The 111,942-nt window shown below is 70.8% G+C and carries 105 protein-coding genes and 4 pseudogenes (1 of these 109 only partly in view); 64 read left to right on the top strand and 45 right to left on the bottom strand.

All coding sequences use genetic code 11. From position 1 onward, the window contains the following. Positions 1–21 carry the 5' portion of a 50S ribosomal protein L28 gene (rpmB, locus tag ACZ67T_RS08295; RefSeq protein ID WP_469982449.1) on the bottom strand. Its footprint begins 216 nt before the window's first position, so the window shows 21 of its 237 coding nt (coding positions 1–21); its start codon is at positions 19–21; its stop codon lies beyond the left edge, outside the window. Between the two features lie 174 nt (positions 22–195). Here rpmB and rpmG point away from each other — a divergent pair, with 174 nt between their 5' ends. From rpmG to rpsR, 4 genes and pseudogenes are all read left to right on the top strand, one after another. After that, positions 196–360, top strand: coding sequence for a 50S ribosomal protein L33 (rpmG, locus tag ACZ67T_RS08290; RefSeq protein WP_469982448.1), 165 nt, complete (start codon positions 196–198; stop codon positions 358–360). Between the two features lie 5 nt (positions 361–365). Continuing rightward, complete coding sequence (locus ACZ67T_RS08285) at positions 366–620, top strand: type B 50S ribosomal protein L31 (protein ID WP_469982446.1); 255 nt, start codon at positions 366–368, stop codon at positions 618–620. Then, positions 617–739: pseudogene (locus ACZ67T_RS08280) on the top strand (cobalamin biosynthesis protein CobW); the annotation flags it as partial. The gene ACZ67T_RS08285 and the pseudogene ACZ67T_RS08280, both read left to right, overlap by 4 nt. A 31-nt stretch (positions 740–770) precedes the next feature. Next, positions 771–1,061 carry a 30S ribosomal protein S18 gene (gene rpsR / locus ACZ67T_RS08275; RefSeq protein WP_469982445.1) on the top strand — a complete coding sequence of 97 codons (291 nt, stop codon included), beginning with the start codon at positions 771–773 and terminating at the stop codon, positions 1,059–1,061. A gap of 13 nt (positions 1,062–1,074) precedes the next feature. Here rpsR and ACZ67T_RS08270 read toward each other — a convergent pair whose 3' ends face one another. Together ACZ67T_RS08270 and ACZ67T_RS08265 are read right to left on the bottom strand one after the other, a co-directional pair. Next, a complete protein-coding gene (locus tag ACZ67T_RS08270) occupies positions 1,075–2,532 on the bottom strand; it encodes an aldehyde dehydrogenase family protein (protein ID WP_469982444.1) in 1,458 nt (485 codons plus the stop codon). Between the two features lie 200 nt (positions 2,533–2,732). Continuing rightward, a complete protein-coding gene (locus tag ACZ67T_RS08265) occupies positions 2,733–3,599 on the bottom strand; it encodes a helix-turn-helix domain-containing protein (protein ID WP_469982443.1) in 867 nt (288 codons plus the stop codon). Between the two features lie 266 nt (positions 3,600–3,865). Between ACZ67T_RS08265 and ACZ67T_RS08260 the strand changes: the two genes are divergently transcribed. After that, the gene (locus ACZ67T_RS08260; protein WP_469982442.1) at positions 3,866–4,348 is read left to right on the top strand and encodes an ATP-binding protein; all 483 of its coding nucleotides are present in this window, start codon (positions 3,866–3,868) and stop codon (positions 4,346–4,348) included. A 230-nt stretch (positions 4,349–4,578) separates the two neighbouring features. Here the strand turns inward: ACZ67T_RS08260 and ACZ67T_RS08255 are convergent, their stop codons facing one another. The 4 genes from ACZ67T_RS08255 to ACZ67T_RS08240 form a co-directional block, all read right to left on the bottom strand. Beyond that, a complete protein-coding gene (locus tag ACZ67T_RS08255; RefSeq protein ID WP_469982441.1) occupies positions 4,579–4,821 on the bottom strand; it encodes a DUF397 domain-containing protein in 243 nt (80 codons plus the stop codon). Positions 4,822–4,961: 140 nt separating this feature from the next. Then, positions 4,962–5,405 carry an SRPBCC family protein gene (locus ACZ67T_RS08250; protein ID WP_469982440.1) on the bottom strand — a complete coding sequence of 148 codons (444 nt, stop codon included), beginning with the start codon at positions 5,403–5,405 and terminating at the stop codon, positions 4,962–4,964. Next, entirely contained in the window at positions 5,402–5,758 is a 357-nt protein-coding gene (locus ACZ67T_RS08245) for an ArsR/SmtB family transcription factor (protein ID WP_469982439.1), read from the bottom strand. Before ACZ67T_RS08245 ends, ACZ67T_RS08250 begins: the two co-directional genes overlap by 4 nt. A gap of 5 nt (positions 5,759–5,763) precedes the next feature. After that, positions 5,764–6,150 (bottom strand): glyoxalase superfamily protein, encoded by a 387-nt coding sequence (locus ACZ67T_RS08240; RefSeq protein WP_469982438.1) that lies wholly within the window; start codon positions 6,148–6,150, stop codon positions 5,764–5,766. A gap of 225 nt (positions 6,151–6,375) precedes the next feature. Between ACZ67T_RS08240 and ACZ67T_RS08235 the strand changes: the two are divergent. The 4 genes and pseudogenes from ACZ67T_RS08235 (at position 6,376) to ACZ67T_RS08220 (ending at position 9,497) form a co-directional block, all read left to right on the top strand. Further along, positions 6,376–6,912: pseudogene (locus ACZ67T_RS08235) on the top strand (DinB family protein). Positions 6,913–6,930: 18 nt separating this feature from the next. Beyond that, positions 6,931–7,572 (top strand): PadR family transcriptional regulator, encoded by a 642-nt coding sequence (locus ACZ67T_RS08230; protein ID WP_469982437.1) that lies wholly within the window; start codon positions 6,931–6,933, stop codon positions 7,570–7,572. Positions 7,573–7,707: 135 nt separating this feature from the next. Then, entirely contained in the window at positions 7,708–8,730 is a 1,023-nt protein-coding gene (locus ACZ67T_RS08225) for an ATP-binding cassette domain-containing protein (RefSeq protein WP_469982435.1), read from the top strand. Then, positions 8,727–9,497, top strand: coding sequence for an ABC transporter permease (locus ACZ67T_RS08220; protein WP_469982434.1), 771 nt, complete (start codon positions 8,727–8,729; stop codon positions 9,495–9,497). Before ACZ67T_RS08225 ends, ACZ67T_RS08220 begins: the two co-directional genes overlap by 4 nt. Positions 9,498–9,582: 85 nt before the next feature. Here ACZ67T_RS08220 and ACZ67T_RS08215 read toward each other — a convergent pair whose 3' ends face one another. Continuing rightward, on the bottom strand, positions 9,583–10,995 hold the full coding sequence (locus ACZ67T_RS08215) for a glutamate decarboxylase (RefSeq protein WP_469982432.1): 1,413 nt from the start codon (positions 10,993–10,995) through the stop codon (positions 9,583–9,585). Between the two features lie 106 nt (positions 10,996–11,101). Further along, the gene (locus ACZ67T_RS08210; protein ID WP_469982430.1) at positions 11,102–12,379 is read right to left on the bottom strand and encodes an ion channel protein; all 1,278 of its coding nucleotides are present in this window, start codon (positions 12,377–12,379) and stop codon (positions 11,102–11,104) included. A gap of 121 nt (positions 12,380–12,500) precedes the next feature. On the opposite strand from ACZ67T_RS08210, the gene ACZ67T_RS08205 reads away from it, so the two are divergent. After that, on the top strand, positions 12,501–13,259 hold the full coding sequence (locus ACZ67T_RS08205; protein WP_469982429.1) for a MerR family transcriptional regulator: 759 nt from the start codon (positions 12,501–12,503) through the stop codon (positions 13,257–13,259). Between the two features lie 6 nt (positions 13,260–13,265). On the opposite strand, the gene ACZ67T_RS08200 is transcribed toward ACZ67T_RS08205, so the two are convergent. After that, the gene (locus ACZ67T_RS08200; protein WP_469982427.1) at positions 13,266–13,631 is read right to left on the bottom strand and encodes a YbjQ family protein; all 366 of its coding nucleotides are present in this window, start codon (positions 13,629–13,631) and stop codon (positions 13,266–13,268) included. Positions 13,632–13,762: 131 nt separating this feature from the next. Here ACZ67T_RS08200 and ACZ67T_RS08195 point away from each other — a divergent pair. Next, positions 13,763–14,428: pseudogene (locus tag ACZ67T_RS08195) on the top strand (DedA family protein); the annotation flags it as partial. 53 nt (positions 14,429–14,481) lie between these two features. Here the strand turns inward: ACZ67T_RS08195 and ACZ67T_RS08190 are convergent. Both ACZ67T_RS08190 and ACZ67T_RS08185 read right to left on the bottom strand, forming a co-directional pair. Further along, positions 14,482–16,179 carry a threonine/serine exporter family protein gene (locus tag ACZ67T_RS08190; protein WP_469982426.1) on the bottom strand — a complete coding sequence of 566 codons (1,698 nt, stop codon included), beginning with the start codon at positions 16,177–16,179 and terminating at the stop codon, positions 14,482–14,484. Positions 16,180–16,267: 88 nt separating this feature from the next. After that, positions 16,268–16,759: an inorganic diphosphatase gene (locus tag ACZ67T_RS08185; protein WP_100597700.1), complete on the bottom strand. Its 492-nt coding sequence runs from the start codon at positions 16,757–16,759 to the stop codon at positions 16,268–16,270. A gap of 86 nt (positions 16,760–16,845) precedes the next feature. On the opposite strand from ACZ67T_RS08185, the gene dacB reads away from it, so the two are divergent. The 6 genes from dacB to folE all read left to right on the top strand — a co-directional run bounded on the left by dacB (position 16,846) and on the right by folE (position 24,306). Beyond that, on the top strand, positions 16,846–18,333 hold the full coding sequence (gene dacB / locus ACZ67T_RS08180; RefSeq protein WP_469982425.1) for a D-alanyl-D-alanine carboxypeptidase/D-alanyl-D-alanine endopeptidase: 1,488 nt from the start codon (positions 16,846–16,848) through the stop codon (positions 18,331–18,333). A gap of 93 nt (positions 18,334–18,426) precedes the next feature. Then, positions 18,427–19,569, top strand: coding sequence for a zinc-dependent metalloprotease (locus ACZ67T_RS08175; protein WP_469982424.1), 1,143 nt, complete (start codon positions 18,427–18,429; stop codon positions 19,567–19,569). A 215-nt stretch (positions 19,570–19,784) separates the two neighbouring features. After that, entirely contained in the window at positions 19,785–20,807 is a 1,023-nt protein-coding gene (gene tilS, locus ACZ67T_RS08170; protein ID WP_469982422.1) for a tRNA lysidine(34) synthetase TilS, read from the top strand. A gap of 45 nt (positions 20,808–20,852) precedes the next feature. After that, the gene (gene hpt, locus ACZ67T_RS08165; RefSeq protein WP_100597704.1) at positions 20,853–21,413 is read left to right on the top strand and encodes a hypoxanthine phosphoribosyltransferase; all 561 of its coding nucleotides are present in this window, start codon (positions 20,853–20,855) and stop codon (positions 21,411–21,413) included. 197 nt (positions 21,414–21,610) lie between these two features. Next, complete coding sequence (gene ftsH, locus ACZ67T_RS08160; RefSeq protein WP_469982420.1) at positions 21,611–23,620, top strand: ATP-dependent zinc metalloprotease FtsH; 2,010 nt, start codon at positions 21,611–21,613, stop codon at positions 23,618–23,620. 80 nt (positions 23,621–23,700) lie between these two features. Next, positions 23,701–24,306 (top strand): GTP cyclohydrolase I FolE, encoded by a 606-nt coding sequence (folE, locus tag ACZ67T_RS08155; protein ID WP_100597706.1) that lies wholly within the window; start codon positions 23,701–23,703, stop codon positions 24,304–24,306. Between the two features lie 34 nt (positions 24,307–24,340). Here folE and ACZ67T_RS08150 read toward each other — a convergent pair whose 3' ends face one another. From ACZ67T_RS08150 to ACZ67T_RS08125, 6 genes are all read right to left on the bottom strand, one after another. Then, complete coding sequence (locus ACZ67T_RS08150; protein ID WP_469982418.1) at positions 24,341–24,832, bottom strand: DUF3180 domain-containing protein; 492 nt, start codon at positions 24,830–24,832, stop codon at positions 24,341–24,343. A 58-nt stretch (positions 24,833–24,890) separates the two neighbouring features. Beyond that, a complete protein-coding gene (folK, locus tag ACZ67T_RS08145) occupies positions 24,891–25,502 on the bottom strand; it encodes a 2-amino-4-hydroxy-6-hydroxymethyldihydropteridine diphosphokinase (protein WP_100597708.1) in 612 nt (203 codons plus the stop codon). Beyond that, entirely contained in the window at positions 25,499–25,858 is a 360-nt protein-coding gene (folB, locus tag ACZ67T_RS08140; RefSeq protein ID WP_116511517.1) for a dihydroneopterin aldolase, read from the bottom strand. The genes folK and folB overlap by 4 nt, the downstream gene beginning before the upstream one ends. A gap of 213 nt (positions 25,859–26,071) precedes the next feature. Then, positions 26,072–26,623 (bottom strand): nuclear transport factor 2 family protein, encoded by a 552-nt coding sequence (locus ACZ67T_RS08135; protein WP_469982417.1) that lies wholly within the window; start codon positions 26,621–26,623, stop codon positions 26,072–26,074. Beyond that, the gene (gene folP / locus ACZ67T_RS08130) at positions 26,620–27,483 is read right to left on the bottom strand and encodes a dihydropteroate synthase (protein ID WP_469982415.1); all 864 of its coding nucleotides are present in this window, start codon (positions 27,481–27,483) and stop codon (positions 26,620–26,622) included. Before folP ends, ACZ67T_RS08135 begins: the two co-directional genes overlap by 4 nt. 60 nt (positions 27,484–27,543) lie before the next feature. Beyond that, complete coding sequence (locus ACZ67T_RS08125; RefSeq protein ID WP_469982413.1) at positions 27,544–29,373, bottom strand: phosphatidylglycerol lysyltransferase domain-containing protein; 1,830 nt, start codon at positions 29,371–29,373, stop codon at positions 27,544–27,546. Between the two features lie 186 nt (positions 29,374–29,559). Here ACZ67T_RS08125 and ACZ67T_RS08120 point away from each other — a divergent pair, with 186 nt between their 5' ends. After that, positions 29,560–30,675, top strand: coding sequence for an alpha/beta hydrolase (locus tag ACZ67T_RS08120; RefSeq protein ID WP_469982411.1), 1,116 nt, complete (start codon positions 29,560–29,562; stop codon positions 30,673–30,675). Between the two features lie 46 nt (positions 30,676–30,721). Here ACZ67T_RS08120 and ACZ67T_RS08115 read toward each other — a convergent pair whose 3' ends face one another. Then, positions 30,722–31,870 carry an ABC transporter ATP-binding protein gene (locus ACZ67T_RS08115; RefSeq protein WP_469982409.1) on the bottom strand — a complete coding sequence of 383 codons (1,149 nt, stop codon included), beginning with the start codon at positions 31,868–31,870 and terminating at the stop codon, positions 30,722–30,724. Between the two features lie 184 nt (positions 31,871–32,054). Here ACZ67T_RS08115 and ACZ67T_RS08110 point away from each other — a divergent pair, with 184 nt between their 5' ends. From ACZ67T_RS08110 to ACZ67T_RS08095, 4 genes are all read left to right on the top strand, one after another. Continuing rightward, positions 32,055–32,834 carry an ABC transporter permease gene (locus ACZ67T_RS08110; protein WP_469982407.1) on the top strand — a complete coding sequence of 260 codons (780 nt, stop codon included), beginning with the start codon at positions 32,055–32,057 and terminating at the stop codon, positions 32,832–32,834. After that, positions 32,831–33,511: an ABC transporter permease gene (locus ACZ67T_RS08105; RefSeq protein WP_469982405.1), complete on the top strand. Its 681-nt coding sequence runs from the start codon at positions 32,831–32,833 to the stop codon at positions 33,509–33,511. The genes ACZ67T_RS08110 and ACZ67T_RS08105 overlap by 4 nt, the downstream gene beginning before the upstream one ends. A gap of 118 nt (positions 33,512–33,629) precedes the next feature. Then, positions 33,630–34,607: an ABC transporter substrate-binding protein gene (locus tag ACZ67T_RS08100; protein WP_469982403.1), complete on the top strand. Its 978-nt coding sequence runs from the start codon at positions 33,630–33,632 to the stop codon at positions 34,605–34,607. A 128-nt stretch (positions 34,608–34,735) separates the two neighbouring features. Next, positions 34,736–35,785 (top strand): hypothetical protein, encoded by a 1,050-nt coding sequence (locus ACZ67T_RS08095; protein WP_469982402.1) that lies wholly within the window; start codon positions 34,736–34,738, stop codon positions 35,783–35,785. Positions 35,786–35,900: 115 nt separating this feature from the next. On the opposite strand, the gene ACZ67T_RS08090 is transcribed toward ACZ67T_RS08095, so the two are convergent. Both ACZ67T_RS08090 and ACZ67T_RS08085 read right to left on the bottom strand, forming a co-directional pair. Further along, complete coding sequence (locus ACZ67T_RS08090; RefSeq protein WP_469982400.1) at positions 35,901–37,247, bottom strand: PH domain-containing protein; 1,347 nt, start codon at positions 37,245–37,247, stop codon at positions 35,901–35,903. Continuing rightward, entirely contained in the window at positions 37,244–37,756 is a 513-nt protein-coding gene (locus tag ACZ67T_RS08085) for a PH domain-containing protein (protein WP_469982398.1), read from the bottom strand. The genes ACZ67T_RS08090 and ACZ67T_RS08085 overlap by 4 nt, the downstream gene beginning before the upstream one ends. 31 nt (positions 37,757–37,787) lie before the next feature. On the opposite strand from ACZ67T_RS08085, the gene ACZ67T_RS08080 reads away from it, so the two are divergent. Beyond that, positions 37,788–38,939, top strand: a complete 1,152-nt coding sequence (locus ACZ67T_RS08080) for an NADH-quinone oxidoreductase subunit D (RefSeq protein WP_469982397.1) — start codon at positions 37,788–37,790, stop codon at positions 38,937–38,939. Here ACZ67T_RS08080 and ACZ67T_RS08075 read toward each other — a convergent pair. Next, positions 38,904–39,929 (bottom strand): SAM-dependent methyltransferase, encoded by a 1,026-nt coding sequence (locus tag ACZ67T_RS08075; protein WP_469982396.1) that lies wholly within the window; start codon positions 39,927–39,929, stop codon positions 38,904–38,906. The two genes, ACZ67T_RS08080 and ACZ67T_RS08075, sit on opposite strands and share 36 nt — an antisense overlap. 237 nt (positions 39,930–40,166) lie before the next feature. Between ACZ67T_RS08075 and ACZ67T_RS08070 the strand changes: the two genes are divergently transcribed. Both ACZ67T_RS08070 and ACZ67T_RS08065 read left to right on the top strand, forming a co-directional pair. Further along, positions 40,167–41,369, top strand: coding sequence for a sensor histidine kinase (locus ACZ67T_RS08070; protein WP_469982394.1), 1,203 nt, complete (start codon positions 40,167–40,169; stop codon positions 41,367–41,369). Positions 41,370–41,423: 54 nt separating this feature from the next. Beyond that, entirely contained in the window at positions 41,424–42,098 is a 675-nt protein-coding gene (locus tag ACZ67T_RS08065) for a response regulator (protein WP_453778683.1), read from the top strand. 203 nt (positions 42,099–42,301) lie between these two features. Here ACZ67T_RS08065 and ACZ67T_RS08060 read toward each other — a convergent pair whose 3' ends face one another. Next, positions 42,302–43,408: a DUF5937 family protein gene (locus ACZ67T_RS08060; RefSeq protein ID WP_469982392.1), complete on the bottom strand. Its 1,107-nt coding sequence runs from the start codon at positions 43,406–43,408 to the stop codon at positions 42,302–42,304. Positions 43,409–43,640: 232 nt separating this feature from the next. On the opposite strand from ACZ67T_RS08060, the gene ACZ67T_RS08055 reads away from it, so the two are divergent. After that, entirely contained in the window at positions 43,641–43,859 is a 219-nt protein-coding gene (locus ACZ67T_RS08055) for a hypothetical protein (protein WP_469982390.1), read from the top strand. A gap of 39 nt (positions 43,860–43,898) precedes the next feature. Here ACZ67T_RS08055 and ACZ67T_RS08050 read toward each other — a convergent pair whose 3' ends face one another. After that, positions 43,899–45,089: a threonine aldolase family protein gene (locus ACZ67T_RS08050; protein WP_469982389.1), complete on the bottom strand. Its 1,191-nt coding sequence runs from the start codon at positions 45,087–45,089 to the stop codon at positions 43,899–43,901. Positions 45,090–45,223: 134 nt separating this feature from the next. Between ACZ67T_RS08050 and ACZ67T_RS08045 the strand changes: the two genes are divergently transcribed. The 11 genes from ACZ67T_RS08045 to ACZ67T_RS07995 all read left to right on the top strand — a co-directional run bounded on the left by ACZ67T_RS08045 (position 45,224) and on the right by ACZ67T_RS07995 (position 55,119). Further along, positions 45,224–46,153, top strand: a complete 930-nt coding sequence (locus tag ACZ67T_RS08045; protein WP_469982387.1) for a Rossmann-like and DUF2520 domain-containing protein — start codon at positions 45,224–45,226, stop codon at positions 46,151–46,153. Continuing rightward, positions 46,150–47,139: a pantoate--beta-alanine ligase gene (gene panC, locus ACZ67T_RS08040; protein WP_469982386.1), complete on the top strand. Its 990-nt coding sequence runs from the start codon at positions 46,150–46,152 to the stop codon at positions 47,137–47,139. The genes ACZ67T_RS08045 and panC overlap by 4 nt, the downstream gene beginning before the upstream one ends. Next, positions 47,136–48,890, top strand: a complete 1,755-nt coding sequence (locus ACZ67T_RS08035) for an L-aspartate oxidase (protein ID WP_469982384.1) — start codon at positions 47,136–47,138, stop codon at positions 48,888–48,890. The genes panC and ACZ67T_RS08035 overlap by 4 nt, the downstream gene beginning before the upstream one ends. A 5-nt stretch (positions 48,891–48,895) precedes the next feature. Continuing rightward, positions 48,896–49,870, top strand: coding sequence for a carboxylating nicotinate-nucleotide diphosphorylase (nadC, locus tag ACZ67T_RS08030; protein WP_469982383.1), 975 nt, complete (start codon positions 48,896–48,898; stop codon positions 49,868–49,870). A 5-nt stretch (positions 49,871–49,875) separates the two neighbouring features. Beyond that, a complete protein-coding gene (locus ACZ67T_RS08025; RefSeq protein WP_100597731.1) occupies positions 49,876–50,673 on the top strand; it encodes a type III pantothenate kinase in 798 nt (265 codons plus the stop codon). A 157-nt stretch (positions 50,674–50,830) separates the two neighbouring features. Then, positions 50,831–52,447, top strand: coding sequence for a hypothetical protein (locus tag ACZ67T_RS08020; protein WP_469982381.1), 1,617 nt, complete (start codon positions 50,831–50,833; stop codon positions 52,445–52,447). Positions 52,448–52,541: 94 nt separating this feature from the next. After that, positions 52,542–53,177, top strand: a complete 636-nt coding sequence (locus tag ACZ67T_RS08015; protein WP_469982379.1) for a hypothetical protein — start codon at positions 52,542–52,544, stop codon at positions 53,175–53,177. A 13-nt stretch (positions 53,178–53,190) separates the two neighbouring features. Beyond that, entirely contained in the window at positions 53,191–53,373 is a 183-nt protein-coding gene (locus ACZ67T_RS08010) for a hypothetical protein (RefSeq protein WP_469982377.1), read from the top strand. 96 nt (positions 53,374–53,469) lie between these two features. After that, positions 53,470–53,988 carry a BlaI/MecI/CopY family transcriptional regulator gene (locus ACZ67T_RS08005; RefSeq protein ID WP_469983070.1) on the top strand — a complete coding sequence of 173 codons (519 nt, stop codon included), beginning with the start codon at positions 53,470–53,472 and terminating at the stop codon, positions 53,986–53,988. A gap of 9 nt (positions 53,989–53,997) precedes the next feature. Continuing rightward, a complete protein-coding gene (locus ACZ67T_RS08000) occupies positions 53,998–54,540 on the top strand; it encodes an amino-acid N-acetyltransferase (RefSeq protein WP_326711808.1) in 543 nt (180 codons plus the stop codon). A 240-nt stretch (positions 54,541–54,780) separates the two neighbouring features. Continuing rightward, the gene (locus ACZ67T_RS07995) at positions 54,781–55,119 is read left to right on the top strand and encodes a histone-like nucleoid-structuring protein Lsr2 (RefSeq protein ID WP_100597736.1); all 339 of its coding nucleotides are present in this window, start codon (positions 54,781–54,783) and stop codon (positions 55,117–55,119) included. Here ACZ67T_RS07995 and ACZ67T_RS07990 read toward each other — a convergent pair. Further along, on the bottom strand, positions 55,098–55,673 hold the full coding sequence (locus ACZ67T_RS07990; RefSeq protein ID WP_469982375.1) for an SCO3374 family protein: 576 nt from the start codon (positions 55,671–55,673) through the stop codon (positions 55,098–55,100). The genes ACZ67T_RS07995 and ACZ67T_RS07990 overlap by 22 nt on opposite strands. A gap of 432 nt (positions 55,674–56,105) precedes the next feature. Here ACZ67T_RS07990 and ACZ67T_RS07985 point away from each other — a divergent pair, with 432 nt between their 5' ends. Then, the gene (locus ACZ67T_RS07985; protein WP_469982373.1) at positions 56,106–58,631 is read left to right on the top strand and encodes an ATP-dependent Clp protease ATP-binding subunit; all 2,526 of its coding nucleotides are present in this window, start codon (positions 56,106–56,108) and stop codon (positions 58,629–58,631) included. Between the two features lie 80 nt (positions 58,632–58,711). Here the strand turns inward: ACZ67T_RS07985 and ACZ67T_RS07980 are convergent, their stop codons facing one another. Continuing rightward, positions 58,712–59,476: a leucine-rich repeat domain-containing protein gene (locus ACZ67T_RS07980; RefSeq protein WP_469982372.1), complete on the bottom strand. Its 765-nt coding sequence runs from the start codon at positions 59,474–59,476 to the stop codon at positions 58,712–58,714. 178 nt (positions 59,477–59,654) lie between these two features. On the opposite strand from ACZ67T_RS07980, the gene ACZ67T_RS07975 reads away from it, so the two are divergent. Beyond that, positions 59,655–59,846, top strand: coding sequence for a hypothetical protein (locus ACZ67T_RS07975; RefSeq protein WP_469982370.1), 192 nt, complete (start codon positions 59,655–59,657; stop codon positions 59,844–59,846). A gap of 144 nt (positions 59,847–59,990) precedes the next feature. Continuing rightward, positions 59,991–60,173: a hypothetical protein gene (locus ACZ67T_RS07970; RefSeq protein WP_469982368.1), complete on the top strand. Its 183-nt coding sequence runs from the start codon at positions 59,991–59,993 to the stop codon at positions 60,171–60,173. Between the two features lie 405 nt (positions 60,174–60,578). On the opposite strand, the pseudogene ACZ67T_RS07965 reads toward ACZ67T_RS07970, so the two are convergent. Next, a pseudogene (locus tag ACZ67T_RS07965) lies at positions 60,579–61,751 on the bottom strand (NACHT domain-containing protein); the annotation flags it as partial. 462 nt (positions 61,752–62,213) lie between these two features. Between ACZ67T_RS07965 and ACZ67T_RS07960 the strand changes: the two are divergent. Further along, a complete protein-coding gene (locus tag ACZ67T_RS07960) occupies positions 62,214–62,891 on the top strand; it encodes a M23 family metallopeptidase (RefSeq protein ID WP_469982366.1) in 678 nt (225 codons plus the stop codon). A gap of 68 nt (positions 62,892–62,959) precedes the next feature. Here ACZ67T_RS07960 and ACZ67T_RS07955 read toward each other — a convergent pair whose 3' ends face one another. After that, the gene (locus ACZ67T_RS07955; RefSeq protein WP_266672996.1) at positions 62,960–63,532 is read right to left on the bottom strand and encodes a TetR/AcrR family transcriptional regulator; all 573 of its coding nucleotides are present in this window, start codon (positions 63,530–63,532) and stop codon (positions 62,960–62,962) included. A gap of 151 nt (positions 63,533–63,683) precedes the next feature. Here ACZ67T_RS07955 and ACZ67T_RS07950 point away from each other — a divergent pair, with 151 nt between their 5' ends. The 3 genes from ACZ67T_RS07950 to ACZ67T_RS07940 all read left to right on the top strand — a co-directional run bounded on the left by ACZ67T_RS07950 (position 63,684) and on the right by ACZ67T_RS07940 (position 66,500). Further along, on the top strand, positions 63,684–65,390 hold the full coding sequence (locus tag ACZ67T_RS07950; RefSeq protein WP_469982365.1) for an MDR family MFS transporter: 1,707 nt from the start codon (positions 63,684–63,686) through the stop codon (positions 65,388–65,390). 173 nt (positions 65,391–65,563) lie between these two features. Beyond that, the gene (locus tag ACZ67T_RS07945) at positions 65,564–66,001 is read left to right on the top strand and encodes a helix-turn-helix transcriptional regulator (RefSeq protein ID WP_469983069.1); all 438 of its coding nucleotides are present in this window, start codon (positions 65,564–65,566) and stop codon (positions 65,999–66,001) included. A gap of 52 nt (positions 66,002–66,053) precedes the next feature. Next, entirely contained in the window at positions 66,054–66,500 is a 447-nt protein-coding gene (locus ACZ67T_RS07940) for a VOC family protein (protein WP_383095773.1), read from the top strand. Between the two features lie 84 nt (positions 66,501–66,584). Here the strand turns inward: ACZ67T_RS07940 and cseC are convergent, their stop codons facing one another. The 5 genes from cseC to ACZ67T_RS07915 all read right to left on the bottom strand — a co-directional run bounded on the left by cseC (position 66,585) and on the right by ACZ67T_RS07915 (position 71,132). Then, positions 66,585–67,964 carry a two-component system sensor histidine kinase CseC gene (cseC, locus tag ACZ67T_RS07935; RefSeq protein WP_469982364.1) on the bottom strand — a complete coding sequence of 460 codons (1,380 nt, stop codon included), beginning with the start codon at positions 67,962–67,964 and terminating at the stop codon, positions 66,585–66,587. Between the two features lie 98 nt (positions 67,965–68,062). After that, positions 68,063–68,779, bottom strand: coding sequence for a two-component system response regulator CseB (gene cseB, locus ACZ67T_RS07930; protein ID WP_469982362.1), 717 nt, complete (start codon positions 68,777–68,779; stop codon positions 68,063–68,065). Between the two features lie 82 nt (positions 68,780–68,861). Beyond that, the gene (locus ACZ67T_RS07925) at positions 68,862–69,518 is read right to left on the bottom strand and encodes a hypothetical protein (protein ID WP_469982361.1); all 657 of its coding nucleotides are present in this window, start codon (positions 69,516–69,518) and stop codon (positions 68,862–68,864) included. Then, positions 69,506–70,054, bottom strand: a complete 549-nt coding sequence (locus ACZ67T_RS07920; protein WP_469982359.1) for a SigE family RNA polymerase sigma factor — start codon at positions 70,052–70,054, stop codon at positions 69,506–69,508. Before ACZ67T_RS07920 ends, ACZ67T_RS07925 begins: the two co-directional genes overlap by 13 nt. Before the next feature lie 181 nt (positions 70,055–70,235). Next, complete coding sequence (locus ACZ67T_RS07915) at positions 70,236–71,132, bottom strand: HhH-GPD family protein (RefSeq protein ID WP_469982358.1); 897 nt, start codon at positions 71,130–71,132, stop codon at positions 70,236–70,238. Between the two features lie 634 nt (positions 71,133–71,766). Here ACZ67T_RS07915 and ACZ67T_RS07910 point away from each other — a divergent pair. Continuing rightward, positions 71,767–72,573, top strand: a complete 807-nt coding sequence (locus ACZ67T_RS07910; protein WP_469982357.1) for a hypothetical protein — start codon at positions 71,767–71,769, stop codon at positions 72,571–72,573. A 486-nt stretch (positions 72,574–73,059) separates the two neighbouring features. Here the strand turns inward: ACZ67T_RS07910 and disA are convergent, their stop codons facing one another. After that, positions 73,060–74,184 carry a DNA integrity scanning diadenylate cyclase DisA gene (disA, locus tag ACZ67T_RS07905; protein WP_469982355.1) on the bottom strand — a complete coding sequence of 375 codons (1,125 nt, stop codon included), beginning with the start codon at positions 74,182–74,184 and terminating at the stop codon, positions 73,060–73,062. Positions 74,185–74,314: 130 nt separating this feature from the next. After that, positions 74,315–75,724, bottom strand: a complete 1,410-nt coding sequence (gene radA, locus ACZ67T_RS07900; RefSeq protein WP_469982353.1) for a DNA repair protein RadA — start codon at positions 75,722–75,724, stop codon at positions 74,315–74,317. 254 nt (positions 75,725–75,978) lie between these two features. Here radA and ACZ67T_RS07895 point away from each other — a divergent pair, with 254 nt between their 5' ends. Next, complete coding sequence (locus ACZ67T_RS07895; RefSeq protein WP_469982352.1) at positions 75,979–77,712, top strand: BACON domain-containing protein; 1,734 nt, start codon at positions 75,979–75,981, stop codon at positions 77,710–77,712. A gap of 24 nt (positions 77,713–77,736) precedes the next feature. Here the strand turns inward: ACZ67T_RS07895 and ACZ67T_RS07890 are convergent, their stop codons facing one another. After that, entirely contained in the window at positions 77,737–78,708 is a 972-nt protein-coding gene (locus ACZ67T_RS07890) for a DUF3109 family protein (RefSeq protein WP_469982351.1), read from the bottom strand. Between the two features lie 71 nt (positions 78,709–78,779). On the opposite strand from ACZ67T_RS07890, the gene ACZ67T_RS07885 reads away from it, so the two are divergent. From ACZ67T_RS07885 to ilvD, 4 genes are all read left to right on the top strand, one after another. After that, complete coding sequence (locus tag ACZ67T_RS07885; RefSeq protein WP_469982349.1) at positions 78,780–79,712, top strand: Ppx/GppA family phosphatase; 933 nt, start codon at positions 78,780–78,782, stop codon at positions 79,710–79,712. A gap of 177 nt (positions 79,713–79,889) precedes the next feature. Next, positions 79,890–80,714: a sugar phosphate isomerase/epimerase family protein gene (locus tag ACZ67T_RS07880; RefSeq protein WP_469982348.1), complete on the top strand. Its 825-nt coding sequence runs from the start codon at positions 79,890–79,892 to the stop codon at positions 80,712–80,714. After that, positions 80,711–81,343, top strand: coding sequence for a TetR/AcrR family transcriptional regulator (locus ACZ67T_RS07875; protein ID WP_469982347.1), 633 nt, complete (start codon positions 80,711–80,713; stop codon positions 81,341–81,343). The genes ACZ67T_RS07880 and ACZ67T_RS07875 overlap by 4 nt, the downstream gene beginning before the upstream one ends. Positions 81,344–81,496: 153 nt before the next feature. Then, complete coding sequence (ilvD, locus tag ACZ67T_RS07870) at positions 81,497–83,350, top strand: dihydroxy-acid dehydratase (protein WP_469982346.1); 1,854 nt, start codon at positions 81,497–81,499, stop codon at positions 83,348–83,350. 200 nt (positions 83,351–83,550) lie between these two features. On the opposite strand, the gene ACZ67T_RS07865 is transcribed toward ilvD, so the two are convergent. Next, entirely contained in the window at positions 83,551–85,860 is a 2,310-nt protein-coding gene (locus tag ACZ67T_RS07865) for a protein kinase domain-containing protein (protein ID WP_469983067.1), read from the bottom strand. A 158-nt stretch (positions 85,861–86,018) separates the two neighbouring features. Between ACZ67T_RS07865 and ACZ67T_RS07860 the strand changes: the two genes are divergently transcribed. Next, a complete protein-coding gene (locus ACZ67T_RS07860; RefSeq protein WP_469982345.1) occupies positions 86,019–86,357 on the top strand; it encodes a peptidase in 339 nt (112 codons plus the stop codon). A gap of 47 nt (positions 86,358–86,404) precedes the next feature. Here the strand turns inward: ACZ67T_RS07860 and ACZ67T_RS07855 are convergent, their stop codons facing one another. Next, positions 86,405–87,112 (bottom strand): alpha/beta fold hydrolase, encoded by a 708-nt coding sequence (locus ACZ67T_RS07855; RefSeq protein ID WP_469982344.1) that lies wholly within the window; start codon positions 87,110–87,112, stop codon positions 86,405–86,407. Positions 87,113–87,239: 127 nt separating this feature from the next. Between ACZ67T_RS07855 and ACZ67T_RS07850 the strand changes: the two genes are divergently transcribed. From ACZ67T_RS07850 to proC, 5 genes are all read left to right on the top strand, one after another. Continuing rightward, positions 87,240–87,767, top strand: a complete 528-nt coding sequence (locus ACZ67T_RS07850; protein ID WP_469982343.1) for an EamA/RhaT family transporter — start codon at positions 87,240–87,242, stop codon at positions 87,765–87,767. A 108-nt stretch (positions 87,768–87,875) separates the two neighbouring features. Continuing rightward, entirely contained in the window at positions 87,876–88,649 is a 774-nt protein-coding gene (locus ACZ67T_RS07845; protein ID WP_469982342.1) for a class I SAM-dependent methyltransferase, read from the top strand. 465 nt (positions 88,650–89,114) lie between these two features. Next, complete coding sequence (locus tag ACZ67T_RS07840) at positions 89,115–89,945, top strand: ABC transporter ATP-binding protein (protein WP_469982341.1); 831 nt, start codon at positions 89,115–89,117, stop codon at positions 89,943–89,945. After that, positions 89,942–90,679, top strand: coding sequence for an ABC transporter permease (locus ACZ67T_RS07835; RefSeq protein WP_469982339.1), 738 nt, complete (start codon positions 89,942–89,944; stop codon positions 90,677–90,679). The genes ACZ67T_RS07840 and ACZ67T_RS07835 overlap by 4 nt, the downstream gene beginning before the upstream one ends. 71 nt (positions 90,680–90,750) lie before the next feature. Then, positions 90,751–91,563: a pyrroline-5-carboxylate reductase gene (proC, locus tag ACZ67T_RS07830; protein WP_389546633.1), complete on the top strand. Its 813-nt coding sequence runs from the start codon at positions 90,751–90,753 to the stop codon at positions 91,561–91,563. Between the two features lie 91 nt (positions 91,564–91,654). On the opposite strand, the gene ACZ67T_RS07825 is transcribed toward proC, so the two are convergent. After that, complete coding sequence (locus ACZ67T_RS07825; RefSeq protein ID WP_469982337.1) at positions 91,655–93,664, bottom strand: GxGYxYP domain-containing protein; 2,010 nt, start codon at positions 93,662–93,664, stop codon at positions 91,655–91,657. Positions 93,665–93,893: 229 nt separating this feature from the next. Here ACZ67T_RS07825 and ACZ67T_RS07820 point away from each other — a divergent pair, with 229 nt between their 5' ends. From ACZ67T_RS07820 to ACZ67T_RS07790, 7 genes are read left to right on the top strand one after another with little or no spacing between them, the layout of a single operon-like run. Beyond that, positions 93,894–95,246, top strand: coding sequence for an extracellular solute-binding protein (locus ACZ67T_RS07820; RefSeq protein ID WP_469982335.1), 1,353 nt, complete (start codon positions 93,894–93,896; stop codon positions 95,244–95,246). A gap of 2 nt (positions 95,247–95,248) precedes the next feature. Beyond that, positions 95,249–96,157 (top strand): carbohydrate ABC transporter permease, encoded by a 909-nt coding sequence (locus tag ACZ67T_RS07815; RefSeq protein ID WP_469983066.1) that lies wholly within the window; start codon positions 95,249–95,251, stop codon positions 96,155–96,157. Then, entirely contained in the window at positions 96,157–96,978 is an 822-nt protein-coding gene (locus ACZ67T_RS07810) for a carbohydrate ABC transporter permease (protein WP_469982333.1), read from the top strand. Before ACZ67T_RS07815 ends, ACZ67T_RS07810 begins: the two co-directional genes overlap by 1 nt. Before the next feature lie 4 nt (positions 96,979–96,982). Then, the gene (locus ACZ67T_RS07805) at positions 96,983–101,074 is read left to right on the top strand and encodes a glycoside hydrolase family 38 N-terminal domain-containing protein (protein WP_469982331.1); all 4,092 of its coding nucleotides are present in this window, start codon (positions 96,983–96,985) and stop codon (positions 101,072–101,074) included. Then, positions 101,071–101,637 carry a DUF7158 domain-containing protein gene (locus ACZ67T_RS07800; protein ID WP_469982330.1) on the top strand — a complete coding sequence of 189 codons (567 nt, stop codon included), beginning with the start codon at positions 101,071–101,073 and terminating at the stop codon, positions 101,635–101,637. The genes ACZ67T_RS07805 and ACZ67T_RS07800 overlap by 4 nt, the downstream gene beginning before the upstream one ends. A gap of 40 nt (positions 101,638–101,677) precedes the next feature. After that, complete coding sequence (locus ACZ67T_RS07795; RefSeq protein WP_469982328.1) at positions 101,678–102,013, top strand: MazG nucleotide pyrophosphohydrolase domain-containing protein; 336 nt, start codon at positions 101,678–101,680, stop codon at positions 102,011–102,013. 5 nt (positions 102,014–102,018) lie between these two features. Continuing rightward, positions 102,019–102,504 (top strand): HIT family protein, encoded by a 486-nt coding sequence (locus ACZ67T_RS07790; protein WP_469982326.1) that lies wholly within the window; start codon positions 102,019–102,021, stop codon positions 102,502–102,504. 75 nt (positions 102,505–102,579) lie between these two features. Here the strand turns inward: ACZ67T_RS07790 and ACZ67T_RS07785 are convergent, their stop codons facing one another. The 5 genes from ACZ67T_RS07785 to ACZ67T_RS07765 form a co-directional block, all read right to left on the bottom strand. Then, the gene (locus ACZ67T_RS07785; protein ID WP_469982324.1) at positions 102,580–103,506 is read right to left on the bottom strand and encodes a carbohydrate ABC transporter permease; all 927 of its coding nucleotides are present in this window, start codon (positions 103,504–103,506) and stop codon (positions 102,580–102,582) included. A gap of 2 nt (positions 103,507–103,508) precedes the next feature. Then, the gene (locus tag ACZ67T_RS07780) at positions 103,509–104,417 is read right to left on the bottom strand and encodes a carbohydrate ABC transporter permease (protein WP_469982322.1); all 909 of its coding nucleotides are present in this window, start codon (positions 104,415–104,417) and stop codon (positions 103,509–103,511) included. A gap of 23 nt (positions 104,418–104,440) precedes the next feature. Further along, positions 104,441–105,745, bottom strand: a complete 1,305-nt coding sequence (locus ACZ67T_RS07775; protein WP_469982320.1) for an extracellular solute-binding protein — start codon at positions 105,743–105,745, stop codon at positions 104,441–104,443. Further along, on the bottom strand, positions 105,745–107,616 hold the full coding sequence (locus ACZ67T_RS07770) for a glycoside hydrolase family 2 protein (protein ID WP_469982319.1): 1,872 nt from the start codon (positions 107,614–107,616) through the stop codon (positions 105,745–105,747). Before ACZ67T_RS07770 ends, ACZ67T_RS07775 begins: the two co-directional genes overlap by 1 nt. Before the next feature lie 1,035 nt (positions 107,617–108,651). Further along, positions 108,652–109,248 (bottom strand): cysteine hydrolase family protein, encoded by a 597-nt coding sequence (locus tag ACZ67T_RS07765; RefSeq protein WP_469982317.1) that lies wholly within the window; start codon positions 109,246–109,248, stop codon positions 108,652–108,654. 74 nt (positions 109,249–109,322) lie between these two features. Between ACZ67T_RS07765 and ACZ67T_RS07760 the strand changes: the two genes are divergently transcribed. After that, positions 109,323–110,339, top strand: coding sequence for a GlxA family transcriptional regulator (locus tag ACZ67T_RS07760; RefSeq protein ID WP_469982316.1), 1,017 nt, complete (start codon positions 109,323–109,325; stop codon positions 110,337–110,339). Between the two features lie 52 nt (positions 110,340–110,391). Here the strand turns inward: ACZ67T_RS07760 and trpS are convergent, their stop codons facing one another. Further along, entirely contained in the window at positions 110,392–111,390 is a 999-nt protein-coding gene (trpS, locus tag ACZ67T_RS07755; RefSeq protein WP_469982314.1) for a tryptophan--tRNA ligase, read from the bottom strand. Positions 111,391–111,942: the final 552 nt, after the last annotated feature.

Below are 111,942 nucleotides of genomic sequence, written 5' to 3'. Positions count from 1 at the left end.
CAGCATGCAGTGCGCGGACAAAACGACGTGCCTCTCTCGTTGGCGGTGGCCCGGTGGCCCGGTGGCCCGGTGGCCCGGTGGCCCGGAACTGTGGCCCCGCAGTCCGGAGCCGCCGTGACCCGAAGGTCGCGCGGCCCCCTGACCCTGTGACCCGGATCATTTTGGAAACGGGATTCATTTTCATATACTAGCCCCATGGCACGCAACGAACTCCGCCCAGTGATCAAGCTCAGGTCCACCGCGGGTACGGGCTACACCTACGTGACCCGCAAGAACCGCCGTAACGACCCCGACCGCGTGACCCTGCGCAAGTACGACCCGGCCGCAGGCCGTCACGTCGACTTCCGAGAGGAGCGCTGAGCCCCGTGCGCAAGGACACCCACCCCGACTACGGCCCGGTCGTCTTCCGTGACCGCGCCGCGAACCACGCCTTCCTCACCCGGTCCACCGCCACCAGCGACAAGACCGTCGAGTGGGAGGACGGCCGGACCTACCCCGTCATCGACGTCGAGATCTCGAACGTGAGCCACCCCTTCTACACGGGCAACGCGCGCGTCCTCGACACCGCCGGCCGTGTGGAGCGCTTCGAGCGGCGCTTCGGGAAGCGGGGCGGCCGGTGACCCGGCTGCCCGTAGTGATCGTCGGCGGCCTGCACGCGGAAGCGCGCCGGGCCGCCGTCGAGGAACTGCTCGCCACGGTCCCGGGCAGCGTCGCACTCCACCACGACTTAGGGTCTGCCCCGCGCCTTCGACACTCTCCTCGAGGTCTGAATGCCCCCGCGCAGCCCCGACCGCAGGCCTGACCGCAAGCCGGCCGAGCCCCGCGCCGGCCGCCCTTCCCCAAGGGCTCGGCTTCGCTCGGCCGGCGGAGACCCCGACGGCCAGGCCGAGATCACGTACGTCGACTACAAGGACACGGATCTGCTGCGGAAGTTCATCTCCGACCGCGGCAGGATCCGCAGTCGTCGCGTCACCCGCGTCTCGGCGCAGCAGCAGCGCCGGCTCACCGCGGCGATCAAGAACGCGCGCGAGATGGCGCTGCTGCCTTACGGAACACGCTGACCCCGGCGGAGCCTCAGAAGGGGAACTGGCTGCGGCCGTGCTGCACGGAGATCCACTTCTGGGTGGTGAACGCCTCGACCGTCGCCTCGCCGTTCAGCCGGCCGAGCCCGGACCGCTTCTCGCCGCCGAACGCGACGAGCGGCTCGTCGTGCACCGTCCCGTCGTTGACGTGGATCATCCCGGTGTCGATACGCCGCGCGAACGCGACGCCCCGCTCCACGTCCCGCGTGTGGACGGCCCCGCTCAGCCCGTACGGGGTGTCGTTCGCGACCGCCACCGCCTCCTCGTCCCCGTCGAACGGGATGAGGAGTGCGACCGGCCCGAAGATCTCCTGCCGCAGCACCGGGGAGTCGGCCGGCAGGCCCGTCAGGACGCTCGGCTCGACCAGGTTGCCGACGGTCTTGCCGTGCAGCAGTGCGGTCGCGCCCTCCGCGAGCGCCTGGTCGACGACGCCCGAAACGGCCTCCGCCTGTGTGGAGTTGATGACCGGACCGATGACGGTCGACGGGTCGCGCGGGTCGCCCACCTTGAGGGACCTGACCTTGGCGACGAACTTCTCGGTGAACTCCTTCTCCACCTTGCGGTCGACCAGGATCCGGTTGGCGGCCATGCAGACCTGGCCCTGGTGCACGTACCGGCTGAAGACCGCAGCGTCGACCGCGTAGTCGATGTCCGCGTCGTCGAGCACGGTCAGCGCGCTGTTGCCGCCCAGCTCCAGGACGGCGTGCTTGAACTGGGAGGCGCACACCGTCGCGACGTGCTGGCCCACCGCGTCGGAGCCGGTGAAGGAGATGACCTTCGGCACGGGGTGGGTGAGGAGCGCGTCGCCTATCTCGGCGATATCGGTGATGACGACGTTGAGCAGACCGGCCGGCAGGCCCGCGTCCTCGAAGATCTTCGCGACCAGGGAGCCACCGCAGATCGGGGTGTTCTGGTGCGGCTTGAGCACCACGCCGTTGCCGAGGGCCAGCGCGGGTGCCACCGACTTCAGCGACAGCAGGAACGGGAAGTTGAAGGGGCTGATGATGCCCACGACCCCGACGGGAACGCGGTAGAGCCGGTTCTCCTTGCCGTCGACGGGCGACGGGATGACCCGCCCCTGGGGGCGCAGCGCCAACTGGATCGACTCGCGCAGGAACTCCTTGGCGAGATGCAGCTCGAACCCGGCCTTGAGCCGCGTACCGCCGAGCTCGTCGACGATCGCGTCGGATATCTCGTTCTCGCGCTCCTCGACCAGGCGCAGCGCCCGCTCGAAGACGAGGCGGCGCGTGTACGCGTTGGTGTCGGCCCAGCTCTTCTGCGCCCGCTCGGCCGCGCGGTACGCCTCGTCGACCTCGTCGGCCGACGCCACGGTGATGGAGGCCAGCTTGTCACCGTTGTACGGGTTGAAGTCGATGATGTCCCACGCCCCGCGGCCGGGACGCCATGAACCGTCTATGTATTGCTGGGCCAGTTCGGTGAAGTAGGACATGAGATCCCTTGCTGCTGCCGGCAGACACCTAATGGCTCGTCATCTTACGTCTGTACCAGTCGAGTTGTGGCCGGGTTGGGGTGCCCGCCCGATCGTCATCGATCGTAAGACGCGGCAGAAGCAATGCTTCTCGGCCAGTCCTGGTCAACTGGTCCCGCTCGGCCGGCCCCGGTCAACCGGTCCCGCTCGGCCGATCGCGGTCAGCCGTTCTTGGCCAGCAGGCCCCGGATGATGTCCACGCTCTCCTGCGGCGTCGGGCACTCCGACTGGAGCTGCTTCATCGACCGCGCGTACTGCGTGACGTCCTCGCGCTTGTCGAGGTAGAGGGCGCTGGTGAGCTGCTCCATGTAGACGATGTCGGAGAGGTCGGACTCCGGGAAGCTGAGCATCGCGAAGGCGCCGGTCTCGCCCGAGTGGCCGCCGAATCCGAACGGCATGACCTGGAGCGTGACGTTGGGCCGCTCGGAGACGTCGATCAGATGCTGGAGCTGGCCCTGCATCACCTTCGGTCCGCCGTAAGGGCGTTGCAGCGCCGCCTCGTCGAGCACCACGTGGAACTCGGGTGCGCGTTCGGAGACGAGGAGCTTCTGCCGTTCGAGGCGCAGTGCCACACGCCGGTCGATGTCCGCCTTCGGTGCGCCCTTCATGCCCCGGGCGACGACCGCGTGCGCGTACCCCTCGGTCTGGAGGAGGCCGTGCACGAACTGCACCTCGTAGGCGCGGATGAGCGACGCGGCGCCCTCCAGGCCGACATAGGTGGGGAACCAGCCGGGCAGGACGTCCGAGTACGTGTGCCACCAGCCTGCGACGTTGGCCTCCTTGACGAGGGAGAGGAGCGCGCCGCGCTCGGCCTCGTCGGCGACGCCGTACAGGGTCAGCAGGTCCTCGACGTCCCTGGCCTTGAAGCTCACCCGTCCCAACTCCATGCGGCTGATCTTCGATTCGGATGCGCGGATCGAGTAGCCGGCCGCTTCCCGGGTGATGCCACGCGACTCGCGCAGGCGCCTCAGTTGCGAACCCAGCAGGATGCGTCGCACCACTGAGCCGCTCGACTCTCCCGCACTCACGTCGCTTCACCCTCCCCATCGCTTCCGGAGCCGAAGTCTGCCATTAAAACGCTCCGGCCCGTACTCGTTCGGTTACAGAAACGGAAAGGTTGCGAAAGGTCTCCACAAGAAGTCGTGGGAAGAAATGAGCAACAAGTGGTACGTGCGGGGACAGGTCGGGCGCGTGCACGTGCATCTGCCCTTGCATCCGCTGTACGCATTCGGAACGATGGCCCACGCACCACCGCTCCAATCGCTATGTACCGCGAATCCCGGGAGTGCCTCGCATGGGGACGAATGGACCGGCCATGCTCGAGCCGTTAAGGCAGGGGCTTCCGCCACTCGACCCTTCAGGCGTCTCCAGCTCCGCCTCCTGCGCACTTCCCGCACGGTACGAAGCGGTGGGCAGCGCCCGTAAGTTCACGCGCGGGACGCTCGACGGCTGGGACGTGGCGGAGAGATTCGACGACGTCTGCCTCGTCGTTTCCGAACTCGTCACCAATGCCCTGCGGCACGGGCTGCCCTCGAACACCCCGCGCTCACAGGACCCGCCGGTGCGGCTGCATCTGATGCGCTGGACCTCACGCCTGGTGTGCGCGGTGCGCGATCCCAGTGACGAGAGCCCCGTCGCCCGCGAGGCGGACGACGACTTCAACGCCGAATCGGGCCGCGGCCTGTTCCTCGTCGACTCGTTCAGCGACAGCTGGGGCTGGCATCCGCTGGCCGGCACGCTGAACGGGAAAGTGGTGTGGGCGCTGTTCCGGCTGTGAGTGCGGGCGGGCAACGGGCCTGTAGTTACTGGCAACTGATGGCGGGTCACTGGCAGCGGACAGCTGACGACTGTCACCTGACGGCTGACAATTGTCGTCATCTGTCAGTTGATACCTGTCACCTGTCACCTGTCACCTGTCAGTCGTGAGCTGAGCTGAGCTGAGCTGGGCTGTCAGGCGTCAGCCAGAAGTTTGCTGACCGTCACCGGTGGCCGGTCATCCGCTGCCGGTCACCCGTCCGCTATCAGATGGTCGAACTCCCCGTCCTTGACGCCCAGCAGCATCGCTTCTATCTCGGCGGGCGTGTAGACGAGTGCCGGGCCCTCCGGGAAGTTCGAGTTGCGCATCGCCACTCGGCCCCCCGGCAATTTCGCGAACTCCACGCAGGAGCCCTGCGAGTTGCTGTGCCTGCTCTTCTGCCAGACCACACCGTGAAGCTGCGTGGCCGCCATGCCGTTGTACACGTGGTGCACAGTCGCTCCCCGGTCGTGCTGTGGCCTGTGAGGCTCATGTGGCCAGCGAGTCAGGTGTAGTGGTCAACTGTCCTGGATCATAGCTGCGTTCACATGCCGATGCATGGGCAGATGCACGTGCACGGGGGGTGTTCCCGCGGTTACAGCTCTTCGAGCGTCTGCCCCAGCGCCCGCATGACATGCGAACGCCAGCCCCCGTCCATGATCTTCCGCGCCATCATCTGTGCCGGATCGTCCGGATCGAATCCGTCGTGCACAAGGAAGAGACGCGTTCCACGGCCTTCTGGCTCCAGGTTCCACGTAATGGTCCAGTCCGCAGAATTGGCCGGATCCCGGTCCTGCCACCGGACGCTGAGCATCCGCTGCTCCTCGTACGCGAGGACCTCTACGTCTACGGTGCCGGAGAAGCCGGTGTTGGGGCGCGGCACGGTCGTCATCACGTACCGGTGGCCCACCTCGAGGCGGAAGTCGTCACTGCCCGTCATCAGCCACTGGGCGATCAGCTCGGGTTCGGTGAGGGCGCGCCAGACCTTGGCGGGCGGGTGGGGGAAGAACTGGTCGACCGTAATGCTCGTGAGGCTCATGACTCGTCATCGTCGGGTATGCGGTCGAGGAGTTCGGCGAGCCCCTTCAGGCGCCCGCGCCAGAACCGCTCGTACGGATGGAGCCAGTCCTGCACCTCGGCCAGAGGGGACGCCTCGAGCCGGTATATGCGCTGCCGCCCCGCGCGCTCCTCCGACACGAGGCCGGCCTCTCGGAGCACCTTGAGGTGCTCCGAGAGGCTGGGCCGGCGCATTGCGAAGTGGTCGGCGAGCGCCTGGACGGGCTGCGGGCCCTCGTCCCTGAGGAGGCGGAGCACCTCGCGCCGTGTCCCGTTGGCGAGCGCGGCGAACAGCCGGTCCTGGCCGGTGGTGTCGGTCGCGCTCGTCATCGACATCGGCCTCAGAACCCTTCCTTCTCCGTGATGAGCATCAGCGAGTTGCCGTCCGGGTCGCTGAAGGCGGCCATGCGGCCCCACGGCACGTCGTCGGGGCCGGTGACCTCGGCTCCGGCGGCGGTGAGCCGTGCGCAGTCGGCGTCGACGTCGGTCGTCACCAACATGATCCCCCGCGTCGAACCGGGGGTGAAATCGCCCATGCCCGGACCGGACAGCGTGAAGACGGTCTGCGCGCCCGCCGGTGCGACCTGGAGCCAGCGGCCCGGCGGCATCTCGCGGTCGACGACGACGTCAAAGCCGAGTACGTCGACGTAGAAGCGCAGGGCGCGGTCCTGGTCGGAGACGGGAAGGGTGATGAAGGAGGCGTGCGTGATGTTCGCGTGGCTGCTCATGCCCAGACTATAGGTAGGGGTTTCCCTACGCGTCAAACGTAGGGAAATTCCTACGCGATACGTTCCCGGGTCCCGGGTCCCGGGTCCAGGTTCGGGTTCGGGGTCCCGGGACCGGGGTCCGGGTTCGGCGTCCGGGCGGTGCCGCTCGCTCGAGGACGGGAACTGACCGCAAGTCCCTCTACCTTCGTGAGTACAGGCAGCGAAACCGACGGAAGGCGGCCCACGATGGCGACTCACGGGAAGGCGGAGATCCGCGGCGACGAACGCGGCACCCTCCTGATCTGCCTCGCCGAGCAGCGCGGCGCCATCCGCCGGGCCGTGCTCGGGCTGAGTGACGAGCAGGCCGCGGCGACCCCGAGCGCCAGCGCGCTGGCGCTGTCCGGGTTGATCAAGCACGTCGCCGAGACCGAGCAGGGCTGGGTGGCGCGGGCCCGGCAGGTCGCGCCCGACACGCAGCGCACCGAGGCGAACTGGGCCGACAGCTTCCGGCTCGTGGGCGACGAGAGTGTCGAGTCGGCGCTCGCCTACTGGGACAAGGTGGCGCTGGCCACCGAGGAGTTCATCCGGTAGGTGCCGAGCCTCGACGACACGTTTCCGCTGCCCCGTCATGACTGGAACCCGCACGAGGGGGAGGTGTCCATGCGGTGGATGCTGCTCCATCTGATCCGGGAGGCGGCCCGGCACGCGGGGCATGCGGACATCATCCGCGAGTCCCTCGACGGGAAGACCGCGTACGAGCTGGCCGTGATGGCTCAGGAGTGACGTCCTACGCTGGGGCCCATGTCAGCGATCCGTCTCCTGGTCCTCGGGGCCGTACGCCAGCACGGCCGCGCGCACGGTTACCAGGTGCGCAACGACCTCGAGTACTGGGGCGCGCACGAGTGGTCGAACGCCAAGCCCGGGTCGATCTATCACGCGCTCAAGCATATGGCGAAGCAGGGATTCCTCGTCGCGCACGAGATCGCGCCGTCCACGGCCGGCGGCCCGCCGCGTACCGAGTACGAGATCACGGACAAGGGCACCGAGGAGTTCCGTACGCTGCTGCGTGAGGCGCTCGTGTCGTACGACCAGAAGCCGGACATCCTCTCGGCCGCGCTCGGCTTCATCGTCGATCTGCCGCGGCAGGAGGCGGTGGAGCTGCTGCGGCGGCGCGTGGACGGCATCGAGAAGTGGCGGCGCGCCGTCACCGAGTACTACACGCCCGAGGACGGGCCCGAAGGACTCGGGCACATCGGCGAGATCATGAATTTCTGGGTGCACACGGCCGACGCGGGCGCGGAGTGGACGCGGGGCCTGATCGGCCGGATCGAGGGTGGCGCATACGCGTTCGCGGGCGAGGGTGAGCCCTTTGTCGGGGTGCTCGCGGAGGGGCAGGAGAACCCCTACGCCACCGGCGAGGCGCACCCCGACGACCCTCGCTAGTCACCGCTGACCACCACTGGTCAGCGCCGGCCATCGCCAATTCGCGTTAATCAAGTTTGACTAATGACTGAAGCGGGGCTACCTTTCGCGGTGTAGTCAAATTTGAGTACCGAGATTCTCGGTGGGAGGAGCCGGATGACCGACGCCATCATCGTCGAGGGCGCACGGAAGAGGTACGGGGACAAATGGGCGCTGGACGGGCTCGACCTCACGGTCGCCCGCGGCACCGTGCACGGGCTGCTCGGGCCGAACGGCGCGGGCAAGACGACGGCCGTCCGCACCATGACGACGCTGCTGCGGGCCGACGAGGGGCGGGTCGAGGTGGCGGGTCACGACGTGCGGCGGGAGGCGGGCGAGGTGCGCCGCCGCATCGGGCTCCTCGGCCAGCACGCGGCGGTGGACGAGGGGCTCGGCGGGTGGCAGAACCTGGAGATGTTCGGACGCCTCCACCATCTGGGCGCCCGCCGTGCGCGGGTGCGAGCCGACGAACTCCTCGAGCGCTTCGGGCTCGCCGGCACCGGGCGCAAGGCGGTCGGGCAGTACAGCGGCGGCATGCGGCGCCGCCTGGACCTGGCCGCCTCGCTCATCACGGACCCGGAGGTGCTCTTCCTGGACGAGCCGACGACGGGCCTCGATCCGCGCGGGCGCGCCGAGGTGTGGGGCGCGGTGCGCTCCCTCGTCGGGGGCGGTACGACGGTGCTGTTGACGACGCAGTATCTGGAGGAGGCCGACCAGCTCGCCGACCGCATCTCGGTCGTGGACCGGGGCAGGGTCGTCGCCGGGGGCACCGCCGACGAGCTCAAGGCCCGGCTCGGCGGTGACAGGATCGACGTCGTCGTGCGGGACGGGTCCCAACTGGACGTAGCGGCAGGGCTGTTGCCGGACGGTGCCACGGTCGACGCGGACCGCCGGCTGGTCAGCGCGCCCGTCGCCGACCGGATGGCCGCGCTCACGGAGGTCGTGCGGGCGCTCCAGGGCGCGGGTGTGCAGGCCGAGGACATCGCGGTGCGCAGACCGACCCTGGACGAGGTGTTCCTGCATCTGACGGGACCGGGACAGCCGGGACAGCTCGGGCAGCCGGGACAGCCCGGGCAGCCGGTACAGAAGGACGCGGCGGAACGTGGACACGTATCGGACCGGCCGGAGGTGAAGGCATGAGTACGCCGATGAGCTGGGCCGTCGCCGATTCGTGGACCATGACACGGCGTGAGCTGGCGCACTGGGCGCGCCGGCCCACGCAGATCGTGGTCGGGCTGGTCTTCCCGGTGATGCTGCTGCTGATGTTCGGCTTCCTGGTCGGTGGCGGCAAGGGAGTCGAGGGCGAGTACGTCGACTATCTGGTGCCGGGCATGCTCGCGCTGACCATGGCGTTCGGGCTCGAGGCGACGATGCTGGCGGTGACGCAGGATCTGAACAAGGGGGTGATCGACCGGTTCAGGTCGATGCCGATGGTCAACGGCGCGGTGCTGGTGGGCCGTTCGGCCGCCGACATGCTCCAGTCGGCCGCCGCGCTTGTCGTGATGACCGGTGTCGGTTACGTGATCGGCTGGCGTCCGCACGGCTCGGCCGGGACCTTCCTGGGCGCGCTCGGCCTGCTGCTCCTCTTCCGGTTCGCGATGCTGTGGATCGGCATCCACCTGGCGATGGTGGCGGGGAAGCCGGAGCTGGTGCAGGCCGTGCAGATCCTCGTCTGGCCGGTCGGGTTTCTGTCGAACGCGCTCGCCGAGCCCGGCTCGATGCCCGGCTGGCTGGGCACGGTCGTCGAGTGGAACCCGATGTCGCACACGGCGACTGCCGTACGGGACCTGTTCGGCGGGCCCGGCGGGGAGCCGGGTCACCTGTGGTCGGCGGTGCTGTGGCCGCTCGCGCTGCTCGCGGTGTTCTTCCCCCTGGCGGTAAGGAAGTTCGCGGCGCTCAGCAAATAGGGCTCAGGAAGCAAGGCTCAGGGAACAGGGCCCAGGAAACAGGGCCCGGCAAAGAGGGCTCAGCGGATGAGACCCCTGAGCAGTGTCAGTGGTGGAAGGCGGTCGCCGCATCCTTGTCGCGGGTCAGGGGGTGCGCCTGCCGGCGCAGTCCGGGCAGCAGGCGCCTGAGGTCGGCGAGGAAGAGCTCCGCCAGGTCGGCGGAGAAGCCGTTGCGGCACACCAGTCGCAGCACGGCCAGGTCCTGGCGGTGCGCGGGGAAGGTGTACGCGGGTACGAGCCAGCCGAATTCGCGCAGGCGGCGCGACACGTCGAAGACGTCGTACGCCTTCACATCGGGTGCTGTCGTGAAGGCGATGACGGGCAGTTGGTCGCCGCGCGTGATGAGCTGGAAGTCGCCGAAGGTCTCGACGCGTTCGGCGAGGGCCCTGGCGACGTCCCGCGTCGACTGCTGCACGGCGCGGTAGCCCTCGCGGCCCAGGCGCAGGAACGTGTAGTACTGCGCGACGACCTGGGCGCCGGGCCGGGAGAAGTTGAGGGCGAAGGTCGGCATGTCGCCGCCCAGGTAGTTGACCCGGAAGACCAGGTCCTCCGGCAGGTCGTCCGCCGTACGCCACAGGGCCCAGCCGACGCCCGGGTAGACGAGGCCGTACTTGTGGCCCGAGGTGTTGATGGACGACACCCGGGGCAGGCGGAAGTCCCAGACCAGTTCGGGGTCGATGAAGGGCGCGATCATGCCGCCGGAGGCGCCGTCGACGTGGACGGGGATGTCGAGGCCGGTCTTCTCCTGGAGGGTGTCGAGGGCGGCGCACAGCTCCGCGATCGGCTCGTACGAGCCGTCGAACGTCGAGCCGAGGATGCCGACGACACCGATGGTGTTCTCGTCGCACAGCTCGGCGGCGGCCTGCGGGTCGAGGTGGAAACGGTCGCCCGCCATGGGGACCTGGCGTGCCTCGACCTCCCAGAAGTTGCAGAACTTCTCCCAGCAGACCTGGACGTTGATGCCCATGACGAGGTTCGGGCGCGCCTGCTTGGACGGGTAGCGGTCGGCGTTCCGCTTCATCCAGCGGCGCTTGAGGGCCATCCCGGCGAGCATGCACGCCTCGCTCGAACCGGTGGTCGAACAGCCGACGGCGCCGTCCGGGTCGGGCGCGTTCCACAGGTGGGCGAGCATCGACACGCAGCGCCGCTCCAGCTCCGCGGTGCGCGGGTACTCGTCCTTGTCGATCATGTTCTTGTCTCTGCACTCGCCCATCAGGACGCCGGCCTGCGGTTCCATCCAGGTGGTGACGAACGTGGCGAGGTTGAGCCGCGCGTTGCCGTCGAGCATCAGCTCGTCGTGGACCAGCTGGTACGCCGTGGAGGGCGGCATGGGGTCGTCGGGCAGCCGGTGCTTGGGCGGGGCTTCGGTCATGCCGCTGACCGGATTGGCCTCGCCGTAGAAGGGGTTGACGGCCAGCGGGCTCTCGTCGTGGTGGTGGGGACCGTGGTGCAGCGGCATGGTCGCGGGCTCCCTCGATACGCGGTCGTGGCCTCATCGCGAGGATACGGAGGAGTGGGGTGTACCGCCCGGCGACGGATCGGCGGACGGGCAGGGGCGGCCGCTCTCAGCGGACGGCCGTGCCGTCGTCGTGCAGCTGCATCTGGGGACGTCCGGTGACCAGGAGCCAGGCCGGCAGCGAGGCGATGCACAGCAGGACGAGGATCGGCGGGGACGCGACGAGGATGGCCGCGATGAACAGGCTGACCCAGCCCTGCCGTGTGATGGCGAGCAGGATGCCGAGGACGCCCGCCGAGACGCCGACGGCGGGGTGCACGCTCGGCACGAGCGCGTGGGCGAACAGGCCGAAGGCGGTCCCGATGAAGACCGCGGGGAAGATCCGGCCGCCGCGGAATCCGCAGGATGCGGCGATCACCAGGGCCGCCAGCTTCACCACCGTCATCAGGGCGAACTGCCCGGCCGACCAGCCCTCGGGGTCCTTGGCCAGCTCGGCGACCTCGTCGAGGCCCTTGAAGAGCGTGAGATGGCCGCCGAGCGCGCCGAGCAGACCGAGCACGAGCCCGCCGGCGGGCAGCATCAGCATGGGGTGCCTGAGGCGTCCGAACGCGGCGTGCGCGTATGGGAAGGCGTAGACGGCCGCCATGCCGAGGACCGCGGCCGCGGAGGCGATGACCAGGACGCAGAGGAGGTCGCCTCCGTCCGCCCGGGGGAAGGGGGGCAGACCGAGGTCGAAGCTGGGATGTCCGATGAGGGCCGTGGTCAGCGCGCCGGTGGCCGCCGCGGTGAGCGGCGCGAACAGGGCGTCCCACAGCGAGCCCTTGATCGGCTTGCCCGCGAGGGCTTCGGAGATGACGAGGGCGGCGGCGACCGGTGTGCCGAACAGCGCGCCGAGCGTGGCCGCCTCGGCCAGGGTGCCCCACAAGGCGGAGGGCATGGCGGGCAGGGCTTTCGAGCCGAGCCAGAACGCGAGGCCGACGTTGGCCGCGATGATCGGGTTCTCCGGGCCGAGGCTGGGCCCGCCGGCCAGCATCAGCGCGGTCGCGACGAGCAGCCCGGGCAGCACGTACGGCGGCAGCGGTTCGCCCTCGAGCCCGACGGTGGCGGGGTCCGGCCCCGCGTGACCGGGCGCCTTCCACACGACGAGGCCGACGAGGATGCCGGTCGTGGTCAGCATGACGATCATCCAGGCCGAGGAGTACCCGCCGATGCCGAGCGCGTCGGGCAGGTCCTCCCACAGCACGTGCTGGAGCTGCTCGGCGAGACCGCTCACACCGAGGAACAGCAGGCTGCACACGACGCCGACGACGAGCGCGGGGACGACCAGCGGCAGCAACGCCCGTGCCGGGGTGGTCTCCTGGGGCTCGGCCTGCGCGTCGGTGCTCACCGGCACACCATAAGCGGACGAAAGCCGCGTAACACTCGGAGAAATGCCCGCTTGCACCTCACGTGACGTGAGGCCGCACGCTGGGACCCGTACCGACAACGACAGGGAGGGGGCGGGAGCCGTGAGCTACTCCGTGGGGCAGGTCGCCGGGTTCGCCGGCGTCACCGTGCGCACACTGCACCACTACGACGCGATCGGTCTGCTCGCGCCGGTCGGCCGCAGCCATGCGGGCCACCGGCGCTACAGCGACGCCGACCTGGACCGGCTGCAGCAGATCCTGTTCTACCGGGAGCTCGGCTTCCCCCTCGACGAGGTCGCGGCCCTTCTCGACGATCCGGACGCGGACCCGCTCGCGCATCTGCGCCGCCGGCACGAACTGCTGACCGCCCGGATCGGCGAGCTCAAGAAGATGGCCGAGGCCGTGGAACACGCCATGGAGGCACGCAAGATGGGCATCAACCTCACGCCCGAGGAGAAGTTCGAGGTCTTCGGCGACCACGACCCCGAGCAGTACGCCGACGAGGTCCAGGAGCGCTGGGGCCACACCGAGGCCTACGCCGAGTCGCAGCGCAAGGCCGCCTCGTACACCAAGGAGGACTGGCGGCGGATCAAGGAGGCGCACGAAGACTGGACGCGCCGCCTTGTCGCCGTCATGGACTCGGGCCGGGAGCCCGGGTCCGAGGCCGCGATGGACCTCGCGGAGGAGCACCGGCAGCAGATCTGCCGGTTCCACTACGAGTGCAGCCACGAGATGCAGACCGCTCTCGGTGAGATGTTCGTCGCGGACGAGCGCTACCGGCGCAACCTCGACAAGGACCGGGAGGGCGTGGCCGCCTTCCTGCGGGAGGCGATCCTCGCCAACGCCGTCCGCAACGTCTGACCGGCGCTACCGGGGCGCGATCACCACGGCCGTGCCGTACGCGCACACCTCGGTGCCCACGTCCGCCGCCTCCGTGACGTCGAAGCGGAACATCAGCACCGCGTTGGCGCCGCGGGAGCGGGCCTGCTCCACGAGCCGCTCCATCGCCTGGTTACGGGTCTCCACCAGCGTCTTGGTGAGGCCCTTCAGCTCGCCGCCGATCATCGATTTGAGACCGGCGCCGATCTGGCTGCCGAGGTGCCTGGAGCGGACCGTGAGGCCGAAGACCTCGCCGATCACCTTCTCCACCCGGTAGCCGGGCACGTCGTTCGTGGTGACGACGAGCACATCCGTCTGCGGATTCTGGCCGCCGCCGTAGTCTTCGATACCCATACACACAGGTTTGCCACAGTTGACGCACGGTGCATCCTGAGAGGGCGGCTGGAACCTGGTGCCGTCATCCGGCGTTGATAACTTTGCACCGCCATTGCCCTTGCTTCACCACCCCTCAGGAGTCCGGAACCGTGACGACGCTTGCTCTCGGACCAAGCTGGCTGGACCCGGACCACCTGCTCAACACGTTCGGCATCTGGGGCCTGCTCCTGATCGTGTTCGCGGAGTCCGGCCTGCTCATCGGCTTCTTCCTGCCGGGCGACTCCCTGCTGTTCACCTGCGGACTGCTGATCACCGCCGGCACGCTGGACTTCCCCCTGTGGGGCGCCGTCGGCCTGATCTGCGTCGCCGCGATCCTCGGTGACCAGGCGGGTTACCTCTTCGGCAAGAAGGTCGGCCCCTCGCTGTTCAACCGCCCGGACTCCCGCCTCTTCAAGCAGGAGAACGTGGTCAAGGCCCACGAGTTCTTCGAGAAGTACGGCCCGAAGTCCCTGGTCCTGGCGCGCTTCGTGCCCATCGTGCGGACGTTCACGCCGATCATCGCGGGCGTCAGCGGCATGAAGTACCGCTCGTTCATCACGTTCAACATCATCGGCGGCGTGCTCTGGGGCGCGGGCGTCACGCTCCTCGGCTCCTGGCTGGGCAACATCGAGTTCGTCCACAAGAACATCGAGGCGATCCTGATCCTGATCGTCCTGGTCTCGGTGGTCCCCATCGCGATCGAGTTCCTGCGGGCGCGCAGCAAGTCGAAGAAGGCCGCGGTGGCGACGCCCCAGCCGCAGGCGCCGGCGCCGGGCCAGCGCGGCCGCCACGCGAAGCGCTAGAGCGCCACGGCCCCTTGTGCGGGGTCCTAGAAGCCTCGGGTCCGCTTCGCCGCCCGGCGCCCTTCCGCGCCGGGCGAGCGCAGGAACAGCCGCGCGATCTCGGACCCGAGGTTCACGCCGATCGCGATGGCCATGGCGAGAGCCGCCGCCTTCGTGAGTGACACCAGGCCCGCGTCCACGTCGTTCTGCGCGATGGCCAGCAGTCCGAAGTACGTCGAGGAACCGGGCAGCAGCGGCCCGATCGCCGCCGTCACGTACGGCAGCGCGGACGCGAACCGGTAACGCGAGAAGAGCTGCCCGAACAGCCCGACGAGCCCGGCCGCCGCCGCCGTCGAGGCGACCGGCGAGATCCCGCCGACGACGTGCATGGCCCCGTACACGACCCACGCCACACCGCCGTTCAGCGTCACCGCGAGCACGGTGGAGCGTTCCTGCTGGAGCAGGATGGCGAACGCGAGGGACAGCGCCATCGAGGCGGCGATCTGCCAGTAAGGGCGGTCGATGACCTGGAGGGCCGCCTCCGGGTTCAGCTGCGCGTGCAGCTGGACGCCGAGGTAGAGCACGACAAGGACGCCGACGACGATGCCGACGAAGAAGTACATGACTTCCAGCAGGCGCGCGGCCGCGGTGATGTAGTAGCCGGTCAGGCCGTCCTGCACGCCCGCCACGAGGGCCCGCCCCGGCAGCAGCGCGAACAGCCCACCGGTGATCACCGCGGAGGCGCGTACGTCCACGAGGTTGTGCGCGAGGGTCAGCAGGATCCCTATGGCGGCGGGCGGCATCGCGGCGACGGTGAACTGGTAGAACTCCGGCAGCCCGCGCCCGGCGCACAGCCAGGCCAGCCGGTCGCCGAGGATCGCGCCGAGCGCCGCCGCGACGAAGACGATCAGGTCACCGCCGACGAGGATCGAGGCGCCGCCCGCGAGGAGCCCGGTCGCCGTGGAGAGCACCCAGCCGGGGTAGGGGTGGCGGTTGCGGCGGATCTCGGCGAGGCGCCGGTAGGCCTCCTCCAGGGAGACGTCGACCTCCGCGTCGCTGATGTCGTACACCAGCTGGAACACGGCCGCGAGGCGCGTGTAGTCGGTGCCGCGCCGGCGCACGGTGCGCGAGGAGGTCACCGGGTCGTCGACCAGGGACGGCTGGTACGAGATCGACAACAGCGTGAACGTCACCGTCGGCTCGCAGCGGTCGAGGCCGTAGGAGCGGCACACGGCGAACATCGCCGCCTCCACGTCCTCGGCGCCCTCACCGCCCGCGAGGAGCAGCTCGCCGATACGCAGGGTCAGGTCGAGGACGCGCGGAACGGCCGGCCCCTCGTCGTCGTGCTTCTGCACGGGCTCGGCCGCCGGGCGCTCGGCGACCGGCATGCGCAGCATCGTGCGCATCCGGTCCTGCCAGGGCGCCTCCTTGGTCAGTTTGACCATGGGGATGCCGTGCGCGGGGGTGAACGCGGGGGGCGCTTGCCGGGCGCTGTAGGTCTGCGGGGGAGTGAAGGCCGAACCGGCGGTGTCGGCGGGTGCGGCGGCCGGGGTGCTGAACCCGTCCGGGAGCGCGAACTCGGACGTCGTCTGCGACTCGTCCTGCTCGGGTACCGGGGGCTGCGGCACCACGCCCTGCGGCGGGGTGAAGGCGCTGCGTGCCTCGTCCGACTGCGGTTTGCGGTCTTCGGCCGCCTCCGGCTCCCGCTCCGTCACCAACTCGCCCTTCGTATGCCGCTTGCGCACCTCCCGTACGCCTCAGTATGAGCACAGATACGTGAACGGGCCGCCCCACCCCCGGAGGAGTGGGACGGCCCGTGCGCGGCGGGGGAGGTCAGTGACCGCCCTCGTCCTTGAAGCGCTTGTAGGACCGCTCGATCTCGGCCTCGGCCTCGGTGCGGCCGACCCAGTCGGCGCCCTCGACGGACTTGCCGGGCTCCAGGTCCTTGTAGACCTCGAAGAAGTGCTGGATCTCCAGGCGGTCGAACTCGGACACGTGGTGGATGTCCCGCAGGTGCTCCACGCGGGGGTCCGAGGCGGGGACGCACAGCAGCTTGTCGTCGCCGCCGGCCTCGTCCGTCATACGGAACATGCCGATGGCGCGGCACTTGATGAGGCAGCCGGGGAAGGTCGGCTCCTCCAGGATGACCAGCGCGTCCAGCGGGTCCCCGTCCTCACCGAGCGTGTTCTCGACGAATCCGTAGTCGGCCGGGTAACTGGTCGAGGTGAAGAGTCGACGGTCCAGGCGGATCCGACCGGTCTCGTGGTCCACCTCGTACTTGTTCCGCGAACCCTTCGGAATCTCGATCGTGACGTCGAACTCCACCGGTGGCTCCTCCATGATCAACACATACGACTGGTGATTAAGTGTCCCTCACGCAGGTGTGTGATCGCGAAAGGGGCTGGTCCGTGGTGCCCGAGCTCAAGGCTTCGCAGGCAGTTTCACAGGCAGTGAAGGTGCTCACGAAGGTCAGGACCTGGCAGCTCACAGCGGGCGCTGCCGTCCTGGGCCTGGCGCTCTCGGCCGTGGCGGTGGCCTCGGCCGGTCCGTGGGACTCCAGCGGTCAGCGTACGGCGGAGGTGCGCCGGGCTGCCTCCCAGGAGGCCGGGGGTGGCGCAGATCACGGCCGCGACGGCCGAGACGGGGGCTCCGAGGAGCCGGACGCGGCCCCGAGCGCCCGTGCGGTGCTCGCGGCGCCGGGCGGCTCGGTCCCCGGCCCCACGAAGGGCGCGCTCGCCCACGTGCTCGACCCGCTCCTGAACGACCCGGCCCTCGGCAAGCGCCGCACCGCGGCCGTCGTCGACGCGGCCACCGGTCAGCGGCTGTACGGCAAGAGCTCCGGCGACGCGCTGACTCCCGCCTCGACCACGAAGCTCGCCACGGCCGTCGCCGCCCTGTCGATGCCGGGCTCCGACCACCGCATCGACACGAAGACCGTCATCGAGCCCGACTCGCACGAGGTCGTCCTCGTCGGCGGCGGCGACCCCACGCTCACCGCCCGCAAGGACGCCGGACCGAACGCGAGCCTGCGCGCCCTCGCCGACGCCACCGCCAAGGAGCTCAAGGGCCGGAACACGGACGAGATCACCCTCTCCTACGACACCTCGCTCTACTCGGGGCCGCTCCTGCACCCCATCGGTCCGAACGAGAACATCGCGCCGGTCAGCGCCCTCATGGCCGACGAGGCCCGCACGGACGACTCGTCGAGCGGTCCGGCCCCCCGCGAGTCCGACCCGGCGGCCGCCGCCGCGCGGAAGTTCGCGGATCTGCTGCACGACCGCGGCATCAGGACGAAGGGCGAGCCGGGCCCGCGCAAGGCGTCGGGCGACGCCGAGAAGCTGGCCAAGGTGTCGTCGCCGCCCGTATCGGCCCTGGTCGAGCGCATGCTGACGCACAGTGACAACGACATCGCGGAGGCCCTGGCCCGCCAGGTGGCCCTCGCCACGGACGGGCCCGCGAGCTTCGAGGGCGGTGGCAAGGGGATCCGCAAGGAGCTGGCAAAGCTCCGAATCCCGCTCTCCGGAAGCCACTTCGCGGACGGCAGCGGCCTGAACCGCGCCGACAAGGTCTCGGCCGATCTGCTCACCCAGGTCCTCGCGCACGCCGTCGAACGCGAGCGCCCGGGGCTGCGCCCGGTCCTCACCGGACTGCCCGTCGCCGGCTTCACGGGCACGCTGAGCAAGCGGTACACCGACGAGGCCGACGCGGCGGGCATCGGCCTCGTACGGGCCAAGACCGGCACGCTGACCGGGGTGAACACGCTGGCCGGCACGGTCGTCGACGCGGACGGGCGGCTCCTGGTCTTCGCGTTCATGACGGACGGCACGGTGAACCCGGGACAGGCCCAGGCGGCCCTGGACCGGCTCGCGTCGACGGTCGCGAACTGCGGCTGCCGCTGACCCGCCCCGGCCGCGTCCCTTAGGGGGCACAACCCGGGCGCCGTCCGGGGCCAAGCCCCTGTGCACCAGGACTCGAACACGTACGGTTGACGCATGACGAGCATCGGTGGCGCTTCTGGGATGGTCGACTGGAATCTCGCGGTGGCGACCGCGACCCGACTCGTGCGGCCCGGCCCGGAGGTGAGCCGGGACGAGGCGCGGGCGATCGTCGCGGAGCTGCGCCGCCACGCCAAGGCCTCCGAGGAGCATGTCCGCGGGTTCACGCGGATGGCCACCGAGGAGGTGCACGACACGCCCGTCCTCGTCGTCGACCGCCCCGGCTGGGTCCGGGCGAACGTGGCGGGGTTCAGGGAACTCCTCAAGCCCCTCCTGGACAAGATGGAGGAGCGGCGCGGCTCCGGCCCCGGCGGAGCGGTCCTCGGCGCCGTGGGCGGCAAGGTCACGGGCGTCGAGCTCGGGATGCTGCTGTCGTTCCTCTCCTCCCGTGTCCTCGGGCAGTACGAGACCTTCGCCCCTGCCACCCGAGACCTGCCGGCCGCGGCGGACGGCGGCGGAAGACTGCTGCTCGTCGCGCCGAACATCGTGCACGTGGAGCGCGAACTCGATGTGAACCCGCACGACTTCAGGCTCTGGGTGTGCCTGCACGAGGAGACGCACCGCACGCAGTTCACGGCCGTGCCCTGGCTGCGCGACCACCTCGAGGGCGAGATCCAGTCATTCCTCGCCGAGACCGATGTCGACCCCATGACGTTCCTGGAGCGCATCCGGGAGGCCGCCCAGTCCCTGGCGGGCGCGCGCCCCGAGGGGGAGCAGGGCGAGGGCGACGACGGGGGCCGTTCCCTGGTCGAGCTCGTGCAGTCCCCGGCCCAGCGCGAGATCCTCGCCCGGCTCACGGCCGTGATGTCACTGCTCGAAGGGCACGCGGACTTCGTGATGGACGGGGTCGGGCCCGCGGTGGTGCCCTCGGTGGGCGAGATCAGGGAGAAGTTCAAGGAGCGCCGCCAGAAGGGCGCGTCCCGCCTGGACCTGGCGCTGCGCAAGCTCCTGGGCCTCGACGCGAAGCTGCGCCAGTACCGTGACGGAGAGCGATTCGTCAGGGCCGTGGTGAACGAGGTGGGTATGGACGGATTCAATCGCGTATGGACATCGCCGAACACGCTTCCCACCAAGGCGGAGATCGCCAAACCGGCGGACTGGGTCGCACGGGTGCACAGCAAGTCCGAGGGTGCACCGTAAGGCAGGGTCGTGAAACAAATACGGCCAACGGCAGGAGAACGCCCCCGTAATCACCCATCCGAGGGACCGTGGGGCGTGGGTAGGCGTGCAATGCTCGGGGAACGGCTCGGCTCTGTCACCATCGACGCACTCTGAGTGACTGAAATCGACGAGTCGCTGTTGAGTGACTGGTCCGAGCCACACCCCCACCGAAAACTTCATGAAGGGAACCGGACATGGGTCCCCATCCTGCGGTCGCGGCGATACGCCTGGCGGTCCGCCGCGTACTCCACGACGTACTCAACGACCACAGCGCCTCCCGCCCGGCGCCAGAAGCTCCGCGCACCCCGCCCCTGGTGCTTGTCGCCTGCTCCGGCGGTGCCGACTCCATGGCGCTCGCCTCCGCCCTCGCCTTCGAGGCCCCCAAGCTCGGCATCCGCGCCGGTGGCGTGACCGTCGACCACGGTCTGCAGCCCGGCTCCGATCTCCGTGCCGCCGAAGTCGTCGCGCGGCTCACCGCCCTGCGCCTCGACCCCGTCGAGTCCGCGGCCGTGCACGTCGGCCGCGGCGGCGGACCCGAGGCCGCGGCGAGGGACGCCAGATACGCCGCGCTCGACGCCGCGGCGGACCGCCACGGCGCCGCCGCGATCCTGCTCGGCCACACCCGCGACGACCAGGCGGAGACGGTCCTGCTCGGCCTCGCCCGCGGCTCCGGCATCCGCTCCCTGTCGGGCATGGCCGCGACCTCGGGGGTCGGCGGCCGTTACCGCAGGCCCTTCCTCCGCCTCGACCGCCAGACCGCCCGCAAGGCGTGCATGGCCCAGTCGCTGCCCGTCTGGGACGACCCCCACAACACCGATCCGGCGTACACGCGCTCCCGGCTGCGCCACGAAGGGCTGCCCGCCCTGGAGAAGGCGCTCGGCAAGGGTGTCGTCGAGGCGCTCGCCCGTACGGCCCAGTTGTCCCGCGACGACGCCGACGCCCTGGACACGTGGGCCGCGCAGGCGGAAGCCATGGTGCGGGACCCCGCAGGGCTCCTGGAGTGCGCCAAGCTCTACGCGCTGCCGCCCGCCGTACGCCGCCGTGTACTGCGCCGCGCGGCCATCGAGGCGGGCGCTCCGGCGGGCGCTCTGTTCGCCCGGCACATCGAAGAGGTCGACCGTCTGATCACCGGATGGCGCGGCCAGGGGGAGATCAACCTCCCCGGCAAGGTCGTGGCTCAGCGGCAGGGTGGCAGACTGGTCATCCGGCAAGGCTGACGCGGGACGAGAGTCCTTGAGCGGCCGGTGGGACGACCGAAAGTGATGCGGGTGGACGCGAAAGACATGGGCACGGACCTCCAGTCGGTGCTCATCACCAAGGAAGAGATCGACGCGAAGCTGGCCGAGCTGGCCGCGAAGATCGATGCGGAATACGCGGGCAAGGACCTGCTGATCGTCGGTGTCCTCAAGGGCGCCGTGATGGTCATGGCGGACCTGGCGCGTGCGCTGTCCACCCCCGTCACGATGGACTGGATGGCGGTGTCCTCGTACGGCGCGGGCACCCAGTCGTCCGGCGTCGTGCGGATCCTCAAGGACCTCGACACCGACATCAAGGGCAGGCACGTCCTGATCGTCGAGGACATCATCGACTCCGGCCTGACGCTGTCGTGGCTGCTCACCAACCTCGGCACCCGCGAGCCCGCGAGCCTCGAGGTCTGCACGCTGCTGCGCAAGCCGGAGGCGGCGAAGGTGGCCATCGACGTGAAGTGGACCGGGTTCGAGATCCCGAACGAGTTCGTCGTCGGGTACGGCCTGGACTACGCGGAGAAGTACCGGAACCTGCCGTTCGTCGGCACTCTGGCTCCGCACGTCTACGGCGGCTGAACCGCCGCCGAAGCGATGTGAGACGGTCGGGAACCCCTGCGGGTTTCCCGCCGTTGGAGCATGCGTGGGCGAGATTCCCAGTCGTCCCCTGCGGCTTCGGGTGACAATGCTGGGGTACCGTCCGAAGAACAGTCTTCAAAACAGCCTTTATCAAACTCACTATGGCAGGAGGGACGGGGCGTCATCGCTCCGTATGGATGGACGTGAAGCGATACTTCCGTGGGCCGGTCATGTGGATCGTGCTGGCCGTCCTTGCCGTGGTCGTGTTGATGCAGGTCGTCGGTTCGTCCGGTGGCTACAAGACGGTGGACACCGGCCAGGTCATTCAGGCCATCAACGACAACAAGGTGCAGTCGGCCAAGCTGACCACCGGCGACGAAAACAACATCAAGGTCGAGCTCAAGAACGGCCAGAAGGTCCAGGGCAGCGGCAAGATCCAGGCGAGCTACATCGGCGACCAGGGCGTCGACGTGGCCAAGGATCTGCAGGCCAAGTTCGAGGACAAGCAGATCCCCGACGGGTACACCGTCGCCCCGACGAAGCAGAACGCCTTCGTGGGGATCCTGCTCTCCCTGCTCCCCTTCGTCCTGATCGTCGTCGTCTTCCTGTTCCTGATGAATCAGATGCAGGGCGGCGGTTCCCGAGTCATGCAGTTCGGGAAGTCCAAGGCGAAGCTCATCACCAAGGACACCCCGAAGACGACGTTCGCCGATGTGGCGGGCTCGGACGAGGCCGTCGAGGAGCTCCACGAGATCAAGGAGTTCCTCCAGGAGCCGGCGAAGTTCCAGGCCGTCGGCGCCAAGATCCCCAAGGGTGTGCTGCTCTACGGCCCGCCCGGAACCGGTAAGACGCTGCTCGCGCGCGCCGTCGCCGGTGAGGCGGGGGTCCCCTTCTACTCGATCTCCGGTTCCGACTTCGTCGAGATGTTCGTCGGTGTCGGTGCCTCCCGAGTCCGTGACCTGTTCGAGCAGGCCAAGGCGAACGCCCCGGCGATCGTCTTCGTCGACGAGATCGACGCCGTCGGCCGGCACCGCGGTGCGGGTCTCGGTGGCGGTCACGACGAGCGCGAGCAGACGCTCAACCAGCTGCTCGTCGAGATGGACGGCTTCGACGTGAAGGGCGGCGTCATCCTGATCGCGGCCACGAACCGGCCCGACATCCTCGACCCGGCGCTGCTGCGCCCGGGACGTTTCGACCGGCAGATCGCGGTCGACCGCCCGGACATGCAGGGCCGTCTGGAGATCCTCAAGGTTCACCAGAAGGGCAAGCCGGTCGCACCTGATGTCGATCTGTCCGCCGTCGCCCGGCGCACCCCGGGCTTCACCGGCGCCGACCTGGCGAACGTGCTGAACGAAGCGGCGCTCCTCACGGCGCGCAGCGACCTCAAGCTCGTCGACAACTCGATGCTGGACGAGGCGATCGACCGCGTGGTGGCGGGCCCGCAGAAGCGGACCCGGATCATGTCCGACAAGGAGAAGAAGATCACCGCGTACCACGAGGGCGGACACGCCCTGGTCGCGGCGGCTTCGCCCAACTCCGACCCGGTGCACAAGATCACGATCCTGTCCCGCGGACGGGCCCTCGGTTACACGATGGTCCTGCCCGACGAGGACAAGTACTCCACCACGCGGAACGAGATGCTCGACCAGCTCGCGTACATGCTGGGCGGGCGCGCGGCCGAGGAACTGGTCTTCCACGACCCGACCACGGGCGCGGCGAACGACATCGAGAAGGCGACCGCGACCGCGCGGGCCATGGTCACGCAGTACGGCATGACCGAGCGGCTCGGCGCGATCAAGTTCGGCGGGGACAACACCGAGCCGTTCCTCGGCCGGGAGATGGCGCACCAGCGCGACTACTCGGAAGAGGTCGCCGCGCTCGTCGACGAAGAGGTCAAGAAGCTCATCGAGACCGCGCACAACGAGGCCTGGGAGATCCTCGTCGAGAACCGAGACGTTCTCGACAACCTGGTCCTCGCGCTCCTGGAGAAGGAAACGCTGAACAAGGAGCAGATCGCCGAGATCTTCGCTCCGATCGTGAAGCGCCCGGCCCGCCCCGCGTGGACCGGCTCCTCCCGCCGCACTCCGTCGACCCGCCCGCCGGTGCTCTCCCCCAGGGAGCTGTCACTGACGAACGGTTCGAACGGCGCGGCCACGGGCATCGAGTCCGGGCTGGACATCGCTCCTACGGACAGCCCCGAGCCCTGATCACCCCGGAATGGATAACCGCGTCCCCCACGCCTTACGGTGTGGGGGACGCGGTTCTTTGTTCAAGGAAGAGGCAACAGATGACCGACCCGGTGACGCTGGACGGCGAGGGACCGATCGGCGAGTTCGACGAGAAGCGGGCCGAGAACGCCGTGCGTGAGCTGCTCATCGCTGTCGGGGAGGACCCGGACCGCGAGGGCCTCAAGCAGACGCCGGCGCGGGTGGCACGGGCGTACAAGGAGATATTCGGGGGCCTGTGGCAGAAGCCCGAGGACGTTCTGACGACGACGTTCGACCTCGGTCACGACGAGATGGTCCTGGTGAAGGACATCGAGGTCCAGAGCAGCTGTGAGCACCATCTGGTGCCGTTCGTCGGCGTCGCCCACGTCGGCTACATCCCGTCGACCGACGGCAAGATCACCGGCCTGTCGAAGCTGGCCCGCCTCGTGGACGTCTACGCCCGGCGCCCGCAGGTGCAGGAGCGCCTGACCACGCAGATCGCCGACTCCCTGATGGAGATCCTGGAGCCGCGCGGCGTGATCGTGGTCGTCGAGTGCGAGCACATGTGCATGACGATGCGCGGGGTGCGCAAGCAGGGCGCGAAGACCATCACGTCCGCGGTGCGCGGCCAGCTGCGCGACCCGGCGACGCGCAACGAGGCGATGAGCCTCATCATCGCGCGCTGAGCCCCGGCAGGCGCCCGACCGGCTCCCCGGCTGGTCAGGCCGCCGGTGCGGCCCCGCCGTGGTGGTCCTCGTCGTCGTCCTCCGGGAGCTTGCAGACGCGCTCCAGGAAGAGGGCGGCCGCTATCACGGCGATGCCGGTGAGGACCGAGAAGCCGGCGTAGATGGCCTGGTCCCGGCGGGCCGGGACATCAAGGTGTTCGAGCAGGTACGCGCCCGTGCCGCCGTACATCCCCGCGACCAGCGCGGCCACCAGCGCGCTGGCCTGGCCGAAGACGAGGGCGCGGGCCGCCATCAGCGGGTCGACTCCCTTGGCGCCGGGGCTCCGCTCGCGCTGGGCTCGCAGCCGGGCCCGGATGGAGAGCGCGGTCGCCAGCAGGATCACGGCGATCACGGCGAGGACGATCGGCGCCGCCAGCGGGACCCGCGGCAGCGTGCCGATCGAGTCCCACAGGCGGGCGCCCGCCCAGCTCAGTACACCGGCGACCAGGAAGAGGCCGGCCAGCGTCCTGATGCGCAGTTGCTTCATTCCGGTGGTCGCCCCTCAGTCCCCGCGCTGTCTTGGTGTGCCCGCATGACCCTAACGACTATTCGGGCAGCTGGAGTTCCAGGTCGGCGCGCGGCGCGACGCCTTCGCGGGTGACCGCGGCGAGCAGCTCGGCCACGGGGCCGTGGCCCGGCAGCTGCGCCTCGGGCTCCACGTCGAACCAGGGGGCGAGGACGAAGGCCCGCTGGTGGGCGCGGGGGTGGGGGAGCGTGAGGACCGGGTCGTCGGAGACGACGTCGGCGTACGTGACGATGTCGACGTCGATCGTGCGGGCACCCCAGCGCTCGTCACGGACGCGGTGGAAGGCCTCCTCGACGGCGTGCGCCCGCTCCAGGAGGGAGGACGGGGGCAGGGTCGTGCGGAGCACGATCACCGCGTTGAAATACGCGGGCTGGCTGCCCGGCTCGACGCCCCACGGCTCGGTCTCGTAGACGGGCGAGACAGCCTTGACGCGGACGCCGGGGGTGTCCTCCAGGGCGTCGATGGCGCCCTGGATCGTCTCGAGGCGGTTCCCCAGATTCGAGCCGAGAGCGATCACGGCGTTCTTGGGGTTGGAGAGTGTGGTGTCGGCCGCGTCCACCTGTTCCACCACGGAGGCGGGCACCGGCTGTACGGTCGGGTCGCTGGGGCCCTCGGTGAAAGATGCAGTCATACTCGGCTCCGGGTGATGGTGACGGTCACATCGTCGAAGGGGACGGTGATCGGGGCGTCCGGCTTGTGGACGCAGACCTCGACCTCCAGGACTCCTTCGTGCTTCAGGCACGTCCCGGCGATGCGCTCGGCGAGCGTCTCGATGAGATCGACCGGATCGCCTTCCACGACGGCCACGACCTCCTCCGCCACGATGCCGTAGTGCACGGTCTTCGCCAGGTCGTCGTCGGCCGCGGCCGCGCGTGTGTCCAGTCCGAGCACCAGGTCCACGATGAAGGTCTGGCCTTCCTCGCGCTCCTTGGGGAAGACGCCATGGTGCCCGCGGGCCTTGAGGCCGCGCAGCGCGACACGATCCACGCGAATCACTCCTGCAATCGTCGGTAGCGGCGGGTTCGTACCGAGTGCGGTCGGCACACCAGCCTCGATCGAATCTACCTGCGGGCACCGACAACCCTCGCCCGCGGGGGCTATGGACAGGGTGGCCCACCGCTGGTAGCCGCCCCTACCCACCAGCGCGCTCCGGCAATCCCGTGGGGCCCTCGTGGACCCGCCTACCCCGTCAGGAGCCACTCAGGAGGGTGTCTCGTCGCTTTCTTCGCCGTCGTCGCCCTCGGTCTCGGACTCGGCGAGTACGGGCGACGCGTGGTGCGACCACAGTTTCCAGCCGTCACGTGTGCGACGGAACACATTCGTGGCGACGACGCGCTGGCCGACGAGCGGGCCGAGTTCGTCGCCGTCCGCGGGGGCCGGGCCGCCGCTGAGGATGTTCTCGGTGCAGGTGATCAGAGCGGTGTCGGCGACGATGCTGATGTGCACATCCGTGAGGAAGAACTGGATGTACTCGGTGTTCGCCATGATCAGCGCGTACGAGCGCAGCACCTCGCCGCGGCCGGTGAGCACGGGCCAGCCGGGGTGCACGCAGGTGATGGACGTGTCCTCGGCCTCGTCGGACTCCTCGCTGTACGAGACGTCCTCGGGGGCGAGCCAGAGCGTCGTCAGCAGTTCGAAGTCGGCGCGCTCCAGAGCCTCGTAGAAGGCGCGGTTGGCGCTGTCCACGGCCTCCGCGTCGGTGCGCCGGGCTGCCGCGCCGCGCGGCTCGTCGGGCTCCCTCGGTGGGGTCACTGGGCTCCCTCGACGGCGCGGGCGACACGGACCGCGTCGGCCGTCGCGCGGACCTCGTGGACGCGGACGGCCCAGGCGCCCTGGTGGGCCGCGATGGCGGAGACGGCGGCCGTGGCGGCGTCGCGCTCACGCGCCGGGGGCGGGGCGCCCTGCCCGCCGGCCAGGACATGGCCGAGGAACCGCTTGCGGGACGCGGCGACCAGCAGGGGGTGGCCGAGCGCGCGCAGCTTCTCCAGGTGGGCCAGGAGCTTCAGGTCGTGGGAGGCCTCCTTGGAGAAGCCGAGGCCCGGGTCGACGACGATGCGCTCGGGCGAGATGCCGCCCTCGATGACGGCCTCCACGCGCGCGTGGAGCTCGGCGACGACTTCGGAGACCACGTCCTCGTACGTGCCCTTGACGTTGCCCCCCTCCAGGAAGCCGCGCCAGTGCATGACGACGAAGGGGGCGCCCGCCGCGGCGACGGCGGGGATCATCGCCGGGTCGGCGAGGCCGCCGCTGACGTCGTTGACGAGAGAGGCGCCGGCCGCCAGGGAGCGCTCGGCCACCGAGGCGCGCATCGTGTCCACGGACACGGCGACGCCCTCGGAGGACAGGCCCCGCACGACGGGGATGACGCGCTTGAGCTCCTCGTCCTCGTCGACGCGGGTGGCGCCGGGGCGGGTCGACTCGCCGCCGACGTCGATCAGGTCGGCGCCTTGTGCGACCAGGTCGAGACCGTGTTTCACGGCGGCCGTCGTGTCGAACCAGCGGCCGCCGTCGGAGAAGGAATCGGGCGTCACATTGACGACTCCCATGACCGCGCAGCGGTCCCATTCGGGAAGGCCAGTGACGTGGCCGCGACGGCCCTGCGACGTGCTCATGCCTTCAAGCCTAGGCCCGGCGGCCCGGTGGCCGTGCCACGGCCGGACCGCGGACGGGCCTCAGGCGGCCCGCACCCCGCGCCCGCCTCCGTCGTGCGGGCTGTCGTGCCCGGTGTCGTGTGCGCAGGGCCGGGGCCCGGCCGTGTGCCGTCGCAGGAGGCGCGGCACGGCCAGGTTCACGAAGCCCTCCGCCCGCATGGCGGCGAAGCCGATCCGGGGCAGGTCGCGCGGGGAGCGGTAGACCACGAAGCGGGGTTCCCAGCGCGGCCGGAACTTCGCGTTGAACCGGTACAGCGACTCGATCTGGAACCAGCGGGACAGGAAGACGAGCAGTCCGCGCCAGGCCCGCAGGACCGGGCCCGCGCCGATCTTGTCGCCGCGGGCGAGGGCCGCGCGGAACATCGCGAAGTTCAGCGAGATCCGCACGATGCCGAGCTTCGGTGCGGCCTGGAGGGCGGCCACGATGAGGAGTTCGTTCATGCCGGGGTCGGCGGCGCGGTCGCGGCGCATCAGGTCGAGGGAGACGCCGTCGGTGCCCCAGGGAACGAAGTGGAGTACGGCCTTCAGGTCGCCGTGCGGGTCGGCGGAGTCGTCGGCCTTGTGGGCTGTGGCGACCAGGCAGTCGCCGTCCGCCGCGTCGCCGATGCGGCCGAGCGCCATGGAGAAGCCGCGTTCGGTGTCGGTGCCGCGCCAGTCGTCGGCGGCGCGGCGGATCCGCTCCAGTTCCTGGTCGCCGACGTCACGGATGCGCCGCACCCGGGTCTCGTAGCCATTGCGCCCGATCCTCTTGACCATCTGGCGTACGTTGCGCATCGCACGCCCGGCCAGGGAGAAATCCGCGGTGTCCACCACCGCCTCGTCGCCCAGTTCGAGTGCGTCGAGGCCGGTCTCGCGGGTCCAGACCTCGCCGCCCGTCTCGGAGCAGCCCATGACGGCGGGGGTCCATGAGTGGGTCTTGGCCTCGTCCATGAACCGTTCGATGGCTCCGGGCCACGCCTCCACGTCCCCGACGGGGTCGCCGCTCGCGAGCATCACGCCGGACACGACGCGGTAGCAGACGGCCGCCTTGCCGCTGGGTGAGAAGACGACTCCCTTGTCGCGGCGGAGCGCGAAATGGCCGAGGGAGTCGCGGGCTCCGTGCTTGTCCAGGAGGGTCCGCAGCCGAGCCTCGTCGTCCTCGGTGAGGCGTGCGGCCGGGTGTTCGGGGCGGAACGCCAGATAGATGGTCGTCAGCGCGGTGAGCAGGCCGAGCGCGCCGAGCGAGCACGCCACGGTCGAGGAGGTGCGGCCCGCGTAGTCGACGGGTCCGTCCATGCCGAACAGGCCGTACAGGACGTGTTCCAGACGGTCGGACAGGCTCGGGTCGCCCAGCAGCCTCCTCGGGTGGGCGCTGACGATGGCGAGGCCGATGACGAGGGAACCGGCGCCCATGAGCACGAAGTTCGCGAGCGCCCGCCAGCGGCTGCGCGGGTCGGGCAGCGCCGCGAACTCACTCCGGTGGCGCAGCAGCAGCGTGAGGAGCACGAGCGGGATCAGCACGCCGAACAGGGAGTGCCGGTACGCGAACTGCGCGAGCGCGCCCAGCGGCAGGAGCACCACGGCCGCGCGCCAGGCCCGCCGCTTGTGGCGGCGCAGCCCGTGCGCGAGGAGGAGCAGCAGGACACCCGTACTGATGGCGAGCGCGGCCGCGAACGGGCCGAGGGCGCCGGGCAGGACCTCGGCCAGCGCGTGCATGCGGCTGTGCCGGAACCGTGGGAAGACGCCCGCCGCGATGTCGAGGAGCCCGACGAGGATGCAGGCGCGGGCGATCAGGACGGGGACGGCCTCGGGCCGGGGGCCGCGCAGTATCCGGCGAAAGTGCCGCGTCCTGCCCGGAACTCCGCCTGACATATCGGCATCTATCCTGACAGACATCGCATCCCGTGGTTCCGCGAGAGGGCTCGAAGCCGGCGTCAATTCCGGCATCCGGTCACATTGCGCCCTCTAGGACGGGACTTGTGGGAGGCGGGTTCACTCGGCCAGGTAAACCGGCGGAAAAGGTTCAGTAAGCCAGAAAGTGCAGGGGGGTACAGCACGATGGGTCTCACGAGCAGCAAGGTCCTTGCGCTTGCGGTCTTTCTGGCCGTGCTCCTCTTCGCCGGGACGGTCTGGCTGTGGCCACGCCTGGCGCGCCGCACCTGGGGATCGGTCGCCGGGCGGGTGGGCCTGCTCGTCGCGACGCAGCTCACGCTGATCTTCTCGGCCGGACTGTCCGTCAACCAGGCGTTCGGGTTCTACGCCTCGTGGGACGACCTTCTCGGGCGGGAGCAGGGCCAGGGTGTGGTGGCCGACCTCGGAGCGGTCGGCACCCGGGGGCCACTGCAGGTGCTCGGCACGCGGGCCGTGAGCGTGCCGGGCGGCTCACGGCCCGAGGTCGGCGGCCAGATCCAGAAGGTCGACATCGTCGGGAAGCGCTCGCACATCGCCACCTCCGCGTACGTCTATCTGCCGCCCGAATACTTCAAGGGCCGCCACAGGACCCGTACTTTCCCGGCCTCGGTCGTCCTGACCGGCTACCCCGGCACCGCCGAGGCGCTCATCAAGGGACTGCACTACCCGGCCACCGCCCACGAGCAGGCCGGTGCGGGCGCCATGCGGCCGATGATCCTGGTGATGATGCGCCCGACCGTGGCACCGCCGCGGGACACCGAGTGCGTGGACGTGCCGAACGGCCCCCAGGCGGAGACGTTCTTCGCCCATGACCTGCCCCGGATCATCTCGGCGCACTACAGAGTCAACAGGAGGCCGGGCGGCTGGGGCATCGTGGGCGACTCCACGGGCGGCTACTGCGCCCTGAAGCTCGCCGTGCACCACCCCCGTGTCTACGGCGCGGGGGCGGGCCTGTCCGCGTACTACAAGTCGCCGACCGACCCCACCACGGGCGACCTGTTCCACGGCGACGAGGCGCTGGAGCGGCGCGCCGACCTGATGTGGACCCTGGAACACGGGAAGCCGCCCGCCACGTCGCTGCTGGTCACCACGAGCAAGCAGGGCGAGAGCAACTACCGGAACACGATGAGGTTCATCCGCGAGGTGAAGCCGCCCACCAAGATCTCGTCGATCGTCCTGGACAGCGGCGGCCACAACTTCAACACCTGGCGCCGCGAGATCCCCGCCACGCTGGTGTGGCTGAGCGCGCGCATCACGGAGTAGGGGCGCCGAGGGCATCGGGGCCGCACGCTTCGGGGCTCACGCGCCCTCAGGCCCCCGTCACCGTCTCCAGCTCGACCTCCGCGCGCTGGATGTCCCGGGCGTCCGCCGCCGTGGAGCGGCGCAGCGCCTCGTGCAGCCGCGCCGGGGTGAGGACGCCGAGGAAGCGCCCCTCGCCGTGCTCGTCGATGACGGCGATCCAGCCCGCGTCGTGCTGGAGCATCGTGGCGAACGCCTGCTTGAGGGAGGCACCGACGGGCAGCCACGCCTCCATGCGGCGGGCGTGCTCGCGGACCGTGCCGCTCTGCACGCGCGCGTGCTCCGCGGAGATCCAGCCGTGCAGGTTGTTGCCGCCGTCGAGGACCACCGCCCAGGGGGCGTCGAGCTTCGCCGGCAGCGGGTCGTCGAGATGCACGACCGGCGGCTGCTCCAGGTCGCTCTCCTCGATGGGCGTGACGGACAGGCGCTTGAGGCCGCGGTCCGCGCCGACGAAGTCGGCCACGTACTCGTTCGCGGGCGCGCCCAGGACGGTCGACGGGGTGTCGAACTGCTCGATGCGGCCCTGCCCGTACACGGCGATCCGGTCGCCGAGCCGGACGGCCTCCTCGATGTCGTGCGTGACGAACAGGACCGTCTTGCGCACGGCCTGCTGGAGGCGCAGGAACTCGTTCTGCAGGTGTTCGCGCACGACGGGGTCGACCGCGCCGAACGGCTCGTCCATCAGAAGTACGGGCGGATCCGCCGCCAACGCCCTTGCCACACCGACACGTTGGCGCTGGCCGCCGGAGAGCTGGTCGGGGTAGCGGTCACCGAAGGTGCGCGGGTCGAGGCCGACGAGGTCGAGGAGTTCGGCGGCGCGCTCGCGGGCCTTGGCGCGCTTGATGCCGAGGAGGTGCGGGACGGTCGCCGTGTTGTCGAGGACCGTCTTGTGCGGGAAGAGGCCGACCTGCTGGATCACATAGCCGATACGGCGCCGGAGTTGGACGGGGTCGATACCGGATATGTCGTCACCGTCGAGAAGTATCCGACCCTCGCTCGGTTCGATGAGCCGGTTGACCATCTTCATCGTGGTGGTCTTGCCGCAGCCCGACGGGCCGACGAGCGTGACGAGTTCCCCCTCGTTCACCTCGAAGGACAGGTCGTCGACGGCCGTTGTCCCGTCGGCATAGCGCTTGGTGACGTGCTCGAACCGGATCATGGGTCCCCATTGTGCCGGGCAGTCGCCGCCTGTGGGCGGCCGCTGTGTGAAGGCCATGTTGCCCCGTGACGAGGGGTCTCGGCGATTGTCAGTGGTGGGGGCTAGGGTCGTCGGCAGTCGGAATCACGCGCTCGCGCGAGCGGTTTCAAGACATATGCACGGGGATTCGGGGGAGGCGGGGCGGGTGAGCAGTCCCAATTGCATGGTGGCCAATGAGTGGGTGTGCGGGGAATATCTGCGCACCCGCAGGCAGGAGTTGGTCGACGCGGTCGTCCAGCACATCGGCATCACGGTCGCTTCCGTCGTGATCGGCGTGCTGATCGCCTTCCCGCTGGCCCTCCTCGCCCGGCACCGGCGCGCCTTCGCCGGCCCGGTGCTCGGACTGACGACGGTGCTCTACACGATCCCGTCGCTGGCCATGTTCTCGCTGCTGCTCCCGCTGTTCGGGCTCTCCGCCTCGCTCGTGATCACCGGGCTCGTCCTCTACACGCTGACGATCCTGGTGCGGAATTTCCTGGCGGGTCTCCAGGCCGTGCCGGACGAGGCGAGAGAAGCGGCCCGCGGCATGGGGTACGGGCCGGTCCGGCTGCTGTGGGAGGTCGAACTGCCGCTGGCGCTGCCCGCGATACTCGCGGGCGTGCGCATCGCCACGGTCTCCACCGTCGCGCTGACGACGGTCGGCGCGATCGTCGACTACGGCGGCCTGGGCACGCTGATCATGGACGGTCTCGACAGCGACTTCAAGGCCCAGGTACTCACGGCGTCCGTGCTGTGCGTGCTGCTCGCCGTGGGCGCCGATCTGCTGCTGCTGGGCCTCCAGCGGTGGCTGACCCCCTGGACCCGCGTCGTGTCCGGGACGTCCCGAACACGCAGACGCACGGCCTCCCCCGGCAGTGCGGACCGCCCGGGTGGCGGCTCCGGCGATCCGGAGCGACGTACGAAGAAGGCGGCGCAGGCGGCATGAGTGCGATATCGGGGGCCTATGACTGGCTGACGACGGGGTCCAACTGGCAGGGCGACAAGGGGGTGTGGCACCGCCTGGCCGAGCATCTGTACTTCAGCGGCGTCACCCTGGCCGTGTCCTGCCTGATCGCCCTGCCGCTCGCGCTGTGGCTCGGGCACATCGGCAAGGGTGGCGGCCTCGCGGTCAACATCTCGAACGCGGGCCGTGCGGTGCCCACGCTCGCGGTGCTCGTCCTGCTCACGCTGACGCCGCTCGGCCGGCACGGGGACCTGCCGACGTTCATCGCGCTCGTGCTGTTCGCGGTGCCGCCACTGCTGACCAACGCCTACATCGGGATGCGTGAGGTCGACCGGGCCGTCGTGGAGGTGGCGCGGGGCATGGGGATGAGCGGGGGGCAGGTGTTCCGGCGCGTCGAGCTCCCGCTGGCGTATCCGATGGTCATGACCGGGATCCGGCTGGCGGCGGTGCAGGTGATCGCCACGGCGACGCTCGCCGCGATGGCGGGCAAAGGCGGGCTCGGGCGGATCATCACGGCCGGGTTCAACCTCCAGGACACCCCTCAGGTGGTCGCCGGTGCGGTCCTGGTGGCGCTGCTCGCACTGTTCGTGGAGGGCGTCCTGGCCGGTGCGGGGCGGGTGCTGAATCCGATGAAGGGCCGCTCCGGCGCGGCGCGCTGAACCCCGGCGGCTGCGGCGCGGCGGGCCGAACCCCGACGGGCGCCCGGCGGGCGGGACGCCAACTTGATATCTCGTTACGGCTTTTCGATCATTCCGGCTTTCGATTGGGTGGACAACGATGAACAGCAGAACGCGACGGATCGCCGTGGCGGCGGTCGCCGTCGGTGCGCTCACCACCGGGCTCACCGCATGCGGCGGGGACAGCCTGGAGGGCGGCAAGAGCGACAAGGCCGGCTCGGGCTCGGCCGGCGGCGGCAAGAAGGGCGCGGTCGTCGTCGGCGCCGCCGGGTTCACCGAGTCGAAGGTGATGGCGGAGCTCTACAAGCAGGTTCTCGCCGACGCCGGATACTCCGCCTCGGTCAAGACCGTCGAGAACCGCGAGATCTACGAGCCCCAGATCGCCAAGGGCGCCATCGACGTCGTTCCCGAATACGCGGCGACGCTCGCGGAATTCCTCAATCTCAAGAAGAACGGCGCGGACGCCAAGCCCGTGGCGTCAAGTGATCTTGATGCGACGGTCAGCGCGCTGCGCGGACTCGCCGGGCCCGAGGGACTGACCGTGCTCGACGCCGGAGAGGCCGTCGACCAGAACGCCTTCGCGGTGAGCGCGGATTACGCGAAGCAGCACAGCCTCAAGACCCTTTCGGACCTCGGCAAGTCCGGCCAGAAGATCAAGATCGCGGCCGGTGACGAATGCGAGAAGCGGCCCTTCTGCGCCCCGGGTCTCGAGAAGACGTACGGCATCAAGGTCAGCGGGATCGACCCCAAGGGCGTCGGCACCACGCAGGCCAAGCAGGCCGTCAAGAACGGTGAGGACCAGCTGGTCCTGACGACCACCACGGACGCGACGCTGAAGAACTTCGGTCTGGTGCTCCTGGAGGACGACAAGAAGCTCCAGAACGCGGACAACATCGTTCCGGTCGTGAACACCAAGGACGCGGGCGACAAGGAGATAGCCGCCGTACTCGGGAAGCTGACCAAGACGCTGACGACCGACGATCTCGTCGAGCTCAACCGGAAGGTCGACGCGGAACGCCAGAAGGAGGCCGATGTGGCCAAGGAGTATCTCCAGTCGAAGGGCCTCCTGAAGAACTGAACAGCTCGCGGAGGAACTGATCGGCAAAGGGTCGAGTTCAGGGGTGAATGGAAGTGGCAGGGCAGAAGACCACGGGATTTTGGCTGCCGGGGCACCACGATTCGCCTACGCGCGGTAAGTTTCTGGCCATGCCACGTGGACGTCACCGCCATTCCCCACCCCTGCACAGGCTGCTTCCCCCCTCGGCGATCGCAGGCGTCCCGCTCGTCTGCGCGGCCGGCGCCTGGCTGACCGCGGAGCCCTTCGTGCTGCGCGGTCTGGCCGGTGCCGCCGCCTGCGCCGCCGTGGTGGGCGCGGTCGTCATGCGCCGCTGGGACCGGCTCGCGGGCAAGCGCGTCGCCGAGCTGAACCGGTCGCGGGCGAGCGACGAGTGGCGCCACGACGAGCGGGTCGCCGAACTCGAGACCGACCTCGAGGAGTCGCGCGAGCTGCGCTTCAAGATGGAGGCGAAGCTGCGTGCCAAGCGCACGGAGCTGGCGGCCCTGCGCAACGAGCACGCGGCCCTGCTGCGGCGCTACGCGACCGCGGAGACGGAGCGGGCCACCGCCCTGGAGGGCCGCAGGCAGCTCGCGATAGAGGCCTCGGCCCCGGCTCGTGCGCTGCCCGCGGCCGCCTCCCCGGCGCCCGGCGCCGAGCTGGTCCCGGCGCAGCGCGCCACGTCGGCCGGCGCACCGGGGACGTCCCCGGTGCTCTATCTGCGGGCCAACGCCGCGCTCGACCGCATGGCGCGCGCGGCGAACCCCCCGCGGGGCGAGGGCCCGAAGGCCGAGGTTCCCGAGGGCGGTGAGCCGCAGGGGAAGCCCGAGGCGGCCCGCGCACAGGAGCACCAGCACGTGGCCGCCCTGCCGTCCGGCGTCCCCGGTCACTTCACCGTCCCGGCCGCGGCGGCGGTCGTGCCGCCCGCGGCGGTGCGGCGGCCCCTGGTCGAGGGCGGATTCGACTTCTTCGGTACGAAGGGCGTGGCGCCCGCGGCCCTGGAGGCCGTGCAGAACACCGACCTCGCGGACGTCGTCGGCGAGGAGGCGCTCGCGCTCCACAAGGCGGACACGGAGGCCGAGTTCAAGCAGGCCGACGCCACGACCACGGGCGAGGGCGTCAGCCAGGTCATCGACCTGACCGCGCACGACGAGACGGAACAGATCGACGTGGCCGAGCTGCGATCGGCGATCCGGGCGTAAGTTCCGGCGGCGGGGACGTGGTTCCCGCGGCGGAGACGTCAGCGCGTACGACGTGAAGGGGGCGGGCCCCGGTGTGTCACACACCGGGGCCCGCCTCCTCGTCGTGCTGTCGCCCTCACGAAGCCATCCAGCGGTCCGGCCGTGCCACCTTCCGTCCCGTGCGTGAGCGGTCGGCCTGGGAGCGCAGGAGTTCCGCCGCCTCCCCGGCGTCCCGCAGCCGGGCCGTCACCGTCTTGTCGGCGCCCGTGTCCACGTGGACGTCGGCCACGCCCCGGAACCGTTCCCAGGGCCCTTGTGTGAGCCGGACACTCTGCACCTTCGCGTGCGGGACCAGCGCGAGCCGCCGCCGCACCAGCCCGTGCCGGGACGCGAACACGGCGTCGGTCGTCGCGAGCCCGTTGCCCCGCCACCACACGGGCATGCACCACGCCGAGCGCTTCGGCGGCCGGGTGAACGCCTCCGCACCGGGCACCGTCACCCCCGGAAGCACCCGCCGCACCACGCCCTCGGCGACCTCGCGCGGCGCGACCGGCACGAGGACGGAGTTCGACGAGCCGGCCACGGCCAGTTCCACGCGCACCCAGCCGCGCCGCCGCCACAGCAGCGGCTCCACGATCCGAACGGTCTGCACCCGTCCCGGCGGCACCGTCTCGTGGTCGCGGTCGAGGAGACCGTGGTCGATGCGCAGGCCGTCCGGCGACTCTCCCACCGTCCAGTCGTACTCCTTGATGAAGCGGCCCACGCTGTTCGTGCCGGCGCCGCCCGCGAGCGGGACGGCCACCGCGAGCACCGTCCACAGGTTGTGGGTGGCGAACCACAGCAGCGCCGGCACGACGAACGCGGCGAGCAGCATCGCCCAGGGTCCGCCGGTGAGCAGCAGCGAGACGGCGAGCATGCGGGGCGGCACGTGCAGGATCTGCTCGGCCGGAGCCTCGCCGACGTCCCGCACGCTCTCGGGCGCGAACCCGGCCGCGCGGGCGAGCAGTTCGGCGCGCAGCTCGCGAGCCTCCCGCTCGCCGAGATAGGCGAGTTCGTCCTTCTTGTCCGCGCCTATGACGTCCAGTTTGAGCTTGGCGACGCCCACGAAGCGGGCGAGCAGCGGCTGGGTGACGTCCACGGCCTGGATCCGGTCGAGCCGGATGTGGGCGGTGCGGCGGAACAACAGGCCCGTACGGATGCGCAGTTCGGTGTCCGTGACGGAGAAATGCGTGAACCACCAGGTCAGGAACCCGTAGAGAGCGGCGGCCGGGATCAGTACGGCGATGCCGATGAGGAGGGTGGTCGCGGTGAGCTGGGCGAGCCGGCGCTGCGCCTCGTTCAGGTCGTGGACCGCCCAGCCGAGGACGATCGCGACGGGCGCCCAGGCGCGGCGCAGCGGGGTGACCGGGTGCAGACGCCGCTCCGGCGCCTCGGCGGCCGCGTCCTGGTCCCATACGTCCTCGTGGACGTCCGGGGCCGTCACAGGCCCGCCGATCGGGCCTCGCCGAGTTCGGTGAGCCGGTCGCGCAGGCGCTCGGCCTCGGCGGGCGTCAGGCCGGGGATCGTGGCGTCGGTCGCCGCGGCCGCCGTGTGCAGCTGAAGGCTCGCGAGCCCGAACTTCCGCTCGAGCGGCCCGGACGTGACCTCGACGAGCTGCATGCGCCCGTACGGCACGATCGTTTCCTCACGCCACAGGACGCCCCGGCTGATCAGCAGGTCGTCGGCGCGCTCGGCGTAGCGCCACGAGCGCCAGTTGCGCCCGAGCATCGGCCAGCCCCACAGCAGCCCGGCGAGCGGCAGCAGCGCGAAGGCCGCCCACACGCCGCCGGCGAACACCCCGAGCAGCACCCCCACCACCACCGTCAGCGGCACCAGCCACAGCACGAGCAGCAGCCTGCGCACTGTCAGCAGCCCCCTGGGAAGCCCGGTCCACACCGGCTCGGGCCCGGCTCCCGCCTTCGGAGCCGCCGTCCCCTCAGTCCCCGTTTCCATGCACCCACCCTACGTACGAGACACTGTTCCCATGACGCCCACGACGGAGACGACGGTCGGCATCGGCGGCGCCGCCGAGACCACCGACATGGTGCTCAACATCGGCCCGCAGCACCCGTCCACGCACGGGGTGCTGCGCCTGCGCCTCGTCCTCGACGGCGAGCGCATCCAGCAGGCCGAGCCGGTCATCGGCTATATGCACCGCGGCGCGGAGAAGCTCTTCGAGGCCCGCGACTACCGGCAGATCGTGATGCTCGCCAACCGCCACGACTGGCTCTCCGCCTTCTCGAGCGAGCTCGGGGTCGTCCTCGCCGTCGAGCGGATGCTCGGCATGGAGGTCCCTGAGCGCGCGGTGTGGCTGCGCACCCTGCTCGCGGAGCTGAACCGGGTCCTCAACCACCTGATGTTCCTTGGTTCGTACCCGCTCGAACTGGGCGGAATCACCCCGGTGTTCTATGCCTTCCGGGAGCGCGAGGAACTCCAGAACGTCATGGAGGAGATGTCCGGCGGCCGCATGCACTACATGTTCAACCGCGTCGGCGGCCTCAAGGAGGACGTCCCGGCCGGCTGGACCACCCGCGCGCGTGAGGCGGTCGCCTCGGTCCGCTCGCGCATGGGTGTGTACGACGACCTGGTCCTCGGCAACGAGATCTTCCGTGGCCGCACGCGCGACGTGGGCGTGCTGTCCCCGGAGGCGGTGCACTCCTACGGAGTGAGCGGTCCGATCGCCCGTGCCTCCGGAGTCGACTTCGACCTGCGCCGCGACGAGCCGTACCTCGCCTACGGGGAGCTCCAGGACACCCTGAAGGTCGTCACCCGCGGCGAGGGCGACTGCCTGGCCCGCTTCGAGGTCCTCCTGGAGCAGACCCACAACGCCCTGGACCTCGCCGACGCCTGCCTGGACCGGCTCGCCGAGCTGCCGCCCGGCCCCGTCAACCAGCGCCTCCCGAAGGTGCTCAAGGCGCCCGAGGGCCACACGTACGCGTGGACCGAGAACCCGCTGGGGATCAACGGCTACTACCTGGTCAGCAAGGGCGAGAAGACGCCGTACCGGCTCAAGCTGCGGTCCGCCTCCTACAACAACATCCAGGCGCTCACCGAACTGCTGCCCGGCACGCTCGTCTCGGACATGGTGGCCATCCTCGGGTCACTGTTCTTCGTCGTCGGCGACATCGACAAGTAGCAGGTCCCGCGCCCGTAGGCCCACCGGCTGCACCAGCCACCCGAAGTCGCCGAGCCCGCCCGCGGCGGTCAGCTCGGCGGCCTCGCCGGCTCCGGACAGGGCCCGTACGTAGGCCGCCGGATCGCTGGAGGCGAGCGACAGCGGCGGACGGCCGCCGCTCACCCCGAGGGCGTGCAGGGCCGCGCGCTGCGTGAGGAGCAGGGCGCCCGGGAGCGCGCACGCGTCGAGCGCCACGTGGGCCGTGATGTCGCACGAGCCGTCCGGCACCGGCGGGGTCTCACGGCCCTCACGGAAGCCCGTCAGCGTCCCGAAGGGCGGCCGGGCGTCCCGGGAGTGCGCGTAGTCGACGGCGATCGCCACACCGCGCTCCAGCGTCCCCGCGGCCGTGGCCCAGGCGGTGTCCCTGGGGAGGCCGATCTCCGCACGGAGACCCGGTTCACCGGCGAACGGCCACCACCGGGCGAGCCACTCCGCCTCCGGCCCGTCCACCACGGGCTCCCCGAGCTCCTCGGTCCCGTCCTGCTGTACGAGGACATGGCGCGGTGCTCCAGAGGCGTCGGCCTCGACGACCTCCAGGGGGACGTTGTCGAGCCACTCGTTCGCGAAGAGGAGTCCGGTGACCCCCTTCGGGGGGTGTGCGCACCACTCGATGCGGTGGTCGAGGCCGGCGGGACGCTCCGCCCGCTCCACCGCGTACGCGCGCGTGCGGGCCGCCACCTCGGCGGGCAGCGCCTCCAGGACGCCCGTCACCAGCTCGCCGCGGCCCGCGCCCATGTCGACGAAGGCGAGCTCCGGCGGGGCCCCGAGCGCCTCGTCCACCCGGGACAGAAGCCGCGCGACGGCCCCGGCGAACAACGGCGACGCATGCACCGAAGTGCGGAAATGCCTCGCGGGTCCCTCGGCCCTGCGATAGAAGCCGCAGGGCCCGTACAGCGCCTCCTCCGTCGCCTCGCGCCACCCACGCCCCGCACTCCACAGCTCGTTCCTCACGCCGAAAGGCTAGGGCCTTTCGTTCGGATCACGCCGGGCTCGCGGGGCCGTGGAGGGTCTGTGCAGGCGTAATGGTCCGTGCAGGCGTGCCGGACCCCGCGCTCCCGGCAAGATCCGCCGGGCAGGCCCTCGGCGGAGGGGAGGGGGCGGCCTCCACCTTGGGGAGTACGCCGGTGGCACTCGGATCGAACCTCCGGTTGACCCCTGCACGCTGCACGCTTCTTTACGCTGGGTTACGTGCAGCGCCTCTACGACTTCTTCCGCCGACACCCGACGTGGGTCGACAGCTTCTGGGCCGTCGTCCTCCTCGGGGTCTCCGGCATGAGTCTGGTCTCGGGGCAGCAGGACATGCAGGGCGACGCCCGCCTCCGAGGCATCCCCGTCGTCCTGGCGCTGAGCCTGGCCGTCGCCCTGCGCAGGCGTGTTCCCGAGCGGATGCTGGTCCTCATCGCCGTCGTGGGCGTCTTCCAGCTCGTCGCGGACGTCCGCGTCCAGCCGGCCGACTTCGCCATGCTGGTGGTCATCTACACCGTGGCGGCGGACAGCCCGCGCTGGGCGTCCAGATTCGCGCTCGTCGCAGGTCTGTGCGCGGCGCCGCTCGCGCAGCTGCGCTGGCCGATGCACGACACGAGCAGCGCGGGCAACGTGCTGATCACGGTCTTCCAGACGGTGCCGTTCGCCCTCGCCTGGGTGCTCGGTGACTCCGTCCGCACGCGCCGCGCCTACCTGGCGCAGCTGGAGGAGCGCGCCGCCCGTCTGGAGACGGAGCGCGAGGCCCAGTCGAAGGTCGCGGTCGCCGCCGAGCGGGCCCGGATCGCACGCGAACTGCACGACGTCGTCGCGCACAACGTGTCGGTGATGGTCGTGCAGGCGGACGGCGCCGCGTACGTCATGGACGCCGCTCCCGAGCAGGCCAGGAAGGCCCTGGAGACGATCTCCGGGACCGGCCGGCAGGCGCTTGCCGAGATGCGGCGCCTCCTCGGAGTGCTGCGCACCGGTGAGCACCAGGAGAGCGGCGAATACGTGCCGCAGCCCGACGTCGAGCAGCTCGACGAGCTGATAGAGCAGGTGCGCACCGCGGGCCTGCCCGTCGACTTCAAGGTCGAGGGCACCCCGCGCCCGCTGCCCAGCGGTGTGGAGCTGACCGCGTACCGCATCGTGCAGGAGGCGCTCACCAACACCCGTAAGCACGGCGGCGCGAACGCGGGCGCGAGCGTGCGGCTCGTCTACTTCGACGACGGCCTCGGCCTGCTCGTCGAGGACGACGGCAAGGGCGCCCCGCACGAGCTGTACGAGGACGGGGGCGCCGACGGCCGCGGGCACGGGCTCATCGGCATGCGGGAGCGCGTCGGTATGGTCGGCGGGACGCTCGACGCGGGACCGCGCCCCGGCGGCGGATTCCGGATCAGCGCGCTGCTGCCGCTCAAGCCCGCCCACTGACGCCGCACACGTACCGAACCCGACCCCGTAGACGTACCGAAAGGGACCCCCTTCATGGCGATCCGCGTGATGCTCGTCGACGACCAGGTGCTGCTGCGCACCGGTTTCCGGATGGTGCTCGCCGCCCAGCCGGACATGGAGGTCGTCGCCGAGGCGGGCGACGGGGTCGAGGCCCTTGAGGTGCTGCGTGGCACGGCGGTCGACGTGGTCCTGATGGACGTCCGCATGCCGAAGCTGGACGGCGTGGAGACGACCCGGCGGATCTGCATGGAGGACAACCCGCCGAAGGTGCTCATCCTGACGACGTTCGACCTCGACGAGTACGCCTTCTCGGGGCTGAAGGCCGGGGCGTCGGGGTTCATGCTCAAGGACGTGCCGCCCGGCGAGCTGCTCGGCGCGATCCGGGCCGTGCACAGCGGCGACGCGGTGGTCGCGCCGTCGACGACGCGGCGGCTGCTCGACCGCTTCGCGCCGATGCTGCCCAGCTCCGGGAAGGAGCCGCAGCTCGCCGAGCTCGGCCGGCTGACCGAGCGCGAGCGCGAGGTCATGATCCTCGTCGCGCAGGGCCTGTCGAACGGCGAGATCGCCGCCCGGCTCGTCCTGTCGGAGGCGACGGTGAAGACGCACGTGGGCCGCATCCTCACCAAGCTGAACCTGCGCGACCGCGTCCAGGTCGTCGTACTCGCCTACGAGACGGGGCTCGTACGGGCCGGCGGCGGGGCAGCCTGAGGGCCCCTGTGGGTCGGGCCCGATCCGAACGAAAGGCCCTTGAGACGCTGGGGCCTCTCGTCCGGATCGCGCCGGGCTCGCGGGGCCCGGCACCGCGCCTCGCGGCGTTGTCGTCGATCGCCGGCTCTCCCGAGCTCTCGGCTTCGCTCGAAGAGGGGCCCATGACCCCGCTCCCTGGTCCGGCCTGATCCAGAGGAAAGGCCCTAGCGCAGTACGCCCTCGATGAAGTCGCTGCCCAGGCGGGCGACGGCCGTCAGATCCAGCTGGTGCTGGACGTAGCGGCCCCGGCGGCGCGTGGTGATCAGGCCGGCCTTCTTGAGCACGGTCAGGTGCCGGGATATCTCCGGCGCCGTCATCCCGTGCGCGTCGGAGAGCTCGCTCGTCGTGTACGCGCCGCGGGCGAGGTGGCGGCACAGGCGCATGCGCACGGGATGCGCGAGGGCCGTCATCCGGAGCGTGAGCTGCTCGACGGTGGCCGGTGTGGTGAGGCCGGGTGAGCCGACGGGATACGTGATCGCGGGCTGCCATCCGAAGCGGTGCAGCACCATGAGGTGCGGCCAGCCGAGACTGGTCGGCACGAGAACGAGGCCGCCGTCCTCCGTGGTCGTACGGCCCACGGTGATCTTGTCGACCGTGATCAGGTTCGCCGGCTCGTCGAGCGTGACGACGGACGACACTGCCTTCAGCGCCTCGGCCAGGCCCTTGCGCCTCAGGAGTTCGGTCTTGTGCCGCGCGTCGGCGGCCAGCTCGTGGTGGATGCGGGCCCAGATGTCCGCGAAGAACGCCTCCTCGCAGTCCTCCACGAGCCTTCGGAACCAGGCGCGCACCGCGGGCGGGTCGTCCAGGAGCCGCTGGGTGAACTGGACCTGGGGCAGGCCGCGGGTGGCGGCGAGATCCAGGGCGCGGCGGCGCATGTCCGGGTCGGCCAGCGGGTCGGCCTCGCGCAGCGCGTAGCTGTTCTGGCAGGTGAACTCCAGCGCCGCGTCCACGAACTGGCGGTCGGTCAGCTTGTCGAGGAGGTCGAGCTCCTCGGCGAGGGTGGCGCCGGGCAGGGCGGCCCGGCCCGGGATCCCGGCGAACGGCGCGAACACGTCCGAGAACGTCGTCCGCCACAGGAAGTCCGCCTCGCACAGCCGGTCCGCGAGGCCGGGGTCGAGGCGCGCGGACACCGCCGTCGTCCAGCCCTGGAGCCCCGGGTGGTGCGCGGGCTCGGCCAGCGCGTGCAGCGCCATGCCCAGCTCGGACAGGGGTGAGGGCACGACGCTGATCCGCTCCGGGGTCAGCCGGCTGATGTCGATGCTCACGCTCATGACCCCATGGTGCACGCAGGCTCTGACAACCGAGTTCTCGATTGACGTCTCCCGTCAATCGACGTGACCGGGCGGGGCCGCCGGGCGGAGTCTTCTTTACGTCGGACCGAAGCGGCAAAGAGCAATGAATGTCGAACAGAGCCAATAAAGCCCTGCAAAACAAATAAAACTCTCTGGACAGCCGCATTTCCGGTCATGACGTGACAATGAGAAGACCAGTGAGGGGTACGTCATGAGCGTCAATCAGCAGTACGCACTGGATGTCTACCGCGCCTCCCTGCACGGGGAGCCCGCGCCGCCGGCGCCGGGCCTCCACGACTGGAGCGCCGTCCGCGAGCTGCGCGACCACCGCCGTTTCCGCGCGGTCGTCGCCGGCCGCCCGGCGCACGGCCGGATCCGGGCGGCCCTGGCCCGCCTGATCCACCCGCAGCGCCGCGCGGCGGGCTGCTGACCCGCCGGCCTCTGACGGACGCGGGCAGGGCGGCGCCGCTCAGGCGTCCCCGTCGGCGGCCTCCGGGGGGATCCGTGCCACGAAGTCCGCGACGGCCGCGCGGACGTCGTCGGCGGTCCATTCCAGCCCGCGCGCGGAGACGGTGACCTCGGTGACCGAAAGGCCCGGAGGACCCTGCTTCCACCAGCGCCGGAACAGCGACGTCCGGGTCTCTTCGGCCTGCGTGACCGACGCCTCGTCGAGCCGTTCCGAGGCGTACGGCAGCCAGACCTGGAACTCGTGCGTGTGCGGTACCTCGGGGTGCACCCGCACCCACGGCACCCCGGCCTCGGCGAACCCTTCGCGCAGCGCCTGGGCGACCACGCGCGCGTGGGCCACGTAGTCGGGCACGCGCGGCAGCTCCCGGTCCAGGCCGACCAGGGCCGAGAGCGCCGCGGGGAACTGCTGGAAGAGCTGGCCGCCGTAGCGGTGCCGCCAGGTCTTCGCCTCTTCGACGAACGACCGGGGCCCGGCGAGCGCCGCTCCGCTGAGGCCGCCGAGGGTCTTGTAGAACGACACGTACACGCTGTCGGCGAGATCGGCGATCTCGGCCAGGGAGCGCCCGAAGTGGGTGGTGCACTCCCACAGGCGCGCTCCGTCGAAGTGCACGACGGCGTCCCGTTCCCTGGCCGCCTCGGTGACGGCGACCAGCTCGTCCCAGGTGGGCAGGACGTAACCGGCGTCCCGGAGCGGCAGTTCGAGCATCAGCGCGCCGAAGGGCTCGGCGAAGTCGCGCACCTCGTCGGCGTTCGGCAGCCGCGGCTCGCTCGTCGGGTGGACGGTGCGCAGGCCGCTCAGGGCGCCGAAGGCACCGCGCTCGTGCCGCTCCGGGTGTGCCATCGGGTGCAGGGCGACCGTCGGGTTGCCCGTACGGCCCGCCCAGCAGCGCAGCGCGACCTGCTGCGCCATCGTGCCGGTGGGGAAGTAGGCCGCCGCCTCCGTGCCGAGGAGCCCCGCGACGCGCTCCTCCAGGTCGGCGACGATGCCGTCGCCGTACAGGTCGCTGCTCTGGTCCGGGTCGGCGACGGACCAGGCGGCCTCCGAGAGGGCCGTCAGACGCTCACCGATGGTGGCGTCGGTGCCGTGCACGCCCAGGATCCGCTCGGCGCCCCGCAGAGCCGCGGCGCGGCGGGCCCGCGCCTTCGTCGCGTCGTCCTCTGCGGTGTTCTCCCGCTCTTCGCTCTCCGTCATGCCCCGATGATGTCGTACGCACGTGCGGTTGCCCACAGCCTGTGGACGGGCCGGAGCCCGCGGAGCAGATCGCGTTAACATGACGAGAAATCGTCCGGTACCCCGAGCGGACTGGAACGGAAGGCCGTCGTCCTGTGAACGCACCTCCTCGACCCGAACCCACCGACCCCAGGGACCGCCCCGCCCGGCTGACCGTCGGAGTGGTCGGCGCGGGCCGTGTCGGCCCCGCCCTCGCGGCCGCTCTGGCCCTCGCGGGACACCGCCCCGTCGCTGTCTCCGCAGTCTCCGAGGCGTCCGTGCGCCGGGCTGCCGGCCTGCTGCCCGACGTCCCCGTCGTGACGCCCTCCGAGGTCCTCGCGCGCGCCGAGCTCGTGCTTCTCACGGTGCCCGACGACGCGCTGCCCGGCCTCGTGGAAGGGCTCGTCGAGACCGGTTCCGTACGCCCGGGACAGCTGATCGTGCACACCTCGGGGCGCTACGGCACCAAGGTGCTCGACCCCGCACTGCGGGCCGGTGCCCTGCCGCTCGCGCTGCACCCCGCGATGACGTTCACCGGCACCCCCGTGGACGTACAGCGGCTGGCCGGCTGCTCCTTCGGCGTGACCGCGCCCGAGGAGCTTCGGCTCGCAGCGGAGGCGCTCGTCATCGAGATGGGCGGAGAGCCCGAGTGGATCCGTGAGGAGTCGCGCCCGCTCTACCACGCGGGGCTCGCCCTCGGCGCGAACCACCTGGTCACGCTGGTCGCCGAGTCCATGGAACTGCTGCGGGCCGCGGGCGTCGAGGCCCCGAATCGGATGCTCGGCCCGCTGCTCGGCGCGGCTCTCGACAACGCCCTCAGGTCCGGTGACGCCGCGCTCACCGGGCCCGTCGCGCGCGGGGACGCGGGCACGGTCGCCGCCCATGTCGCCGAGCTGCGCAAGCACGCGCCCCAGACCGTCGCCGGGTATCTGGCGATGGCCCGCGCCACCGCCGACCGTGCCCTCGCGCACGGCCTGCTCAAGCCCGAACTCGCCGAGGACCTCCTGGGGGTTCTGGCCGACGGCGCCGAGGGAGACCAGCGATGACCGCTGTGCTGCACACCGCCGATGAGCTCCGCACGCGCGCGCGTGCGGGCCGCCGCGCCGTCGTCATGACCATGGGGGCCCTGCACGACGGCCACGCCGAACTGATCCGCACGGCCCGCACGATCGCCGGCGCCGACGGCGAAGTCGTGACGACGGTCTTCGTGAACCCGCTCCAGTTCGGCGCGGGCGAGGACCTCGACCGCTATCCGCGCACCCTCGACTCCGACGTCAAGATCGCCGAACAGGCGGGCGCCGACGTCGTGTTCGCGCCCTCCGCGGACGAGGTCTACCCCGGCGGCGAGCCTCAGGTCCGCGTCACCGCGGGCCCCATGGGGCAGCGCCTCGAAGGCGCCTCGCGGCCCGGCCACTTCGACGGCATGCTCACCGTCGTCGCCAAGCTGCTCCACCTGACCGCGGCCGACGTCGCGCTGTTCGGGCAGAAGGACGCCCAGCAGCTCGCTCTGATCCGCCGCATGGTGCGGGACCTGAACTTCGCCGTGGAGATCGTCGGCGTGCCCACCGTGCGCGAGCCCGACGGTCTGGCCCTCTCCAGCCGCAACCGCTACCTCTCCGCCGACGAGCGGCGCACCGCGCTCGTCCTCTCCCAGGCGCTCTTCGCCGGCCGCGACCGGCACGCCGCCCAGGAGGCCCTGCGCGCGCGGGCCCACGAAGCGCCCTCCACGCACGCGCGTGCCGACGCCCTGAACGCGATAGGCGAGGCCCGTGCCGCCGCCGACGCGCACGCCGTCGCGAAGGCCTCGCCCGGCGGTCCCGAAGCCGTCCGCGCCGCGGCCCGCCAGGTCCTCGACGAGGCCGCCCGCGTCCGGCCGCCGCTCAGGCTGGACTACCTCGCTCTCGTCGACCCGGCCGACTTCACGGACGTGAAGCGCGGCCACATCGGAGAGGCCGTGCTCGCCGTCGCCGCCAGGGTCGGCTCGACGCGGCTGATCGACAACATCCCCCTGACCTTCGGAGCTCCCGTATGAGTGCCACAGGGACCACAGTCACCGGCACGGCGACCGGCATACGCCTGCACGCGCCCGCGCCCGGCTGGTCCGTCTCCGCCGACGTCGTGGTCGTCGGCTCCGGTGTCGCCGGTCTCACCGCGGCCCTGCGCTGCCAGGCGGCCGGACTGCGGACCGTCGTCGTCACCAAGGCCCGCCTCGACGACGGCTCCACGCGCTGGGCGCAGGGCGGCGTCGCCGCGGCGCTCGGCGAGGGCGACACCCCCGAGCAGCATCTCGACGACACGCTCGTCGCGGGAGCGGGCCTGTGCGACGAGGAGGCGGTCCGCACCCTCGTCACGGAGGGCCCCGACGCCGTGCGCCGCCTCATCGAGACCGGCGCGCACTTCGACGAGTCGGCCGACGGCGACCTCGCGCTCACCCGCGAGGGCGGCCACCACCGCCGCCGCATCGCGCACGCGGGCGGCGACGCCACCGGCGCCGAGATCTCCCGCGCCCTCGTCGAGGCGGTACGCGCGCGGGGCATCAGGACCGTCGAGAACGCCCTGGTCCTCGACCTCCTCACGGACGCCGACGGCCGCACGGCGGGCGTCTCCCTGCATGTCATGGGGGAGGGCCAGCACGACGGCGTCGGTGCGGCGCTCGCCCCCGCCGTGGTCCTCGCGACCGGCGGCATGGGCCAGGTCTTCTCGGCCACCACCAACCCGCACGTCTCCACCGGCGACGGGGTCGCGCTCGCCCTGCGCGCGGGCGCAGAGGTGTCCGACCTCGAATTCGTGCAGTTCCACCCGACGGTGCTCTTCCTCGGCGCGGACGCGGAGGGCCAGCAGCCCCTGGTCTCCGAGGCCGTACGCGGCGAGGGCGCCCACCTCGTCGACGCCGACGGGGTGCGCTTCATGCTCGGCCGGCACGAACTGGCCGAGCTCGCGCCCCGCGACATCGTCGCCAAGGGCATCATGCGCCGCATGCAGGAGCGGGGCACCGAGCACATGTACCTGGACGCCCGGCACTTCGGCGCCGAGATGTGGGAGAACCGGTTCCCCACGATCCTCGCCGCCTGCCGCGCCCACGGCATCGACCCGGTCACCGAGCCCATCCCCGTGGCACCCGCCGCCCACTACGCCTCCGGAGGCGTCCGCACGGACCGCCAGGGCCGCACGACGGTCCCCGGCCTGTACGCGTGCGGAGAGGTCGCCTGCACCGGCGTCCACGGCGCGAACCGGCTCGCCTCCAACTCCCTCCTGGAGGGCCTGGTCTACGCCGAGCGCATCGCGGACGACATCGCCGCGAGCCACCGGGAGAACGGCCTCCACGCGCGCGTGCCGGCCCCCGTACCGCACCCGGAGATCCCGACCCACCCCCTGATGCCGGCCGAGGCACGGTTCGCCATCCAGCGCGTGATGACGCGGGGCGCGGGCGTACTGCGCTCCGCCGACTCCCTCGCCGAGGCCGCCGCGGGACTCGGCCGCATCCACGCCGAGGCGGCGGGCGCCCTCGCGGAGAACGGCAAGACCGCGGAGCCCGGCGTCGACACCTGGGAGGCCACCAACCTCCTGTGCGTCGCCCGCGTCCTCGTCGCCGCGGCCCGCCGCCGCGAGGAGACCCGCGGCTGCCACTGGCGCGAGGACCACGCCGACCGTGACGACGCGCAATGGCGCCGCCACATCGTCGTACGGCTGAATCCCGACCGGACGCTGGCCGCGCACACCACGCCCACCGCAGAATTCCCCCCGACCCGCCCCGAGCGCCGTACACACCAGCAGGAGCAGTGAGAGACGTGAGCACCCCCGACCTCCCCCTCGCCGAGAGCGGCGGCTGCGGCGACGGCTGCGGCTGCGGCGGAGCCGACGCCGACATGATGGAGTGCGGCCTCGACCCCGCCCTCGCCCAGCTCCTGGCCGACGCGGGGCTCGACCCCGTGGAGGTCGAGGACATCGCGCACATGGCCATCGCCGAGGACCTGGACGGCGGCGTGGACGTCACCACGGTCGCCACCATCCCCGAGGACGCCGTCGCCACCGCCGACTTCACCGCCCGTGAGGACGGCGTCGTGGCGGGCCTGCGCGTCGCCGAGGCCGTGCTCTCCGTGGTCTGCACCGACGAGTTCGAGGTCGAGCGGCACGTGGAGGACGGCGACCGGATCACCGCCGGGCAGAAGCTCCTCAGCGTCACCACCCGCACCCGCGACCTGCTGACCGCCGAGCGCAGCGCCCTCAACATCCTGTGCCGCCTGTCCGGCATCGCGACCGCCACGCGCGCGTGGGCGGACGCGCTGGAGGGGACTGCGGCGAAGGTCCGCGACACCCGCAAGACGACGCCCGGCCTGCGCTCCCTGGAGAAGTTCGCCGTCCGCATGGGTAGCGGCGTCAACCACCGCATGTCGCTCTCGGACGCGGCCCTGGTCAAGGACAACCACGTGGTCGCCGCCGGCGGCGTCGCACAAGCCTTCAAGGCCGTACGGGAGTCCTTCCCGGGCCTCGCCGTGGAGGTCGAGGTCGACACCCTGGACCAGCTGCGCGAGGTCGTGGAGGCGGGCGCCGACCTGATCCTCCTGGACAACTTCACGCCGGCCGAGACCCAGGAGGCCGTCGAGGCCGTCGCCGGCCGCGCCCTCCTGGAGTCCTCGGGCCGGCTGACCCTGGCGAACGCGCGCGAGTACGCCGCGACGGGCGTCGACTTCCTCGCGGTGGGCGCGCTGACCCACTCGTCGCCGATCCTGGACATCGGCCTCGACCTGCGCGCGGCGGAGTAGTCGCCATGCTGCTCACCATCGACGTAGGCAACACGCACACCGTCCTCGGACTGTTCGACGGGGAGGAGATCGTCGAGCACTGGCGCATCTCCACCGACGCCCGCCGCACCGCCGACGAACTCGCCGTGCTCCTCCAGGGCCTGATGGGCATGCACCCGCTGCTCGGCGACGAGCTCGGCGACGGCATCGACGGCATCGCCATCTGCTCGACCGTCCCCTCGGTCCTGCACGAACTGCGCGAGGTCACCCGCCGCTACTACGGCGACGTCCCCGCCGTCCTGGTCGAACCCGGCATCAAGACCGGCGTCCCGATCCTCATGGACAACCCCAAGGAGGTCGGCGCCGACCGCATCATCAACGCGGTGGCGGCGGTCGAGCTCTACGGGGGGCCCGCCATCGTCGTCGACTTCGGCACGGCGACCACGTTCGACGCGGTCTCCGCGCGCGGGGAGTACGCCGGCGGCGTCATCGCCCCCGGTATCGAGATCTCCGTGGAGGCGCTGGGCGTCAGGGGCGCCCAGCTCCGCAAGATCGAGATCGCCCGTCCGCGCAGCGTCATCGGCAAGAACACGGTCGAGGCCATGCAGTCCGGCATCCTGTACGGCTTCGCGGGCCAGGTCGACGGCGTCGTGACCCGCATGGCGCGCGAACTGGCCGACGACCCGGACGACGTGACCGTCATCGCCACCGGGGGCCTTGCGCCCATGGTGCTCGGTGAGGCCGCGGTGATCGACGAGCACGAGCCGTGGCTCACCCTGATCGGCCTGCGCCTGGTCTACGAGCGGAACGTCTCCCGCTCCTGACGCCGTTTTCGGTGACGCGCCCTTTCGGCTGCGCCCCAACTGCCCCTTCGCGCACGGACTTTCGACAAGGCGTGCGCGAAGGGCGCAACCGTTCGTACGCTTCGCTCGTCTCCGCAGAGACGGGGCGCGAGTCGGCATGCGATGGACGTGGGGCGAAATGTGGCGTAAGGGCAGACAGCTGGCGGCTGCTACGGCGGCGATCGCGCTGACCGGGGTCGGTCTCACCGGTGCCACGGCCTGGGCCGCGGACCCCACGCCTCCCACGCAGTCCTACGCCGTCATCACGGCGCCGGAACAGATAGCCGTCCCGGCGTCGGGTACGTCCGTCGCCCCCGGGGTGGTCTACGGCTTCGCCGACGACGGCGTGGACGGACTCCCGCTGCCGGAGAACGCCAAGCTGGTGATCGACGCGAGCGGCCTCGCGGGCATCGCCACGATCAAGGCCAAGAACAGCCAGTGCACGGCGGCCGGCGCCGTCGTCACGTGCCTGGACAACGGCAATCTGCACGGCCCGTTCGAGCCCTTCACGCTCAGCGCGGTCGCCGGCACGAAGCCCGGCGACACCGGAACGCTGCGCTACGAGGTCACCGCGGACAAGGCCACACCCGACACCGAGACCTCCGAGGTCGTCATCGGCTCCCCGGAGATCCAGGTCGCCGCACTGCCCGCCAGGTCCGGCCTGAAGCCCGGCCAGTCCGTCGGCTACCCCGTGGTCCTGCGCAACACCGGCGACCTGCCCACCGAACAGATCACCGTCCGCCTCACCGGCAGCCCGGGCGTCACGTTCGCGGGGAAGCACACCAACTGTCTCTACCTGCCGGGCGACTTCGGCAGGGACGGCGCCGACGTGACCTGCGTGTTCAAGACGGCGATCGCCCCGGGTGACACGGTTGGATTCTCCGACCCGCTCGAAGGGGCCCTCGGCAAGGACGCCTTCCACACCTGGACCGACATCACCGCCGAGGCCCTCCCGGCCTCCTCCGACACGGACACCGGCGGCACCCCCGGCAAGGGCGCAGCGCTCACCCTGACCCCCGCCACGGGCAAGGACTTCGCCGACAGCCAGCGGGTGACGTACGCCGCCGACAACGCCGCGGACTTCCTCGCGGTCGGCGCCGTCCTCGTCCCCGGCAAGAAGGGCTCCACCCACCCGCTCGCCTTCGGCCTGCGCAACGCGGGCCCCGCCGTGGTCGCCCACCCCGACAGCAAGCCCGTGGCGTACGCCGAGGTGACGCTCCCCAAGGGCGTCGTCGCCAAGAGCGTGCGCGTCGACGAGGAGCCCGACGACCAGGCGAGCGGCGACTGCTACACGTACACCGACGGCAAGACCTCGCCCTTCGAGCCGGGCCACCGCCGCTACCTCTGCCCGGACACCGTCTCCGAGGAGAGCGGCGACGGCCAGATGTACCGCTTCCAGGTCGTTTACGAGAAGGACCTCGTCGCCGGCGCGGCCCGCGGCACGGTCACCGTGCGCCCCGGCGACGGGATCGTCCTGAACGACCCGGACCAGTCCAACGACGAGGCGGCGATCACCGTCGGTGAGGAGTCTCCCTCCCCGTCTCCGTCCCCGTCGGCCTCGGGCGGCACCGCGACCCCCTCGCCCTCCGCTTCCGCCACGGTCTCCGTGACGTCGGGCGGCTCGGGGACCTCGGGCACGTCCGGGTCCATGGCGGCGACGGGTGCCGGGTTCCTGCCGTGGCTGGCGGCGGCCGCCGCCGCGGCGCTCGGCGTGGGCGCGATCGTGTTCGCCATGTCACGGCGCCGGGCCGAGTGACCTGGGTGCCCAGGGGCGACTGAACGCGCCCGAAGCCACGCCGCAAATTGGCCGTTAAGCGGATTTTGTCCGTTGTGCCGCGTATCGTCGGCCCATGCCCACGCCCTACGGAAACCGCGGCGGCATGGCGTTCGGCGCTGAAGAGCTGCGTGTGCTCCGACGCGCCCTCGCCCTTGCCCTTCACCCGAGTCCCGCCTCCGCCGAGGACATCCAGGACTGCCTCCGGCTCGCCGAGTCGGTCGACGAGGCGGCCGACGAAGGCGCCCGTGTCCGCGCCTTCCTGCTGGCCGACCTCGCCCGCTACCGGGCCGCCCTGCCCGGCGCCACCACCGGCTACCTGGAGCTGCTCGACGAGTCGCTCGCGGCGGGCTACCAGCCCGGCGCCGACGACCTCGCCGCCCTGCGCGCCCTGCGCGGCAACCCCTCCGCCGCCACTCTCCTCGAACGCTGCCGCACGCTCGCCGAGCGCGACGTGCGGGCCAGGCTCGAGGGCCGGGCGCCCGTGCGCGGGGAGGTGCGCGTCGTGCAGTCCCGCGTACCGGCCTCCCGCACCCGGCTGCTCGCCCTGCCCGGGGGTCTCGCCGCCGCCGGGAAGCCGGCGTCCGCCCCCAGGCCCCCGGCGAACCCCCCGGCCCCGCCGCGTCCCATGCCCACTCCGGCCGAGGTCTTCCCGCCCAAGCGCCGCCCCGCGCCTCCCGCTGCCCCGCCGCAGGAGCTCGCCGTCGGATAGCTACTCTGGGGGCATGGACTACGTCTCCGCGCTCGTGCCCCCCGTAGTGATGGCCGTCTTCTTCATCGGTCTCATCGTGACGATCGTGAAGTCCCAGGGCGGCGACAGGAAGGCCAAGGAGGACGCGGCCGTCGACGCGGCGATCGCCCGCGCCGAGGCGGCCCGCCAGGCCGGCCCGCAGCCGAGCGACATCTGAGAAGGGCGCCCCACCGGGCGCCCTTTTTGCCGTTATTAGGCGCCGTTTGCCACGTCCGGTGCCCTATTGCCGACTTCTGCCACTAGTGTGCTGCTCGTGCCGCGCCCATTGGGAGAACTCGAAGACGCAGTCATGACGCGTGTGTGGAAGTGGAACCGCCCCGTGACGGTTCGCGAAGTCCTGGAAGACCTCCAGCAGGACCGGTCCATCGCCTACACCACGGTCATGACCGTTTTGGACAATCTCCACCAGAAGGGCTGGGTGCGCCGCGAAGCGGAAGGCCGGGCCTATCGATATGAGGCCGTCTCCACTCGCGCCGCCTACTCCGCCGCGCTGATGAACGACGCATGGTCCCAGAGTGACAACCCGGCGGCGGCTCTCGTCGCCTTCTTCGGCATGATGTCGCCGGAACAACGCCAGGCACTGAGCGATGCCGTGCGCATGGTGCAGGGACCTCAGGCGCAGACCCTCACGACTCAAGAGCCCGAAGCATCTCAAGGCCCCGAAGACACCGAAGGGCCCGAAGCATCTGAAGGGCCGGAGGGGCCTCAAGGACCCGAAGGCACTGAAGGCGCTGAAGGACCCGAGGAACCGGACCCGGACGCCGGGCGATAGCGTCCGCTCATGCCAGCACAGCTCCCCGAAGTCACCGCAAAAGCAGTCACCGTGCGCAGGGCGAGGACGGCCGATGTGCCGTCCGTGCGCCGACTCCTCGACGCGTACAGCCGCGAGGGGATCCTGCTCGACAAAGCCACCGTGACGCTTTACGAGGACATCCAGGAGTTCTGGGTCGCGGAACGGGACGACAACGCGGAGGTCGTCGGCTGCGGCGCCCTGCATGTCATGTGGGAAGACCTCGCGGAAGTCCGCACCCTCGCCGTGAATCCGGTGGTCAGGGGCGCGGGCGTCGGTCATCAGCTGCTCCAGAAGTTGCTTCAGACCGCGCGCTGGATCGGTGTTCGCCGGGTTTTCTGTCTCACCTTCGAAGTGGAGTTCTTCGCGAACCATGGCTTCGTGGAGATCGGAGAGGCACCCGTCGATACCATCGACACCGATGTCTACAGCGAGCTCTTGCGTTCCTATGACGAGGGTGTCGCGGAGTTCCTCGGTCTCGAACGAGTGAAACCGAACACCTTGGGCAACAGTCGGATGCTTCTGCATCTGTGATCGCCCCCCTCGGTATTACTGAGCAGCTGCCTGCCCAGGTGCCCTATGTCCGAAACGCGCATCTTTCCGGGCTTCTCGGGGCGCTTGATCTCTCCTGGATCTCTCCCAGGGGTTTGTGTTTTTCCAGCAAAAGCGGTTTGCTTTCCGACGTACTGCGTACTGCATATAACAAGGGGACGGCGAATCAACGGCCGAGGTCGTGGAGTCCTGGCCCTTCGGATATCGATGAAAGGAAATCCGGTGGCACAGAAGGTTCAGGTCCTTCTTGTCGACGACCTCGACGGTGGCGAGGCGGACGAGACCGTGACGTTCGCGTTGGACGGCAAGACTTACGAGATCGACCTCACCACCGCCAACGCGGACAAGCTCCGCGGACTTCTTGAGCCGTATCTCAAGGGTGGCCGTCGCACCGGAGGCCGTTCCGCCGGCGGACGCGGCAAGGCGCGCGCCGCGGTGGCCGGCGGCAGCCAGGACACGGCGCAGATCCGTGCCTGGGCCAAGGAGAACGGTTACGAGGTCAACGACCGCGGTCGTGTCCCCGCGTCCATCCGTGAGGCCTACGAGAAGGCCAACGGCTGAGCGCAGGCACGTCGCAGCCGGATCCGGTGGCACTGAGTCGCCGCCGTTTCCACCAGTCGTACGAGACCGGGGGCGCCCCCACCGCCCCCTACGGCCGAAAGCGCCGTCAGGGCCGGAAGCGTCGGCTCGACGTCGCATCCGGGCTCGGGGGGCCGCACCCAGACCGCGGCCTCCTGCGGGTCCGGCAGTCCTGGGGGTGCGGGCGCGTCGATCCGCCCGCCCGCACCGGCCACGGTGAGATCGAGGGGCAGTGCCCCCCACTCCAGCCAGTCGAGCAGCCCCGGCAGCTCCTCCGCGCTGCCCGCGGCGACCAGCAGGCGCATCGTCTCCCCTTGCAGGGCCACCGGCCCCCCGGGATCCAGTCGCCGCAGCACGGCGCGTCCCGCCTCCGCGGGCAACTCCAGTACGTCGAAGCGCAGCCCCGTCACCAGCTGAAGGCCCTCGGGGCCCGGCGCGGTGGCCCAGCCGAGCGCGTTCTCGTACCACTCCCGCACCGGGTCGCCCGCGTCGAGCGGTCGACGGGGCAGGGGCACGGTGGGCACGATGGAGACCATGACCGGAGCAACCGCCGGGAACGCCCGCGAGTTACGCAGCGTTGTCAGATGGGTGCGGAGAGTTCCTCTGACGGGGGCGTGCGGTGGCGTTCGGCGGCGCAAGGGTGTTCGCCCGTAGCGGAGGGAGCCGGGGCGCGCCGCATGGACTGTCACTGCTAGCGGGTAAGACATCCCTAGTGAGGAGGGGCGACACGTGGGTTCAGGTCGCCTTGCGTTCGCCATCGGCGTACTGATGGTGGGGGTAACTGCCTGGCCTGCGGGAACATCGTCTCGCACCATCGGTGTTGGACCAGTTGTCGGCGTTCGGGTCAGGAGGCCATCGACGGGTGTCGGCAGTTGGAATGAGCGGTCCCCGCTTGCGGGACTAAGCTGCGGAAGGACAGGGAGGGGAGCGTCCCCTTACTGCCTGACCGCTCTGAGGAGCGATTAACGATGTTCGAGAGGTTCACCGACCGCGCGCGGCGGGTTGTCGTCCTGGCTCAGGAAGAAGCCCGGATGCTCAACCACAACTACATCGGCACCGAGCACATCCTCCTGGGCCTGATCCACGAGGGTGAGGGTGTCGCCGCTAAGGCCCTGGAGAGCCTCGGGATTTCGCTCGAGGCGGTCCGCCAGCAGGTGGAGGAGATCATCGGCCAGGGCCAGCAGGCCCCGTCCGGGCACATCCCCTTCACCCCCCGTGCCAAGAAGGTCCTGGAGCTGTCGCTCCGCGAGGCCCTTCAGCTGGGCCACAACTACATCGGCACGGAGCACATCCTGCTCGGCCTGATCCGCGAGGGCGAGGGCGTCGCCGCCCAGGTCCTGGTCAAGCTGGGCGCCGATCTCAACCGGGTGCGGCAGCAGGTCATCCAGCTGCTCTCCGGCTACCAGGGCAAGGAGACCGCCGCCGCCGGCGGTCCTGCCGAGGGCACGCCCTCCACGTCCCTGGTCCTCGACCAGTTCGGCCGGAACCTCACGCAGGCCGCCCGCGAATCCAAGCTCGACCCGGTCATCGGGCGCGAGAAGGAGATCGAGCGGGTCATGCAGGTGCTGTCCCGCCGCACGAAGAACAACCCGGTCCTCATCGGCGAGCCCGGCGTCGGCAAGACCGCCGTCGTCGAGGGCCTCGCGCAGGCCATCGTCAAGGGCGAGGTGCCCGAGACCCTCAAGGACAAGCACCTCTACACCCTCGACCTGGGCGCGCTGGTCGCCGGTTCCCGCTACCGCGGTGACTTCGAGGAGCGCCTGAAGAAGGTCCTCAAGGAGATCCGCACCCGCGGCGACATCATCCTGTTCATCGACGAGCTGCACACGCTGGTCGGTGCGGGTGCCGCCGAGGGCGCCATCGACGCCGCTTCGATCCTGAAGCCGATGCTGGCCCGCGGTGAGCTGCAGACCATCGGTGCGACCACGCTTGACGAGTACCGCAAGCACCTGGAGAAGGACGCCGCTCTCGAGCGCCGCTTCCAGCCCATCCAGGTCGCGGAGCCGTCGCTGCCGCACACGATCGAGATCCTCAAGGGTCTGCGTGACCGCTACGAGGCCCACCACCGCGTCTCCATCACGGACGAGGCCCTCGTCCAGGCGGCGACGCTGGCCGACCGGTACATCTCGGACCGCTTCCTGCCGGACAAGGCGATCGACCTGATCGACGAGGCCGGTTCCCGGATGCGCATCCGCCGGATGACCGCGCCGCCGGACCTCCGCGAGTTCGACGAGAAGATCGCGGGCGTGCGCCGCGACAAGGAGTCGGCCATCGACTCCCAGGACTTCGAGAAGGCAGCTTCGCTCCGCGACAAGGAGAAGCAGCTGCTCGCCGGGAAGGCCAAGCGCGAGAAGGAGTGGAAGGCCGGCGACATGGACGTCGTCGCCGAGGTCGACGGCGATCTGATCGCCGAGGTCCTCGCGACCGCGACCGGCATTCCCGTCTTCAAGCTGACCGAGGAGGAGTCCTCGCGTCTGCTGCGCATGGAGGACGAGCTCCACAAGCGTGTCATCGGCCAGAAGGACGCCGTCAAGGCGCTCTCGAAGGCGATCCGCCGTACGCGTGCCGGTCTGAAGGACCCGAAGCGCCCCGGTGGCTCGTTCATCTTCGCGGGCCCGTCCGGTGTCGGTAAGACCGAGCTGTCCAAGGCGCTCGCCGAGTTCCTCTTCGGTGACGAGGACGCGCTGATCTCCCTCGACATGTCGGAGTTCAGCGAGAAGCACACGGTCTCGCGTCTCTTCGGTTCGCCCCCCGGTTACGTGGGCTACGAAGAGGGCGGCCAGCTGACGGAGAAGGTGCGGCGCAAGCCGTTCTCGGTGGTTCTCTTCGACGAGGTCGAGAAGGCCCACCCGGACATCTTCAACTCGCTGCTTCAGATCCTGGAGGACGGTCGCCTGACCGACTCCCAGGGCCGGGTCGTGGACTTCAAGAACACGGTCATCATCATGACGACCAACCTCGGCACGCGGGACATCTCGAAGGGCTTCAACCTCGGCTTCGCGGCCCAGGGCGACACGAAGTCCAACTACGAGCGCATGAAGAACAAGGTCTCGGACGAGCTCAAGCAGCACTTCCGCCCCGAGTTCCTCAACCGTGTGGACGACGTCGTCGTCTTCCCGCAGCTGACCCAGGACGACATCCTCCAGATCGTCGACCTGATGATCGGCAAGGTCGACGAGCGCCTCAAGGACCGGGACATGGGCATCGAGCTCAGCCAGTCCGCGAAGGAGCTCCTGGCCAAGAAGGGTTACGACCCCGTGCTCGGCGCGCGTCCGCTGCGTCGCACGATCCAGCGCGAGGTCGAGGACTCGCTCTCCGAGAAGATCCTCTTCGGCGAGCTGCGTCCGGGCCACATCGTGGTCGTCGACACGGAGGGCGAGGGTGACGCCAAGACGTTCACCTTCCGCGGCGAGGAGAAGTCCACGCTGCCGGACGTCCCGCCGATCGAGCAGGCGGCCGGCGGAGCCGGACCGAATCTGAGCAAGGAGGCGTAACCCTTCGGGGACGCGCTGAGACAAAGGGGCTCCTCCAGGACTTCGGTCCTGGGGGAGCCCCTTTGCCGTGAGCTCGCGGGTCAGCCACCCGGTCGGTGGACGGTGACCTCGGCCTGCGGGAAGAGACCGGCGTACACCTCGTCGGCGGCCGGTGCTGCGTCCTCGGCAAAGTGGAGGTGCACGTCCTGCGCGTACGGGACGGCGGGGGCGAGGCGGGAGACGTGCTCCTCGGTTCCCGCCTCCAGGTGGAGGGTGAGGACGCGGATTCCTGGCAGCTCGCTGGACGGGCCGTGCGCGGGCAGGAACCTGCCGCCCAGGAAGAGGTGGGCGAGCGCGGGGTGCCGGGCGAGCTGTTCCCAGTCGCGTGGGCCTAGCGCGGCCGCATCGCTGGTCAGGTTCAGCCAGGTCAGCTCGGGGAAGGCGTCCAGGCCCGTGAGTCCGGTGGTCTCCGTGGCGCCTCGGCCGAGGATGAGCTGGTCGAGCGGTGCGCCGACCGGCAGATACGCGGCGAGCGAGTCGCCGGGTACCGGCTGGATGACGCTGAGCGAGGTAAGGCCGGTCACCCGGGACAGGCCGGTGAGGGTCGGCAGTGCCGACAGGCCGATCACCGACAGATGCCGTAGCCGCATCTCGGCGAGCGGCGCGAGATCGCGGACCTCGGGGCAGTGCATCAGCGACAGGAACTCCAGATCCGGCAGGGCGTGCAGCTCCCGCAGATCGGTTATGTGCGGGTTGCTGCGCAACGTCAGGTTCCGTGTGTTCTCGGGATCCAGGACGTCCATGAACGTGTCGAGTGGATACGCCCCGTCGAGGTCGACCCGCGACCACAGCGGCATCATCCGCATGGCCCGTACCTGCTCCGCGCTCGTGACGGTCAGGTCGAGCCTTTCCCCCCCCCAGGTGCGCGAGCACCTCGTCCGCGTACTCCTGGGCGTCGAACCTCCGCCAGGTGCCGACGAGTTGGCGTCGTACGTCGAGTGAGGTGTGTGAGCGGAAGCGCTTCAGGACCGGTAGGGAACCCTCGTGGCCCAGGCGGGAGGCCACGGTCACCACCGCGTGGGCCTCATCGTCCGTCAGGCCCTTCGGGCCGGGCAGGAGTTCGAGCACGAACGGGCCCGCTTGCGCGAGCTGCTCGGCCTCCTGACGTGTCCCGGGCGGGATGAGGGCGGCGGCCCGTTCCCGTACCTCTTCGAGGACTTCCTGTTCGACCGCTGAGGCGTCCTGAAGGCTCGCCAGCGCGAGGAGGGTCAAGCGAGGACTGTCCACCGCGAGCAGGCCCCTCAGGAGCGTCGTCCGCTCGCGGGTGCGGGCGTGGGCCACCGCCATGCGCACGACGTCCTCCCACTGGGTGTCGCCGGCGTGGCCGAGCAGGACGTCGAGGTGGCCCTCCTCGACCGCGTAACGCGCGCCGAGGTGGTCGAGGAACGTCCGGTGCGCGAAGTCGACCACCTGCGGGGCGGGGCTGCGCAGGACGCCGCTGCGCAGCAGGAGGTGGCGCAGGATCGTGGGGGCGTCGCCCTGGCGCGCGGCGTCGGGGACTGAGGGCAGCGCGCGTTCGAGCAGCGCGAGGGCGGTGGTCTCGTCCATCTCGGTGCGGCCCGCGAGCACGAGTGCGTAGGCGAGGCGCTGGAGGAGTTCGGTCTGGTCCTCGGTGTCGAGTTCGATGCCGTCGAGGCCGCCCATGCCGCGCTGGCGGTCGCGGTCGGTGAGGATCATCTGGAGCGCGGCGTCGTACAGGGCCTTGCGGCGCGGCGGCAGATAACCGCGGCGCGCGCGGTGGAGGGCGCAGATCATGCCGCACATGAGCGGGTTGGTCGCCAGGAGCGACAGGTCCGGCTTGGCGCGCAGGGCGTCCAGGAGCGGTTCCTCGTGCTCGGCCGCGTCGGCGGCCGCGTGCCAGCGGCGTACGAACGTGCCGACCGTCCGGCGGCCCATGGGGGCGAGGGACAGCTCGGCGAACCCGTCCCCGGCCAGCCAGGCGGATCGTACGGCGGTGGGGCGGGCGGTGAGCAGCCACCGGTTGCCGGGGAAGGCGCGGACGAGGCCGAGCAGCCAGTCGCGCACGCGGGGCCGCTCGGCCGAGGGGACCTCGTCCAGGCCGTCGACCATGACGAGGCCGCGCCCCGCCGTCAGCACGCGCTCGGCCCAGCCGTCTGGCGGGGTGTGCGGGCAGTCGGCCGAGGCGAGGAACGCGGCGGGAGCGGGGAGCCCCGAGGCGCGGATCAGGGTGCGCAGCGGCAGCACGTAGGGGATACGGCCCGTGGTGGTGATCGCCAGCCACTGGATGAGGGTCGTCTTGCCGGAGCCCGCCTCACCACGCAGCAGGACCCGGTCATGGCCTTCGAACGCGTCCTCGGCCCTGACCTGGACCGTCGTCGCTCCCTGAGGTTCGCCGTGCGCGTCCTCGGGGCCGGCCTCGCGGGTGGCTTCGAGGCTCAGGTACGCGACGTCGAGGGGCCAGACCTCGGGGGAGTCGCGCAGGTCGAGGCCGAAGATGGTGACGCGGTTGTGGCGCTCCGCGAGGTGGGAGCGGTAGCGGGCCTCGAAGGCGGTGTCCTGCGCGTCCCGTGGTGGGGTGCGCGTGATCAGCGCGTCCACCTTGGCGATCAGCTCGGACTGGGCGCGGCTCTGTTCGACCAGCGTGCGGGCCACGAACGTGGAGCGCTGGGTGAAGAAATGCAGGATGTGCAGGCAGGCCCACTTGGTGACCGAGTCGAGGAAGTAGGCGGCGTCGGTGGTGAGGCCGGGCGCGGGGGCCGACGCGCGCAGGGTGCGGGCCAGCTGCCGGTGGCCGAGGCGGACCGCCTGGAGGTCGTCCATGTCCAGGTCGCCGAGGGCGAGGAGCCTGCGGGCGAGGGCGGCCGTGACCGCCTCCTGCTCGTCCGCGGGGAACGGGGGCTCGCCCGGGCACTGCACGGCCTCCCGCACCAGACGGGCGGCCAGGTGCCCGACCTCCTTCTCCCCGAGGGTCCGCTTCTCGCCGCGGAAGGCGACGAGGCCCGAGAGGCGTACGGGCTTGTCCACCAGACCCGCGCCGGGGCCGTCCCGGGTGAGGAGCTGCTTCACCAGAGGCGAGAGCACGCTCGACGCCAGGCGCGCGCCGAGGACTGCGGGATCCATCTTCGCTCCCCCCGAAGGCCGTGAAAACAGGCGCTTCAGCGTAGCCCGCGTCACATTCGCGGGTCTCTGGATCTTGCCGTCCGGTGACATGGGGCACAGGCGGTTTGTCCGGTACTAGCCGCAATAGTGGATGCATTGCAGGGATGGGGGGTTGTTACGGCATCGATGGGTTATACCGAAATGTCCGTTTCTTGGATCGGCGGGGCGTGCGGCCCGTGGGGCGCCGGAACGCAGGGGTGCGAAGTGGCCCTAAACCTGGGATCGGGGCACAAAGCCGACAGATCGCAGGGGGTTCACGCGGACTGTCAAGGGATGAAAGTCCTGACCTTTTAGTACGGCTTTAGGTAGTAGATGGGCCCTTTGAGTCGAGATGGGTTCCCGGGTTACCAATGAACAGCCAGCCCGGCACGTCACCAACGAGTGCCGGTCTGTTCCTGTCATCAACGCGGAGGTAATTCCCGAATGTCGAAGCGCACCATGACTCTTTCTTCCGGCTCGTCCCTGCTCCGTACTCGGGCGGCCGTCGTGACCGCCGCCCTGGGAGCTACGGCGCTGCTGGGGGCCGGGGCCGCGGTCGCCGCCGAAAGCACTCAGGGAAGCGTCGCGCTGCCCGGCGTCGCCGCGGCTTCCGTCAAGGCGCAGGCCGAGGCGCAGGCCAAGGCCGCCGACCAGGCGAAGCAGCACGCCGCGACGGTCAAGAAGGCCGCCGCGCAGAAGGCCGCCAGCTGGATAGACCCGGTCAAGAACTACAAGCTGTCCGCGGGCTTCGGCCTCGGCGGCAACATGTGGTCGCACAAGCACTCCGGCCAGGACTTCGCCGTGCCGATCGGCACGAACGTCATGGCCGCCCACGGTGGCACCGTCGTCAAGGCCGGCCCCTACGGTGGCGGCGACGGCCCGGCGTACGGCAACGCCGTCGTGATCAAGCACAGCAACGGCACGTACTCGCAGTACGCGCACCTGTCCCGCATCGACGTGCACATCGGCCAGACGGTGTCCACCGGTCAGCACATCGCGCTCTCCGGCAACACCGGTAACTCCAGCGGCCCGCACCTGCACTTCGAGATCCGCACGACCCCGAACTACGGTTCCGCGGTCAACCCGGTCAACTTCCTGAAGTCCGTGGGCGTCAGCGTCTGACCTGCACAAGCGAGCTCATCGGCGTGAACGAGCTCACCTGCACGAAGAGCACAACTGCATGACAGAGCTCAGGCGCCCCGCTGCGCCCGGGTGACGAGATCGGTGGCGACCTCGAGGATGGCCTTGCGCTTTTCCTCGGGGTCGCCTTCGACGTCCTTGAGGACGAACAGGCCCGCGTGCATCGAGAAGATCGCGCTGAAGCAGCGGACCCGCTCGGTCATGGTGGCGTCCTTCGGCAGGAGCTGGTCGAGGAGCGCCTTCATGCGGTCCTTGAAGAGCTCGCCGATGCTCAGCTCGCGCATGGTCGCCTGGTTCTCCTGCATGAAGCGGAACAGCGGCCCCGCCCCGTGCAGCGCCAGGCTGTAGCGCTCCATGAGCTCCTGCTTGGTCTCCAGGGTGTCGGGCTGCTCCCGGCCCCACTCGATCAGCTCGTCGATGGGCCGCGTCAGGTCCTCGAAGAGGCTGACGACGATGTCTTCCTTGGTCTTGAAGTGGTAGTAGAGCGCCGCCTTGGTGACGTCGAGGTGCTCGGCGATCTCGCGCAGCGAGGTCTTCTCGTAGCCCTGCTCGGCGAACAGTTCCAGCGCCACGTCCTGGATGCGCTGCCGCGTGTTCCCGCGGCGCTGCTTGCTGCTGCCCATCTGTGGCTGCTCCTTCGTGCTGGTGGCGGGCCTTGGGCCAAAACTTACTTGACGCCCGGCTAGTTAGCGCTCTATCTTCCCTCAGTGTAGTCAACTTGCCGGGCGGCAAGTAAGTGTCGGCAGGCAAGTAAGTGAGTGGGGAGTGGGGATCATGGCGGAGACCGGAACAGTGGTGGTGGACACCGGCGGGGGCGGCGCGGCGGCCACCAAGGAGCGGCAGCCGCGCAGCGTGCGCGTAGTCCTGATGGCGTTGATGATCGCGATGCTGCTCGCGATGCTCGACAACATGATCGTCGGCACCGCGATGCCCACGATCGTCGGCGACCTGGGCGGCCTCGAACACCTCTCGTGGGTCGTGACCGCGTACACGCTCGCCACCGCCGCATCGACCCCCATCTGGGGCAAGGTCGGCGACATGTACGGCAGGAAGGGCGCCTTCCTGACCTCGATCGTGATCTTCCTGATCGGCTCCGGGCTCAGCGGCATGGCCCAGGACATGAACCAGCTCATCGCCTTCCGCGCGATCCAGGGCCTCGGCGCCGGTGGCCTGATGGTCGGCGTCATGGCCATCATCGGTGACCTGATTCCGCCGCGGGAGCGCGGCAAGTACCAGGGCATGATGGCCGGCGTCATGGCGCTCGCCATGATCGGCGGACCGCTCGTCGGCGGCGCCATCACCGACAACTGGGGCTGGCGCTGGTCCTTCTACATCAACCTGCCGCTCGGCCTCGTCGCCCTCGCCATGGTCACCGCGGTCCTGCACCTGCCGAAGAAGCGGTCGAAGGGGAAGATCGACTACCTCGGCGCCGCGCTGCTCACCGTCGGCATCACGTCGATCGTGCTCGTGACGACCTGGGGCGGCTCGCAGTACGCCTGGGACTCCGCCGTGATCATGGAGCTCGCCGCGATCGGTGTCGCCGCGCTCGTCGGCTTCCTCTTCGTCCAGACGAAGGCGGCCGAGCCGATCCTGCCGCTGCACATCTTCCGCAGCCGCAACTTCACGGTGATGTCCCTCATCGGCTTCATCACCGGCTTCGTGATGTTCGGCGCCGTGCTCTTCCTGCCGCTTTACCAGCAGACGGTGCAGGGAGCGAACGCGACCAACTCCGGTCTGCTGCTCCTGCCGATGCTTCTCTCGATGATGGTCGTCTCGCTGGTCGCGGGCCGCGTCACCACCAACACCGGCAAGTACAAGGTGTTCCCGCTGGTCGGCAGCGTCCTGATGGTGGCCGGACTCTTCCTGCTCGCGCAGATGGACACGGAGACGACGCGCCTCACCTCCGGCCTGTACATGGCCGTGCTCGGCGCGGGCATGGGCTGCCTGATGCAGATCACGATGCTGGTCGCGCAGAACAGCGTCGACATGAAGGACATGGGCGTCGCCTCGTCCTCCACGACCCTGTTCCGTACGCTCGGCTCCTCCTTCGGCGTCGCGATCATGGGCGCGCTCTTCAACAACCGCGTCCAGGACGTGATGGCCGAGCGGGCCGGGGCGATGGGCGGCAAGGTCGCGGAGCATTCCACGCAGCTGACGGCCGACGGCCTGGCCAAGCTGCCGGACGTGGTGCGCGACGCCTACCTGCACGCGGTGTCGGCCGGTACGCACTCGGCGTTCCTGCTGGGTTCGGTCATCGCGGTTCTGGCGCTGATCGCGGCGGTCTTCGTGAAGGAGGTGCCGCTGCGGGGCGCGGGCCCCGCCAAGGAGGCGTCGGCCTCTGCCGAGGACGCGGGTCCGGCGGACGCGCAGCCGGTCGACATGGCCAAGGCCGGTACGGCCACGGCCGACACGAAGCCGGCCGAGGGGGTCGCGGCCGGGGACGCCGCGGCGGACGGCAGGACGGTCTCCGAGACCGTCTGAGCGGGTCGTCCCGATCCTCCTCGGCTTGATGAAGGCCCCCGGTGCGCCGATGTGCACCGGAGGCCTTCGCCGTGCCGGGGCCGTCGCCGGCCGGAGCGGGGCCGTTGTCAGTGGGGCGTGCCAGCATCGATGACGTGGAGAAATTGCGGCAGCTGCGGCGCGCCAAGGACGCGATGGACCGCGACTGGGCCGAGGCGGACCTCGACCTGGACGCGGTGGCGGCGCATGCCGGCTATTCGCGCTACCACTTCGTGCGCTGCTTCAAGGAGGCGTACGGGGAGACGCCCGGGCAGTATCTGACGCGCCGCCGGATCGAGCGGGCGGAGGAGATGCTGAGAACGGCGGACCTGTCGGTCACGGAGATCTGCGGCCTGGTGGGGTTCAGCAGCCTCGGCACGTTCTCGTCCCGGTTCAAGAGACAGACGGGCCTGACGCCGAGCGAGTACCGGGCGAAGCACGTGGGGCGCGGGGCGGCGCTCATCCCCGGGTGTTACGCGATGTTGTGGGCCGGCGGCTTCCCCGGCAGGGGGCCTTCCGGCGGTACGGGTCAGGGGGCCGGCGAGGAGCGCAATTCTGGAGAAGCGGGGGCGGGGGATGACTGCCTACGGTGACAGGGCACGGCCGGACTCCCCGGCGCGTGGCCCGAACAACGCGGAGCGCATCATGATCAAGGGACTCGCCATTTCCACCGTCTGGGTTCTCGACCAGGACCGGGCCAAGGAGTTCTACACCGAGAAGCTGGGGCTCGAGGTGCGTACGGACATGACCATGGGCGAGGGCGGTATGCGCTGGCTGACCGTGGGCGCCAAGGACCAGCCGGACGTCGAGCTGACGCTGATGGTGCCCGGGGCACCCGCGATGGACCCCGAGTCGGCCGAGGCCGTGAAGAAGCTGGTCTCCAAGGGCATCCTCGGGGCCGGTGTCCTGGTCACGGACGACATCCACGGGGACTACGCGAAGCTCAAGGAGCGCGGGGTCCAGTTCCTCCAGGAGCCGCAGGAGCGCCCGTACGGGACCGAGGCGATCTTCCGCGACGACTCCGGCAACTGGTTCTCGTTCACGCAGCGGAACGAAGGGCTCGACCTCGACAAGGAGTGGGCCACCAGCTAGGGCCTGTCGTCCGGATCGTGGCCCCGCTCCCTGGTCCGGCCTGATCCGAACGAAAGGCCCCGGGGCTCCCGTTCGGAGCCGTCCTCAGTCCGGCAGCCGCAGCATCGGGAAGCTTCCCGTGTTTGTCGGCGCGTGTTCCGGCAGCCACAGCACGGCGACCGCGCCCTCGGCCGGAGTCTTCGACGGAGCGCCCGGCGGGCGCACGTTGCGGAACGTGAGGCGGGCGCCGAGCACACGCGCCTGGCCCGCCGCGATCGTCAGGCCGAGGCCGTGCCCCTGGCCCGCGCGGTCCGCCGCGCCCGTACGGAAGCGGCTCGGCCCCTCGTCGAGCAGCTCCTCCGGGAACCCGGGTCCGTGATCGCGTACGCGCACCACCCGGCCCTCGACGCTGACCTCGACCGGCGGCCTGCCGTGCTTCGCGGCGTTGGCAAGGAGGTTGAAGAGGATGCGTTCGAGGCGGCGCGGGTCGGTGGTCACCTCCGACTCGTGCACCACGCTCACCTGTACGTCCGCGTGGCGCGCGCCGACCCGCCGCGTCACGAACTCGCCCAGCATCAGGTCCTGGAGTTCGGCCCGCTCGGCCGCGCTGTCCAGACGCGCCACTTCGAGCACGTCCTCGACGAGCGTGCGCATCGCCTGGGCCCGGTCCTTGACCAGCTCGCTCGGGCGTCCGGGCGGCAGCAGCTCGGCCGCGGTGAGCAGCCCGGTCACCGGAGTGCGCAGCTCGTGCGCGATGTCCGCGGTGACCCGGCGCTCGGCCTCAAGACGCTGCTTCAGGGCGTCGGCCATCGCGTCCACGGCCTGGGCGAGATCGTCGGTCTCGTCGCGTACGACACCGCCGATGGCGTCCCCGACCCGTACGTCGGTGCGCCCCTGCGCGACCTCCCGGGCCGCGAGCGCCGCCTTGCGCAGGCGCCGTGACACCTGTCCGCCGATCAGTACGCCGAGGGCGCAGCCGCCGAAGACCACCGAGATCGAGCCGATGATCAGGGCCTGGTCGAGGTCCTTCATGACGGTGGCGCTGCGGTCGGTGAAGCGGGTGTGCACGGACAGCAGGCGCCCGTCGCCGAGCGGGACCGCGGCCCAGATGTCGGGGACGCCGCCGGCCTGTTCGGAGACGAAGGTGGCGCGCCGGCCGGCCATCGCCCTCTTCCGCAGGTCAGAGGGTATGCCCGGGTCGTCGACCTTGAAGCCGACGGGGAGGCCGCGCCCGGTGGCCTCGTACTGGCGCGCCACGAACTGGATGCGTTCGTCCTGCACGTCGCGCGCGTTGTCCAGCATCGAGACGCGCGCCGCGTTGTGCACGACCAGGCTCAGGGCGAGGGCGACGAGCGCTCCCACCAGGGCGATGGCGACGCTGATCTTCCAGCGCACCCCGGTGTGCAGCGCCGGGCGCAGCCGTCTCAGCGGCAGCCGCAGCGGTCGCCCGAGCCGGGCGCGCACGGTCACGGCGGCCCCCCTCATATCCCGATCCCGTTCCTCGTCGGACAGTGAACGACCCGGCCGGCCCACGGACCGGCCGAGTCGACGGCTCTCCCGACATCCCGCCCCGGCACGGCCCGTCAGGCCTTGAGCTTGTAGCCGAAGCCGCGGACCGTCTCGATCCGGTCCTGGCCGATCTTCGTGCGCAGCCGCTGCACATGGACGTCGACGACGCGGGTGTCCCCGCCCCAGCCGTAGTCCCACACGCGCTCCAGGAGCTTGTCGCGGGAGAGGACCGTGCCGGGTGCGGACGAGAACTCCAGGAGCAGCCGCATCTCCGTCGGCGTCAGCGCGACCGTGGCCCCGTCCTTGCGGACCTCCATGCCCTCGGTGTCGATCTCCAGATCGCCGAACTGCAGGACACCGCCGTTCGCGGTGGAGGCGTCGGGGGCGGCCGGCGCGGCACCGGACGCCGACCCGCTCGCATGCCCGAAGCGCCGCAGGACGGCCCGGATCCGCGCCACGAGGACGGCCCCGTCGAACGGCTTGGTCACGTAGTCGTCCGCGCCCGCCTCCAGGCCGAGCACCACGTCGATCGAGTCGGCCCGCGCCGACAGCATGATCACGGGGACGGTGGACTCGTCACGGATGCGGCGGCACAGGCTCACTCCGTCCAGGCCCGGCACCATCACGTCGAGCAGCGCGATGTCGGGCCGGTCGGCGCGGAACGCCTCGAGGCCCGCGAGGCCGTCGGGCATGGCCGTGACCACGAAGCCGTCCCGCTCCAGGGCGAGCTGGGTGGCCTCGCGGATGACGTCGTCGTCCTCGACGAAGAGGACGTGAGTGTGCTCTGCCATCCGAATCCGCTGCTCCTGTTACGTCGTCCGAATTGTGAAAGTGTCCGTCATCCGCATGGTCGGGGCTGCCCGGCCCCGCCGCTCAGTTGTCGGACGGCTCGGGCGTGTCCCCGTTCACCGCGTTGCTGTAGTCGTTGTGCGTCCTGGCCTGCTCGACGAACCGGCCCGTGGTCCAGCGGTACGTCAGGACGTCCTCGCCCGAGGGATACGCCACCGAGTCGCCCTTCTCGTACACCTGCTTGGTGACGACGAGGTCGCCCCGGTCTATCTCCGCGTACACCGGAGGCTCCTCGGCCTTGAAGACGTTCTCGTACCTCCCGCCGGTGTCGCGGTACACGTAGCTGCCGATGCTGACGGCGTCTCCGCAGGTCATGACGTTGACCACGACGTCGTTCGAGGTGTTCCCCGTCAGGTTCCCGTAGGACACGTCGACCGGGTACTCGTGCCCCACGCAGGGCTTGAGGTCGCGCTTGACCTCCGTGCTCACCGACGGGTCGTCCTTGACGAGCCGGACCGCGTTCACCGTCTTGGGTGCGGGGGAGGCGGGGGAGGACGACACGGCCTTCGGGGCGGTCGAGGGCCCGGGGTCGGAGCGGGCGGGCCCCTCGTCGCGGGCGCCGGTGCCGCCGGCCGAGCAGGCCGTGAGGGCGCCGAGGAGAAGGCCGACGGCGGCGAGCGCGGCCACTGCCGTACTCCCCGCCTTCAGGACCCGAGCGGCACGTATGCCTAGGCCGCGCAACGCTCCGTCTCCTCCCGTTCGAGCGCGCGGTGGCCGGACTCGTGGCGGTCCCGGCTCTCCAGCTCCTCGCGGAGCCGGGCCAGCGCCCGGTGCAGCGTGCTCTTCACGGTTCCGGCCGACATACCGAGTGCGGCGGCCGTCTCCTCTGTGGACATCTGCTCCCAGTGTCGCAGCACCACCACACTGCGCTGCTTGGGAGCCAGCACCTTCATGATGTCCATGAGGAGCGCGCGGTCGGCGTGCTGCTCGGTCGAGTCGTCGATGCTCGCGTCGGGCAGCTGCTCGGTGGGCACCTCTTCGAGCTTGCGGGCACGCCACCACTCCGTACGCGTATTGATCATGACGCGGCGCAGATAGGCGTCGGCGAGACGCTTGTCGGCTATGCCGTCCCAGCGGCCGTACGTCCGCACCAGCGCGGTCTGCAGCAGGTCCTGGGCGTCGACGGGGTCCGGCACGAGGCGCCGGGCGCTGCGCAGCAGGGCGTCCTGCCGAGTGCGGACGTACTCCTCGAACTCGAGCACCTCGCCGTGCGCCATGCCAACCGCCTCCCCTTCGCGAACCGTTCGCGCTTTCCCTGTCCGTCACCTGTAGGTGATCGGTACACGGCAGAAGCTACGGAGGCGTTGTCACGGGGTTGTCCGCTTCAGCATGCGGCGGGCGCACGGCTGTCCGTCGGTTGTGTAACAGACGTAAGACGTGGGTAAACCCCTACGCCCGTCAGCTCAGCGGCAGCCGGTAGAAGCCGTCCGGCATCGGCTCCACGAGCCCGTCCGCCACGAGCCCGTCGAGGGCGCGAGCCCGCTGCACCGGCTCGTCCCACACGCGGTCCAACGCCGCCTGGGCAACGGGCGAGACGGCCTCCCGCAGGACGGCGAGCAGCTTCCCGCGCACCTGCCGGTCCGTGCCCGCGTACGTCTGCCCGCGCCGGGGCGGACCGGCGTGGTCGGGCTTGCCGGCGAGCCGCCAGGCGCACTGGGCGGCGATGGGGCAGCGGTGGCAACTCTCGTTCTTCGCCGTGCAGATGAGGGCGCCGAGTTCCATGGAGGCCGCGGCCCAGCGCGAGGCCGTCGACTCCTCCTCGGGCAACAGTGCGCGGGCGAGCTTGCGTTCGGCCGCGGTCGTGGCGTTCGGCGGGTACTGCACACCGCTCACGGCGCGCGCGAACACGCGCCGCACGTTCGTGTCGAGGACGGCGTGCCGCTGCCCGTACGCGAAGGAAGCCACGGCGGCGGCCGTGTACTCACCGATGCCGGGCAGCGCGAGGAGCTGGGCGTGAGCGGTGGGTACGTCGCCGTTGTGCCGCTCCGTTATGGCGACGGCCGCGCCGTGCAGCCGCAGGGCGCGGCGGGGATAGCCGAGCCTGCCCCAGGCGCGCACGGCCTCGCCGGGCGCCTCCTTGGCCAGATCGGCGGGGCGCGGCCACCGCGCGAGCCACTGCTCGTACACGGGAAGGACGCGGCTCACCGGCGTCTGCTGGAGCATGAACTCGCTGACCATCACACCCCAGGGGCCCGCGTCGGGGCGGCGCCACGGCAGGTCGCGGGCATTCTCCGCGAACCAGTCGATGACGGGGGTGTGCAGGGACTCGGTGCTGGTGTTCGTGGGCGCAGTCATGGCAGGACGATCCTGCCACGGGGAGCGGGGACGGCGCGGACACCCTGCGACGCAAACGGGTTGGCTCGGCCTCGCGCGCTTGACGCGCCCCCCTGACAACCGGCAGGAACGGCGGCCCGACCGCCGCTTTTGCCTTCGGAAGATGTGAGACCCCCGCCCCGCGGTACGGGCCCCTGCTCTGCGCGGCCCCGCCGCCCCCGTGTCGCCGCGCAGCGCCCAGGCCTGAACGAGCGGACCCCGCTGTGGACCAGCTCACCGCCCCCACGATCCCGGCCGCGGCGGCGCCGGGCCCCGCCACGTCCGCCTCCCTCTTCACCACATCGCCCGGCGGCGGGCGCGGCCGAGATCGCGGTACGCCAGGTCGACCCGGCGGGCGGAGACCACGACGGGGTGCCGTGGGCGAAGCCGGTGATCTCGCGACAGAGGCCGGAGCCGAAGGGATTCCCATGTCACGGACGGTACGTATGGCGCGTACACGGTCACATCCGGCGATGGTCTCGTCCCGTACCTGACGAGAGACGGGGGGTTGTCCCCGCGCCGGAACGGCCGCCCGGGACTATGATCCGCAAAACTCGCGGACCGTAGCGGCGGGTGGGGGCGGGAGAACGGACGGATCTCTCGTACAGTTTGCGCCGTGGGATCTCTGCGCAATCCGATCGGGCCGCTTCCCTCCACCATTTACTGGCGCCGGAGGGCCGTTCTGCTGTCCATGGTGGCGCTGCTCGCGCTGCTGATCGTATGGGCCGTCAACTCCGGTGGCGGAAGCGGCAGGAACAGCGCCGGTGGTTCGAACGGCAAGGGCACCGCGCCCTCTTCCATCACGCCCGGCCCCTCCGGGTCCGGACCCGCGATCAGCGAACACCCGGGCGGCCGCGACGAGTCGGGCGGTGGCGGTGGTGGTGACGGCGGTTCCTCGGACGGCGACAACGGTGACGGCTCGGGCTCGGGCTCGGACACGGCCGGCTCGGGGGCGGGGTCCGATGACGACGCGAAGGGCGGCGCAGGCGCAGGCGACCGACTCCCCGCGGGCTCGAGCCTCCCCGACTGCACGACGGGCGGCGTGACCCTGACGCTGCGCAGCGTCCACAACTCGTACTCGCCCGGAGAGAAGCCGAAGTTCGAGCTGACGGCCAAGAACACGACGGCGAAGGACTGCAAGGTCGATCTCGGCCCGAAGAACGCGGTCCTGACGATCACTCAGGCATCCAGCGACGATGAGCTCTGGTCCTCCGGCGACTGCCCCAAGGACTCCGGCAGCCTCCTGCTGCGCGTACCGGCAGGCGCCCACATCACGCACACGATCGAATGGGACCGCAAGGCAAGCGCCCCCCAGTGCGCAACCCCGACGGCAGGCCCGGCAACGCCAGGAACCTACCTGGTAGAGGTCAAGGCAGCCCAACTCCCCAAGGCCCAGGCATCTTTCGTACTGGCCAAGGACTGACAGACGCGCCCCACCGGCGATCAGTCGCGTACGAGGCAGAAGCGCCGACGATCGGCCCACCGGCCGGCGGTCGCGTACGAAACGGGAGGGGCCGTGGCGGGATGTGCGCGCTGAGCCACCAGCACCGCGCGCAGTTGATCGGCTGGGTGACGGGGCCCTGTAGAACAGCGAGCACGTACATCCCGGCGCGGCCCCGCAGCTGAAGACGGCGCTGCGTCCCGCACCTGACGGCGATCAGTCGCGTACGAGGCAGAAGCGCCGACATACCGGCGCGTCCCCGCACCTGAAGACGGAGATGGGCCCCACTCGAAGGCGCCGATGCGCCGCGTCGTCGCCGAGAAGCGCCCCGATGCGCCCCCAGCGAAAGATCGGCGATGCGCCCCCGCTCCCGCCCCCGAAGACGGTGCTGCGCCCCGCCCCCCAAGACGGCGACGGGCCCCACCCGAAGAAACGGCGAAGACCCCCGCACCCCAGCCCGGCGGCAGCCTAGACGTACCGCTCCAGGATCGAGGACTCGGCCAGCCGCGAGAGCCCTTCCCGCACGCTCCGGGCGCGAGCCTCCCCGACGCCGTCCACGGTCTGCAGATCATCGACGCTGGCGGCGAGCAGCTTCTGCAACCCGCCGAAGTGCTCGACAAGCCGGTCAATGATCGCCCCGGGCAGCCGGGGCACCTTCGCCAGCAGCCGGAACCCACGAGGCGAAATGGCCGAGTCGAGGGTCTCCGGAGACCCGGTGTACCCCAACGCGCGTGCCACAGTGGACAGTTCGAGAAGCTCGGCGTGCGTCAGCGCATCGAGCTCGGACAGCGCCTCATCAACGGTCCGGGACCGCTTGGCAGTGGGCTCGGGCACATAGTCCCGAATGACGAGCTCCCGCTCGGGCTCGACGCCGGCGATCAGCTCGTCGAGCTGAAGGGCGAGCAGTCGCCCGTCCGTCCCGAGCTCCACCACATACTCGGCGATCTCGGTGGCGATGCGCCGCACCATCTCCAGCCGCTGCGCAACGGCCGTCACATCGCGCACGGTCACGAGATCCTCGATCTCGAGCGCGGAGAGCGTCCCGGCCACCTCGTCCAAGCGGAGCTTGTACCGCTCGAGGGTCGCCAGCGCCTGATTCGCCCGGGAGAGAATCGCGGCCGAGTCCTCGAGAACGCGCCGCTGCCCGTCCACGTAGAGGGCGATGAGCCGCATCGACTGCGACACGGAGACCACGGGGAAGCTGACCTGCTTGCTCACGCGGTCCGCCGTGCGGTGCCGCGTGCCCGTCTCCTCCGTGGGGATCGTGGGATCGGGCACCAGCTGGACGCCCGCCCGGAGGATCTTGGTGATGTCCTTGTCGATGACGATGCCGCCGTCGAGCTTGCACAGCTCGCGCAGGCGCGTCGCGGTGAACTCGACGTCCAGGATGAATCCGCCGGTGCACATCGACTCGACGGTCTTGTCCCAGCCGAGAACGATGAGTCCGCCGGTGTTGCCGCGGAGGATTCGTTCGAGGCCGTCACGCAGCGCCGTACCGGGCGCGACGGCGCTCAGTGAGGCGCGCATCAGCCCATCGGCGCCGGAGCTCCCGCCGGACTTGCCGGGCGCTGCTGCCCGGTCGTTGGCTGCCACTGCACTCCTCCGGTCGCAGATGTCACAGATATTGCAGACATCGCAGATGTCACAGATGTCGCAGATCCTGCGGAACTTGCAGATCTTGAATGCCCAGGGTTCGTACGCACGGGCGAGACCAGGGCAAAGTCTACCGGCGCTCCTCCGTCTCCCGTGGGGCCTCTCGGCGACGGCTCCTGGGCAGCACGCGCAGAGCGTCCCCCATGTCGGCGACTTCGGTGACCTTCATACCGGCAGGCACCTTGCCGGGATCGCCCGGCACGAGGGCGTGGGTGAAGCCGAGCCGGTGCGCCTCGGCGAGCCGGCGCTGCACGCCGGTCACCCGTCTGACCTCGCCCGCGAGGCCCACTTCACCGATCGCGACGAGGTTCTTGGGGAGCGGGGTGTCGCTGGCGGCGCTGGCGAGCGCGAGCGCGATGGCGAGGTCCGCGGCGGGCTCGGAGAGCTTCACGCCGCCGACGGTCGCGGAGTAGATGTCCCGCTTTCCCAGGGCGCTGATCCGCCCGCGCTGCTCGAGCACGGCGAGCATCATCGAGACGCGAGAGGTCTCCAGACCGGACGTCGTACGCCGGGGGGACGGGATCTGGGAGTCGACGGTGAGGGCCTGGACCTCGGCGACAAGAGGCCGCCGCCCTTCCAGGGTGACGGTGAGGCACGTCCCGGGAACGGGCTCGTCGCGGCGGGTGAGGAACAGCCCGCTGGGGTCGGCGAGTCCGGTGATGCCCTCGTCGTGGAGCTCGAAGCAGCCGACCTCGTCGGTCGTCCCGTACCGGTTCTTCACGCCGCGGACGAGGCGCAGGCGCGCGTGCCGGTCGCCTTCGAAGGAGAGGACGACGTCCACGAGGTGCTCGAGGAGGCGGGGTCCGGCGATGGCGCCGTCCTTGGTGACGTGGCCCACGAGGAGGGTGGCCATGCCGCGGTCCTTGGAGGCGCGGATCAGCGCGCCGGCGACCTCGCGGACCTGGGCCATTCCGCCGGGGGCGCCGTCGATCTCGGGGGAGGCGACGGTCTGTACGGAGTCCATGATCAGGAGGCTGGGCTTGACGGCGTCCAAGTGGCCGAGGACCGCGGACAGATCGGTCTCGGCGGCGAGATACAGATGGTCGTCGATCGCCTTGATGCGGTCGGCGCGCAGGCGGACCTGGCCGGCCGACTCCTCGCCGGTGACGTACAGCGTGCGGTGCTCGTCGCTGGCGGCCTTGGCGGCGACGTCGAGAAGGAGGGTGGACTTGCCGACGCCGGGCTCGCCGGCGAGCAGCACGACGGCGCCGGGGACGAGGCCTCCGCCGAGGACCCGGTCGAGCTCGGGCACGCCGGTGGAGCGGGCGGTGGCCTGCCGCCCGTCGACCTGGCCGATCGGGACGGCGGACGTCGTGACCCGGCCGGGCGCGGTCGTCCGTACGGCGGGCGCGCCGTACTCCTCGACCGTCCCCCACGCCTGGCACTCGCCGCAGCGACCCAGCCATTTCGCCGTCTGCCAGCCGCACTCGGTGCAGCGGTAGGACGGCCGGTCCTTGCCGGATTTCGTACGGGCAGCCATGCACCGAACCGTAACCGAGACCACTGACACCCCGGCGCCGACCACCGCAGACGAGCACTCGCCGCCCTCGGGGGAGGCCCCGCGCCGGGTGTGCGCCCGTGCGCCCTGGCGCACAAAAATGCGTCGAGCGCATGTTCCCACGTACGGAATTTGGTATTCCCGTCCCCTTTTGAGGGATCGTTTCACCCGTACGGATTAAATGTCCCCAAGGGGGAGGAAGGGTGCGGCACCATCCGCCTACGGTCGCACGGGTGATGACCAGCAGGCCGGAAACTCCCACGCAGACCACCGGCGCACACCGGGCGCACCGCGACGGGCGCGGGCGACCTGCGCCGCGGACCGTACCCCAGCGCCCGACATCGCGCTACGAGCCTTATCTGGACGGCCTGTTCACGTACTGCCTGTCCGTCCTGTGCGATCACGACGACGCCCTCGCGGTGCTGGGCGACGCCCTCGCGCTCGCCGAACGCCGCGGCTCCCGCGGCCCCGAATCCGAGAGCGACCGCAAGGCGTGGCTGTACGCGCTCGCGCGCTGGTCCTGCCTGCGGGCGCTCGCGGAGGCGAAGCGCCGCAGACAGGGGTCGCACGCATCGGGCAGACCTCACCCCGAAACCCCGCCCGCCGAAGAGACCCCCTCCGAAGAGATCCAGGCGCAGCGCCGCCGAGAGCTGGCCCTCCTGGCCTGGCCGGAGGCGGCCGGTACGACGCCCGAGCAGCGCGAGGCGCTGGAGCTGGCCGTACGCCACCAGCTGTCGCCCCGAGAGGTCGCCGCCGCGCTGGGCACGGACCCGGCGCTCACCCGCGAGCTGCTCGCCTCCGCCGCCTGCGAGGTGGAACGCACCCGCGCCGCGCTGGCCGTGGTGGAGACCGGCACCTGCCCGAGTGTCGCCCGCCTCACCGGGGACAACCAGCTGCTGCTGAGCTCCGCCCTGCGCCGCGAGCTGGTCCGGCACGTCGACGACTGCCCCCGCTGCCGCCGCACCGCCGAGCGCGCCACCCCCGGCGCCTGGCCCGGCACCACGGTCACCCCGGCCGCCCTGCCCCTCGCGACGGCCCCGCGCGCGGACCTGCACCGGGCGATGGCCCATGGCAACGGCCCCCAGCGCGGTGCGGCACCCCGCTTCGACCGGCGCGGCTTCCCGATGGACCCCAAGGACCGCGCCGCCCGCCGCGACCGGCTACGCGCGCGTGCCGTCACGACGACGGTCGTCGCCACCGTCGTGGCCGCTCCGGTGCTGGCGCTGTGGGCGGCGTACCGGGGAGCGCCGCAGACGGGCGAGGGCCAGGACGGGCGCTCGATCAGCGCGAGCGAGGCCGGCGACCCGGGCGGGCTCGACGGCAACCGCGCGGACGGCGCGTACGAGAACGCGGGCAACGCGCGCACGACCCCCGACCCCCGTTTCACCGCGGGCAGCCGCTCCCCGGACGTCTCCGTGGAGGTCATCAGCCCCGGCGGACCCTCGCGCTCGGGTCCGGGCCGGCTCACCGTGGAGGCGCAGCCGAGCGGCTCCGCGACCCTCATCACGCTGACGGCGTCCGGGAGTTCACCGGTCCACTGGTCCGCGCACACCGGAGCGAGCTGGCTGTATCTGACGAGCACGTCGGGAACGCTGCGGCCCGGCGAGTCGTTCACGATCCGGGTGTACGTCGATCACGACCGGGAGCCCGCCGGTCACTGGTCGGCGCGCATCGGCATCGACCCCTCCGGGGCCGTCATCTCCATAGAGGGACACGGGAGATCGGGCCCCTCGCAGCCCGGCACCTCGGCCCCGGGCCCCGGCCCGTCGCACACGGGGAACCCGGGCCCCGGCCCGTCGGACCCCACGCCGTCCGACCCCACACCGTCGGACCCCGGCCCGTCCGACCCGGACCCCACGCCGTCCGACCAGAGCCCCACGCCGTCCGAGCCGTCACCGAGCGCGTCGGCCCCCACGGACTCGTCACCGGCGCCGAGCGACGGCGGCGGCGCGAGCCCGAGCGGCGGCTAGCCTCCGGCCGGAGGGGGCAGGGGGCTAGGAGGCGGTGGGGGGATCCGCCGGGTGCGGCGCGAGCAGCGGCAGCTGGGAGGCCAGGCGCTCCTCGCACAGCTCGGCGAGGCGGTCGTAGCCCTCCTTGCCCATGAGCTCGGTCAGCTCGGGCCGGTAGGAGACGTACACCGGGTCGCCCGCGCCGTGGGCCGACGTCGCCGAGGTGCACCACCAGTGCAGGTCGTGGCCGCCCGGGCCCCAGCCACGGCGGTCGTACTCACCGATGGACACCTGGAGCACGCGGGTGTCGTCGGGCCGGTCGATCCACTCGTAGGTCCGGCGTACCGGGAGCTGCCAGCACACGTCCGGCTTGGTCTCCAGGGGCTCGCGGCCTTCCTTGATCGCCAGGATGTGCAGCGAGCAGCCCGCGCCGCCCTTGAAGCCGGGACGGTTCTGGAAGATGCACGAGCCGTTGTACGGGCGGGTCTGGCGCTCGCCGTCCTCGTCCGTGGAGACCCAGCCCGTCTGCGTACCGACCTCGTGGTGCTGCCAGATGTCGGGCGTGAGCCGCGCCACGAAGCCGGCCACGCGCTTCTCGTCGTCCTCGTCGGAGAAGTGGGCGCCGAGCGTGCAGCAGCCGTCGTCCGCGCGGCCCGCCTGGATGCCCTGGCAGCCGCTCCCGAAGATGCAGCTCCAGCGCGAGGTCAGCCACGTCAGATCGCAGCGGAAGATCTGCTCGTCGTCCGCGGGGTCGGGGAACTCGACCCAGGCGCGGGCGAAGTCCAGACCCTTCTCGTCCGGGACGGAACCTTTCGCCGAGCCCTTTGCGGGCGAGCCCTTCGCGGACGACCGCTTCGAGCCCTTCGGAGATGCCGTCTTCGCCGATGACTCGTTCAGCGGTGACCCCTTGGTTCCTGATTCCTTTGACTTCGGCGCCTTCGACGGCTTAGTGGCCGACTTGGCTTCCTTGTCGCTCTTACCGCGCTTGTCGGCATTGGCCTTGTTCGTCTTTGGCACGGTTCCAGGGTAAGCGCGCTGCGGTGCCCTCGGGGACTGACGCCCGCCCCAGGCGCAGTAGCGTTCCGTATATGAGACTCGGTGTCCTCGACGTGGGTTCGAACACGGTGCACTTGCTTGTGGTGGACGCACACCCGGGCGCGCGACCGCTGCCCGCGCACTCGCACAAGGCGGAGCTGCGGCTCGCGCAGCTCCTCGACGACCGCGGCGCCATCGGCCCCGACGGTGTGGCCCGGCTGACCGCCACCGTGCGGGACGCCCTGGAGGCGGCCGAGGACAAGGGCGTCGAGGACCTCGTCCCCTTCGCCACCTCCGCCGTGCGCGAGGCGAGCAACGCCGACGAGGTCCTCGCCCGGGTCAAGGAGGACACCGGCGTCGAGCTGCGCGTCCTCACGGGCGAGGAGGAGGCCCGGCTCACCTTCCTCGCGGCCCGCCGCTGGTTCGGCTGGTCGGCCGGGAAGCTGCTGGTCCTGGACATCGGCGGCGGCTCCCTCGAGATCGCGTTCGGTATCGACGAGGAGCCCGACGCCGCGGTGTCGCTGCCGCTCGGGGCGGGGCGCCTGACGGCGGGCTGGCTGCCGGGCGACCCGCCGGACGCCGCGGACATCAAGGCGCTGCGCCGGCACGTGCGGGCGCAGATCGCTCGCACGGTCGGGGAGTTCGCGCGCTTCGGCAAACCCGATCACGTCGTCGCCACGTCCAAGACGTTCAAGCAGCTCGCGCGCCTGGCCGGAGCGGCCCGCTCCACCGAGGGGCTATACGTCCAGCGGGACCTGAAGCGCAAGTCCCTGGAGGACTGGGTGCCGCGCCTCGCCGCGATGACGGAGGCGGAGCTCGCCGAGCTCCCCGGGGTCTCGGACGGCCGAGCGGGGCAGCTGCTCGCGGGCGCGCTGGTGGCCGAGGGCGCCATGGACCTGTTCGCGGTGGAAACCCTGGAGGTCTGCCCCTGGGCGCTCCGGGAGGGCGTGATCCTCAGGCGGCTCGACCACATGCCGGTGGTCTGACGGGACGTACCGGGGGCAGCGGCCGGGGTACTCGTTCGCGGGCGTCCGGGCCGCGATGGCTCTCTCCCGGCGCTGCCGGGGGCTGCCTGCCGGGGCCGCCCGGATTGAGGCGCACCCCACAGTGCCCGCCCGCCGACCGCCTCCCCGGGGCTCAGCCGGGGCCCGTACTCTGTCTCCGTGGCAGAACCAGTGGTGCGCATCCCGGATGCGAAGGTCGCCCTGTCGACGGCCTCGGTCTATCCGGAGTCGACGGCGACGGCCTTCGAGATCGCGGCACGCCTGGGCTACGACGGCGTCGAGATCATGGTCTGGACCGACCCCGTCAGCCAGGACATCGAGGCCCTGCGCCGGCTCTCCGACTACCACCAGGTCCCGATCCTCGCCGTGCACGCGCCCTGTCTGCTGATCACGCAGCGCGTCTGGTCCACCGACCCGTGGACGAAGCTCCAGCGCGCGAAGTCGGCGGCCGAGAAGCTCGGCGCGTCCACGGTGGTCGTCCACCCGCCCTTCCGCTGGCAGCGCCAGTACGCACGCGACTTCGTCGACGGCATCTGGCGCATGGCCGACGAGACGGAAGTCCGCTTCGCTGTCGAGAACATGTACCCCTGGCGCTACCGTGACCGCGAGATGCTCGCGTACGCCCCCGACTGGGACGTCACCAAGGACGACTACCGGCACTTCACGATCGACCTCAGCCACACCGCGACGGCCCGCACCGACGCGATGTCGATGATCGGCCGCATGGGCGACCGCCTCGGCCACGTCCATCTCGCCGACGGCGGCGGCTCCAGCAAGGACGAGCACCTGGTCCCCGGCCGCGGCACGCAGCCCTGCGCCGAGCTCCTGGAGCGCCTCGCACTGACCGGCTTCGACGGGCACGTCGTCATCGAGGTCAACACCCGCCGCGCCATGTCCAGCGCCGAACGTGAGGCCGACCTCGCCGAGGCACTCGCCTTCACCCGGCTCCACCTCGCGTCGGCGGTCCAGGTCCCCCGCTCATGACCGACCCGGACGTTCCTCCCGTACGCCGCAGGGGGCGGCCCTCCCGTACACAGACGGAGGCGGCGGGCCCCGCGACCCGCGACCGCATCCTGGCGGCGGCCCGCGCGGAGTTCTCCGAGCGCGGCTACGAGAAGACGTCGGTACGCGGCATCGCCAAGGCGGCGGGCGTGGACGCGGCGCTGGTGCACCACTACTTCGGCACGAAGGAGCAGGTTTTCGAGGCGTCCATCGAGGTCGCCTTCGCTCCCGCCCTGAACGCGCCGGCCGCCATCGCGGACGGCCCGGTGGACGGCGTCGGCGAGCGTCTGACCCGCTTCATCTTCTCCGTGTGGGAGAACCCGGCGACCCGCGCCCCGCTCCTCGCGATCGTCCGCTCGGCCGTGAACAACGAGACCGCGGCGGCCGTCTTCCGGCGCCTGATCGCCGTACAGCTGCTGCGGAAGATCGCCGGGCAGCTCGACCTGCCGTCCGAGGAGGCCGAGCTCAGGGCGGAGCTGGCGGCGGCGCAGCTCGTGGGGGTCGCGATGCTGCGGTACGTGATCAAGGTGGAACCGCTGGTGTCGGCCGACATGGAGCGGATCGTCGAGCGGGTGGCGCCGGTCGTGCAGGGGCATCTGACCGGGGAGTGACGAGGCCTTCGGCCGGCTGAACGGGACATACAGCGAGACGCTTGTCCCGCATTCCGGACGCCCTGTCCGGATCCTGGATCGGCGGCGTAGGCTCGATAGCAGCCCTATCTGCCGCACGGGCCCGTATGCGGGCCCTTGAAGGAGCGAGCGACGATGCCCGAGCTGAGGTCCCGCACAGTCACCCATGGACGCAACATGGCGGGCGCGCGCGCCCTTATGCGCGCCTCCGGGGTACCCGGTGCGGACATCGGCCGGAAGCCGATCATCGCCGTGGCCAACTCGTTCACCGAGTTCGTTCCGGGCCACACCCACCTGCAGCCGGTCGGCCGCATCGTCTCCGAAGCGATCACGGCGGCGGGCGGCATCGCCCGCGAGTTCAACACGATCGCCGTCGACGACGGCATCGCGATGGGCCACGGCGGCATGCTCTACTCGCTCCCCTCCCGCGACCTGATCGCGGACAGTGTCGAGTACATGGTCGAGGCGCACTGCGCCGACGCCCTGATCTGCATCTCGAACTGCGACAAGATCACGCCCGGCATGCTGATGGCGGCCCTGCGCCTGAACATCCCGACGGTCTTCGTCTCCGGCGGCCCGATGGAGTCCGGCCGCGCCACCCTGGTCGACGGCACCGTCCGCACGCTCGACCTGGTCGACGCGATCTCCGACGCCGTGAACGACAAGATCTCGGACGAGGACATCCTCCGTATCGAGGAGAACGCCTGTCCGACCTGCGGTTCCTGTTCCGGCATGTTCACGGCCAACTCCATGAACTGCCTGACGGAAGCCATCGGCCTCTCCCTCCCCGGCAACGGCTCGGTCCTCGCGACGCACACGGCCCGCAAGGCGCTGTACGAGAACGCGGCCCGCACCGTCATGGACATCACGCGCCGCCACTACGAGGAGGACGACGAGTCGGTCCTGCCGCGTAACGTCGCCACCTTCGACGCCTTCCAGAACGCCATGGCCCTCGACATCGCCATGGGCGGCTCCACCAACACGATCCTGCACCTGCTGGCCGCCGCGCAGGAGGCGGGCGTCGCCTTCGGCCTGGACGAGATCAACGAGGTCTCCCGCCGCGTGCCGTGCCTCGCCAAGGTCGCGCCGAACGTGGCGAAGGACCGCACGTACTACATGGAGGACGTGCACCGCGCCGGCGGCATCCCCGCCCTCCTCGGCGAGCTGTACCGGGCCGGCCTCCTGAACGAGGACGTCCACTCCGTCCACAGTCCGTCGCTGTCCGACTGGCTGAAGACGTGGGACGTGCGCGGGGGCTCCCCGTCCGCGGAGGCCGTCGAGATGTGGCACGCGGCCCCCGGCTGCGTCCGCTCGGCGGAGGCGTTCTCCCAGTCGGAGCGCTGGGAGGCGCTCGACGTGGACGCCGAGAACGGCTGCATCCGGTCCGCCGAGCACGCGTACTCGCAGGACGGCGGCCTGGCGGTCCTCAAGGGCAACCTGGCGGTCGACGGCTGCGTCGTGAAGACGGCGGGCGTCGACGAGTCGATCTGGACCTTCGAAGGTCCGGCGGTCGTCTGCGAATCGCAGGAGGAGGCCGTCGACAAGATCCTCAAGAAGGAGATCACGCACGGCGACGTCGTGGTCATCCGCTACGAGGGCCCCAAGGGCGGCCCCGGCATGCAGGAGATGCTCTATCCGACGTCGTTCCTGAAGGGCCGCGGCCTCGGCAAGACCTGCGCCCTGATCACGGACGGCCGCTTCTCCGGAGGCACGTCGGGCCTGTCCATCGGCCACGCCTCGCCCGAGGCGGCGTCCGGCGGCACGATCGCCCTCGTCCAGGACGGCGACCGCATCCGCATCGACATCCCGAACCGCTCGATCGAACTCCTCGTCCCCGACGCGGAGCTGGCCACCCGCCGCGAGGCCCTGAACGGCGTCTACGCCCCGGCCGCCCGGGAACGCAAGGTCTCGGCGGCGCTGCGCGCATACGCCGCGATGGCCACGAGCGCGGACAAGGGCGCGGTGCGGGACGTCTCGAAGCTGGGCTGAGGACCGGCCGCCGCCGGATTGAGGCGGTGGCGTGACTCTGTCTGAGCCGGCAGCCCGGTGGCCGTACCGGTACCGACTCCGATGCTGATGTGAGCCCGCCCGGCGGCGATTTCGCTGCCGGGCGGGCTCATGTCCGTAAGGCGGCTGTCCTCAGGTCCGCACGGCGACTGTGCCTGACCTGAGTGTCGCCCCGGCCCACGTCACCAGCGCCCGGGCGCCCGCCCGTCCACCCCGAACACACTCCCGTCCGGCGCACTCCCGTAGACGCGTCCGCCCTCACCCACGACGGGCGCGGGCAGTTCCCCGACCACCCGCCCGGGTTCACTCCCGAGCCGGGGCCGCGTCTGGCCCAGGGGCTTGCCGGTGCGGGCGTCGGTGGCGAGGAGGCGGCCGTCGGGGGCGGTGAGGTAGAGCGACCGGTCCGACACGACGGGCCGCGAGGGGCGGCTGACCGAGGTCTCCAGACGCCAACTGACCGCGTCCTGCGGCCTCGTCGCCGTGGTGTCGACGGCGACGAGTGAGCCGCCGGCCCCGTAGACGTAGGCGATGCCGCCGCTCTCCGTGGCCTCGGCCTGGTCCGCGGGCGTCGTCAGGGGGATGCGGTGTGCGGTCCGGTCGCCGGTGTCGAGCCGTACGACGGCGTCCACCAGGAGGTCCGTGTCGGTGGACAGCAGGTACACGGCTCCGTCCGATGCGCCGAAGGGGCTGAGGCTGCCCGCTGTCCGGACGGTCCACCGCACGGCGCCGCCGTGGGCGTCGATCGCGCTGACCGACGTGGTGCCTCCGTCGGCGGACGCCGTGACGGCGAAGAAGCCGCCGTCGCCGCCCGGTCCGGCGATCCACTGGGTGCCGAGGCCTCCGACGCGCTTCGTCCACCGCGGCTGGCCGGTCGCGCTGTCCAGGGCGCGCACGGTACCGCCCGATCCGATCAGCAGCGTCGTGTCCGCGCCGTGCTCCACGGCCTCGTACGCGGACGCGTCGACGCCCCAACGCTTCTCGCCCGTACGGGGATCCAGTGCCCTGATCCGGCCGTCGTCGACCAGGTGCAGCAGTCCTCCGGACAGCGTGGGCGCAGCCGGGGCGGACCGCTGCGCGGTCGTGCCGGAGGGGTGTCGCTCGCGGGGCGCGGCCGAGGCCCACACGACGTGGCCGTTCAGCGGGTCGAGCCGCGTTGTTCTGCCGTCGCCGCTGACGCAGTAGAGGGCGCCTGGCCCGGAGGCGCACGCCGGGGCGGTGCCGCTCGCTCCACCGAGGTTCTTGTGCCAGGGCTCGAAGGATCCGGCTTGCCGCGCGGCCGTTCCGCCGGAGCCGGTCCCGCCGCCGTCCGCCGTGTTCAGCGCGATGCCTGCGCCGACCGCTGCCAGCGCGAGTACGGCTCCCGCAGTCAGTGCCCAGCGGCGGCGGTGCCGCGGTGACTTCGGTGTGGCTCGTTCGCTCGGCCGCGGGTGGGTGGGCTGGTCCGCCCGGGACGCGGGGGAGTCCTGGCCGGTCGGTGTGGAGGTGGGCGCGGGCCGGTCCTGGCGGCGGATCCGACGGGTCCACTGGGTGCCCTGCTCACGTCCGCCGTCCGGGTCCGGCTGCCAGTCCGCGTCCCGCTGCCCGCTCGGGCGCCGCTGGGCGGGTATGAACGCGCCGGCGCCGGAACCCGCTGCCCCGGCACCGGTCCCGCTTCCCGTCCCGGCCGGGAAAGGCTGCCGCAGCGCCTCCATGATCTCGGCGGGCAGAGGCCGCTGCCCGGGTTCCTTCGCGAGGCAACGCCTGATCAACGGCGCGAGGTCCTCGGGCACCCCCGCCAGGTCCGGCTCGTTGTGGACGACCTGGTAGGCGACGATGTACGGGCTGTTCGAGTCGAAGGGCCCGCGCCCCGTCGCCGCGTGGGCCAGCACGGCGCCCATGGCGAACACATCCGCGGCGGGCCCCACTTCACGCGGCCGCTGGAACTGCTCGGGCGCCATGAACGGCGGCGAGCCGATCAACTTCCCCGTCTCGGTGCGCAGATCACTGTCCGCCGGGCGGGAGATGCCGAAGTCGATGACTTTCGGGCCGTCGGCGGCGAGGAGGACGTTGCTCGGCTTGAGGTCGCGGTGCACGACGCCGACGCGGTGGATGTCGCGCAGCGCCTCGGCGAGCCCCGCGCCCAGCCTGCGTACCTCGTCGGACGCCAGCGCGCCGTTCCGCTTCACCCGCTCGGCGAGTGTGTCGCCGGGGATGAACAGCGTGGCCATCCAGGGCAGTCCGGCATTCGGATCGGCGTCGACCACCGGCGCGGTGAAGGCGCCGCTGACCCTTCGCGCGGCATTGACCTCTTGCCGGAAACGGGCCCTGAACTCGGGATCCGCCGCGTACTCGGCATGGACGACCTTGATGGCGAGACGCAGTCCCGAAGCGGACGTCGCCAGGTGCACCACACCCATGCCGCCCGCGCCGAGGCATGACTCAAGACGGTACTGCCCGGCGTACTCAGGATGTTCCGCTTCCCGGCCCGGCCCGGTGCTGCGCAGCGGCGGCATCGCCCACCCCCGTGTCTGTGTCCGCAAGCGCGACGCACGGAGCCTAGTCGATGATGCGTGCGATGTCGGAGGGGCTTGCTAGCCTGCGCGGGTCGCGCGGCACGTACGCGTGTTCAGAGACGTCGGAGACGTCAGAGTGATCAACGGGGGAGAACGACATGGCTGTTGAGGACGGCGCGGGAACGGTCGAGGGCATCGCGGCGGATGAGGCCGGGGGCACCGCGGAGGAGTTGAGCGCCGACGCGCTCGCCATCCGCTACCCGGTCGCCCCCGGAGTCCGCCTGAAGGTACGCAGCGGCCCCGGCACCCACTACCAGCTGGTCAAGGTCCTGCCGCTCGGCGCCCGGGTGCCGATCAACTGCCAGAAGCCGGGCGAGAGCATCAGCGGCACATACGGCACGACGAACCTCTGGGACAACATCGCCAATGGTCAGTACGTGTCGGACGCGTATGTGAAGACGGGCAACGACGGTTACGTGGCTCCGCGCTGCGCGTAGCGGATGGCGGGCGGGGGCCTCCGGCTCCCGCCCCCCGGCCGGCCTGGCTACCGCTGCGTGTCCCCGGCCTCCTCAAGAAGAATCCGCGCCAGCTCCCGCGGCCGGGAGAACATCGGCCAGTGCCCCGTGTCCATCTCCCGCAGCCGCCAGCCCTCGCCGCGCAGAAGCCCGGCCACGTCATCACTGGGCTCGGGTCCGTCGAGCAGGCACTTGATGTACGTCGCCGGCAGCTCGCCCAGCGGGCGGGACAGCGCGGCCGGCTCCGACAGGGACGCCCCCGGGTGCGGCGTGGCCCCGCTCACGATCCGCGCGATCTGCGCACCGTCGAGCCCCTGCCCCTCGAACTCGGGCGCGGTCAGCGGCGGCCAGTGACCGTCGTTCGCGGCGAGTACGGCCTCCAGCGCCGCCGGCCCCTGCCACCACGAGGACACGAAGGACTCCCCGTCCGCCGGAACATTCGAGTCGACGAACACCACGCGCCTCAGCCGGTCACCGATCCGCTCGGCGGCCTGACCGGCCGGGATGCCCGAGTAGCTGTGCCCGACCAGCACGACATCGCGCAGTCCGAGGCGTGCCACCTCGTCGACGATGTCCTGGACATGGGTCTTCTGCCCCGCCGGAACGCCCTGCTTGTCGCCGACCCCGGTGAGCGTCACGGCGTGCGCGCCATGCCCCGCCGCGCACAGGTCCGGCACCACGTCGTCCCACGCCCACGCCCCGAGCCACGCCCCCGCGATCAGTACGTAATCCGTCATACGGGCAATGTAGGGGAGGGGGCTGACAGTCCACCGGACCCGCGGACCCGCCTTGGCGCCGCCCGAGCCCCACCCGAGCCCGGCCTCCGAACCCGAAGCCGCCGCCGGAGCCCGCCATAATCGACCTGTGAGCGACGAATCCGGCACCCCCAGCCCCGCCCCCGAGACCCAGGGAGCAGCCGGCGGCATCCCCGCAGGCCCCCAGCCCGAGGAGATCCGTTTCTTCGGCAGGACCTGGGTCGAGCACGACGGCGGCTACACCTGGCGCAGGGCCGCGGTCGCCGCGGGCGCGCTCGTCGGCGCGGCAGCCGGCTGTTTCGTGCTGCGCTTCGCGTACGAGGGCCTGGCCATCGCCGACGTCGGCTCCTTCGTGAACGTACTCGTCGTCCTGATGTTCGCGATCTGCAGCGCTCTCGCCTTCCGCCGCACGTGGGACGGCTTCTCCAAGCGCCCGGACCCCGAGGCGCAGGCGTCCCTGCGCGGCTTCATGTCGATCGGCTTCGTCGGCGTGCTGCTCGCCTACTGCCTGCGCTGCTTCTCCGAGGCCCCGGGCGAGAAACTGCGCAGGCAGGAGTACGCGACCGCCCGCGAACAGTACGAACGCCGCGGCACCCGCCGCACCGGCAACCCGTCGAAGAAGAAGCGCAAGGGCTGACACCCCCAGGCGCAAGCACAGCCCCCACGCACGGACGGGCGACGAGGCGCCGTCCGGGCCGCGCACCACGTACTGACGAGAGTCCCCCGCGCAGGACAGGATGTCGGCATGACCACCGCCTCGCGCGCCCACTCGTTCAACATCGCCGCCGCCCAGTACGCCGCGAACCGCCCGTCCTACCCGCCCGCCCTCCTCGACGCCGTCGAGGAAGCCGCCGGACGGCCCCTCGCCGGCGCCCGCGTGGCCGACGTGGGCGCGGGCACCGGCATCTCGACCGCCCTCCTGCACGCGCGCGGCGCCCGCGTGGTCGCCGTCGAACCGGGCGAGGGCATGGCGGTCGAGTTCCGTCGGGCGCTGCCGGGTGTGCCGATCGTGCGGGGCGACGGCAACGCCCTCCCGCTCGCCGACGCCTCCCTCGATTTCCTCACCTACGCCCAGTCGTGGCACTGGACCGAGCCGGCCCGCTCGGCCCCCGAGGCGATGCGGGTCCTGCGCCCGGGCGGCGCGCTCGCGCTGTGGTGGAACACCGTTGCTCTCGACGTCCCGTGGATCGCCGCGCAGCACGAGCGCATCGCGCGCCACGTGGGCGTGGAGACGGGCGCCAGGCAGCGCCCCGACGAGGCCCGCGCCATCGAACTGTCGGGCCTCGCGGGCCTGCCGGGCCGGGGCGAGGTCACGCTGCGCCATGTGCGGTGGAGCCGGCACGTCCCGCTGGACACGCACCTCGCCAACATCGGCAGCCACTCGGCGTTCCTCGTCCTCGAAGAGGGCGACGCGCAGGCATTCCTCACCGAGGAGCGCACCCGCCTGCGCGAGCTCTTCCCGGACGGCACGGTGGAGGAGACCTACGTGGTCGAACTCCTGGTGGCCGTCCGCACCTGATCCACCCCTCTCGCGACACCGGCCGCCGCCGCACCTACGGACCTCACGACACCGTCGTCCGCGCCCGCCCCGCCACCCACCCCACCGACGCCGTGGCGCACGCGTGACCGAGATGCCTCGGCCCGTCCAGCTCCAGCCGCACGTCCCGGTCGGCAGGCAACGCCTCCAGCGCGGCGAGCAGTTTCGGCAGCCGCAGAGACGTGGCGTTGCCGGCCACCCGTAGACCAGCCCGGCCGCCCCCGGTCCTCGGTCCGGACCTGTACGTGGCTGATGTCCCACGCCGTCTTCGCCGACTCCCGTACCGGCACCGACTCCCGTACCGGCACCGACTCCCGTACCGGCACCAACTCCCGTACCGGCACCGGCGTGCAGCCCGCGTGCACCAGGAGCCCCGCGAGCGCCGGCGCCGCCAATGCGCCCCCAAGACGCTTGACGGCCCGGCCTCATCGGGTGAATATTCATCGCATGATGAATAACCCCGAGGGGTCATCCCCTCCGGAGCCCTCTCCCCTTCCCTCTCCCGCAGCTTCGCCGGAACCCCCGGCGGCCGCCGTGCACGCCGCCGGCCTCACCGTCGTCCGAGGCCCCCGCCCCGTCCTGCACGCCCTGGACTTCACCGTCCCCCGAGGTCAGATCACCGGTCTCCTCGGCCCCTCGGGCTGCGGCAAGTCCACGCTCATGCGCGCGATCGTCGGAACCCAGGCCAAGGTCACCGGCACGCTCACCGTCCTCGGTCACCCGGCGGGCTCGGCGGAACTCCGCTCCCGCATCGGATACGTCACCCAAGCCCCCTCGGTGTACGCCGACCTGACGGTCCGCCAGAACCTGGACTACTTCTCGGCGGTACTCCAGCCCGGCCGCGCCGCCGCCTCCCACCGCCGCGACGACGTCGCCCGTGTCATCGCCGAAGTGGACCTGACCTCCCACGCCGACGCCCTGGCGGGCAACCTCTCGGGCGGCCAGCTCAGCCGCGTCTCCCTCGCCGTCGCCCTCCTCGGCACCCCCGAACTCCTCGTCCTCGACGAACCGACCGTCGGCCTGGACCCCGTCCTGCGCCGCGATCTGTGGAACCTCTTCCACTCCATCGCCGCCGAGCGTGGCGCCACGCTCCTCGTCTCCTCCCACGTGATGGACGAGGCCGAACGCTGCCACCGCCTCCTCCTCATGCGTGAAGGCGAGATCCTCGCCGACGACAGCCCCGACGCCCTGCGGGCCGCCACCGGCGCCGTCACCGTCGAAGACGCCTTCCTCCACCTCGTCGACCAGGCCGACACCCTCCAGCGGAGCCCCCGATGAACGCAGCCCGCACCTTCGCCACCGCAGCCCGAGTCCTGCGCCAGCTCCGCCACGACCCGCGCTCCATCGCCCTGATGCTGCTCGTCCCGTGCGTGATGCTCTTCCTGCTCCGCTACGTCTTCGACGGCATCCCCGGCACCTTCGACTCCATCGGTGCCTCCCTCCTCGGCATCTTCCCGCTCATCACGATGTTCCTGGTCACGTCCATCGCCACCCTGCGTGAACGCACCTCGGGCACCCTCGAACGCCTCCTCGCGATGCCTCTCGGCAAGGGTGACCTCATCGCCGGTTACGCCCTCGCCTTCGGCGCCCTCGCGGTCGTCCAGTCCGTCCTGGCGACGGCCCTCGCCCTGTGGGGCCTCGGCCTCGACGTCACCGGCTCCGCCTGGCTCCTGCTCCTGGTCGCCCTCCTCGACGCCCTGCTCGGCACCGCCCTCGGCCTCTTCGTCTCCGCCTTCGCGGCCTCCGAGTTCCAGGCCGTCCAGTTCATGCCGGCGGTGATCTTCCCCCAGCTGCTCCTGTGCGGCCTGTTCATCACGCGCGACAAGATGCAGCCCGTCCTCGAAGGGATCTCCGACGTCCTCCCCATGTCGTACGCCGTCGACGGTATGAACGAAGTTCTCCGGCACACCGACCTCACCGCCGACTTCATCCGCGACGCGGCCGTCGTCGCCGGCTGTGCCGTCCTCGTCCTGGCCCTCGGCGCCGCAACTCTCCGCCGCCGTACGGCCTGACCGCCGCCGATGCGAGGATGACCCCGACGGACGCAACCGCACCGAACCCCGCGCCCCGAAGGGTGGCCTCCATGCCCCAGCAGCACGTCGCAGTCCTCGGCACCGGAAAGATCGGCGAGGCCCTGCTCAGCGGAATGATCCGAGCGGGCTGGGCCCCGGCCAACCTCCTGGTCACGGCCCGCCGCCCGGAGCGCGCCGAAGAGCTCCGCACCCGCTACGGCGTCACCCCCGTCACCAATGCGGAAGCCGCCAAGCAGGCCGACACCCTGATCCTCACGGTCAAGCCCCAGGACATGGGCACGCTCCTGACGGAACTGGCCCCGCACCTGCCCGCCGACCGCCTGATCATCAGTGGCGCGGCGGGCATCCCCACCACCTTCTTCGAGGAGCGCCTGCCCGAAGGCACCCCCGTCGTGCGCGTCATGACGAACACGCCGGCCCTCGTCGACGAGGCCATGTCCGTCATCTCCGCCGGCTCCCACGCCACGGCCGCCCACCTCGCCCACGCCGAGGAGATCTTCGGCGCCGTCGGCAAGACGCTCCGCGTGCCCGAGTCCCAGCAGGACGCCTGTACCGCCTTGTCAGGCTCGGGCCCGGCGTACTTCTTCTACCTGGTCGAGGCCATGACCGACGCGGGAATCCTGCTCGGCCTCCCCCGCGACAAGGCCCACGACCTGATCGTCCAGTCCGCGATCGGCGCCGCCACGATGCTCCGCGACAGCGGCGAACACCCCGTCAAGCTCCGAGAGAACGTCACCTCCCCCGCCGGCACCACCATCAACGCCATCCGCGAACTCGAGAACCACGGAGTCCGGGCAGCCCTGATCGCCGCCCTGGAAGCCGCCCGGGACCGCAGCCGAGAACTGGCCTCCGGCAACAGCTGACCCACGGCCCCGCGCCCTCCACCGCCGCCCGCGCCCGAGTACGGCGCGGGCGGCGGTGGAGGGAGAAGGACAGGCGATGCGAGAGCAGCCCTCACATGGCGCTGCGGTCCATCAGTGAGAAGAACGTGTCACCGCGGACGACCTCGAAGGGGTCCTCCAGCAGTGCGGCGAGGTCCGCGATGTCGCTCGGGGTCCAGTCCCAGGCGTTGATCGCGGCGGCGATGAACATCGGCTTCGACGTGTCCCGCCCCTCGATGTGCCTGAGAAGCGCGTCGCGGAACTCCTTGCCCTTCCCCTGCGGGTAGAAGTTGCCGATCACCGGGATCCCGGCCGGCCGCACCTGCAGGTCGCCGGTCTCCCAGGACTGGATGACGCCGCGCACCGGCGTGTTCTTGCGGTAGGACGCCATGACCCGCTCGTCGAACGGGATCCAGCCGTCGCCCGCGGTGTTGCGGGGGTTGTAGGCGTAGGCCAGGTCCATGCCGGTGCGGCGCAGGAAGCGGCCGCTGAGTGCCGTGTACGCGTCCAGAGCCTCCTCGGGCCAGGACCCGGGGTAGGTGTAACCCGCCCCGGACGGGCCGGAGATGAGCAGGTCGTTGGCGGTCGCGGTCCGCTGGTAGTACGCCAGGAGCGCCGGTCCGATGTCGGCGAGCAGCGGGCTCACCGTCCAGTTCACGGGGACGGTGCCGCGCTTCGGGTCGTCCCAGATGTCCCGCATCCTGCGCTGGCAGTACTGGACGTTGTCGCCCTCGCCGACCGTCAGCGTCACGTACACGCGGTTCTCGAGCTCGGCCTTCGGGCGGGGCCGCACCCGGTCGGAGACCTTCGCCCCGGTGCCCGCGTGCACCGTCCCGTTCATGTAGAAGTCGGCGGGCACGACCTGGAGGCCGTGCTGCGAGGCGCGGTCGACGCCGCCCCACTCACCGGCCACGTCGTTGGAGAACCAGCCGGTGTACGGGGTGGTCGGTTCGAGCCGGGAGAACGTCTCGTCCAGCAGCTTGCCGGTGTCGCCCGACGGCGGCAGCCACAGCACCATGGCCTTGCTCGCCACCACGTAGTCCCGGAAGTACGGGAAGGGCTCGACGCGGGTGGGCGCGGTGGTGGCGGCGGTGACCAGGTACTGGTTCCACATGTCGACGTCGACCGTGAGTTCCTTGGCGCCGGCCGGCGCGGTGAAGTGGTAGACGAAGTAGCCGCCGCCGTCGCTGAACCGGTTCGACTTGTCCCCGATGGAGGAGTTGAGACCGTCGAACAGGTACGGCTTCTCGGCGTCGGTGCCCGGCGTGAACGAGGCGATGTCCTTGCCGTCCGCCTTCACGGTGACGGAGGCGACCGACGCGCCCCAGCCGTCGTCCCCGAAGGAGTCCTGGAACCGGAGGTAGACATCGTTGTCGCCGCCGAGTTCCGGGCTGAGGTCGAGCGTGCGCACCTTGCGGTTGGAGATGTCGCGGATCCGCTCGGTCTCCCGGGCGACCTCGCGCCACTTGATGCCGGCCACGTTGACGGTCCGGCTCGGGGGCAGGCCGGCCAGCAGGGCGTGGCTGCAGTGCGGGAAGAGGTGGTCGAGCTGCCAGCGGTAGGTGGCCAGGACGTCGTCGGCGTCGAAGCGGCCGCGCAGGTCGGTGACGGTCTTCAGGCCGTGGGTCTTCGCCTGTTCGGCGGTGGCGGCGACGGCGCCGTGGAGCCCGGCGAGCGTGGTGGCGACGTTCACCGAGTCCGGCACGTCGGGGTCGATGAGGACGGCGCCGCGCACCTCGTCGCGGTAGCGGCCGACCAGGTCCAGGGCGTCGGCGTGGTGGGTGGCCTTCGCGCCGGTGCCGTCGAGCCAGCGCAGATCGACCTCGCCGCTGTCGAAGTTGAAGTAGAGGCGTGGGCTGCGCCGGTTGACGATGCCCTGCAGGGTCGTCAGCAGCAGTTGGTCGTTGCCGGTCAGCTTGCTGACGTCGGCGACGTCGAGCCGGGTGGCCCGGCCGAAGGACGGCAGGAGACGGGCCGCGGCGCCGCGCTCGGCAGCCCCTGCCTGTTGCGGCAGACAGATCCCGATACTTCCGGCTGCCAGGACCGCGCCGCCCGCCTGCAGGAGATTTCTTCGTGACACCATCGACGATCACTGCTCCTCGAAAGCCTGACATCGTTGTAAACAGTCGGCGAAAGTAAGCCGGTCGAGGCCTGTTGTCCATGGGGTGCGCGCAGATTTCTGCCGCGGTGGACCAACTTCCTTGCTACTGACCGGCAATGACGTCCCAAGTGTTGACGGCCTTGCTCCACCTGATCTACGTTGCGCCGCACTTGGCTTTCCATCGTTGTAACTCGGTCACCGGGAGCATGAGTTGAACAGACGCACCCTCCTTGCCGCCTCCTTCGCCGCCGCGGCCACCGCCGCCGTCTCGGGCTGCGGCAGCGGGTCCGGCCGCAAGCCGGGTGAGCTCGAGGTCCTCTACCGCGTGGAGAAGACCTGGCCGCACCTGGAGAAGATGCTGAAGGAGGCCAAGAAGGAGTACGAGGCCGCGCACAAGGGCGTCACCGTCAAGCTGACACCGGTCCAGGGCAGCAGCGAGGACTACTACACCAAGCTCGCCCTCCTGAACCGCTCGCCCGGCTCCGCCCCCGACGTCTACTTCCACGACACCTTCCAGGTCAACGCCGACGTCGCGGCCAAGAAGCTGGCCCCGCTGGACTCCTACCTCGCCAAGTGGCCCGACTGGCAGGAGCAGTTCCCCGCGTCGCTGCGCCAGGCGGCCCGTGGCCTGGACGGCAAGACGTACGGCGTCCCGATCTCCACCGACAACCGCGGCCTCTGGTACAACAAGGACGTCTTCAAGTCAGCGGGACTGCCCGAGAACTGGGCCCCCAAGACCTGGGACGACATCCTCGACGCGGCCCGCACCATCAAGCGCAAGGTGCGCGGCGTCACCCCGTTCTGCATGTACTCCGCGAAGATCCACGGCGAGGGCGCCACCATGCAGGGCTTCGAGATGCTTCTGTACGGCACTCCCGGCGGCACCCTCTTCGACCACGGCAAGTGGGTGGCGCGGAGCAAGGGAATCACCGACTCCCTGAAGTTCATCGACGCGGTCTACCGCGAGGACCTCGGGCCCAAGAAGGCCGACGCCCTCAACGCCAAGCTCGCCGACAAGGCGCTGTTCGAGTGGTTCCCCGCGGGCAAGCTCGGCATCAGCCTGGACGGCGGCTGGATCTCCGGCTCCTGGAAGCCGGCCGGACCGCACCCGTGGCCGGAGTGGACCGACAAGATGGGCTGGGTCCCGATGCCCACGCAGGGCGGCGAGGCACCGGGGGCCGTCAGCATGTCGGGCGGCTGGGTCATGGCGGTCAGCTCGTACAGCAAGCTCAAGCAGAAGGGCTTCGACTTCATCACGGTGGCGCTGAACAAGAAGAACGCGGCCATGTACTCCGAGGGCTCCGGCGACCTCGCCGTCCGCAAGGACGTGGCGTCCGACCCGGCGTACCTCAAGAGCGACCCCTCGATCGAGTTCTGGACGGACCTCGCGAAGTACACCCACTACCGGCCCGCCTACGAGCAGTACCCGAAGGTCTCCGCGCAGATCCAGGAGGCGATGGAGGCGGTCACCACCGGAAGCAGCTCCCCGGCGGACGCGGCGAAGCGCTACGCCCAGGAAGTGAGCCGGATCGTCGGTGCGGACAACGTTGTCTCGACCTCATGACGATGACCGCCTCCGCCCCGGCGACGCGCACCCCGGCGAAGACGCCGCAGCCGTCGCCGGGCCGCCGCTCGCTGCGGTGGCTCCTGCCGCTCGCGCCGGCCCTGGTCCTGATCGCGGTCTTCATGGTGGGGCCGGTCCTGTGGAGCGTCTGGATCGCCTTCACCAACGAGACCCTCACCGGGTCGGCCTCCGTGAACTCGCACTTCATCGGCCTGGACAACTTCACCAGGCTCTTCGGTGACGAGGCGTTCACCGGCTCGCTGGTGCGCACCCTGGTCTTCGTCCTGTTCTCGGCCGTCCTCGGCCAGAACGTGCTCGGCCTGCTGATCGCCCTGGTGCTCCGCGGCAAGAACCGGGTCGTCCGGGGCGTGGTGAACGGTGTCGTCATCGCGGCCTGGGTCGTCCCCGAAGTCGTCGCCGCCGCCTGCTGGTTCTCGTTCCTCGACGAGAAGGGCACGCTCAACTCGGTGCTCGGCGTGCACCAGGAGTGGCTGGTCTCCGCGCCGATGCTCGCCGTGATCCTCGCCAACACCTGGCGCGGCACCGCGTTCTCCATGCTCGTCTACTCGGCGGCCCTGTCGGAGGTGCCCCGTGACGTGCTGGAAGCCGCGAAGGTCGACGGCGCCTCCACCGGCCGCACCTTCTTCAGCGTCACCCTGCCGCTGATCCAGCGCTCCGTGCTCTCCAACCTGATGCTGACCACGCTGCAGACCCTCGCGAGCTTCGGCCTGATCTACGCCCTGACCGGCGGCGGCCCGGGCGAGGAGAGCCAGACCACGCCGCTGTACATGTACGAGCAGGCGTTCAAGTACTTCGAGGTCGGCTACGGCAGCGCCATCGCCCTGGTGATGCTCCTGTTCGGCGCGCTGCTCTCGCTGGTGTACCTGCGGCTGATCAAGGTGGAGGACTGATGACCCGCTGGGGCGCGCGCACCGCGTCGCACGCCGTGATCGTGCTGATCACGCTCTGCTTCCTCGGCCCGTTCGTGTGGGTGCTGCTCTCCTCCGTGCAGCCCGGCTCCTCCCCGGCGGCCGAGCCGTCCTTCTCCTTCTCGCTCACCAACTTCCGGGCCGTCCTGAACTGGGACACGGTGTACGGGCCGCTGCTCAACTCCGTGATCATCTCCGGCTCCACGGCCCTGCTCACGGTCGTCGTCTCCGGCCTCGCCGCCTACCCGCTCTCGCGCTACCGGCTGCGCTACAAACGGCACTTCATGCTCACGCTGCTGTTCTCCACGGGCCTGCCGCTCACCGCGATCATGGTGCCGGTCTACGCGATGTTCTTCCGCTTCCAGCTGTACGGCTCCGTCCCGGCGATGGTGCTGTTCCTGACGGCCAGCGCGCTGCCGTTCGCCATCTGGATGATGAAGAACTTCATGGACGGCGTGCCGGTCAGTCTGGAGGAGGCCGCCTGGGTGGACGGCGCGGGCTGGGTCCAGTCACTGCGCCGCGTGGTGGCACCCCTGATGGCGCCGGGCGTCGCGGTCGTCGCGATCTTCGTGTTCGTCGGCCAGTGGGGCAACTTCTTCGTCCCGTTCGTGCTGCTCGACACCCCCGAGAAGCAGCCTGCCGCGGTCACCATCTACTCGTTCTTCTCTCAGTACGGCCAGGTGGCGTACGGGCAGCTGGCGGCGTTCTCCGTCATCTACACCACGCCGGCCGTCCTGCTCTACGTCCTCGTCAACAAGTACCTCTCCGGCTCGTTCAACATGGCCGGATCGGTGAAGGGATAGCACGGTGCGCATCATCGGTGTCGAGCCGACCGACCTGTTCGTCGGTCCCGCTGACCACCCCCTGCAGGTCGTCCGGGTCGAGCTCAGCGAGCCCGCCCCGGTCGTCGTCAGCGGCCCCGGTGCCCACGGCGAGGGCGCGGCGGGGGAGCCGGGCAGGCCCGTGGAGATCGGGGTGCGCTGCGACGCCGCGCCCGGCACCGTCGTCCCCCTCACGGTGACCGCCGGCGACCAGGTGGCACACGCCGAACTGACCGTGGCGGAGCCGGGCTGGACGGTGTGGATGGTGCCGCACTTCCACTACGACCCGGTGTGGTGGAACACGCAGGCCGCGTACACCACGACCTGGGACGACGCCGGCGACACGGCGCAGCAGTTCCGTATCGACTGGCAGTACACCGGCTTCGAGCTGATGCGGCTGCACCTGCAGACCGCGCGCCGCGACCCCGACTACCGGTTCGTGCTGGCCGAGGTCGACTACCTCAAGCCGTACTGGGACGCGCACCCCGGCGACCGCGCCCATCTGCGCCGCCTGCTGCGCGAGGGCCGCGTCGAGCTGATGGGCGGCACCTACAACGAGCCCAACACGAACCTCACCTCCGCCGAGTCGACCGTCCGCAACCTCGTGTACGGCATCGGTTTCCAGCGCGGCGTCATGGGCGGCGACCCGCAGACGGCCTGGCAGCTGGACGTGTTCGGGCACGACCCGCAGTTCCCCGGGCTCGCCGCCGACGCCGGGCTCACCTCGTCGTCGTGGGCACGCGGCCCGCATCACCAGTGGGGCCCGATGCTCACCGACCGCGACCGGGAGCAGGACGGCTGGGGCGACCCGTCGACGATGCAGTTCCCCGCCGAGTTCGAGTGGCTCTCGCCCAGCGGCCGCGGCGTCCTCACCCACTACATGCCGGCGCACTACAGCGCCGGCTGGTGGATGGACTCCGCCACCAGCCTCGCCGAGGCGGAGGACGCGGTCCTGGAGCTGTACCGGCTGATGAAGAACGTCGCCGCGACCCGCAACCTGCTCCTCCCCGTCGGCACCGACTACACCCCGCCCAACCGCTGGGTCACCGAGATCCACCGGGACTTCGCCGCCCGCTACACCTGGCCGCGCCTGAAGTGCGCCCTGCCGAGCGAGTTCTTCGCGGCGGTACGCGGCGAGCTGACCGAACCCTCGCCGCAGACCCGGGACATGAACCCGGTCTACACCGGCAAGGACGTGTCGTTCATCGACACCAAGCAGGCGCAGCGCGCGGCCGAGTCGCTGCTCACGGAGGCCGAGACGTTCGCCGCCCTCGCCTCCGTCGAGACGGGCGCGGACTACCCGCACGCCCGCATCGACAAGGCGTGGCGGCAGCTCGCGTACGGCGCGCACCACGACGCGATCACCGGCTCCGAGTCCGACCAGGTCTACCTCGACCTGCTCACCAGCTGGCGGGAGGCGTACGACACCGGGCGCGAGGTCCTCGACGTCTCGCTGCGCCGGCTCGGCCCCGCCGCCGAGGACACGGTGACCGTCTTCAACCCGTCGGTGTGGCCGCGCACCGACCTCGTCCGCATCCGCCTCGCCCACCCCGGACCCGGCTTCGACGGCTGGGAGCTGGCGGACGGCACGCCGCTCGTCCTGGAGCACGCGCGCCACCACGAGGACGGCTCGCTCGCCGAGGCCGACGTGGTCTTCCTCGCCGCCGACGTCCCGCCGCTCGGCTACCGCACCTTCCGTCCCCGCCCCTCCCGCACGGCATCGCACTGGACGCCGTCGCCCGAGGGCACGACCCGCATCACGAACTCCACACACGTCCTCGAAGTGGACCCGCGACGCGGCGGCTGCGTCTCCCGGCTGACCGTCGAGGGCCGCGAACTGCTCCAGGCCGGCCGCGTAGGCAACGAACTCCTGGTCTACGAGGAGTACCCGGCGCACCCCCGCTACCACGAGGGCCCCTGGCACCTCGTGCCGAACGGCGCCGTGACGGGCTCGGCGTCCGCGCCCGCCACAACCGTGCGGACCGAGACGAGCGCCCTCGGCGAGCGGATCACGGTGACCGGCACGGTCGGCCCCGTGCGGTACACGCAGACCCTCACGCTCTGGCACGGCGTCGACCGTCTCGACGGCGTCACGCACATCGACGCGTTCGACGGGGCCGACCGGCTGTTGCGGCTGCGGTGGCCGGTGCGGGTGCCCGGCGCACTGCCGGTCAGCGAGGTCGCGAACGCCGTCATCGGGCGCGGTTTCGGTCTGATCGACGTCGACTCGGCGGAGCATCCCTGGACCCTCGACAACCCGGCGAACAACTGGTTCGCCCTGTCGTCCACCGCACGCGTCCGGCTCCCCGACGGGGACCGTGCCCTCGGCATCGCCGAGATCGTCACGCCCGACGGCGCCGGCGCCAAGGACCTCGCCGTCGCCCTGGTGAAGGCGGGCGTGACCAGCACCTGCTCGGCCGCGCCCGGCGCCCGCTACGGCGACCTCGCCGTGGACTCCAACCTCCCCGACGTGCGCATCGCGATCGGTGGCCCGGACGAGAACCCGTTCACCGCCGAGGTGCTGACGGGGGAGTACGCCGACGCGTTCGCCGCGCAGCTCGCGGCGACCGGCCGGGCCCGCCTGTGGGTCCCGGCCGACAGTTCGCTGGAGAAGGTGTGGGTGCCGGGCGCCGATCTGCGCGCCGCGCACGCGCTGCCGGTGCTCGTCGTGGCCGGTGAGGGCGCGGTGGACGACCTGGTCGCCGACCTGGACGACGCGACGATCGAGGTCGCGCACGGCGGCCCGCTCACCGAACCGCCGCTCGACGACTACACCGTCGCCCTCGTCAACCAGGGCGTTCCCGGCTTCGCGGTGGACTCCGGCGGCGCCCTGCACCTGTCGCTGATGCGCTCCTGCACCGGCTGGCCGTCCGGCGTGTGGATCGACCCGCCGCGGCGCACGCACCCGGACGGCTCCACGTTCCAGCAGCAGCACTGGACCCACTCCTTCGACTACACGCTGATGGCCGGGCCGGGCGACTGGCGCGCGCAGAACGTGGTCCCGCGTGCCCACGACGTCAACCACCCGCTGCGCGCGGTACGTGGCGAGGGCGAGGGCCGGCCGGAGGAGCGGTCGTTCCTCGCGGTGGAACCGGCGGGCCAGGTCGTCCTCAGCGCGCTCAAGCCGACGGGGAACCCCCTGGCCGAGGGTGAACTGCCGGGGCCCGTGACGGGATTGACGATGCGTCTCTACGAGGCGACCGGCCGGCCGGTCCAGGCCGCTGTGGCCACGGACCTCCCCCTCACCGAGGCCCACCGCGCCACCCTGCTGGAGCAGCCGCAGACCCCGCTCGCCGGGCTCACCGTCGACCTCGGCGGCATGGACATCGCCACGGTCGTGGCCCGGCTCCCACGGGCGCGCGGCGGGGTGGAGCCCGGCCACGAGCCGGACCAGCCGGTGTTCACCCGCTACTGGCTGCACAACACCGGCCCGGCCCCGACCGGGAACCTGCCCGTGGCCGTCCACCTGCACCCGCCGGTGCTGCACGGCGCGGGCGACGTCACGCTCACCGTGGCCTCCGGCCTCACGGACGCGTCCACTGCCGGAGAGGTCCGGCTCCTGCTCCCGGAGGGCTGGTCGGCGGACACGACAGCGGTGCCGTACGACCTCGAACCGGGCGGCCACCTCGCCCGCGAGATGCGCGTCACGCCACCCCCGTCGGCGGAAGAGGGAACGTACTGGCTGCGGGCGCGCACGACGTACGACGGGCAGACCTTCGAGGACGTGACCCGCGTCCTGATCGGCGAGGCGCCGGCTGCCGAGCCCGCGGTGACGCTCCGGACGACGGCGCTGCGGCTGGCCGCGGGCGAGGCGGGAACGCTCGACGTGCAGGTCACGTCGGACGCCCGTACTCCCGTCCACGTGCAGGCCCAGCTCATCAGCCCCTGGCAGACCTTCGAGCTGTTCCCGCACTGGAACACGGGCGCGGAGGTCCCGGCGCGGGGTGAGCACACGCTGAGCTTCCCGGTGTCCGTCCCCGCCGGCACCCGGCCCGGCCGCTGGTGGGCGGTCGTCAAACTGGCCGCCGCGGGCTGTCTGCACTACACCGAGGCGGTCGAGATCGAGGTCGTCCCGTGACGCACACCCACATCGCCGCCCGGGCCGGTGACCGGACCTTCACCGAGGCCGAGGTGGAGGCCCGGGTGGCGACACTCCGGCGCGGTCCCCTGGCGCCCCGCCTGCCCCGCCCGGGAACGGCGGACGCACGCAACCTGCGCCGCTGGGTGGTCCAGGTCATGACGTACGAGGCGGTCGTCGAAGCGGAGGCGGCGGCGCTGGACCTGCCGCCTCGACCGCCCGCCGAGGGCGGGTTGAGCCTGGTCGACGCCCTGCGGATGGGCGGCGTGGCGGCGGCGGTCCTGACGTCGCTGCCGGTGGCCCCCGCGGTACGCGAGCGGGTCACCGCCGGCGTCGCCGTACCGGAGCCCGCCGTCCGCGACTACTACGCCCGCAACCGTGACCTGCACCCCGGCCCCTACGAAGCGGAGCGTCCCGCCATCGAGCAAGAACTCCACCAGGCGGCCGCCGACCGCCACTTCGTGCTGTGGCTGGAACGCCGCCACGCCGCATCGGTGACCCTCATGCCCGGCTACGAACACCCGGCGGACCCCCGGCACGCGGACGCCACGCACCGTCACTAGAGCCCGATGAGCACGAGACCCCGATGAGCAGGAGGTGTCTGTGGCCGAGCTCGACGAGCTGCTGCAGCGGGCACGACGGATCCACGACCTGTACGACCGGCTGAACCTGCACGAACGCGGACGGGTGTGGACCCGGGAGGAGTTCATGCTCGGTTTCATGGGCGACGTCGGAGACCTCGCCAAACTGGTGATGGCCGAGGAGGGCGCCCGGGAGATGCCCGGCGGGCGGCAGGCGCTCGAGCACGAACTGGCCGACTGCCTGTGGTCCGTGCTGATCCTGGCGCACCGTTACGACGTCGACCTGCGGGCCGCCTTCGGCCGCACGATGACGGAGCTGGAGCAGGCCATCACGGCGCGGCTTCCCGAGGAAGGGTGAGCCCGATGGAACGCGAGGCCATGGACCTCGACGCATACGTCGCCCGGACGCGCACCGGGCCCTGCTACATCTGCGCCTACCTCGCGGGTGACCCGGACTACCGGCACGAGACGGTCTACGAGGACGACGCGCACGTGGCCTATCTGGACAGGTACCCGACCCTGCCGGGCAAGGTGCTGGTCGCGCCGAAGGCGCACATCGAGCACGTCGTCCGGGACCTGGACGAGGCGGCGTACGGCAGGCTGATGCTCGTGGTGCGCAGGGTGGCGCTGGCGGTGGAGGCGGTCTTCGCGCCGGAGCGGACGTACCTGCTGTCACTGGGCAGCGGGCAGGGCAACAGCCATCTGCACTGGCACATCGCCGGGCTGCCGCCGGGCGTGCCCTACGAGCAGCAGCAGTACCACGCCCTGATGACGGAGAACGGGGTGCTCGCACCCACCGCGGAGGAGAACGCGGACATCGCGAACAGGCTGCGCCGGGCGATCCGCTGAGGGGCAGGCGACATGGAACCGCCCGGCCTGACCGGCAGTGCTGCCGGTCAGGCCGGGCGGTTCGCGTCGCGGCACCTACTGACCTCCGAGCCCCGTCGTGGCCACGGACTTCACCATCTGGCGCTGGAAAATCATGAAGACCAGGATGAGCGGCACGGAAGCGAGCAGCCCGGAGGCGGCCAGCTGCGCGTACTGCAGCCCGTAGGAGTCCTTGACCGTCGCCAGGCCCACGGGCAGCGTCATCAGGGACTTGTCGCTCGTGCTGATGAACGGCCACAGGAAGTTGTTCCAGGCGCCGATGAACACGAAGATCGCCACGGCGGACAGGATCGGCCGGGACAGCGGCAGGACGACGCTGAGGAACACCCGGGCGTTGCTCGCCCCGTCGAGCCGGGCCGCCTCCTCCAGCTCACGCGGGATGGCGTCGAAGAACCTCTTCAGGATGTAGACCATCGGCGGCGCCACGACCTGCGGCAGGATCATGCCGGCGTAGGTGTCCACGAGGTTCAGCGAGAGCATCTCGCGGAACAGCGGCACGATCAGGATCTGCGGCGGCACCATGATCGACGCGATGGTCGCGGCGAACAGCAGCCGCCGGCCCCTGAAGAGCGTGCGCGAGAACCCGTACGCCGCGAGCGCGGACACCGCGACGGTCAGCACCGTGACCATCGCCGCCACGAAGAAGCTGTTCAGCGCCCACGTGGGGATATTGCCCTGGCTGAATATCTTGCCGTAGGCGGCGGCCGTGAAGCCGTGCTCCGGTATCCAGCCGTCCCCGACGGAGGTCGCGTCGGGTTCCGTCTTGAGCGAGGTCACCAGCGCCCAGGCGATGGGCGCCAGCCACATCAGGGCCATCAGCCCGAGCGCGGCCCAGGCGCCCACCTTGGCGCCGATCCCCGAGCCCAGTACCTGCTGCGGCCGGGTGCTGCGGCGGATCCGCGCGCGGCTCTCGGTCCCGCGCGCCGGCCGGGCCTTCGGGCGGATCAGAGTGTCGGCAGTCATCGTCACGCCTCCTTGCGCGAGAAGAACTTGAGCTGCCCGATGGAGAGGATCAGCAGCAGGGCGAAGAAGATGTACGACATGGCGGCTGCGTAGCCGAGCCGGTAGCCGGTGAACCCGGTGTCGAAGATGTACTCGAGGACCGGCCGGGTGGAGCCGTCCGGGCCGCCCTTGGTGAGCAGGAAGATCTGGTCGAACACCTTGAGCGAGGCCAGCACCTGCAGCACCGTGATCAGCGCGGTCGTGCGGTGGAGCTGGGGGATGGTGATGGACCACAGGCGCCGCCAGGCACCGGCGCCGTCGATCGCGGCGGCTTCGTAGAGCTGGTCGGGCACGGACTGCAGCGCGGCCAGGTACAGCAGGAAGTTGAAGCCGACGGTCCACCAGACGGTGATCAGGACCACCGACCACATCGCGTAGCGCTCCTCCACCAGCCAGCCGACGCCGTCCAGGCCGATCGCCTTGAGGAAGGTGTTGAGCATGCCGGAGTCCGTCTGGAACAGCAGGAGCCCGACCTGCCAGACCACGGCGCTGGTAAGGAGATACGGCGCGAAGAAGGAGAGCCGCCACAGCCACTGGCCGGGCAGTCCCGCGTGTACGAGGAGCGCCATGACCAGGGCGAAGACGACGAGCGGGACGGTGGACATGACCGTGAAGAGCACGGTGTGGCCGATCGTCTCCCACATCTTCGGGTCGGTGAGGGCCTCGGCGTAGTTGCCGAAGCCGACGAACGTGGAGTCCCCGTGCCCGGTGAGGCTGGAGTTGGTGAAGCTCATCCACAGGCCGTAGACGAGCGGGATCACCAGGAAGAGCGCGAAGGCCACCAGGAACGGGGCGACGAACAGCGGCCCCGATGCGCGGCCGCCGAGCGAGCGGCGGGCGGTGCGGCCGCCGCGAGCCTGCCATGTACTCATGACAATGATTCCTCTCGTGCGGCTCAGGCCGGGTTGGGCTTGCCGAGGTAGAAGTCGAGCGCCTTGACCATCTTGTCGACGGCGGCGGACGCGGAGTCGGCGCCCACAAGGGCGGTCTGCATCGCCTGGCACATCTGGACCTGCGAGTCCGCGCCGGCCCCCATGAACCAGGCGGGCGGGTCGAGCGCGGGGGTCTTCGCGGCGGCCGCGTACTCGATCTGCGGCTCCAGGTGCCGGTACTTCTGCGACTCGACGACCGGCAGGTAGCCGGGGATGTGTCCTGCCTGGGCCCAGGTGAAGCTGGCCTTGAACAGTTCGGCGACCAGACGGTGCGTGGTGCGCCGCCGCTCCTTGTCGGGGTTGTCCTGGTGCGGCAGCACGAACATGTGGGCGTCGGCCCAGCCCGCGGGGCTGTCGTAGATCTGGGGGAACGGGGCGGCGCCCAGCTCGATGCCCTTGATCTGGCGGAACGCGGCGGAGTCCCACTCGCCGGTGAAGATCAGCGGAGCCTTGCGGGAGGCGAATGAACCCACCGACGTGGCCGGGTCCATGGTCCGGCACTGGGGTGCGACCAGCTTCTGCATGAAGGTGACGGCCTCGACGGCCGTGTCCTTGTCGAGGCGGGTCTTCTTGCCGGACAGGTCGAACTCGGCGCCCGTCTGCTTGTACAGGGACCAGAACATCCGCCAGTTCTGCGCGGCGTCGTTGACGTGGCCGTACACCGGCCCGAGACCGCCCTTGTTGACGGAGCGGAGCTTCTTCGCGGCCTCCAGATAGCCTTCCGGGCCGCCGAAGGGGAGGAGCTTGCCGTCGCTGTCGACCAGGCCCGCCTTGTCCATCACCTCCTTGTCGTAGAAGACGACGAAGGGGTGGGTGTCGAGCGGCAGCGCGTACTGGCCGCCGTCGTACCGGCCACGCTTGGCCGTGACCGGGTTGACCTGGTCCAGGGTCACCCCGAACTCCCGGAACAGATCCATGTCCCAGGGGTCGAGCAGCCCGCCCGGCGCGTACCCGGCGAACCGCGACACGTGCATGATCGCGACGTCGGGCGCGCGGCCGCCGGCCGAGGCCATCGCCAGCTTGGTGTAGTACGACTGGCCCCAGTCCAGGACCGTCGTGGTCACCTTCAGGTCGGGAACCCTGCCCTCGACGGCGCTGACCATCTGCTTCATCAGGCCGCCGTCACCGCCGGTGAAGGGGTTCCAGTACTCGATGGCGTTCGTGCTCGCGGTGGCGATCGAGCCGCACGCGCTCAGCGCCGGGGCCGTCGCGGCCGCGGCGGATCCGAACAGGGCGCCACGCAGCAGGTTCCTGCGGGAGACGGCCATCACGCCGCCCCCTCGGTGTCCGACTCGATGGCGGCCGGGCGCAGTTGGGCGGCACGGACCCGCTCGACGTCGAGCTTGACGGAGCGGTCGAAGCGGTAGACGCCGTTCTGCTCCTGGAACACGTCGGTGAGCTGGGTGTAGCAGTAGCCGAACATGTCCGGGTCGTCGAGGAGCACCCCGGTCAGACCGGCGAAGCGCTGCTGGAACTCCTCCTCGTCCCGGGGCCGCTGCCCGTATCCCCACGAGGCGTCCCGGTCCTCACCGCCCGCCGCCGCGGCCTCCTCCGGGTTCCACCAGATCCCGCCGAACTCGCTGCAGAAATAAGGCTGTCCGCGGTACGGCACCGACCATTCGATCTCGCCCGGCTCGTCCTGCGGATTGATGAACGGCGCGTTCTTGTCGAGCCCCGCCATCAGCTCCCGGAAGGCTTCGGGGTCCTGCTCGTAGCAGTGCGAGTCATAGACGTCCGTCTCGTCCACGCGGTGGGAGTAGCCGGAGGCGTCGAGCACCGGGCGCGAGGTGTCGGCGGCCTTGGTGGCGAGGAACATCGCACGGGTCGCGTCGTCGAGCGTGGTGTGCCGGTCGTGGAGCTGCTGACGGGTCTCGTTGAGCGGGCACCAGCCGATGATCGAGGGGTGCGAGTAGTCCCGCTCGACGGCCTCCAGCCACTGGGCGGCGAAGCCGACGGTCTGCTGCTGGTTGTCGCCGCTCAGCGGGCCGCTGCTCGCGCCCCAGTCGCCGAACTCGCCCCACACCAGATAGCCCAGGCGGTCCGCGTGGTGGAGGAAGCGCTCCTCGAAGACCTTCTGGTGCAGGCGGGCCCCGTTGAACCCGGCGGCGAGCGACAGCTCGATGTCGCGGACCAGCGCGGCGTCGTCGGGCGCCGTCATCAGACCGTCCGGGTACCAGCCCTGGTCGAGGACGAGGCGCTGGAAGACCGGCTTGCCGTTGAGCAGGATCCGCTTGCCCTCGATGGTGACCGAGCGCAGCCCCGCGGTGCAGCGGGCACTGTCGACCACGGTGCCGGAGCCGTTCACCACGTCGAGGTGGATCTCGTACAGGTGCGGGTCCTCGGGCGACCAGGTCCTGCGGCGCTCCTCCGGGACGGGCAGCACGAGGCGCGGCGCGAGATCGAGGTGGGCCGCGACCGAGGCCTCGACCACGGTGCCCTGCTCGTCGGTGAGCCGGGCCCGGATGCGATGGCCCGCGCGGCTGCCGGACAGGGGAAGTTCGAGGTGGAAGCAGCCGGCGGCGAGGTCCGGCGTGATGCGGGGCCGCCCCAGATGAGTGTCGGCCACCGGCTCCAGCCACACGGACTGCCAGATTCCGGTCGTGCGGGTGTAGTGGCAGCTGTAGTTGGCGTACTGGTCGGACTGCTTGCCGCGGGCCTGCGGGCCCTGCCGGGAGTCCCTGGCGCGTACGACGACGACGGCCTCGTCGCCCGCGCTCACCACACCGCCGAGGTCGGCGCTGAAAGAGGTGAACCCGCCGCTGTGGCGGGCCACTTCACGTCCGTTCACCCACACGGTGGCGTCGTGGTCGACGGCCCCGAAGTGCAGAACGGGACGCCGGCCCCGCCAGTCCTCGGGGATCCGGACCGTGCGGCGGTACCAGACGGCCTGGTGGAAGTCGGTGTCCCCGATGCCCGACAGCTCCGACTCCGGGCAGAAGGGGACCGTGATCCGCTCGGACAGCTCGGCGTGCACCAGGCCGCGTTCGAGCCCGCTGTCTCCCGGGTCGAAGGCGAACTGCCAGGTGCCGTTGAGAGTGAGCCACTCGTCCCGGACGAAGCCGGGGCGGGGGTACTCGGGGCGGGGGACGTCGGTGTTCCCGTGATCGGGACGGGGGCGCTCTTCAGACAGAGTTGACATCGTTGTCTCCTGGGACGGCCTCAGCGATGGCGCTCATCACAGCACAGGACTTACATCGTTAAAAAGACTTGTGGGCCAGGTAGTTGAACGAACTCGCCGCGCGGCCCCACCCGCGTGGCTCACTGCCGTACGCTCCGCGGCCGTCGGGTCGGCAACGATGCGGCGCAGAAGGTAACAACCGCACTCATCAACCCCCGCGCCACGAGACGTCCGGCCGTGGCACCCAGCACAACGGCGGACCGCGAGACAGCCGGCCGCAGAAACTGGTCCCATCCCAGACACCCGACGATCGGCCCGTGGACCGGGAGCGAGCGCAAGCCGACGGGGTGTCTCAAAAGACGCCATTCGCCCGGCCACTCCACAGGCAATCGCCGACCGTTCTCGCAGCGGTGCAACCCCAGTGGAGAGACCCGCAGCACCACCCCGGCTGCCCCTCGCTCCCGCGAACCACTGGCTCGACAGTGGAGAGACCCGCAGCACCAGCCCTGCCGCCCCTCGCTCCCGCGAACCACTGACGCGAAGAATCACACGGGCACGGCGACGGCCGCACCGTTACTGCAGTGACCTGCACCGGCGCGACGGCGCCCCCGGCCGGTACCGGCACTGTTACGGCACTGACCTGTACCGGTGCGACGGCGCCCCGGCCGGTACCGGCACTGTCATGGCACTGACCTGTACCGGTGCGACGGGGGCCCGGCCGGCACCGGCACTGTTACGGCACTGACCCGCACCGGCGCGACGGCCCCCGCCGGCACCACGCCACCCGGCACGGATCCTCACCGGCACCGATCCTCACCGGCACGGATCCTCACCGGCACGGATCCTCACCGGCACCGATCCTCACCGGCACGGATCCTCACCGGCACGGATCCTCACCGGCACCGATCCTCACCGGCACGGATCCCGCACCCGCGCCTGAACTGTCACAGGCGAGGCGTTGCGCCTGACCCGTCACAGGCGAGGCGCCGCGCCTGACCCGTCACGTACGAGGTGCTGCGCCCGACCCCTCACGCCCGAGGCGCCCACGCCCGACCGTCACACGCAAAGCGCACCCGCCCAAGCCACGACCTCCGTCGTCGAGACCACCCGGGCGAAGCCGCCCCCGTGGAGTGTGACCGCCGAGGCCTGTGCCAGCTCCTCCGCTGTGCGGTGCCAGCCGAACGGGCCTTCCAGGTCGAAGGTGTACGTCGCGTCCAGAGCGAACAGCACCTCGTACCCCAGATTGCCGCCCATCCGCGCCGTTGTCTCCGCGCACATGTTGGTCTGGATCCCGGCCACCACGAACTGCCCGATGCCGGCCGCCCTGAGCCACGCGTCCAGGTCCGGCGTCCCGTAGAACGCCGAGTTCACGGACTTCGTCACCAGGAGCTCCGCTCCGTCCCCCTTCCCACGCCGCTCCTCCACGTACTCCTTGAAGCCGTTCCCGGCATACCCCGGCCGCAACGGCGACTCCGGCTTCGGCGAGTCGTGCCGCACGAAGACGACCGGCCGCCCCGTCGACTGCCACGCGTCGATCAGTGACGCGATGTTCTCGTCAGCCTCAGGGTTGTTCCGCGGTCCCCAGGTCCCCTCCTCCTCGAACCCCTTCTGCACGTCCACCACGATCAGCGCTGCGTTCTCTGCGATCTCCATGGCCACGATGCTCCCGCCCGGACCGCGCTCGCCCCAGAGGTACAGAAGACAGCGATCGATGATTTACTGCCACCGTGCCGCACGCAGACCCGCACTCACCCCCGCACCCCACCCAGCGCATCGCCCTCCTCACCTTCCCCGGCATCCGGGCCTTCGACGTCTCCGTCATCACCGAGGTCTGGGGCACCGACCGCACCGACCGCGGCGTCCCTGCCTTCGATCTGCGCCGCGTCGCCGAGGACCGCACGCCCGTCCCCATGCGAGGCGGACTCACGCTCACCCCCGATCGCACCCTCACCTGGCTGACACGCCTCGCGCCCGCCAACGATCTCCTCGTCGTCCCCGGCCTCGACGACCACCTCACCCCCGCGCCCGAACCGGTCCTCGAGTCCCTGCGCCGGGCCCACGCCCGCGGCGTCACCATCGCTGCTCTCTGCGGTGGTGCCTTCACACTCGCCCAGGCCGGCCTACTCGACGGCCGCCGCGCGATCACCCACTGGAACCTCGTCGACCTGCTCCGCGCCCATCACCCCCTGGTCACCGTCGAACCCGACGCCCTCTTCATCGAGGACGACAACATCTGGACCGCCGCAGGCACAGCCGCCGGCATCGATCTCTGCCTGCACCTCGTCCGCAGGACCCATGGCGCGGAGACCGCCGCCACCATCGCCCGATCGATGGTCACGGCCCCCTTCCGCACCGGAACGCAGGCCCAGTTCATCGAGCACCCCACGCCACGAGACGACCGCGACGCCGATGCGCTCACCTCCGTACGCGCATACGCACTCCAGCACCTCCACGAATCGCTCACCGTCGCCGGCCTCGCCGCTCGCGCCGGCATGTCCCCGCGCTCCTTCGCCCGTCACTTCACCGCAGCGACCGGCACCACCCCGCTGCGCTGGCTCCTGGACCAGCGCATGGCGGCAGCGCAGAAACTGCTCGAACGCACCGACCTCCCCATGCCCGAAGTCGCACGCCGCGCGGGCTTCGGCAGCGAGGTCACGATGCGCCAGCACTTCGCATCGCGCCTCGCCACCAGCCCACGCTCCTACCGGGCCTCATTCGCCCAGCGGCCCGTCACCCACTCCTAAGAACACCCGCCCTGAGGAGGGCCCTCCTCAGGGCGCCCCTATATAGGGACGCTTAGGAAGCGGGAAGCAGCCCGACCGCCCGGTAGGCGGCGTCCACGGTTGGCTTCGCCATCTCCCTCGCACGCTCAGCACCCCGCCGCAACACCTCCTCTACATACGCGGTATCCGCAACCAGCTCCTTGTGCCTTTTCTGCAGGGGCGCCAGAAGCTCCACCACGGCCTCCGCGGTCGCCTTCTTCAGCGCGCCATACGACTCATATACACCGCTCAGGCCCTCCGGGTTCCCACCCTCACAAGCGGCCAGAATCTCCAGCAGATTCGACACCCCGGGCTTGGCCTCGCGGTCGTACTCGACCTCCGTGCCGCTGTCCGTCACCGCCCGCAGGATCTTCTTGCGCACGACGTCCGGCTCGTCGAGGAGATAGACGATCCCGGCGCCGTTGTCGTGCGACTTCCCCATCTTGGAAGTCGGGTCCTGGAGGTCCATGACCCGCGCCGCCACCGCGGGCGGCGTCGCCCGCGGCACCACGAAGGTGTGCCCGTACCGCTGGTTGAACCGCACCGCGAGATCCCGGGTGAGCTCGACGTGCTGCGTCTGGTCATCACCCACCGGAACCTCGTCCGCCCCATAGGCGAGGATGTCCGCCGCCATCAGCACGGGGTACGTGAGCAGCGACAGCCGGACGCTCCCGCCCCGCTCCCGCTCGCGCGCGGACTTCTCCTTGTACTGGATCATCCGTCGCATCTCGCCGTCCGTGGCGACGCACTCGAGGAGATAGGACAGCCGGGCGTGCTCGTCCACATGACTCTGTACGAACACGGTGCACACCTCGGGATCGAGCCCCGAGGCAAGAAGCAGCGTCGCCGCCTGCTTACTGAGCCGGTGCACCCGCCCGGGATCGTGGTCCACGGTCAGCGCGTGCAGATCGACAACGCTGAACAGCGCGTCAGCTCTGTGTTGATCGACTTCTGCCCACTGACGTACGGCGCCCAGATAGTTCCCCAGCGTCAGATGCCCGGTCGGCTTGACCCCGCTGAAGATTCGCGTCATCACTCCACCTCCTGGTCAGGACCGCCGCTGCCCGGCTGCCGGGTCCGTGGTCTCCAGGAGGGAGAAACAAGAACGGCCGCCGAAGCGGCGGCCGTTGGGTGCATGCTTGTGCCGGCCGCCGTCAGGCGGCCCACCACTGCTGGGTGTGCGCATGCGTAGTCACGAGCCCAAGAGTAGCCGTCACAGGCGTGAAGTTGACACTCCTGGGCCCGATACGTAGTGTTCTCCGAGTTGCCCGACGTGAGCTCCGGTTCCTGACCGGTCCCCGGGTGGCCATTCCGCTAGAACCATTCAACGATCGATGTCGTGTCTCTCCGAGATGCGCCACGGCACGTTTTCATGTGTTTTTGCGAAATGAGGAATCCGCGTTCGAAAGAACACCCCCGATTAGCTCGGGAGGCAGGACTCCGCTAAAGTCTCACTCGTCGGAACGGCCCAACGGCCGCAAAGACAAACTCCCGCTGACTGGGAGTCAGGCCCGAAAGGATCTGATAGAGTCGGAACCGCCGGAAAGGGAAACGCGAAAAGCCGAAAGGCCGGAGCGGAAACCTG

It is taken from the genome of Streptomyces sp. NPDC107517 (genome assembly GCF_055582645.1).
The sequence above is the reverse complement of the archived record's forward strand: the minus strand, read 5'-3'. Positions and strand labels throughout refer to the sequence as shown.

What these genes read in the sequence shown, in the direction of transcription:
- rpmG (WP_469982448.1), top strand. Translation starts at nt 196, where the DNA reads ATGGCACGCAACGAACTCCGCCCAGTGATCAAGCTCAGGTCCACCGCG.
- rpsR (WP_469982445.1), top strand. Translation starts at nt 771, where the DNA reads ATGCCCCCGCGCAGCCCCGACCGCAGGCCTGACCGCAAGCCGGCCGAG.
- ACZ67T_RS08270 (WP_469982444.1), bottom strand. Translation starts at nt 2,532, where the DNA reads ATGTCCTACTTCACCGAACTGGCCCAGCAATACATAGACGGTTCATGG.
- ACZ67T_RS08260 (WP_469982442.1), top strand. Translation starts at nt 3,866, where the DNA reads ATGGGGACGAATGGACCGGCCATGCTCGAGCCGTTAAGGCAGGGGCTT.
- ACZ67T_RS08250 (WP_469982440.1), bottom strand. Translation starts at nt 5,405, where the DNA reads ATGAGCCTCACGAGCATTACGGTCGACCAGTTCTTCCCCCACCCGCCC.
- ACZ67T_RS08245 (WP_469982439.1), bottom strand. Translation starts at nt 5,758, where the DNA reads ATGTCGATGACGAGCGCGACCGACACCACCGGCCAGGACCGGCTGTTC.
- ACZ67T_RS08240 (WP_469982438.1), bottom strand. Translation starts at nt 6,150, where the DNA reads ATGAGCAGCCACGCGAACATCACGCACGCCTCCTTCATCACCCTTCCC.
- ACZ67T_RS08230 (WP_469982437.1), top strand. Translation starts at nt 6,931, where the DNA reads ATGTCAGCGATCCGTCTCCTGGTCCTCGGGGCCGTACGCCAGCACGGC.
- ACZ67T_RS08225 (WP_469982435.1), top strand. Translation starts at nt 7,708, where the DNA reads ATGACCGACGCCATCATCGTCGAGGGCGCACGGAAGAGGTACGGGGAC.
- ACZ67T_RS08220 (WP_469982434.1), top strand. Translation starts at nt 8,727, where the DNA reads ATGAGTACGCCGATGAGCTGGGCCGTCGCCGATTCGTGGACCATGACA.
- ACZ67T_RS08215 (WP_469982432.1), bottom strand. Translation starts at nt 10,995, where the DNA reads ATGCCGCTGCACCACGGTCCCCACCACCACGACGAGAGCCCGCTGGCC.
- ACZ67T_RS08200 (WP_469982427.1), bottom strand. Translation starts at nt 13,631, where the DNA reads ATGGGTATCGAAGACTACGGCGGCGGCCAGAATCCGCAGACGGATGTG.
- ACZ67T_RS08175 (WP_469982424.1), top strand. Translation starts at nt 18,427, where the DNA reads ATGACGAGCATCGGTGGCGCTTCTGGGATGGTCGACTGGAATCTCGCG.
- tilS (WP_469982422.1), top strand. Translation starts at nt 19,785, where the DNA reads ATGGGTCCCCATCCTGCGGTCGCGGCGATACGCCTGGCGGTCCGCCGC.
- hpt (WP_100597704.1), top strand. Translation starts at nt 20,853, where the DNA reads ATGCGGGTGGACGCGAAAGACATGGGCACGGACCTCCAGTCGGTGCTC.
- ftsH (WP_469982420.1), top strand. Translation starts at nt 21,611, where the DNA reads ATGGACGTGAAGCGATACTTCCGTGGGCCGGTCATGTGGATCGTGCTG.
- folE (WP_100597706.1), top strand. Translation starts at nt 23,701, where the DNA reads ATGACCGACCCGGTGACGCTGGACGGCGAGGGACCGATCGGCGAGTTC.
- ACZ67T_RS08150 (WP_469982418.1), bottom strand. Translation starts at nt 24,832, where the DNA reads ATGAAGCAACTGCGCATCAGGACGCTGGCCGGCCTCTTCCTGGTCGCC.
- folK (WP_100597708.1), bottom strand. Translation starts at nt 25,502, where the DNA reads ATGACTGCATCTTTCACCGAGGGCCCCAGCGACCCGACCGTACAGCCG.
- folP (WP_469982415.1), bottom strand. Translation starts at nt 27,483, where the DNA reads ATGAGCACGTCGCAGGGCCGTCGCGGCCACGTCACTGGCCTTCCCGAA.
- ACZ67T_RS08125 (WP_469982413.1), bottom strand. Translation starts at nt 29,373, where the DNA reads ATGTCAGGCGGAGTTCCGGGCAGGACGCGGCACTTTCGCCGGATACTG.
- ACZ67T_RS08120 (WP_469982411.1), top strand. Translation starts at nt 29,560, where the DNA reads ATGGGTCTCACGAGCAGCAAGGTCCTTGCGCTTGCGGTCTTTCTGGCC.
- ACZ67T_RS08115 (WP_469982409.1), bottom strand. Translation starts at nt 31,870, where the DNA reads ATGATCCGGTTCGAGCACGTCACCAAGCGCTATGCCGACGGGACAACG.
- ACZ67T_RS08105 (WP_469982405.1), top strand. Translation starts at nt 32,831, where the DNA reads ATGAGTGCGATATCGGGGGCCTATGACTGGCTGACGACGGGGTCCAAC.
- ACZ67T_RS08100 (WP_469982403.1), top strand. Translation starts at nt 33,630, where the DNA reads ATGAACAGCAGAACGCGACGGATCGCCGTGGCGGCGGTCGCCGTCGGT.
- ACZ67T_RS08095 (WP_469982402.1), top strand. Translation starts at nt 34,736, where the DNA reads ATGCCACGTGGACGTCACCGCCATTCCCCACCCCTGCACAGGCTGCTT.
- ACZ67T_RS08085 (WP_469982398.1), bottom strand. Translation starts at nt 37,756, where the DNA reads ATGGAAACGGGGACTGAGGGGACGGCGGCTCCGAAGGCGGGAGCCGGG.
- ACZ67T_RS08080 (WP_469982397.1), top strand. Translation starts at nt 37,788, where the DNA reads ATGACGCCCACGACGGAGACGACGGTCGGCATCGGCGGCGCCGCCGAG.
- ACZ67T_RS08065 (WP_453778683.1), top strand. Translation starts at nt 41,424, where the DNA reads ATGGCGATCCGCGTGATGCTCGTCGACGACCAGGTGCTGCTGCGCACC.
- ACZ67T_RS08060 (WP_469982392.1), bottom strand. Translation starts at nt 43,408, where the DNA reads ATGAGCGTGAGCATCGACATCAGCCGGCTGACCCCGGAGCGGATCAGC.
- ACZ67T_RS08055 (WP_469982390.1), top strand. Translation starts at nt 43,641, where the DNA reads ATGAGCGTCAATCAGCAGTACGCACTGGATGTCTACCGCGCCTCCCTG.
- ACZ67T_RS08050 (WP_469982389.1), bottom strand. Translation starts at nt 45,089, where the DNA reads ATGACGGAGAGCGAAGAGCGGGAGAACACCGCAGAGGACGACGCGACG.
- panC (WP_469982386.1), top strand. Translation starts at nt 46,150, where the DNA reads ATGACCGCTGTGCTGCACACCGCCGATGAGCTCCGCACGCGCGCGCGT.
- ACZ67T_RS08035 (WP_469982384.1), top strand. Translation starts at nt 47,136, where the DNA reads ATGAGTGCCACAGGGACCACAGTCACCGGCACGGCGACCGGCATACGC.
- ACZ67T_RS08025 (WP_100597731.1), top strand. Translation starts at nt 49,876, where the DNA reads ATGCTGCTCACCATCGACGTAGGCAACACGCACACCGTCCTCGGACTG.
- ACZ67T_RS08020 (WP_469982381.1), top strand. Translation starts at nt 50,831, where the DNA reads ATGTGGCGTAAGGGCAGACAGCTGGCGGCTGCTACGGCGGCGATCGCG.
- ACZ67T_RS08015 (WP_469982379.1), top strand. Translation starts at nt 52,542, where the DNA reads ATGCCCACGCCCTACGGAAACCGCGGCGGCATGGCGTTCGGCGCTGAA.
- ACZ67T_RS08010 (WP_469982377.1), top strand. Translation starts at nt 53,191, where the DNA reads ATGGACTACGTCTCCGCGCTCGTGCCCCCCGTAGTGATGGCCGTCTTC.
- ACZ67T_RS08000 (WP_326711808.1), top strand. Translation starts at nt 53,998, where the DNA reads ATGCCAGCACAGCTCCCCGAAGTCACCGCAAAAGCAGTCACCGTGCGC.
- ACZ67T_RS07990 (WP_469982375.1), bottom strand. Translation starts at nt 55,673, where the DNA reads ATGGTCTCCATCGTGCCCACCGTGCCCCTGCCCCGTCGACCGCTCGAC.
- ACZ67T_RS07985 (WP_469982373.1), top strand. Translation starts at nt 56,106, where the DNA reads ATGTTCGAGAGGTTCACCGACCGCGCGCGGCGGGTTGTCGTCCTGGCT.
- ACZ67T_RS07980 (WP_469982372.1), bottom strand. Translation starts at nt 59,476, where the DNA reads ATGCGGATGATGCCGCTGTGGTCGCGGGTCGACCTCGACGGGGCGTAT.
- ACZ67T_RS07960 (WP_469982366.1), top strand. Translation starts at nt 62,214, where the DNA reads ATGTCGAAGCGCACCATGACTCTTTCTTCCGGCTCGTCCCTGCTCCGT.
- ACZ67T_RS07955 (WP_266672996.1), bottom strand. Translation starts at nt 63,532, where the DNA reads ATGGGCAGCAGCAAGCAGCGCCGCGGGAACACGCGGCAGCGCATCCAG.
- ACZ67T_RS07950 (WP_469982365.1), top strand. Translation starts at nt 63,684, where the DNA reads ATGGCGGAGACCGGAACAGTGGTGGTGGACACCGGCGGGGGCGGCGCG.
- ACZ67T_RS07945 (WP_469983069.1), top strand. Translation starts at nt 65,564, where the DNA reads ATGGACCGCGACTGGGCCGAGGCGGACCTCGACCTGGACGCGGTGGCG.
- ACZ67T_RS07940 (WP_383095773.1), top strand. Translation starts at nt 66,054, where the DNA reads ATGATCAAGGGACTCGCCATTTCCACCGTCTGGGTTCTCGACCAGGAC.
- cseC (WP_469982364.1), bottom strand. Translation starts at nt 67,964, where the DNA reads ATGAGGGGGGCCGCCGTGACCGTGCGCGCCCGGCTCGGGCGACCGCTG.
- cseB (WP_469982362.1), bottom strand. Translation starts at nt 68,779, where the DNA reads ATGGCAGAGCACACTCACGTCCTCTTCGTCGAGGACGACGACGTCATC.
- ACZ67T_RS07920 (WP_469982359.1), bottom strand. Translation starts at nt 70,054, where the DNA reads ATGGCGCACGGCGAGGTGCTCGAGTTCGAGGAGTACGTCCGCACTCGG.
- ACZ67T_RS07915 (WP_469982358.1), bottom strand. Translation starts at nt 71,132, where the DNA reads ATGACTGCGCCCACGAACACCAGCACCGAGTCCCTGCACACCCCCGTC.
- radA (WP_469982353.1), bottom strand. Translation starts at nt 75,724, where the DNA reads ATGGCTGCCCGTACGAAATCCGGCAAGGACCGGCCGTCCTACCGCTGC.
- ACZ67T_RS07895 (WP_469982352.1), top strand. Translation starts at nt 75,979, where the DNA reads ATGACCAGCAGGCCGGAAACTCCCACGCAGACCACCGGCGCACACCGG.
- ACZ67T_RS07885 (WP_469982349.1), top strand. Translation starts at nt 78,780, where the DNA reads ATGAGACTCGGTGTCCTCGACGTGGGTTCGAACACGGTGCACTTGCTT.
- ACZ67T_RS07875 (WP_469982347.1), top strand. Translation starts at nt 80,711, where the DNA reads ATGACCGACCCGGACGTTCCTCCCGTACGCCGCAGGGGGCGGCCCTCC.
- ilvD (WP_469982346.1), top strand. Translation starts at nt 81,497, where the DNA reads ATGCCCGAGCTGAGGTCCCGCACAGTCACCCATGGACGCAACATGGCG.
- ACZ67T_RS07865 (WP_469983067.1), bottom strand. Translation starts at nt 85,860, where the DNA reads ATGCCGCCGCTGCGCAGCACCGGGCCGGGCCGGGAAGCGGAACATCCT.
- ACZ67T_RS07860 (WP_469982345.1), top strand. Translation starts at nt 86,019, where the DNA reads ATGGCTGTTGAGGACGGCGCGGGAACGGTCGAGGGCATCGCGGCGGAT.
- ACZ67T_RS07855 (WP_469982344.1), bottom strand. Translation starts at nt 87,112, where the DNA reads ATGACGGATTACGTACTGATCGCGGGGGCGTGGCTCGGGGCGTGGGCG.
- ACZ67T_RS07845 (WP_469982342.1), top strand. Translation starts at nt 87,876, where the DNA reads ATGACCACCGCCTCGCGCGCCCACTCGTTCAACATCGCCGCCGCCCAG.
- ACZ67T_RS07840 (WP_469982341.1), top strand. Translation starts at nt 89,115, where the DNA reads ATGATGAATAACCCCGAGGGGTCATCCCCTCCGGAGCCCTCTCCCCTT.
- ACZ67T_RS07835 (WP_469982339.1), top strand. Translation starts at nt 89,942, where the DNA reads ATGAACGCAGCCCGCACCTTCGCCACCGCAGCCCGAGTCCTGCGCCAG.
- proC (WP_389546633.1), top strand. Translation starts at nt 90,751, where the DNA reads ATGCCCCAGCAGCACGTCGCAGTCCTCGGCACCGGAAAGATCGGCGAG.
- ACZ67T_RS07825 (WP_469982337.1), bottom strand. Translation starts at nt 93,664, where the DNA reads ATGGTGTCACGAAGAAATCTCCTGCAGGCGGGCGGCGCGGTCCTGGCA.
- ACZ67T_RS07815 (WP_469983066.1), top strand. Translation starts at nt 95,249, where the DNA reads ATGACCGCCTCCGCCCCGGCGACGCGCACCCCGGCGAAGACGCCGCAG.
- ACZ67T_RS07810 (WP_469982333.1), top strand. Translation starts at nt 96,157, where the DNA reads ATGACCCGCTGGGGCGCGCGCACCGCGTCGCACGCCGTGATCGTGCTG.
- ACZ67T_RS07790 (WP_469982326.1), top strand. Translation starts at nt 102,019, where the DNA reads ATGGAACGCGAGGCCATGGACCTCGACGCATACGTCGCCCGGACGCGC.
- ACZ67T_RS07785 (WP_469982324.1), bottom strand. Translation starts at nt 103,506, where the DNA reads ATGACTGCCGACACTCTGATCCGCCCGAAGGCCCGGCCGGCGCGCGGG.
- ACZ67T_RS07780 (WP_469982322.1), bottom strand. Translation starts at nt 104,417, where the DNA reads ATGAGTACATGGCAGGCTCGCGGCGGCCGCACCGCCCGCCGCTCGCTC.
- ACZ67T_RS07775 (WP_469982320.1), bottom strand. Translation starts at nt 105,745, where the DNA reads ATGGCCGTCTCCCGCAGGAACCTGCTGCGTGGCGCCCTGTTCGGATCC.
- ACZ67T_RS07770 (WP_469982319.1), bottom strand. Translation starts at nt 107,616, where the DNA reads ATGTCAACTCTGTCTGAAGAGCGCCCCCGTCCCGATCACGGGAACACC.
- ACZ67T_RS07765 (WP_469982317.1), bottom strand. Translation starts at nt 109,248, where the DNA reads ATGGAGATCGCAGAGAACGCAGCGCTGATCGTGGTGGACGTGCAGAAG.
- trpS (WP_469982314.1), bottom strand. Translation starts at nt 111,390, where the DNA reads ATGACGCGAATCTTCAGCGGGGTCAAGCCGACCGGGCATCTGACGCTG.